Annotated in this window: 114 protein-coding genes and 2 pseudogenes (2 of these 116 running past the window's edge); 59 read left to right on the top strand and 57 right to left on the bottom strand. The window is 59.5% G+C overall.

Annotated elements, in window-relative coordinates; all coding sequences use genetic code 11:
• The 15 genes from L901_RS18240 to sppA form a co-directional block, all read right to left on the bottom strand.
• Positions 1 to 238: the start of a NifU family protein gene (locus tag L901_RS18240; protein WP_059759355.1), read on the bottom strand. 326 nt of this gene lie to the left of the window's left edge; the window shows 238 of its 564 coding nt (coding positions 1–238); it begins with the start codon at positions 236 to 238; its stop codon lies beyond the left edge, outside the window.
• A 145-nt stretch (positions 239 to 383) separates the two neighbouring features.
• Complete coding sequence (locus L901_RS18235) at positions 384 to 875, bottom strand: universal stress protein (protein ID WP_003503758.1); 492 nt, start codon at positions 873 to 875, stop codon at positions 384 to 386.
• Between the two features lie 114 nt (positions 876 to 989).
• The gene (trpS, locus tag L901_RS18230) at positions 990 to 2,054 is read right to left on the bottom strand and encodes a tryptophan--tRNA ligase (RefSeq protein ID WP_059759352.1); all 1,065 of its coding nucleotides are present in this window, start codon (positions 2,052 to 2,054) and stop codon (positions 990 to 992) included.
• A gap of 103 nt (positions 2,055 to 2,157) precedes the next feature.
• Positions 2,158 to 2,562, bottom strand: coding sequence for a VOC family protein (locus L901_RS18225; protein ID WP_059759348.1), 405 nt, complete (start codon positions 2,560 to 2,562; stop codon positions 2,158 to 2,160).
• Positions 2,562 to 4,151, bottom strand: a complete 1,590-nt coding sequence (murJ, locus tag L901_RS18220) for a murein biosynthesis integral membrane protein MurJ (RefSeq protein WP_059759345.1) — start codon at positions 4,149 to 4,151, stop codon at positions 2,562 to 2,564. The genes L901_RS18225 and murJ overlap by 1 nt, the downstream gene beginning before the upstream one ends.
• A 7-nt stretch (positions 4,152 to 4,158) precedes the next feature.
• Positions 4,159 to 6,987 carry a [protein-PII] uridylyltransferase gene (locus L901_RS18215; RefSeq protein ID WP_059759343.1) on the bottom strand — a complete coding sequence of 943 codons (2,829 nt, stop codon included), beginning with the start codon at positions 6,985 to 6,987 and terminating at the stop codon, positions 4,159 to 4,161.
• Positions 6,988 to 7,083: 96 nt separating this feature from the next.
• Entirely contained in the window at positions 7,084 to 9,798 is a 2,715-nt protein-coding gene (gene mutS, locus L901_RS18210) for a DNA mismatch repair protein MutS (protein ID WP_059759340.1), read from the bottom strand.
• 127 nt (positions 9,799 to 9,925) lie between these two features.
• A complete protein-coding gene (locus L901_RS18205; protein ID WP_003520073.1) occupies positions 9,926 to 10,807 on the bottom strand; it encodes a GNAT family N-acetyltransferase in 882 nt (293 codons plus the stop codon).
• 94 nt (positions 10,808 to 10,901) lie between these two features.
• Entirely contained in the window at positions 10,902 to 13,148 is a 2,247-nt protein-coding gene (locus L901_RS18200; RefSeq protein WP_059759337.1) for a hybrid sensor histidine kinase/response regulator, read from the bottom strand.
• A 55-nt stretch (positions 13,149 to 13,203) separates the two neighbouring features.
• Positions 13,204 to 13,692: a signal peptidase II gene (gene lspA, locus L901_RS18195; RefSeq protein ID WP_003520075.1), complete on the bottom strand. Its 489-nt coding sequence runs from the start codon at positions 13,690 to 13,692 to the stop codon at positions 13,204 to 13,206.
• A complete protein-coding gene (locus L901_RS18190; RefSeq protein ID WP_059759335.1) occupies positions 13,692 to 14,552 on the bottom strand; it encodes an RNA methyltransferase in 861 nt (286 codons plus the stop codon). Before L901_RS18190 ends, lspA begins: the two co-directional genes overlap by 1 nt.
• Positions 14,549 to 15,682 (bottom strand): class I SAM-dependent methyltransferase, encoded by a 1,134-nt coding sequence (locus L901_RS18185; RefSeq protein ID WP_059759332.1) that lies wholly within the window; start codon positions 15,680 to 15,682, stop codon positions 14,549 to 14,551. The genes L901_RS18190 and L901_RS18185 overlap by 4 nt, the downstream gene beginning before the upstream one ends.
• Positions 15,683 to 15,774: 92 nt before the next feature.
• Entirely contained in the window at positions 15,775 to 16,116 is a 342-nt protein-coding gene (locus L901_RS18180; RefSeq protein ID WP_059759329.1) for a LapA family protein, read from the bottom strand.
• A 64-nt stretch (positions 16,117 to 16,180) separates the two neighbouring features.
• Positions 16,181 to 16,507 carry an integration host factor subunit beta gene (locus L901_RS18175; protein ID WP_219256707.1) on the bottom strand — a complete coding sequence of 109 codons (327 nt, stop codon included), beginning with the start codon at positions 16,505 to 16,507 and terminating at the stop codon, positions 16,181 to 16,183.
• A gap of 2 nt (positions 16,508 to 16,509) precedes the next feature.
• Positions 16,510 to 17,463: a signal peptide peptidase SppA gene (gene sppA, locus L901_RS18170; RefSeq protein WP_059759505.1), complete on the bottom strand. Its 954-nt coding sequence runs from the start codon at positions 17,461 to 17,463 to the stop codon at positions 16,510 to 16,512.
• Between the two features lie 234 nt (positions 17,464 to 17,697).
• Here sppA and lptC point away from each other — a divergent pair, with 234 nt between their 5' ends.
• The 6 genes from lptC to ptsN all read left to right on the top strand — a co-directional run bounded on the left by lptC (position 17,698) and on the right by ptsN (position 22,925).
• Positions 17,698 to 18,363: an LPS export ABC transporter periplasmic protein LptC gene (gene lptC, locus L901_RS18165; RefSeq protein WP_059759327.1), complete on the top strand. Its 666-nt coding sequence runs from the start codon at positions 17,698 to 17,700 to the stop codon at positions 18,361 to 18,363.
• Positions 18,364 to 18,376: 13 nt separating this feature from the next.
• The gene (locus L901_RS18160) at positions 18,377 to 18,940 is read left to right on the top strand and encodes an LptA/OstA family protein (protein ID WP_003503784.1); all 564 of its coding nucleotides are present in this window, start codon (positions 18,377 to 18,379) and stop codon (positions 18,938 to 18,940) included.
• 9 nt (positions 18,941 to 18,949) lie between these two features.
• Positions 18,950 to 19,759 (top strand): LPS export ABC transporter ATP-binding protein, encoded by an 810-nt coding sequence (gene lptB, locus L901_RS18155; RefSeq protein ID WP_003520083.1) that lies wholly within the window; start codon positions 18,950 to 18,952, stop codon positions 19,757 to 19,759.
• A 265-nt stretch (positions 19,760 to 20,024) separates the two neighbouring features.
• Complete coding sequence (gene rpoN / locus L901_RS18150; RefSeq protein WP_059759324.1) at positions 20,025 to 21,575, top strand: RNA polymerase factor sigma-54; 1,551 nt, start codon at positions 20,025 to 20,027, stop codon at positions 21,573 to 21,575.
• Between the two features lie 234 nt (positions 21,576 to 21,809).
• Entirely contained in the window at positions 21,810 to 22,382 is a 573-nt protein-coding gene (gene hpf, locus L901_RS18145) for a ribosome hibernation-promoting factor, HPF/YfiA family (protein WP_059759321.1), read from the top strand.
• Positions 22,383 to 22,463: 81 nt separating this feature from the next.
• A complete protein-coding gene (ptsN, locus tag L901_RS18140) occupies positions 22,464 to 22,925 on the top strand; it encodes a PTS IIA-like nitrogen regulatory protein PtsN (RefSeq protein ID WP_003503792.1) in 462 nt (153 codons plus the stop codon).
• An 81-nt stretch (positions 22,926 to 23,006) separates the two neighbouring features.
• Here the strand turns inward: ptsN and grpE are convergent, their stop codons facing one another.
• Both grpE and hrcA read right to left on the bottom strand, forming a co-directional pair.
• Complete coding sequence (grpE, locus tag L901_RS18135; protein WP_059759318.1) at positions 23,007 to 23,642, bottom strand: nucleotide exchange factor GrpE; 636 nt, start codon at positions 23,640 to 23,642, stop codon at positions 23,007 to 23,009.
• Between the two features lie 112 nt (positions 23,643 to 23,754).
• Positions 23,755 to 24,846, bottom strand: coding sequence for a heat-inducible transcriptional repressor HrcA (hrcA, locus tag L901_RS18130; RefSeq protein WP_020811203.1), 1,092 nt, complete (start codon positions 24,844 to 24,846; stop codon positions 23,755 to 23,757).
• A gap of 135 nt (positions 24,847 to 24,981) precedes the next feature.
• Here hrcA and rph point away from each other — a divergent pair, with 135 nt between their 5' ends.
• From rph to hemW, 3 genes are read left to right on the top strand one after another with little or no spacing between them, the layout of a single operon-like run.
• Positions 24,982 to 25,698: a ribonuclease PH gene (gene rph, locus L901_RS18125; protein WP_003503798.1), complete on the top strand. Its 717-nt coding sequence runs from the start codon at positions 24,982 to 24,984 to the stop codon at positions 25,696 to 25,698.
• A 17-nt stretch (positions 25,699 to 25,715) separates the two neighbouring features.
• Complete coding sequence (rdgB, locus tag L901_RS18120) at positions 25,716 to 26,360, top strand: RdgB/HAM1 family non-canonical purine NTP pyrophosphatase (protein ID WP_003520089.1); 645 nt, start codon at positions 25,716 to 25,718, stop codon at positions 26,358 to 26,360.
• A gap of 5 nt (positions 26,361 to 26,365) precedes the next feature.
• Positions 26,366 to 27,565: a radical SAM family heme chaperone HemW gene (gene hemW, locus L901_RS18115; RefSeq protein WP_059759503.1), complete on the top strand. Its 1,200-nt coding sequence runs from the start codon at positions 26,366 to 26,368 to the stop codon at positions 27,563 to 27,565.
• 71 nt (positions 27,566 to 27,636) lie between these two features.
• On the opposite strand, the gene dnaA is transcribed toward hemW, so the two are convergent.
• From dnaA to mutM, 4 genes are all read right to left on the bottom strand, one after another.
• On the bottom strand, positions 27,637 to 29,097 hold the full coding sequence (gene dnaA / locus L901_RS18110; RefSeq protein ID WP_003520091.1) for a chromosomal replication initiator protein DnaA: 1,461 nt from the start codon (positions 29,095 to 29,097) through the stop codon (positions 27,637 to 27,639).
• A gap of 869 nt (positions 29,098 to 29,966) precedes the next feature.
• Complete coding sequence (gene rpsT, locus L901_RS18105; protein ID WP_003493474.1) at positions 29,967 to 30,233, bottom strand: 30S ribosomal protein S20; 267 nt, start codon at positions 30,231 to 30,233, stop codon at positions 29,967 to 29,969.
• Positions 30,234 to 30,428: 195 nt separating this feature from the next.
• Positions 30,429 to 31,202, bottom strand: a complete 774-nt coding sequence (locus L901_RS18100; protein WP_059759315.1) for an enoyl-CoA hydratase — start codon at positions 31,200 to 31,202, stop codon at positions 30,429 to 30,431.
• A 31-nt stretch (positions 31,203 to 31,233) separates the two neighbouring features.
• Positions 31,234 to 32,130: a bifunctional DNA-formamidopyrimidine glycosylase/DNA-(apurinic or apyrimidinic site) lyase gene (gene mutM / locus L901_RS18095; protein WP_059759312.1), complete on the bottom strand. Its 897-nt coding sequence runs from the start codon at positions 32,128 to 32,130 to the stop codon at positions 31,234 to 31,236.
• A 143-nt stretch (positions 32,131 to 32,273) separates the two neighbouring features.
• Between mutM and ubiE the strand changes: the two genes are divergently transcribed.
• The 3 genes from ubiE (at position 32,274) to L901_RS18080 (ending at position 35,741) form a co-directional block, all read left to right on the top strand.
• Positions 32,274 to 33,050: a bifunctional demethylmenaquinone methyltransferase/2-methoxy-6-polyprenyl-1,4-benzoquinol methylase UbiE gene (gene ubiE, locus L901_RS18090; RefSeq protein ID WP_059759309.1), complete on the top strand. Its 777-nt coding sequence runs from the start codon at positions 32,274 to 32,276 to the stop codon at positions 33,048 to 33,050.
• Positions 33,051 to 33,086: 36 nt separating this feature from the next.
• Entirely contained in the window at positions 33,087 to 34,661 is a 1,575-nt protein-coding gene (gene ubiB / locus L901_RS18085) for a 2-polyprenylphenol 6-hydroxylase (RefSeq protein WP_059759307.1), read from the top strand.
• 165 nt (positions 34,662 to 34,826) lie between these two features.
• Positions 34,827 to 35,741, top strand: coding sequence for a sterol desaturase family protein (locus tag L901_RS18080; protein WP_059759304.1), 915 nt, complete (start codon positions 34,827 to 34,829; stop codon positions 35,739 to 35,741).
• Positions 35,742 to 35,750: 9 nt separating this feature from the next.
• Here the strand turns inward: L901_RS18080 and L901_RS18075 are convergent, their stop codons facing one another.
• The 3 genes from L901_RS18075 to L901_RS18065 form a co-directional block, all read right to left on the bottom strand.
• Positions 35,751 to 36,125, bottom strand: a complete 375-nt coding sequence (locus tag L901_RS18075; protein WP_003520098.1) for an MmcQ/YjbR family DNA-binding protein — start codon at positions 36,123 to 36,125, stop codon at positions 35,751 to 35,753.
• Positions 36,122 to 37,327, bottom strand: a complete 1,206-nt coding sequence (gene coaBC / locus L901_RS18070; protein WP_059759301.1) for a bifunctional phosphopantothenoylcysteine decarboxylase/phosphopantothenate--cysteine ligase CoaBC — start codon at positions 37,325 to 37,327, stop codon at positions 36,122 to 36,124. Before coaBC ends, L901_RS18075 begins: the two co-directional genes overlap by 4 nt.
• 171 nt (positions 37,328 to 37,498) lie before the next feature.
• Positions 37,499 to 39,082, bottom strand: coding sequence for a peptide chain release factor 3 (locus tag L901_RS18065; protein ID WP_059759298.1), 1,584 nt, complete (start codon positions 39,080 to 39,082; stop codon positions 37,499 to 37,501).
• A gap of 90 nt (positions 39,083 to 39,172) precedes the next feature.
• Here L901_RS18065 and dut point away from each other — a divergent pair, with 90 nt between their 5' ends.
• The 3 genes from dut (at position 39,173) to cysK (ending at position 41,458) form a co-directional block, all read left to right on the top strand.
• Positions 39,173 to 39,643 (top strand): dUTP diphosphatase, encoded by a 471-nt coding sequence (gene dut / locus L901_RS18060; RefSeq protein WP_059759295.1) that lies wholly within the window; start codon positions 39,173 to 39,175, stop codon positions 39,641 to 39,643.
• Positions 39,644 to 39,730: 87 nt separating this feature from the next.
• Positions 39,731 to 40,348, top strand: coding sequence for a LysE family translocator (locus L901_RS18055; RefSeq protein WP_059759292.1), 618 nt, complete (start codon positions 39,731 to 39,733; stop codon positions 40,346 to 40,348).
• A gap of 141 nt (positions 40,349 to 40,489) precedes the next feature.
• Positions 40,490 to 41,458 carry a cysteine synthase A gene (cysK, locus tag L901_RS18050; protein WP_059759288.1) on the top strand — a complete coding sequence of 323 codons (969 nt, stop codon included), beginning with the start codon at positions 40,490 to 40,492 and terminating at the stop codon, positions 41,456 to 41,458.
• Between the two features lie 216 nt (positions 41,459 to 41,674).
• Here cysK and L901_RS18045 read toward each other — a convergent pair whose 3' ends face one another.
• From L901_RS18045 to rsmI, 10 genes are all read right to left on the bottom strand, one after another.
• Positions 41,675 to 43,207 (bottom strand): YifB family Mg chelatase-like AAA ATPase, encoded by a 1,533-nt coding sequence (locus L901_RS18045; RefSeq protein ID WP_059759285.1) that lies wholly within the window; start codon positions 43,205 to 43,207, stop codon positions 41,675 to 41,677.
• 185 nt (positions 43,208 to 43,392) lie between these two features.
• Positions 43,393 to 44,352: a glutathione synthase gene (gene gshB, locus L901_RS18040; protein WP_003520105.1), complete on the bottom strand. Its 960-nt coding sequence runs from the start codon at positions 44,350 to 44,352 to the stop codon at positions 43,393 to 43,395.
• A 242-nt stretch (positions 44,353 to 44,594) separates the two neighbouring features.
• Positions 44,595 to 45,107 carry a cupin domain-containing protein gene (locus tag L901_RS18035; RefSeq protein WP_035264088.1) on the bottom strand — a complete coding sequence of 171 codons (513 nt, stop codon included), beginning with the start codon at positions 45,105 to 45,107 and terminating at the stop codon, positions 44,595 to 44,597.
• A 109-nt stretch (positions 45,108 to 45,216) separates the two neighbouring features.
• On the bottom strand, positions 45,217 to 46,317 hold the full coding sequence (locus L901_RS18030) for a sn-glycerol-3-phosphate import ATP-binding protein UgpC (RefSeq protein WP_059759282.1): 1,101 nt from the start codon (positions 46,315 to 46,317) through the stop codon (positions 45,217 to 45,219).
• A 10-nt stretch (positions 46,318 to 46,327) separates the two neighbouring features.
• A complete protein-coding gene (gene ugpE / locus L901_RS18025; protein WP_059759279.1) occupies positions 46,328 to 47,170 on the bottom strand; it encodes a sn-glycerol-3-phosphate ABC transporter permease UgpE in 843 nt (280 codons plus the stop codon).
• Between the two features lie 11 nt (positions 47,171 to 47,181).
• Complete coding sequence (locus L901_RS18020) at positions 47,182 to 48,150, bottom strand: ABC transporter permease subunit (RefSeq protein WP_183044109.1); 969 nt, start codon at positions 48,148 to 48,150, stop codon at positions 47,182 to 47,184.
• A gap of 83 nt (positions 48,151 to 48,233) precedes the next feature.
• Complete coding sequence (locus L901_RS18015; protein WP_059759267.1) at positions 48,234 to 49,532, bottom strand: extracellular solute-binding protein; 1,299 nt, start codon at positions 49,530 to 49,532, stop codon at positions 48,234 to 48,236.
• A gap of 108 nt (positions 49,533 to 49,640) precedes the next feature.
• Positions 49,641 to 50,201: a sugar O-acetyltransferase gene (locus tag L901_RS18010; RefSeq protein ID WP_059759265.1), complete on the bottom strand. Its 561-nt coding sequence runs from the start codon at positions 50,199 to 50,201 to the stop codon at positions 49,641 to 49,643.
• Positions 50,202 to 50,214: 13 nt separating this feature from the next.
• A complete protein-coding gene (locus L901_RS18005; RefSeq protein ID WP_059759263.1) occupies positions 50,215 to 50,583 on the bottom strand; it encodes a YraN family protein in 369 nt (122 codons plus the stop codon).
• The gene (rsmI, locus tag L901_RS18000) at positions 50,573 to 51,514 is read right to left on the bottom strand and encodes a 16S rRNA (cytidine(1402)-2'-O)-methyltransferase (RefSeq protein ID WP_059759260.1); all 942 of its coding nucleotides are present in this window, start codon (positions 51,512 to 51,514) and stop codon (positions 50,573 to 50,575) included. The genes L901_RS18005 and rsmI overlap by 11 nt, the downstream gene beginning before the upstream one ends.
• Before the next feature lie 261 nt (positions 51,515 to 51,775).
• Here rsmI and dnaN point away from each other — a divergent pair, with 261 nt between their 5' ends.
• The 6 genes and pseudogenes from dnaN to L901_RS17970 all read left to right on the top strand — a co-directional run bounded on the left by dnaN (position 51,776) and on the right by L901_RS17970 (position 56,494).
• Positions 51,776 to 52,894 carry a DNA polymerase III subunit beta gene (dnaN, locus tag L901_RS17995; RefSeq protein ID WP_031233744.1) on the top strand — a complete coding sequence of 373 codons (1,119 nt, stop codon included), beginning with the start codon at positions 51,776 to 51,778 and terminating at the stop codon, positions 52,892 to 52,894.
• A 193-nt stretch (positions 52,895 to 53,087) separates the two neighbouring features.
• Positions 53,088 to 53,681: a phospholipid N-methyltransferase PmtA gene (gene pmtA / locus L901_RS17990; protein ID WP_059759258.1), complete on the top strand. Its 594-nt coding sequence runs from the start codon at positions 53,088 to 53,090 to the stop codon at positions 53,679 to 53,681.
• 95 nt (positions 53,682 to 53,776) lie between these two features.
• Positions 53,777 to 54,373, top strand: a complete 597-nt coding sequence (locus L901_RS17985; RefSeq protein ID WP_059759255.1) for a histidine phosphatase family protein — start codon at positions 53,777 to 53,779, stop codon at positions 54,371 to 54,373.
• 4 nt (positions 54,374 to 54,377) lie between these two features.
• Positions 54,378 to 55,085, top strand: coding sequence for an orotidine-5'-phosphate decarboxylase (gene pyrF / locus L901_RS17980; RefSeq protein ID WP_059759253.1), 708 nt, complete (start codon positions 54,378 to 54,380; stop codon positions 55,083 to 55,085).
• Between the two features lie 20 nt (positions 55,086 to 55,105).
• Positions 55,106 to 55,392: pseudogene (locus tag L901_RS17975) on the top strand (DUF1330 domain-containing protein).
• Between the two features lie 121 nt (positions 55,393 to 55,513).
• Complete coding sequence (locus L901_RS17970; protein ID WP_059759250.1) at positions 55,514 to 56,494, top strand: complex I NDUFA9 subunit family protein; 981 nt, start codon at positions 55,514 to 55,516, stop codon at positions 56,492 to 56,494.
• Positions 56,495 to 57,101: 607 nt separating this feature from the next.
• Here the strand turns inward: L901_RS17970 and L901_RS17965 are convergent.
• The gene (locus L901_RS17965) at positions 57,102 to 57,908 is read right to left on the bottom strand and encodes an undecaprenyl-diphosphate phosphatase (protein WP_035264095.1); all 807 of its coding nucleotides are present in this window, start codon (positions 57,906 to 57,908) and stop codon (positions 57,102 to 57,104) included.
• Positions 57,909 to 58,067: 159 nt separating this feature from the next.
• Here L901_RS17965 and L901_RS17960 point away from each other — a divergent pair, with 159 nt between their 5' ends.
• From L901_RS17960 to guaA, 13 genes are all read left to right on the top strand, one after another.
• The gene (locus tag L901_RS17960) at positions 58,068 to 58,760 is read left to right on the top strand and encodes a glutathione S-transferase family protein (protein ID WP_003520121.1); all 693 of its coding nucleotides are present in this window, start codon (positions 58,068 to 58,070) and stop codon (positions 58,758 to 58,760) included.
• Positions 58,761 to 58,890: 130 nt separating this feature from the next.
• Positions 58,891 to 60,042: a tRNA epoxyqueuosine(34) reductase QueG gene (gene queG, locus L901_RS17955; RefSeq protein ID WP_059759248.1), complete on the top strand. Its 1,152-nt coding sequence runs from the start codon at positions 58,891 to 58,893 to the stop codon at positions 60,040 to 60,042.
• 3 nt (positions 60,043 to 60,045) lie between these two features.
• Positions 60,046 to 60,918, top strand: a complete 873-nt coding sequence (locus tag L901_RS17950; protein WP_059759245.1) for an SDR family oxidoreductase — start codon at positions 60,046 to 60,048, stop codon at positions 60,916 to 60,918.
• 428 nt (positions 60,919 to 61,346) lie between these two features.
• The gene (locus L901_RS17945; protein ID WP_059759243.1) at positions 61,347 to 61,715 is read left to right on the top strand and encodes a septal ring lytic transglycosylase RlpA family protein; all 369 of its coding nucleotides are present in this window, start codon (positions 61,347 to 61,349) and stop codon (positions 61,713 to 61,715) included.
• A 61-nt stretch (positions 61,716 to 61,776) separates the two neighbouring features.
• Positions 61,777 to 63,066 carry an RsmB/NOP family class I SAM-dependent RNA methyltransferase gene (locus tag L901_RS17940; RefSeq protein ID WP_059759240.1) on the top strand — a complete coding sequence of 430 codons (1,290 nt, stop codon included), beginning with the start codon at positions 61,777 to 61,779 and terminating at the stop codon, positions 63,064 to 63,066.
• Between the two features lie 155 nt (positions 63,067 to 63,221).
• Positions 63,222 to 64,499, top strand: a complete 1,278-nt coding sequence (locus L901_RS17935; RefSeq protein WP_059759237.1) for an imelysin family protein — start codon at positions 63,222 to 63,224, stop codon at positions 64,497 to 64,499.
• A gap of 58 nt (positions 64,500 to 64,557) precedes the next feature.
• Positions 64,558 to 66,081, top strand: a complete 1,524-nt coding sequence (locus L901_RS17930; RefSeq protein WP_059759235.1) for a di-heme oxidoredictase family protein — start codon at positions 64,558 to 64,560, stop codon at positions 66,079 to 66,081.
• Positions 66,081 to 67,202 carry an imelysin family protein gene (locus tag L901_RS17925; protein ID WP_059759232.1) on the top strand — a complete coding sequence of 374 codons (1,122 nt, stop codon included), beginning with the start codon at positions 66,081 to 66,083 and terminating at the stop codon, positions 67,200 to 67,202. The genes L901_RS17930 and L901_RS17925 overlap by 1 nt, the downstream gene beginning before the upstream one ends.
• Positions 67,203 to 67,206: 4 nt before the next feature.
• Entirely contained in the window at positions 67,207 to 68,301 is a 1,095-nt protein-coding gene (locus L901_RS17920) for a DUF1513 domain-containing protein (protein ID WP_059759229.1), read from the top strand.
• Positions 68,302 to 68,352: 51 nt separating this feature from the next.
• Entirely contained in the window at positions 68,353 to 68,805 is a 453-nt protein-coding gene (locus L901_RS17915) for a TspO/MBR family protein (RefSeq protein ID WP_059759226.1), read from the top strand.
• A gap of 78 nt (positions 68,806 to 68,883) precedes the next feature.
• Positions 68,884 to 69,333, top strand: coding sequence for a PaaI family thioesterase (locus L901_RS17910; RefSeq protein WP_003520131.1), 450 nt, complete (start codon positions 68,884 to 68,886; stop codon positions 69,331 to 69,333).
• Positions 69,330 to 69,968 carry a 5'-methylthioadenosine/S-adenosylhomocysteine nucleosidase gene (locus L901_RS17905; protein WP_020812397.1) on the top strand — a complete coding sequence of 213 codons (639 nt, stop codon included), beginning with the start codon at positions 69,330 to 69,332 and terminating at the stop codon, positions 69,966 to 69,968. Before L901_RS17910 ends, L901_RS17905 begins: the two co-directional genes overlap by 4 nt.
• A gap of 83 nt (positions 69,969 to 70,051) precedes the next feature.
• Entirely contained in the window at positions 70,052 to 71,629 is a 1,578-nt protein-coding gene (gene guaA / locus L901_RS17900) for a glutamine-hydrolyzing GMP synthase (RefSeq protein WP_003520133.1), read from the top strand.
• A gap of 40 nt (positions 71,630 to 71,669) precedes the next feature.
• On the opposite strand, the gene L901_RS17895 is transcribed toward guaA, so the two are convergent.
• Both L901_RS17895 and L901_RS17890 read right to left on the bottom strand, forming a co-directional pair.
• A complete protein-coding gene (locus tag L901_RS17895; protein WP_059759223.1) occupies positions 71,670 to 72,158 on the bottom strand; it encodes a hypothetical protein in 489 nt (162 codons plus the stop codon).
• 143 nt (positions 72,159 to 72,301) lie between these two features.
• Complete coding sequence (locus L901_RS17890; RefSeq protein WP_059759222.1) at positions 72,302 to 72,880, bottom strand: TetR/AcrR family transcriptional regulator; 579 nt, start codon at positions 72,878 to 72,880, stop codon at positions 72,302 to 72,304.
• 352 nt (positions 72,881 to 73,232) lie between these two features.
• Between L901_RS17890 and L901_RS17885 the strand changes: the two genes are divergently transcribed.
• Both L901_RS17885 and L901_RS17880 read left to right on the top strand, forming a co-directional pair.
• Positions 73,233 to 73,934 carry an isoprenylcysteine carboxylmethyltransferase family protein gene (locus tag L901_RS17885; RefSeq protein WP_183044110.1) on the top strand — a complete coding sequence of 234 codons (702 nt, stop codon included), beginning with the start codon at positions 73,233 to 73,235 and terminating at the stop codon, positions 73,932 to 73,934.
• Between the two features lie 90 nt (positions 73,935 to 74,024).
• The gene (locus L901_RS17880) at positions 74,025 to 74,741 is read left to right on the top strand and encodes a 2'-5' RNA ligase family protein (protein ID WP_059759219.1); all 717 of its coding nucleotides are present in this window, start codon (positions 74,025 to 74,027) and stop codon (positions 74,739 to 74,741) included.
• A 198-nt stretch (positions 74,742 to 74,939) separates the two neighbouring features.
• Here L901_RS17880 and L901_RS27470 read toward each other — a convergent pair whose 3' ends face one another.
• Positions 74,940 to 75,107: a hypothetical protein gene (locus L901_RS27470; protein WP_003503889.1), complete on the bottom strand. Its 168-nt coding sequence runs from the start codon at positions 75,105 to 75,107 to the stop codon at positions 74,940 to 74,942.
• Between the two features lie 238 nt (positions 75,108 to 75,345).
• Between L901_RS27470 and L901_RS17875 the strand changes: the two genes are divergently transcribed.
• The 3 genes from L901_RS17875 (at position 75,346) to L901_RS17865 (ending at position 77,509) form a co-directional block, all read left to right on the top strand.
• Entirely contained in the window at positions 75,346 to 75,693 is a 348-nt protein-coding gene (locus tag L901_RS17875; RefSeq protein ID WP_059759216.1) for an ArsC family reductase, read from the top strand.
• A gap of 12 nt (positions 75,694 to 75,705) precedes the next feature.
• Positions 75,706 to 76,182 (top strand): Cys-tRNA(Pro) deacylase, encoded by a 477-nt coding sequence (ybaK, locus tag L901_RS17870; protein ID WP_059759213.1) that lies wholly within the window; start codon positions 75,706 to 75,708, stop codon positions 76,180 to 76,182.
• Between the two features lie 88 nt (positions 76,183 to 76,270).
• Entirely contained in the window at positions 76,271 to 77,509 is a 1,239-nt protein-coding gene (locus L901_RS17865) for an aminopeptidase (protein ID WP_059759210.1), read from the top strand.
• Between the two features lie 6 nt (positions 77,510 to 77,515).
• On the opposite strand, the gene L901_RS17860 is transcribed toward L901_RS17865, so the two are convergent.
• Positions 77,516 to 78,379, bottom strand: coding sequence for an EamA family transporter (locus tag L901_RS17860; protein WP_059759206.1), 864 nt, complete (start codon positions 78,377 to 78,379; stop codon positions 77,516 to 77,518).
• Positions 78,380 to 78,460: 81 nt separating this feature from the next.
• On the opposite strand from L901_RS17860, the gene L901_RS17855 reads away from it, so the two are divergent.
• The 3 genes from L901_RS17855 (at position 78,461) to L901_RS17845 (ending at position 81,036) form a co-directional block, all read left to right on the top strand.
• The gene (locus L901_RS17855; protein WP_059759203.1) at positions 78,461 to 78,961 is read left to right on the top strand and encodes a MarR family winged helix-turn-helix transcriptional regulator; all 501 of its coding nucleotides are present in this window, start codon (positions 78,461 to 78,463) and stop codon (positions 78,959 to 78,961) included.
• Positions 78,962 to 79,068: 107 nt separating this feature from the next.
• Positions 79,069 to 79,776: a FadR/GntR family transcriptional regulator gene (locus tag L901_RS17850; RefSeq protein WP_003520144.1), complete on the top strand. Its 708-nt coding sequence runs from the start codon at positions 79,069 to 79,071 to the stop codon at positions 79,774 to 79,776.
• Positions 79,777 to 79,833: 57 nt separating this feature from the next.
• Complete coding sequence (locus tag L901_RS17845) at positions 79,834 to 81,036, top strand: mandelate racemase/muconate lactonizing enzyme family protein (RefSeq protein ID WP_003520146.1); 1,203 nt, start codon at positions 79,834 to 79,836, stop codon at positions 81,034 to 81,036.
• On the opposite strand, the gene xseA is transcribed toward L901_RS17845, so the two are convergent.
• Positions 81,037 to 82,635 carry an exodeoxyribonuclease VII large subunit gene (xseA, locus tag L901_RS17840; protein WP_059759199.1) on the bottom strand — a complete coding sequence of 533 codons (1,599 nt, stop codon included), beginning with the start codon at positions 82,633 to 82,635 and terminating at the stop codon, positions 81,037 to 81,039.
• A gap of 189 nt (positions 82,636 to 82,824) precedes the next feature.
• On the opposite strand from xseA, the gene L901_RS17835 reads away from it, so the two are divergent.
• A complete protein-coding gene (locus L901_RS17835) occupies positions 82,825 to 83,067 on the top strand; it encodes a hypothetical protein (RefSeq protein WP_020812414.1) in 243 nt (80 codons plus the stop codon).
• Positions 83,068 to 83,079: 12 nt separating this feature from the next.
• Positions 83,080 to 83,451: a hypothetical protein gene (locus L901_RS17830; RefSeq protein ID WP_059759196.1), complete on the top strand. Its 372-nt coding sequence runs from the start codon at positions 83,080 to 83,082 to the stop codon at positions 83,449 to 83,451.
• Here L901_RS17830 and L901_RS17825 read toward each other — a convergent pair.
• Complete coding sequence (locus L901_RS17825; protein WP_059759192.1) at positions 83,448 to 84,431, bottom strand: Gfo/Idh/MocA family protein; 984 nt, start codon at positions 84,429 to 84,431, stop codon at positions 83,448 to 83,450. The genes L901_RS17830 and L901_RS17825 overlap by 4 nt on opposite strands.
• A gap of 180 nt (positions 84,432 to 84,611) precedes the next feature.
• On the opposite strand from L901_RS17825, the gene L901_RS17820 reads away from it, so the two are divergent.
• From L901_RS17820 to L901_RS17805, 4 genes are all read left to right on the top strand, one after another.
• Positions 84,612 to 85,172: a cysteine hydrolase family protein gene (locus L901_RS17820; protein WP_035240404.1), complete on the top strand. Its 561-nt coding sequence runs from the start codon at positions 84,612 to 84,614 to the stop codon at positions 85,170 to 85,172.
• On the top strand, positions 85,172 to 86,155 hold the full coding sequence (locus L901_RS17815; protein ID WP_059759189.1) for a GlxA family transcriptional regulator: 984 nt from the start codon (positions 85,172 to 85,174) through the stop codon (positions 86,153 to 86,155). Before L901_RS17820 ends, L901_RS17815 begins: the two co-directional genes overlap by 1 nt.
• Positions 86,156 to 86,264: 109 nt before the next feature.
• A complete protein-coding gene (locus tag L901_RS17810; protein WP_059759186.1) occupies positions 86,265 to 87,215 on the top strand; it encodes an aldo/keto reductase in 951 nt (316 codons plus the stop codon).
• A gap of 1 nt (position 87,216) precedes the next feature.
• Positions 87,217 to 87,660, top strand: coding sequence for a GNAT family N-acetyltransferase (locus L901_RS17805; RefSeq protein ID WP_059759183.1), 444 nt, complete (start codon positions 87,217 to 87,219; stop codon positions 87,658 to 87,660).
• Here the strand turns inward: L901_RS17805 and L901_RS17800 are convergent.
• Positions 87,661 to 88,550, bottom strand: a pseudogene (locus L901_RS17800) (LysR family transcriptional regulator).
• A 117-nt stretch (positions 88,551 to 88,667) separates the two neighbouring features.
• Here L901_RS17800 and L901_RS17795 point away from each other — a divergent pair.
• Positions 88,668 to 89,669 (top strand): aldo/keto reductase, encoded by a 1,002-nt coding sequence (locus L901_RS17795; RefSeq protein ID WP_059759179.1) that lies wholly within the window; start codon positions 88,668 to 88,670, stop codon positions 89,667 to 89,669.
• 53 nt (positions 89,670 to 89,722) lie between these two features.
• On the opposite strand, the gene pheT is transcribed toward L901_RS17795, so the two are convergent.
• The 6 genes from pheT to infC all read right to left on the bottom strand — a co-directional run bounded on the left by pheT (position 89,723) and on the right by infC (position 95,673).
• A complete protein-coding gene (gene pheT, locus L901_RS17790; RefSeq protein WP_059759176.1) occupies positions 89,723 to 92,146 on the bottom strand; it encodes a phenylalanine--tRNA ligase subunit beta in 2,424 nt (807 codons plus the stop codon).
• 24 nt (positions 92,147 to 92,170) lie between these two features.
• Positions 92,171 to 93,253: a phenylalanine--tRNA ligase subunit alpha gene (pheS, locus tag L901_RS17785; protein ID WP_035264594.1), complete on the bottom strand. Its 1,083-nt coding sequence runs from the start codon at positions 93,251 to 93,253 to the stop codon at positions 92,171 to 92,173.
• Positions 93,246 to 94,124: a phosphotransferase gene (locus tag L901_RS17780; protein ID WP_059759173.1), complete on the bottom strand. Its 879-nt coding sequence runs from the start codon at positions 94,122 to 94,124 to the stop codon at positions 93,246 to 93,248. Before L901_RS17780 ends, pheS begins: the two co-directional genes overlap by 8 nt.
• Before the next feature lie 174 nt (positions 94,125 to 94,298).
• Entirely contained in the window at positions 94,299 to 94,703 is a 405-nt protein-coding gene (rplT, locus tag L901_RS17775) for a 50S ribosomal protein L20 (protein WP_003493358.1), read from the bottom strand.
• 40 nt (positions 94,704 to 94,743) lie between these two features.
• On the bottom strand, positions 94,744 to 94,947 hold the full coding sequence (rpmI, locus tag L901_RS17770; RefSeq protein ID WP_035264590.1) for a 50S ribosomal protein L35: 204 nt from the start codon (positions 94,945 to 94,947) through the stop codon (positions 94,744 to 94,746).
• Positions 94,948 to 95,136: 189 nt separating this feature from the next.
• On the bottom strand, positions 95,137 to 95,673 hold the full coding sequence (infC, locus tag L901_RS17765) for a translation initiation factor IF-3 (RefSeq protein WP_078051391.1): 537 nt from the start codon (positions 95,671 to 95,673) through the stop codon (positions 95,137 to 95,139).
• A gap of 187 nt (positions 95,674 to 95,860) precedes the next feature.
• Here infC and L901_RS17760 point away from each other — a divergent pair, with 187 nt between their 5' ends.
• Together L901_RS17760 and L901_RS17755 are read left to right on the top strand one after the other, a co-directional pair.
• Positions 95,861 to 96,649 (top strand): carboxylesterase, encoded by a 789-nt coding sequence (locus L901_RS17760; RefSeq protein WP_059759170.1) that lies wholly within the window; start codon positions 95,861 to 95,863, stop codon positions 96,647 to 96,649.
• Positions 96,650 to 96,767: 118 nt separating this feature from the next.
• A complete protein-coding gene (locus tag L901_RS17755; RefSeq protein WP_003524508.1) occupies positions 96,768 to 97,382 on the top strand; it encodes a transglutaminase-like cysteine peptidase in 615 nt (204 codons plus the stop codon).
• A 56-nt stretch (positions 97,383 to 97,438) separates the two neighbouring features.
• Here L901_RS17755 and mbfA read toward each other — a convergent pair whose 3' ends face one another.
• Positions 97,439 to 98,422 (bottom strand): iron exporter MbfA, encoded by a 984-nt coding sequence (mbfA, locus tag L901_RS17750; RefSeq protein ID WP_059759168.1) that lies wholly within the window; start codon positions 98,420 to 98,422, stop codon positions 97,439 to 97,441.
• 141 nt (positions 98,423 to 98,563) lie between these two features.
• Here mbfA and L901_RS17745 point away from each other — a divergent pair, with 141 nt between their 5' ends.
• Together L901_RS17745 and L901_RS17740 are read left to right on the top strand one after the other, a co-directional pair.
• Entirely contained in the window at positions 98,564 to 99,034 is a 471-nt protein-coding gene (locus L901_RS17745; RefSeq protein WP_059759166.1) for a group III truncated hemoglobin, read from the top strand.
• A 162-nt stretch (positions 99,035 to 99,196) separates the two neighbouring features.
• Positions 99,197 to 100,300, top strand: a complete 1,104-nt coding sequence (locus L901_RS17740; protein ID WP_059759163.1) for a TRAP transporter substrate-binding protein — start codon at positions 99,197 to 99,199, stop codon at positions 100,298 to 100,300.
• Between the two features lie 6 nt (positions 100,301 to 100,306).
• Here the strand turns inward: L901_RS17740 and L901_RS17735 are convergent, their stop codons facing one another.
• Complete coding sequence (locus tag L901_RS17735) at positions 100,307 to 101,401, bottom strand: AraC family transcriptional regulator (RefSeq protein WP_059759500.1); 1,095 nt, start codon at positions 101,399 to 101,401, stop codon at positions 100,307 to 100,309.
• A 145-nt stretch (positions 101,402 to 101,546) separates the two neighbouring features.
• On the opposite strand from L901_RS17735, the gene L901_RS17730 reads away from it, so the two are divergent.
• Positions 101,547 to 102,620, top strand: coding sequence for a dienelactone hydrolase family protein (locus L901_RS17730; RefSeq protein ID WP_059759161.1), 1,074 nt, complete (start codon positions 101,547 to 101,549; stop codon positions 102,618 to 102,620).
• 18 nt (positions 102,621 to 102,638) lie between these two features.
• Here the strand turns inward: L901_RS17730 and L901_RS17725 are convergent, their stop codons facing one another.
• The 3 genes from L901_RS17725 to L901_RS17715 all read right to left on the bottom strand — a co-directional run bounded on the left by L901_RS17725 (position 102,639) and on the right by L901_RS17715 (position 104,256).
• Entirely contained in the window at positions 102,639 to 103,157 is a 519-nt protein-coding gene (locus L901_RS17725) for a GNAT family N-acetyltransferase (RefSeq protein ID WP_059759158.1), read from the bottom strand.
• A gap of 20 nt (positions 103,158 to 103,177) precedes the next feature.
• Positions 103,178 to 103,759 carry a helix-turn-helix domain-containing protein gene (locus L901_RS17720; RefSeq protein ID WP_059759155.1) on the bottom strand — a complete coding sequence of 194 codons (582 nt, stop codon included), beginning with the start codon at positions 103,757 to 103,759 and terminating at the stop codon, positions 103,178 to 103,180.
• 95 nt (positions 103,760 to 103,854) lie between these two features.
• Positions 103,855 to 104,256, bottom strand: coding sequence for a ketosteroid isomerase-related protein (locus L901_RS17715; RefSeq protein WP_059759153.1), 402 nt, complete (start codon positions 104,254 to 104,256; stop codon positions 103,855 to 103,857).
• Between the two features lie 73 nt (positions 104,257 to 104,329).
• Between L901_RS17715 and L901_RS17710 the strand changes: the two genes are divergently transcribed.
• From L901_RS17710 to lepA, 3 genes are all read left to right on the top strand, one after another.
• A complete protein-coding gene (locus tag L901_RS17710; protein ID WP_059759151.1) occupies positions 104,330 to 104,938 on the top strand; it encodes a GNAT family N-acetyltransferase in 609 nt (202 codons plus the stop codon).
• Positions 104,935 to 105,804 carry a carbon-nitrogen hydrolase family protein gene (locus L901_RS17705; RefSeq protein ID WP_059759149.1) on the top strand — a complete coding sequence of 290 codons (870 nt, stop codon included), beginning with the start codon at positions 104,935 to 104,937 and terminating at the stop codon, positions 105,802 to 105,804. Before L901_RS17710 ends, L901_RS17705 begins: the two co-directional genes overlap by 4 nt.
• Before the next feature lie 61 nt (positions 105,805 to 105,865).
• Positions 105,866 to 107,704 carry a translation elongation factor 4 gene (gene lepA / locus L901_RS17700; RefSeq protein WP_035264582.1) on the top strand — a complete coding sequence of 613 codons (1,839 nt, stop codon included), beginning with the start codon at positions 105,866 to 105,868 and terminating at the stop codon, positions 107,702 to 107,704.
• 70 nt (positions 107,705 to 107,774) lie between these two features.
• Here the strand turns inward: lepA and L901_RS17695 are convergent, their stop codons facing one another.
• Positions 107,775 to 108,182, bottom strand: coding sequence for a DUF2000 family protein (locus L901_RS17695; protein WP_059759148.1), 408 nt, complete (start codon positions 108,180 to 108,182; stop codon positions 107,775 to 107,777).
• A gap of 94 nt (positions 108,183 to 108,276) precedes the next feature.
• Here L901_RS17695 and L901_RS17690 point away from each other — a divergent pair, with 94 nt between their 5' ends.
• Positions 108,277 to 109,053 carry an AraC family transcriptional regulator gene (locus tag L901_RS17690; RefSeq protein ID WP_059759147.1) on the top strand — a complete coding sequence of 259 codons (777 nt, stop codon included), beginning with the start codon at positions 108,277 to 108,279 and terminating at the stop codon, positions 109,051 to 109,053.
• Here the strand turns inward: L901_RS17690 and L901_RS17685 are convergent, their stop codons facing one another.
• Entirely contained in the window at positions 109,054 to 109,941 is an 888-nt protein-coding gene (locus L901_RS17685; RefSeq protein WP_059759146.1) for an NAD(P)/FAD-dependent oxidoreductase, read from the bottom strand.
• A gap of 154 nt (positions 109,942 to 110,095) precedes the next feature.
• Between L901_RS17685 and L901_RS17680 the strand changes: the two genes are divergently transcribed.
• The gene (locus L901_RS17680; RefSeq protein ID WP_059759145.1) at positions 110,096 to 110,554 is read left to right on the top strand and encodes an Rrf2 family transcriptional regulator; all 459 of its coding nucleotides are present in this window, start codon (positions 110,096 to 110,098) and stop codon (positions 110,552 to 110,554) included.
• Between the two features lie 71 nt (positions 110,555 to 110,625).
• Here L901_RS17680 and L901_RS17675 read toward each other — a convergent pair whose 3' ends face one another.
• Positions 110,626 to 110,943, bottom strand: coding sequence for a hypothetical protein (locus L901_RS17675; RefSeq protein ID WP_003524488.1), 318 nt, complete (start codon positions 110,941 to 110,943; stop codon positions 110,626 to 110,628).
• A 72-nt stretch (positions 110,944 to 111,015) separates the two neighbouring features.
• Positions 111,016 to 112,287 carry the 3' portion of a PLP-dependent aminotransferase family protein gene (locus L901_RS17670; protein WP_059759144.1) on the bottom strand. It continues 141 nt past the right edge of the window, so only the last 1,272 of its 1,413 coding nucleotides appear in the window; the start codon falls outside the window, past its right edge; the stop codon is at positions 111,016 to 111,018.

The raw sequence follows: 112,287 nt of genomic DNA, 5'->3' as shown, positions 1-112,287 counted from the left end.
AGCCGAGAATGGCAGGCTTCAGATGCTGCCATTCCGCGCCGTCCTTGGTGACGGTGATGAAATCGAACCCGAAATAAACGCCGGTCACGCCCGGAATGGTGAAGAGGCGTTCCGCCAGTGGCGAAGCCTGCGCCTGCGACGGGTTGAGAAACTCAGCCGTACCGCTTTCCAGCACCACCTTGCCCGGCAGGAACTTCAGCGTCGTCGGGTTCGGCGTGGCTTCCGTCTGAATGAACATCGTCTGTCTCCTTCGAGGTCGCCGTTCACGCCCCGCAATTTAGAACTTTTCCAAAAAATACGCCCGGCGAAGCTTCACTTCAAGCCCTGACATGATAATTACATTCAAGAAATCGTCAGCCCCTAAATCTTGTCCGGGACCCGGATCAGCAGAGCGCGTCGATTTCCTCATCCGACAGCGTATCCGGCAGCACGGTGACGGGAATGGGAAAGGCTGCCCCGCGTCCGGCGATGGAGGAAACAAGCGGTCCCGGCCCTTCCTTCGTCGAGCCTGCTGCCAGAACGAGAATCGCGATATCGCGGTCTTCCTCGATCAGCCCGTGGATCTGCTCGGTGGCGCTGCCTTCGCGGATCACCGCTTCCGGCTCGATGCCGATGGTCTCGCGCACCTTCTGGGCGATCTTGGCAAGCGTGGCTTCCGCCTCCTCACGCGCCTCGGCCCGCATGATCTGTTCGACACCCAGCCATTGCTGGAAATCGCCTTCCGGGATCATGTAGAGCAGCACCAGCCCGCCATTGGAGTTCTTGGCGCGACGACCGGCATAGTGCACGGCCCTTTCGCATTCCGGTGTGTCATCGATAACAGCGAGAAATTTGCGACGATGCCCTTCCAGACGCGACAGCCGTTTTGAAACCATTCCGCACTCCCTCAATCCGCCGTGATCCGAGAAACCGCCCGACGGTTCGGGCGGAGATTATATCAAATCACGGCAGGCGCAAACCGCCCGCCGCATTCGCGCAGCAGCGACCTGTCAGCGCAGGAAGCCGATAATGTCGCGCACTTCGTTCATCGTCTTTTCGGCAATGGTGCGCGCCCGCTCGCCACCCTGTTTGAGGATGGCGTCGATATGGGTCGGGTCATCGAGAAGACGGCGCATCTCGTTGTTGACGGGGGCCAGAACATTGACGGCAAGCTCGACGAGGGCCGGCTTGAAGGCCGAGAACTGCTGTCCGCCGAATTCGGAAAGAACATCCGCCTTGGTCCTGTCGGAAAGCGCGGCATAGATGCCGACGAGGTTTTCGGCCTCGGGACGGCCCTTCAGGCCTTCGACTTCGCTCGGCAGCGCGTCTGGGTCGGTCTTCGCCTTCTTGATCTTCTTCGAGATCGCGTCGACATCGTCCATCAGGTTGATGCGCGACAGATCGGAGGGATCGGACTTCGACATTTTCTTGGTGCCGTCCTTGAGCGACATCACGCGTGGCGCCGGACCGCCGATCAGCGGCTCCACCATCGGAAAATAGGCGTGCACCGGCTCATCGCCGACTGTGATATCGAGCCCGAGACCCGCCTTGCGGATATGATCGCCGAAATCGATGTTGAATTTCTGGGCGATATCGCGGGCAAGTTCCAGATGCTGCTTCTGGTCGTCTCCAACAGGAACATGCGTGGCGCGATAGACGAGAATGTCGGCAGCCATCAGGCTCGGATAGGCCAGCAGGCCGAGCGACACCTGCTCGGCGTTCTTGCCGGACTTATCCTTGAACTGCGTCATGCGCTCCATCCAGCCGATGCGCGCCACGCAGTTGAACACCCATGCGAGTTCCGCATGCTGCGGCACGGCCGACTGGTTGAAGACGATATGTTTTACGGGATCGATGCCCGAGGCGATGAAGGCGGCCGCAATCGAGCGGGTCTGCGCCTTCAGGTCCGTATGAACGAGCTGGGCGGTGATGGCATGCATGTCAACGACGCAATAGATGCAGTCGTTATCTTCCTGCAGCGCCACGAATTTGCGGATCGCGCCAAGATAATTACCGAGATGCAGATTGCCGGTCGGCTGGACGCCCGAGAAAACCAGCGGCTTGAATGCGTTCATTGTCGTCCTCGAAAAGGCTTGTGGAGGGCCCCGCCCCATGGTTGGAATTGCACGCGCGCTTATGCACCCGCAGCCCCCAGCAATCAAGCGGTTTCAGGGCATGTCAGCCGCGCGGTTCCAGAAGATCCCAGCGATTGCCATAAGGGTCTACAAAGACCGCAACGGAGCCGTAAACCTCGTGGCGCGGTTCTTCCAGAAAGCGCACGCCGCGGGCGAGCATGGTCTCATAATCGCGTTGGAAATTATCGGTGTACAGGAAAAATCCGACACGGCCGCCCGTCTGGTTGCCGATGGCAAGCCTCTGCGGTTCACCGTCCGCCTCGGCAAGCAGCAGGGCGCCGCCATCGGTTCCTTCAGGTTTCACCACCAGCCACCGCTTGCCGTCGCCAAGCGGCTGATCGGACAGGCATTCGAACCCGAGAGCGTCGCAATAAAACGCCTTCGCCCGATCGTAATCGTCCACAACAAGCGTGACGAGGGCGATGCGGCGGTTTTCGGCAAAGGACATCAGCCCGCCTCCGTCTCGATATTCTTCTTGCCGCGCTTGCGGATGGCTCGTTTGACCATGCCGATATCGGCACCGCCGGAAACGAAAGCGAGCACGAAATAAACCAGCATGGCCGCGAAGACGAGAGCCATGATGGTGCCCGCACGCACGAAAATGGACGAGGCGGAAGACAGTTCGAAAGTCAAATAGGTCAGCGCGTAGTGCACGAAACCGGCCATCAACGCCGCAGCCAGCAGCAAACGCGGAATGCGGGTGAGCAGCGGAATATCCACATGCCAGTGACCGCGCCACAAAAGCATGCCGAACAACAGGGCGGCATTGACCCAGCCGGCGGTGATTTCGGCAATGGCGATGCCCGGACCGCCAAGGCGCGGGAAGAGCGTCAGCGCCAGCGAGACGTTCACTACCACGGAAATCGCTGCGAAGATCATCGGTGTGCGCGTATCCTCGCGGGCGAAGAAGCCCGGAATGAAGGCCTTGATCAGCACGAAAGCCGGCAGGCCAAGACCATAGATGCCGAGAATCTGCGCCACGGTGATGGTGGCCGAGGGCGAGAAATTGCCGCGTTCATAAAGAAAACGAACGATAGGTTCCGCCATGACGAGAAGTGCTGCGGCAGCCGGCAATGTCAGGAACAGCACGAATTCCACCGAGCGGTTCTGCAGGCTTCCGGCCTCGACCATATGCCCGCCGCGCAAAGCCCGCGCCAGCTCCGGCAAAAGCACGGTGGCCACCGCGATGCCGACCACGCCGAGCGGCAGCTGGTAAATCCGGTCCGCATAGGCAAGCGACGAGATCACGCCTTCGCCGGCAGAGGCGATATTGGTATTGATCAGCAGATTGATCTGGGTGATGCCGCCGGTAATCGCTGCCGGCAGGGCTAAAACCAGAAGGCGCTGCACATTCTTCGTCAGCCGCGGCCTGCGGAAGCCGATGCGCATGCCGGCATTGCGCACGGCAATCCAGACGATGGCAAGCTGCACCAGACCCGCCGCCATCACACCCCAGGAGAGCGCATAACCTACCTGAAGCGGATCGTAATTTTTCCACCAGGCAAGCGCGAGCACGCCGATGAGGATGATGTTGAGGAAAACGGGAGCAATTGCGGCTGCGAAATAACGATGCAGCGAGTTCAGCATGCCGCCCATCATTGCCGCCAGAGACATGCAGGCGAGATAGGGGAACATGATGGTGGCGAGATGGACGGTGTTGTCGAATTTCACCGGGTCTTCCAGAAAGCCCGGCGCGATCACCGTGCGCACGATGAACGGCATCGACAATTCCATCAGGATCGTCAGGGCCAGAAGCACGGTGAACAGGACGCCGAAGACTTCCTCGGAAAAGCGTCTCGCGCCCTCCATGCCGTTCGCCTCGATTTCCTTGGCGAAAAGCGGCACGAAGGCCGAGTTGAAAGCACCTTCGGCAAACAGCCGCCGGAAGGTATTGGGAAAACGGAAAGCAGCATTGAAGGCATCCGCCACCGGGCCGGTGCCGACGGCGGCTGCCATCAGGGTTTCTCGCAGGAAGCCGAAGATGCGGCTGCCGAGCGTGGCGGTGCCGACGGTGGCGAACTTGCCGATCAGACTCATGGGCGCTTCAAGCCTTTGCCGTGCGCGCGGCCGGCAGGGCCGCCACGTCTGGGTGGGCGATGATGCCGTTCGGCATACGGTCTCGCAATTCGTCTTCCTGCTCGCTCATCACGGCCTTCAGGCGCGTGGCGATGCTGGCCTGCCGGTTGTCGTTCGTCACCTTCTGGCCGAAGAGATCAGTCACATAGAAGGTGTCGATGACCTTTTCACCGAAGGTGGTGATGCGGGCGGAATGAATATCGAGCGACAGGTCGGCGATCACAGCCGTCATATCCGCCAGAAGCCCCGGCCGGTCGAGGCATTCCACTTCGATGACGGTGAACTTGTTCGACAGCCCGTTGGAAATGATGACGGAGGGCGGAATGGTGAAGGCGCTCTTCTTCTTGCGGCTTTTGGTGCGCGTGGCGATCATCTCCGGCAGGCGCTGCTTGCCGGACAGAACCTCCTCGATGAGCTTGCCGACATTGTTGCCGCGCCGCGTCTCGTCCTCATCGATCGGAAATTCGCGGTTGATGAGGATCGTATCGAGCGCCCGCCCGTCGGACGTCGTGAAGATCTGCGCATCGGCGATATTGGCGCCGGCCGCCGCACAGGCGCCGGTGATGATGGACAGCAGACGCGGATGGTCCGGCGCCAGCACGGTGATTTCGGTGATGGCATGGAAGGAATGGGTACGCACCATGGTCGACAGCGCTTTTTCCTGCTTGTCGGCTTCACGGATGAAGCGGGTATGGCGCACCTGGTCTTCAAGAGCCACGGTCAGCAGATAAGGCTCGTAGTGCAGTTTGGTATATTTGCGCCGCGCCTTCTGGCCCCAGTCTTCGAGGGCGTCGTAAAGCGCCTGCCTGGCGATCTGCGCGCGCTCCTTGCGGGAGACCTCCGAGAAGCCGCCCGAGAGCAGCAGTTCGGTCTCGTAATAAAGCGAACGCAGCAGCTGCCCCTTCCAGCCGTTCCAGACGCCCGGACCAACGGCGCGGATATCGCAGACCGTCAGGATGAGCAGCATCTTCAGCCGCTCCATGGACTGCACCTTGTCGGCGAAATCGGTGATGGTCTTGCGGTCGTGCAGATCGCGCGTCTGGGCGACCATGGACATCAGAAGATGCTGCTCGATCAGCCAGACCACCGTTTCGGTCTGCTTGCCGGTGAGGCGAAAACGCTGGCAGAGCTTGCGGGCCACGCGCGCGCCGGCAATCGAGTGATCCTCCTGCCGGCCCTTTGCCACATCGTGCAACAGCACGGCGACATAAAGAGCCTCGCGTTCCTCGACGCTCGGCATCAGCTGGTTGGCGAGCGGGTGGGCATCGACAGCCGTTCCCTTGTCCACTTCCGAAAGCACGCCGACCGAGCGGATCAAATGCTCATCCACCGTATAGTGATGATACATGTTGAACTGCATCATCGCGACGATCTTGCCGAATTCGGGGATGAACTTGCCGAGCACGCCTGCTTCGTTCATGCGGCGCAGGGTCAGTGCCGGATCGCGCCGCGACGTCAGGATCGACAGGAAAAGCCGGTTTGCCTCTTCGTTTTCCCGCAGCTCGTCATTGATGAGCGACAACGAACGCGTGACGACACGCAGCGCATCGGGATGCAGTTCGAGATTGTTGATATCGGCAATGTGGAACAGCCGGATCAGATTGACCGGGTCGTTCTTGAAGACATCCGGCTTGGCGAGCGCGATGCGGCCGCGATCCTCGACGAATTCCACCGAGCCGGGAATCTTGCGTACACGGTGGGCGAAGCGGCTGAGAACGCCGGAAAGGCCCGGCACGTCCTTCGCCTGCCGATCTTCAAGGGCAGCGCAGACGATGCGGGTCAGGTCGCCGACATCTTTCGCCACGAGGAAATAATGCTTCATGAAACGCTCAACGGCGGAAAGGCCGGGGCGCGGCTGATACCCCAGCGCATCGGCGATTTCGCGCTGAATGTCGAAGGAAAGGCGCTCTTCGGCCTTGTTGGTGATGAAATGCATCTGGCAACGAACGGCCCAGAGAAAATCATCGGCCTTTTCGAACAGCCTGAGTTCGCGCCGCGACAGGACACCGAGCTTCACCAGATCGGCCGTATCGCGGACGTGATAATAATATTTGGCGATCCAGAACAGCGTATGCAGGTCGCGCAACCCGCCCTTGCCTTCCTTGACGTTCGGCTCGACCAGATAACGCGTATCGCCCGCCTTGCGGTGGCGCTGGTCGCGCTCGGCGAGCTTTGCGGCAATGAACTCCGGACCGGTACCGGTGACGACTTCCGACTCGAAGCGTTTCTCAAGATCGTCGGTCAGGGATTTTTTGCCGCAAATCGCCCGCACTTCCAGAATGGCCGTGCGGATCGTCATATCGGATTTGGAGAGGCGGATACATTCATCCACCGTGCGGGTGGCGTGGCCGACCTTGAAACCGAGGTCCCAGAGGAGATAGAGCACGAACTCCACGGCCTTGTGCATATCAGGCGTGTTCTTGGCCGGCAGCAGGAACAGGAGATCGATGTCCGATCCAGGCGCCAGCGTGCCGCGACCGTAACCGCCGACCGCAGCGACCGCTATCTGCGGTGTATCTTTCGGATAGACATATTGGCAGGCGAGATCATAGAGGATTTCGATCAGCCGATCCTGAAGCCAGGAAATGCGTCTGGCGCAATCGATGCCGCTGCCATCAGCTTTCAGGAGTTCCCTGGCCTTTTCCCGGCCTTCCGTGCTGGCCTTTCGAAAGATCGGCAGCAGATCGGAGCGAATATCGGCAATGCGTTTGCCGTCTTCCTTGAAGATGATGTCGCATTCGCGCTTCAGCGCCGATACATCGAGAATGTCGGAAAAATCCAGGTCCTTGATGGCCATCTATGCCGGTATCCATGTCCTGTGGGAAATCCCACCACTTGCGATGGGAGTGTCCTATAGCGAGTTTTAAAGGCGATGGACAGGCAATCTATCCCTTCAAGCCTTGCCAAGTTCTTTCTTCAACGCATAGAGCGCGTCCAATGCCTCACGCGGCGTCATTTCGTCGGGGTTGAAGCCTTTCAGAGCTTCCTCCAGCTTCGATGGTCCGACCTTGCGGGTTTCCTCGCGGCGAACCGCGATCTGGAACAGCGGCAGATCGTCGATGAGCTGGCTCGCCGGGTTCTTGCGGTCGGCATCTTCAAGCTTCGTCAGTACCTCGCGGGCGCGCTCCACCACCGATGCGGGCAAGCCCGCAAGCCGGGCCACCTGAATGCCATAGGAACGATCCGCAGCACCCGGTCCGACCTCGTGCAGGAAGATGACGTCACCTTCCCACTCCTTCACCCGCATCGTGGCATTGGAAAGGCGGCCGAGTTTCTCCGACAGCACGGTCAATTCGTGGAAATGGGTGGCGAAGAGACCACGGCAGCGATTGACCTCGTGCAGATGCTCCACCGCCGCCCAGGCGATGGAAAGCCCGTCAAAGGTCGCCGTGCCACGGCCGATCTCGTCCAGAATGACCAGCGAACGATCCGTCGCCTGATTGAGGATGGCAGCGGTTTCCACCATTTCAACCATGAAGGTCGAGCGGCCGCGCGCCAGATCGTCGGAAGCGCCAACGCGGGAAAACAGCCGGTCAACGACGCCGATATGGGCGGCTTCCGCCGGAACGAAGGAACCGATCTGCGCGAGGATGGCGATCAGCGCATTCTGGCGCAGGAAGGTTGATTTACCGCCCATATTCGGGCCGGTCAGCAACCAGATCGCGCCGTTCTTGCCGCCATTGACGGCCGACAGATCGCAATTATTGGCGATGAAGGGTCCGGCCGACTGCCGCCGCAGCGCCTGCTCCACCACCGGATGCCGCCCACCCTTGATCGCAAAGGTCATGGAAGCATCAACGATCGGTCGGCAATAGACCTGTTCGGTGGCGAGATAGGCAAGGCTCGAGGCGACATCGATCACCGCCAGCGCCAACGCGCCGGCCTTGACCGCTTCCGCCTGTTGCACAACGGCCTTGACCATGCGCTCGAAGTCTTCCAGTTCCATGGTCAAAGCCTGCGCAGCGGCATTGGCGATGCGGCTTTCGAGATCGGCAAGCTCGGTGGTGGTGAAGCGCATGGCGCCTGCCATGGTCTGGCGGTGGATGAAACGCGCCTTGGCCTCGTCCGTCGCCGTCATCACATCGGCATTGCCTGCCGTCACCTCAATGAAATAACCCAGCACATTGTTGTGCTTGATCTTGAGCGACTTGATGCCGGTCTCATCGGCATATTTGAGCTGCAACCCGGCAATCACCCGGCGCGACTGGTCGCGAAGCGCCCGCACCTCGTCGAGTTCGGGATTGGCGCCTTCACGCAGGAAACCGCCATCACGTTTCAGAAGCGGCAGATCGTCGGCAAGCATCGAGCCGAGCATGGCTTCGAGACCGCTCGGCAGGGCTTTCAAATCCGCGAGCGCCGCCGCCAGCTCGTCCGGCAACAATCCCTGATCCAGAATCGCGGCAATCTTTTCGGCAGACGCCAGCCCGTGCCTGATCGCACCAAGATCGCGCGGGCCGCCGCGCTCCAGCGCGAGGCGGGAGAGCGCACGCGGCATATCCGCAACCTGTTTCAGCGCATCACGCAGGCCGTCGCAGAGCGAAACGTCATCGATCAGATAGGCGACGGCATCGAGGCGTGTGTTGATCCTTTCCGGGTCGGTCAAGGGCGACATCAGCCGCTCGGCCAGAAGCCGCGCGCCACCGCCTGTTACCGTGCGGTTCAGGGCATGCAGCAGCGATCCATCTCTCTCGCCGGACAGCGTCTTCACCAGCTCCAGATTGGCGCGGGTGGCGGGATCGATGAAAAGCGTGGAGGCGGCGCTTTCGCGCTCCGGCGCGCCGAGCGGCGGGCGCTCGGCGATCTGGGTCTTTTCGACATAGGCGACGGCAGCGGCGGCGGCCGCCATTTCCACCCGCGAAAACGCGCCGAAACCGTCCAGCGTCGAGACGCTAAAATAACGGGCGATGCGCCCTTCCGCCGTGGCGCTGTCGAAAAGGATAGCCGGTTGCGGCACCGCCACGCGGCCAAGCACATCGAAGACCGGCCGCAGTTCCTCGTCATGAAACAGGCTATCGGCGACGATCAGCTCACGCGGATCGATGCGCCAGATATCGGCGAGCAGCCGCGTCAGCGTGGTTTCCGCCAGACGGAAGACGCCGGTGGAAATATCGATCCAGGCGAGCGCAAATTGCGCCTCGGCACTGCCGCGAATGCGGGCAAGCGCCATCAGATAGTTGGATTCCGTCGGCGACAGCAGTTTTTCTTCGGTCAGCGTACCGGGCGTGACAAGCCGCACCACATCACGCTTGACCACGGATTTAGAACCGCGCTTCTTGGCTTCCGCCGGATCTTCCACCTGCTCGCAGACGGCGACGCGATAACCGCGCAGGATGAGTTTCTGGAGATAATCATCCGCCGCATGGACGGGGACGCCGCACATGGGGATATCATGACCCATATGCTGGCCGCGTTTCGTCAGTGTGATGCCGAGAGCGCGGGAAGCCTCAACCGCATCGTCGAAGAACAATTCGTAAAAATCGCCCATGCGGTAGAACAGCAGCGAACCCGGATTGTTCGCCTTGATCTCGATATATTGCTCCATCATCGGAGTGGCCGTCGCGCGGCTCTCTTCCGAGATCAGGGAAGCGGTTGTCAGAACGTCCGTCAATGGCCTGCCGATGTCATATCGTGTTGCGGAAAAGAAGGGCCGACACTAGCGGCAATCTCCACCTTAAGACAACACACGCGGGGACGCTGCCCACAGGAACATCCCGCCCGGCTGCGCCAAAACCCGGTCAGCCGTTGATGCGCTCGGCCTCGCCGCCGTAATAGCTGATGTAACGACCGGCGATGGACGAAACCGGCAGGACCACGAGGACGTCGGTGGTGTTGAAGGCATGGTCCACGACCGCGCCGGAGCCGAACATGGCGCCAAGGCGCATATAGCCCTTGATCAGCGGCGGCATGGCGTTCAGCGCCTTGCGGGCGTTCAGCGCCTCTGCCGGGACGAGGTCCATCTCATGGTAAAGCTCGGGAAGGGCGGAAGCTTCCCACTCGCCCTTGGCCACGCAATTATGATGCAGGAAAGACAGGGCAAGCGCGTGGGCTTCCGGCTGCACGCCGGGGAAGGAGGCACAGCCGATCATCGCGTCCATGCGGTGTTTCACGGCATAGGCCCAGTTGCCCTGCCACAGAAGCTCGACGGTGCGCTTGGTGCGATATTCGGGCAGCACGCAGGAACGGCCAAGCTCCATGAAGCGCTTGCCGGGATGGCGCGCAACGAGACCGGCGATGTCGAATTCGCTGGCGGAATAAAAACCGTTATTGGCAAGCGCGATTTCCTGCCGCAGCAGGCGATAGGTGCCGACGATCTGGTCTTCGCTGTCGCCTTCGATCGCCTTGTCGAGCACGAGCAGATGGTCGCAAACGCTGTCCCAGGCATCGATGTCGCGCTTGCGGCGCATGGCTTCCGCGGGAAGCCGCGCCTTCATTTCCTCGACGAAAACCCGGTAACGCACGGATTGCGCGGCATCGATCTCGCGTTCATTTCTGGCGAGCCGTGTTTCCAGCGTGCCGATACGGCCGAAAAGACCCTCATTGTCCTGAGCTGCCTCGGGACGAGGATTAATGACAACATTGTTTTCACAAATGTCGTGATTGAGGATTTCGGCAACCATGGGGAATCGCTCCGCCACCAAAGAATTTTCCTGTCATAAATCACTAATTGACGACAGAATAGTGACAAAATGCCGCCAGCGCGAGTCTGTCAAGTTATGATAGCGACAGGCGTTTCGCCTCCAGCAGACGGCGAATTTCCTCAACCAGCCGTCGCGGGTCGGCAGGCTTGCTTAAAACCGCACCGACACCGGCCCCAAGCAGGATTTCGGCGGTCGCGTCACTCGCATCCGCGCTGAGCACGATGACGGGAATATTTCTTTCGCCCTTCAGCATATGGAGAAGGTCGGGAAGCACATCGAGCCCCTCGCCGCCCGGCATGTTGAGATCGGAGACGATGAGGTCAGGCAAGCGGGATGCGCCCGGCTCCACAGATTGCCGCAACGCCTCAAAATCCTCGACAGCGCGGACGATATAGCCGCTTTTTTCCAGGACGGCGCGGATGATGCGCTGATTGACGGCATCGTCTTCGGCCACGAGTATCTCGATACCGCTCGCCCCTTCCGCCACCCGTGAGGAAAATCCCACATCCGGGTGGTTGTCGTTGATGGCGTCGCGCCTCTCAATGCCGCGCAGACGGCCGCACAGGACGTCGATCAGGGATTTTTCCCGCAGCGGCCGGATCAACCAGGCGTCGAAGGCCACATGCATGGTCGACGGCCGCTCTTCGGGGCTGACCAGCAGCGTGCGGCGGACATTCTGTTGCGGCCAATCCTTCAGGGCTTCCCTGAACAGCGGCGAAATGCGCCGGTCGACGATGATATCGGTAAGGTCAGCCGCCCGTGCGGCAGAACCCTTCCTCAGTTTTTCCAGATCCTCAGGCTGATGGATGAGAGTGCATTGACCACCGAAAGCCTCGATCGCCTCCATCGTCACCGCCGCCGCCACGCCCTTCGGGGCGATGAGCAGGACATTTGTATGCCGCAGGCAATGACGCCTTGCCGGATCCGCCATTTCGGCAGGCGCGCCCGCGGGGCGAAACGCCAGTTTGAAAGTGCTGCCCTTGCCCTTGCGGCTGGAAACCGTGAGGCGGCCGCCGAATTCCCGCACGATACGGGCAGAAATCGCAAGTCCAAGGCCGGTGCCGGCGCTTCGCTGCGACAACGGGCCCGCCTGCTCGAATTCCCCGAAAATGCGGGCCTGTTCCGCCCGGCTCATGCCCGGGCCGGTATCCTCGACGGCAATGTGCAATTCGTCTTCGGCCATGCGCGCCCGGATGACGACGCCGCCTTCCTGCGTGAATTTGACGGCATTGCCGAGGAGATTGAAGAGGACCTGACGTAGCCTCGCCGGGTCGAAATCGAGATGATCGGGCACATTCGGCGCAACGAAGGAGGTTATTTCTATGCCTTTTTCATGGGCGCGATGGGCCAGCATCTCGACGATGCTCTCAATCAGCCGGCGCAGGTTTTCCGCGCGCGGATTGAGCCTGAAGCGGCCGGCCTCCATGGTCGAATAATCCAGCAGATCCTCGACAAGCTGCACCAGCGACTGGCCGGATTGCCGCATGCCATCGAGATAATTTCGCTGCTCCTCGTTGAGCCTCGTCTGCGACAGAAGATGGTTCATGCCCAGCATACCGGAAAGCGGCAGGCGGATTTCATGGCTTACGGTGGCAAGCAGCCGCGCCTTTTCGGCATCGGCCTTTTCGGCGCGCAGCCGGGCGTCTTCGCGCTCGCCGAGCGCAAGCCGCTCTTCGGTCACGTCTCTGGCGATGCTGCTGATGAGAAGACGGCTGCTTGCCAGATCGCGGGTCACGACATCATGCCAGGAAAAGATGCGCTGACCGAACGGGGTCGCGATCTCCACATCATAAGCATGGACCTTGTCGCCCGGACGGAAAGCGATGCCGATTTCCTCGCAGCTCAGCCCCTCGGGCGCCGCACAGCCGGTCATTTCGCGAAAGACCCGGTTCGCTTCGACAATGCGCCGGTTCATGTCACGGATCACGACGATATCGCCCATGAATTCCTGCATCTCGGCAATAAGTGAGCGGTTTTGCGTTTGCCGCAGCCGAAGATCGGAATCCGCAGCCCGCACGGTGGGCTGATGGAAAGATTCATCAAAGAGCGCATAGAGCAGGACACCGACGAGCACGGCGCCAAAGAAGGTCGCCAGCGCAACGGTAACCGCATAGGGCACCGCAAGCGCGATCAGGGCTGCGGAAAAAGCCCCGACCGATAACGAGGCGGCGACATAGAGCGCAATCGACCTGGTACCGGTCGCATGTTCTTCATCCGCATGGCGCGTTGTTGCCTCGACACGATCCCCCGGCTGCGCCGCCGTCGCGGCCAGGCCCAGCTCATCTGAAACTTTTTGCCGAAGTCTTACCAGTTCGCTCATAGGCAACCGCTACCACGGCAGCGGTTTTGATATGTTTGGCTGAAACCCTAAAATTTTACTTTTTAGCCGTCCGGGCGTGCAAAAACTCGTCGAGAATGACGCAGGCTGCGCCGATGGTTATGAAACTGTCAGCCAGATTGAAGACCGCGAAAGACCATGTCTGCGTATGAAACAGGATATAGTCGATGACATGTCCATAAAAAAAACGGTCGAGCAGATTGCCGGCTGCACCCGCAATGATGAAGGCAAAGCCGAGATGGGCAAAGGTGCGGTCCGCCGCCGTCTTGCGCCACAGCCATAAGACGAAGACCACGATGACGAGCCGCATGCTGACGATAAACCAGCCGTGCATGTCCTCCAGCATCGAAAAGGCCACACCGAGATTGTAGGTGCGGTAAAGCGCCAGGAACGGGGCAACGGGAACCATCTCCTGCAGCGGCAGATAGGCTTCGACCAGCTGCTTGACGATCTGGTCCAGCACCAGTGCGGCGACGATCAGAGCGAATGCCGGGCCGAATTTCGAGAACAAAGCCGCTTTGGCCATTACGTCACCGGTGCGAGTTCGAGGAGATGTCGCCGTGCTTCAAACAGCATGACGGCAGTTGCGATGGCGAGATTGAGGCTGTCGGCGCGGCCCTGCTGGGGAATGCGCGCGAGCTGGTCGGCCTTGCCGGCGAGTTTCGGCGGCAGGCCGGATTGTTCATTGCCCATCAGGAGCACGACCGGCTTTCCGGCATAGTCGATCTTTCGATAATCCACTGAGCCGGCCAGATGGGTGGCGACGACGCTGACCTGTGCCGATTTTTTCCAGGACAGGAATTCCTCGACCGAAGCGCGGGCGACGGGCGTGGCGAAAACCGACCCCATGGTGGCGCGCACCGTTTCCAGCGAAAACGGATCGGTGCAATCCCCGACGAGAATGACGCCCGAAGCACCCGCCGCATCCGCTGTGCGGATGATGGTGCCGAGATTGCCGGGATCGCGAACCCGGTCGAGCGCGATATAGGTCTCACCCTTTTCCGGGCGGATATCCTTCAGCGGCTTCCATTTCTGTTCGAAAATGCCGACGACCATCTGCGGATTGTCGCGGCGGGTGATCGAGGCGATAACTTTTTCGCTGACTTCGAGCACCAGTCCGCCCGATGCGACCGTCTTCACCGCCGCCTGCTCCACCAGCGGCTTGCCCTTGGCGGCCTTGGCATAAACCAGCGTCTTGATCGTCCAGCCCAGTTCGAGCGCGTCGATGACCAGCTTCAGGCCTTCCGCCATGAAGGTGCCGGTCTCTTCCCTGCCCTTTTTCTGGGTGAGCGCCTTGATATCCTTGATGATGGGATTGGCAAGGCTGGTCACTTCCTTGACCTGGCCAACCCGGCGCGTGGTGTTTTCGCGCATATCTTTCATCATTTCGGCTCCCAGCGGCTGAATAGCGATGTGGAAAGCACACGACCCGGCGTCTTGCCATCAAGACCGGCCTCGCGAATGACGAGTTCGCCGGACGCGACAACGCCACCGGCGCCGCGCATGGTTTCACGCATCAGCTCATGCATCGAATAGAAGCTGGCCCTGATGGAATAGGCCGTCAGCACAAGGCCGAGCGCCTTGGGCGACAGGATTTCCCGGCAGATATCCAGCATCAGCGGCAGATGGTCGAATAATTGCCAGACCTCGCCATGGGTGCCGCGGCCGAATTTCGGCGGGTCGGTGAGGATGATGTCGTAGCTATTGCCGCGACGCTCCTCACGCTGGATGAACTTCATCGCGTCTTCGCAGATCCAGCGGATCGGCGCCTGTTCAAGCCCGGCGAGCGCCTGATTTTCCTTGGCCCAGCCAATTGCCTTCTTGGATGCATCGACATGGGTGACTTCAGCGCCTGCGGCCGCCGCGACCAGCGACGCGACGCCGGTGTAACCGAAGAGGTTCAGCACTTTCAGCGGCCGGTCGGCGGTCTCGACGGCGTTTTTCAGCCATTCCCAATGGACGATCTGTTCCGGAAAGACACCAACGTGACGGAAAGCGGTGAAACGGCCAAGAAAGTCGACCCCGAGCAGGGATAGTGGCCAAGTTTCGCCAAGCGCCGCCTTTGGAAAACGCCAGCGGCCCATGCCGTCCTCATCTGTATCGCCGGTGAAAATGGCGTCGGCATTCTGCCATACACGGTCGGGAACCGACGGTTGCCACAGCGCCTGCGCCTCGGGACGGACGACGCGATATTCGCCGTATTGTTCGAGCTTCAGGCCGTTACCGCTGTCGATCAGGTGAAAATCGCCAGCACCGCTCGATTCCAGAATAACCGGAACCTGTTCAGCGGGACGGTCGCCGGTGCGGGGCTTGAGCGGTCGCGCAGGCACCTGCTCAACGGCTGTCGCCGGAGTAACCTTTTCCCTCGGCGCGGGTTTTGGCACGCTGCGGACTGCGTCCGGCTCGCGCTTTTTCGGTGCCACTTCCGCCCGCCGTGCCGGCTTTGCGGCATGAACCTGTTTTTTCTCGCTCCCGGCACGTGCACGATTGCCCGGCCGGCTGTCTTTTTTCTTCAATGGAAATCTTTCCGCTTCTGCCCGCGTCTTATGGCGCAGCAAATAGCATTCCACGCGCCGCTCGCCTAGAGCCGGAACGAATGTCGGCTACATCACTTTGCCGGGAGTTGACCGACATTGGTAGCATGGCCGGTCGCAGCGGCTTTCTGCCGGTTGGCCTCGTCATGCCAGCGAACGGCTTCCTTCGCCTCGATGCGGGCGCGTTTGCGATGTTTGCCCTGGGCGAACCATGTGGCCGCCGATCCCAGCAGCACACCGAAAATGACCGCCAGAAACAGGAATACGAAAAACGGCGCGGTGAAAGAGAGAACGCCATCTTCCGGTCGGAACGGATTGAGCGCCAGCGTCACGGATTGACGATTGGCCACGCACAGGATGACGAGAATAATCGCCAGCGGAAGCAGGATGATGAGGTTGATGATTTTTTTCGACATCCGAGAATACTCCATCGCTGCGGGGCTCCGCTAGCTCCGTTTCCGGCGCGGGCAGTAAGGACGATCAATCGTCCTCTTCGTCACCCATACCGGGGTTCAGGCGCTCACGCAGTTCCTTGCCCGTCTTGAAGAAAGGCACCCATTTTTCCTCAACGAAAACCGACTCACCCGTGCGCGGGTTCCGACCGGAACGCGACGGACGGTTTTTCACCGAAAATGCGCCGAAACCACGAAGCTCGACACGATTTCCTGCCGCAAGGGCGTCGGTGATTTCATCCAGCACCGCATTGACGATGTTTTCCACGTCACGGTGATAAAGGTGCGGGTTACGCGCAGCAACGATCTGCACCAGTTCAGACTTGATCACGGTTGCCCCCTGAAAGAATTGGATTTTTAACGCGGCTCAACCTGCCAAACGGAAACAAGACCGTCAAGAAACAACTTGTCCGTACCGAGCTGGCCGGGGCCTGCGAAGGGAATTAAATCGCCATATCCCAGAAACTTCGCTATTTGCGCAACACTGAAAAGCGCAAAAGGCGAGCGGGATGACGGCGCGCGCCATTCGACGATCGGCAAATCCTTGGCAACACCGCGTGTTTCGAAATAGCTGCGAATTTCCTTTTCGCCGCCCAGCGTATCGACCAGCTTGTTGGCGAGCGCCTGCCTGCCGGTGAAAATCGATCCATCCGCCAGTTTCAGCACGTCTTCGCGCGGCAGCTTGCGGCGATCAGCCACAAGGTCGACGAACCAGCCATAGCTGTCCATCACCATGGCGCGGATCATCGTCTTCGCCTCCTCCGGCGCCTCGTGGAACGGCGAAGGCTCCGCCTTCATCGGCGACGACTTGATTTCCTGCAGCGAAACACCGAGCTTTTCCATCAACTGGCCAAGCTGGGGGTACTGGAAGATCACGCCGATCGAGCCGGTTATCGAGGTCTCGCCAGCGACGATGACATCGCCTGCCGATGCGATCATATAACCTGCGGAAGCGGCGAGCGTGCGCACATCCGAGACAACCGGCTTCTTTTCCGCAACGCCTCGAATGGCCTTGAAGATGCGCTCACCGCCATAGGTGGTGCCGCCTGGCGAGGAAATCGACACGATCAGCCCTTTGACATTCTCGCTCTTGGCGATCTTGTCGAGCCGCTCGAGAAGTTCGGTATTGTCGGTGATCAGGCCGGAGACCTCGACGCGGGCAATATGGGGCTTCGCACTTTGCTGCGGTCCATCCCATAAAAACCGGTAAAGACCGAAAGCGCCGGCGACAAGCAGGAGAACGGCGGCAATCCGCCAGAAAGTCAGCTTGCGGCGCAACCGCCTGCGATCCGCTATCGCCATATTGTCCATAAAAACCTCTGTCATCCGCTTTTGCGCTTCAGGCCATATGGTTCTTCTAACGCGAAGCCGCAAGGAAACAATAAGGAAACCAGAATTACGATAAAATTCGCATTTCCCTTGCACCTCTCCAGACAAAAACCATATTGGCAGGACAAAGCACTCATGCCAAAGACATTTAGATAGAGACACAAGCTTCGATTGTGCGCCAGAATGGCGCCCTAGAAGCATTCCGGACCCACTCTTATGCTCGAAAGACTCCGCGAACCCGCGCCAGCATTTTCGCTGCCCAATGACCAGAACGGCGCCTATGACACCGCGCTGCGGCATTCTGCGCGCGTAAAGCGGCTGAAAATCATTCTGCCGCTCGGCGCGGCAATCATTTCGCTCGCCTTCATCGCTGTTTCGGTTATCCGAACCTGGGCGCCCGACGAGGTCTCTCTTGAGAGCGCACGAATTGAAGACGGCAAGATCGTGATGGAAAAACCCGCTGTTGCCGGCCGCAACGAGAAGGGGATCGATTATTCCATGAACGCCGACCGTGCGTTGCAGGACATCGCCAACCCCAATCTCATGACGCTTGAGAAGGTTCTGGCGGCAGTGCCGGTAAACGACAGTGTCGCGCAGGTGATCGCCCAGGAAGGCATTTTCGACCGGGCGACCAACAAGCTGAAGATGACCGCCCCTTTTGACATCAATCTCAGCAATGGCATACAAGCGAAGTTCCAGTCTGCGGATGTCGATCTGAAGGCCGGGAAAATGAGCAGCCAGGAGCCGGTTTCGATCAAAACAAACGACGGCTCGATTGTTGCGCAATCGATTGACATCGCCGATAATGGCAAGACAATTACATTTTCGGGGCAGGTACGGGCACGTATCGCTGCATCCAATATCAAGAATGAAGGCAAGTGAGAGCCCGGTCCAGATGATGCAAATTTCCCGTCCCGTTTCCCTTGGCAAATCCGCCGGCCTTGCAGCCGCAGGTCTTGTTTTTTCGTGTCTTGCAACTGTGGCTTTCGCCCAGAACACCACCAGCAACATGCAGGGCGTCAAGCTCTCCGGCGACCAGCCGATCGCGATTGAAAGCGACCAGCTCGAGATTCGCGATCAGGAGCGCAAGGCCTATTTCACCGGCAATGTGAAAGTGGTGCAGGGAACGACCACCCTTCAGGCCGGCAAGATGACGGTGAACTACAAGGGCGAGGGTTCTTCGCTCACCAGCGGCGATGCCAATATCGAAAAAATCTTCGTCGACAATAATGTCTATCTGACGTCCGAGACCCAGAAGGCGACGGCCGATCACGGCGAATTCGACATGGCGGCGCAGACCTTCATTCTGACCGGCAAGCAGGTCGTGCTTTCGGAGGGCACGAATGTCTTCACCGGCTGCAAGCTCACCGTTCTGATGAATACGGGACAGGCCAAGCTGGAAAGCTGCGGCGGCCCTGTCCGGATCATGCTCGATCCGAAATCGCAGAAAAAACAGTAGTCTTTCCTCGTGAAGATACCCTCGATCTCAAAGATATTCGGCGGCGGGCGCAGCCGATCCGCGGACGCGGCCTCGCCGGCGGACAAGACCCCCTATCAGGGCACGCTGATCGCGCATGGCCTGACGAAGACCTATAATACGCGCCGTGTCGTCAACGGGGTTTCGCTGGTCGTGCGCCGAGGCGAGGCCGTGGGACTGCTCGGCCCGAACGGTGCGGGCAAAACCACCTGTTTTTACATGATCACGGGCCTGGTGCCCGTGGATACCGGCAAGATCGCCATCAACGGCAATGATGTCACCACCATGCCGATGTATAGACGCGCCCGTCTCGGCGTCGGTTATCTGCCGCAAGAAGCATCGATCTTCCGGGGATTGACGGTTGAGGAAAACATCCGCGCCGTGCTGGAAGTGCATGAGCCGGACGCTGCCAAGCGCAACCGCAAGCTCGATGAGCTGCTGGAAGAGTTTCATATCGCGCAACTGCGAAAGTCGCCTGCCGTGGCGCTTTCGGGTGGCGAGCGGCGGCGTCTGGAAATCGCGCGCGCACTCGCGACCGATCCGACCTTCATGCTGCTCGACGAACCTTTCGCGGGCGTCGATCCGATTTCGGTCAGCGATATCCAGAATCTGGTGAGACACCTGACAGCGCGCGGCATCGGCGTTCTCGTGACCGACCACAATGTCCGTGAAACGCTCGGTCTCATTGACCGCGCATACATCATCCATGCCGGCGAGGTGCTGACGCATGGACGTCCGGACGATATCGTCAACAATCCGGATGTACGCCGTCTCTATCTCGGCAATAATTTCAGCCTTTGAACCTAGAGCGGGATAGCGAAAAGTGTGTGCGGTTTTCGCTTGAAATCCCGCTCTAATTATATGATCTAGATCATGATTTAAGATTTTAGGTCGTTTCGACCTAAAATCATCATGATCGGCACGCGAAAGATTCTTCATCGCGCCCCGCCCTAACGCTTGACCAAACAAGATAAAAAAGCAATTTTTGGGCCAAGTTCCGTCGTCTCAGTAAAATTTCTGGAAAATCAGGCGACGGAGAAGCTGTAAGGGGAGTTTCGCGTCCGCCATGGCATTGTCTGCCAGCCTTTTGCTGCGTCAAAACCAGTCTCTCGTGATGACACCGCAACTGATGCAGTCCATCCAGCTGCTTCAGATGACGCATTTCGAGCTGACGCAGTTCATCGCGCAGGAGGTGGAGCGCAATCCACTGCTGGAAATTGCGGCAAACGATGGCGATTTGAGCAGCGATGCCCCGGCAGAGACCGAGAGTTTCGGTGACGCGGACGGCGAAGGCTCGGAGAGATCTGCCACGGTGACGCCCGACAGCGACGACTGGTATGGCGACCGCGCCGCAAATCTCGGCGAGCAACTGGACACCAGCTTCGAAAACGTCTTTCCCGACGATGCCGAGCCCAGAAAGGCCGATGCGCCCGAACTGGTCGGCCAATGGAAATCCATGCCCGGCCAGGAGTCGGGGGAAAGTTACGATCTCGACGATTTCGTCGCGGCCAGACAGAGCCTCAGCGACCATCTCAATCAGCAACTGCCGCTCGCCATATCCGCCGCCGAGGACCGGATGATCGCCGATGCGCTGATCGGCCAGCTTGACGAGACCGGCTATATTGCGGCGGATGCCGTCGACGACGTCGCCGAACGGCTGGGAGCGGCCCCGTCGGCGGTCGAGCACGTTCTGAAGACGCTTCAGGGCTTCGACCCACCGGGTGTATTTTCCCGCTCCTTAAGCGAATGTCTCGCAATCCAGCTTGCCCAGAAGGATCGGCTCGACCCGGCCATGCGGGCTTTCGTCGACAATCTGGAACTTCTGGCGAAACGCGACTTCGCCTCCCTTAAAAAAATCTGCGGCGTCGATGAGGAAGACCTCCTCGACATGCTGGCGGAAATCCGCACGCTCAATCCCCGCCCCGGCGCGGGTTACGATTCGATGGTTTCGGAGACCATCGTTCCCGACATTATCGTTCGTCCCTCCTCCACCGGCGGCTGGCTGGTGGAAATCAATCCCGAGACGCTGCCGCGCGTGCTTATCAACCAGAGTTATTTCGCCGAGGTGTCGAAACACAAGGCACGCGCAGGCGAGGATCAGGATTTCCTGGCCGAATGCATGCAGACGGCGCATTGGCTGACCCGTAGCCTCGATCAGCGCGCCCGGACGATCATGAAGGTCGCGACGGAAATCGTGCGCCAGCAGGACGCCTTTCTCGTCAATGGCGTGGACCACCTGCGCCCGCTCAACCTCAAGACGGTGGCCGACGCCATCAAGATGCACGAATCCACCGTCAGCCGGGTGACATCGAAAAAATACATGCTGACGCCGCGCGGTCTGTTCGAGCTGAAATATTTCTTCAGCGTGTCGATCAGCGCCGTGGAAGGCGGAGACAGCCATTCGGCAGAAGCGGTGCGCCACCGCATCAAGGCCATGATCGCGCAGGAGGCCGCCGAGGCGGTTCTTTCAGACGATGATATCGTCGACAATCTGAAAAAGAGCGGCATCGATATCGCCCGCCGCACCGTCGCCAAATATCGCGAGGCGATGAACATCCCCTCGTCCGTGCAGCGACGTCGGGAAAAGAAGGCGCTGGCCAAGCTGTCCGCCTTCTAAGCGGCGACCGCGATCACGTTTATGGCGGTTTTTTGCCGCACCATTGACTCTTGCCACGGCAAGGGCTAGAAGCCCGCCGCACACATAAGCAAGGTCATTTGTAACGGATTCATCTCCACCGTCCATGGGCGTAAAATTCGAATGAGGGCTTTTTAAGGTCTTCGAAACGCTTGGATGCGCGCGCGGCTTGACGTAAGCTGGTACTCGCAAATCACTACAAAAAGGAAAATTTCCATGAGTGTGCGTGTATCTGGTAAACATATGGAGATCGGTGAATCTTTCCGTCAGCGGATCGAGGACAATATAGGTCTGGCGGTTACCAAATACTTCGATGGGGGGTATTCAGGCCAGGTGACCGTGGAGAAGTCCGGATCGCGTTTTGCCGCGGACTGCAAGCTGCATCTCGATACCGGCATTGTATTGCATGCGGCGGGTCAGGCAAATGATCCGCAGGCCAGCTTCGATGCCGCCGCAGAGCGGATCGAGAAGCGCCTGCGCCGCTACAAGCGCAAGCTTAAGGACCACCACAATGGTGCGAATGGCGTGTCGCAGGAAATCGCCTATACGGTGATGGATGCTATTCCCGATGAGGACCACGAGGTTCCTGAAGATTACGCACCCACCATCGTAGCGGAGAGTTCGAAACAGATTAAGACAATGTCCGTCGCCAGCGCCGTGATGGCGCTCGACATGACGGACGAACCGGTTCTGCTGTTCCGCAGCCCGGGCAAGGAATATCTCAACATCGTTTACCGGCGTCATGACGGCAATATTGGCTGGATCGACGCGGAAACGATCAAGAGCTGAACAGTCTGACAAGACGTGGGAGGCAGAGCGCGAAAGTGCATCTGCCTCCTGCATCGTCTCGATGGCATAAGGAAAAAGAGAATGGCGTTGGCAGATTTGCTGCAACAAGATGCGATTATTCCCGCCCTCAAGGTGAATTCCAAAAAGCAGTTGCTTCAGGAGCTGGCCGCAAAGGCAGCCAGAATTACCGGAGTCTCGGAACGGGAAGTTTTCGACGTCATCCTCCAGCGTGAGAAACTCGGCTCCACCGGTGTGGGCCACGGCATCGCCATTCCGCATGGCAAGCTCAACAGCATCCATCAGATCACCGGCGTCTTCGCGCGTCTTGAAACACCGGTCGATTTCGAAGCGCTGGACGACCAGCCGGTCGATCTGGTTTTCCTGCTGCTCGCGCCCGAGGGCGCCGGCGCGGATCACCTGAAGGCGTTGTCCAGAATTGCACGCGCCCTGCGCGACCCTGAACTGGTCGCCAAGCTGCGCGCCACCGATTCCGACACCGCAATCTACGCTTTCCTCAATCAGGAGCAGGCGACGGCGGCCTGATCGCGGGCTAACTCCCTCAGTTTAACGGCAATAAAAAACGCGCCCTGAAGGCGCGTTTTTTATGACGTAAGGATAGATGCCTTACGCGTCTTTTTCATTAAGAGACGAGGTGCCCGGCTCAGCCGATGCGGCAACTTCCGCCTTCGGGCCGCCCTTGGCGACGCCGACCATTGCCGGGCGCAGGACGCGGTCGCCGATGGTGAAACCGGCCTGAACCACCTGAAGCACGGTATTGTTCGGAACCGCCGGATTCGGAATTTCGAACATGGCCTGATGGAAATTCGGGTCGAACTTCTGGCCTTCGGCATCGATCTTCTTCACGCCGTGGCGTTCCAGCGTCGACAGCATCGAACGTTCCGTCATCTCGACGCCTTCGATCAAACCATTGAGACCGGCTTCGCCATTGGTCTTGAGTTCATCGGGAATGGCTTCAAGCGCGCGGCGAAGATTATCGGAAACGGCGAGCATATCGCGCGCGAAACCAGCGAGCGAATAGGCTTTCGCATCCTTGACATCGCGTTCCGTGCGACGGCGAAGATTGTCCATTTCGGCCGCAAGGCGCAGGAACTTGTCACGCAGGTCGGCATTTTCAGCCTTGAGCAGCTCGACCGGATCAGGTTCGGCAGCGTCAATCGGCTCTTCCCCGGCGAGCACGGGTTCGACAAACTCTTCGGCGACGTCCGCGTCAGGTCCGGGCTTTTTTGTATCGTCGGTCATGACGTTCTCCAGATTTGAATATGTTGGTTGCGCCCGATATCGAGCTTTGACGGGCAAAAATCAAGGCTTGCGGCGAAAAGCTTGCCGCATTCCCTGACCTTGCCGGTCTGTCCTATCTCTGCTTGCGGGAAAGGCGGGCCATGATCTGCGCCGTATAGTCCACCATCGGCACGATACGGGCGTAATTCAGACGGGTCGGGCCAATGACACCGACCGCACCCACGACACGATTATCCTCGTCACGATAGGGCGCGACGATCAGCGACGAACCGGACAGCGAAAACAGCTTGTTTTCCGAGCCGATGAAAATCCTGACCCCCGAGCCGCTTTCGGCGAGATTGAGGATTTCGATGAGATTTTCCTTGCGCTCCAGGTCGTCGAACAGCAGGCGCACCCGATCGATATCTTCCTCACCGGCGAGACCTTCGAGCAGGTTGGAGCGACCGCGAACGATGAGACGGCCAAGCTTGCCTTCCTCGTTATCTCCCGCCCATACCGCCAGACCACGCTCCACGAGGTCCTGCGCCAATATGCCGAGTTCCGATTGCAGCTCCGCCCGCTGCGTCTGAAACTGACCGCGCAACTCATGCAGCGTCTGACCGGAGAGATGGGCATTGATGAAATTCGCCGCTTCGGTCAATTGCGACGAGGAGATACCGGCCGGCAATTCGATGATGCGGTTTTCGACCTGATTGTGGTCGCCCACCAGCACGGCGAGCGCCTTGGTGGGCTCCAGCCTTATGAATTCGACATGCTTGAGGATGACGTCGTTCTTCGCCGTCAATACGAGGCCCGCGCCGCGCGACATGCCGGACAGCATGCGGCTCGCCTCCGTCAACAGGCCTTCCAGCGACTGTTCGTGGCCGGCGACCGGCCCGATCTGACGGTCGATAGTCGCCCTTTCCTCGGCGGGCAGATCACCCACCTGCATAAAAGCGTCAACAAAGAAACGCAGCCCCGTCTGGGTCGGCAGGCGACCGGCGCTGATATGCGGCGAATAGATGAGGCCAAGCTCTTCGAGATCGCTCATGACATTACGAACGGAGGCGGGTGAAAGCGACATCGGCAACAGCCGCGACAGGCTGCGCGATCCGAGCGGCTCGCCCGTATCGAGATAGCCTTCGACGATGCGCCGGAAAATTTCCCGAGACCGTTCATCCAGCAGCGATGCCTGATCTTTTGATAGCGGTGCGGAAAAACCCATTTCGTCCGTTCTTTGTCGTTCAAACCAGCTCACATCAATATAATGCGTTGCAACGCCGCGGCAAAATGGAAATTGGCTTTGCAAAAGCCCGGACCTCGCCTTAGAAGGCAGGGACCAACATGGAGAGTGGATCATATGCGGCCTTCAGGCAGAAAAACCGACCAGATGCGCAAGGTTTCCTTCGAGCGCAATTTCTCGAAACATGCCGAAGGTTCCTGTCTCGTGAAATTCGGCGACACGCATGTGCTCGTCACCGCAAGCCTTGAAGAAAAGACGCCGCCGTGGCTGCGCAACAGCGGCAAGGGCTGGGTCACCGCCGAATATGGCATGCTGCCGCGCTCCACCCATGAGCGCATGAAGCGCGAAGCCGCTTCCGGCAAGCAGGGCGGTCGCACGCAGGAAATCCAGCGCCTCATCGGCCGTTCGCTGCGCGCCGTCGTCGATCTGCAGGCGCTCGGCGAGCGCCAGATCAGCATCGACTGCGACGTGATCCAGGCCGATGGCGGCACTCGCACCGCCTCCATCACGGGCGCATGGATTGCGCTGCACGATTGCCTGAAATGGATGGAAACCCGTAACATGATCAAGGTTGAGAAGGTTCTGAAGGACCATATCGCCGCGATCTCCTGCGGCATCTTCGCCAACCAGCCGGTGATCGATCTCGATTATCTCGAGGATTCCTCCGCCGAGACCGATGCAAATTTCGTCATCACCGGCTCCGGCGGCATCGTCGAGGTTCAGGGCACAGCGGAAGGCGCGCCCTTCTCGGAGGAAGAATTCCTGACGCTGCTCGGTCTTGCCAAGGCCGGTTGCAGCGAACTGGTCGCCCTTCAAAAACAGGCGATCGCCTGAGCCGACAGGAAAGCACCATGCGCAAGCTCGATACCAGAACGATCGTCGTCGCCAGCCACAACAAGGGCAAGATCGCCGAAATCGCCGATCTGATCGGGCCTTTCGGCTTCTCCGCCAAGTCGGCGGCGGAGCTGAATTTCGAAGAGCCGGATGAGACGGGTACGACCTTCGAGGAAAATGCCGCAATCAAGGCGCTTGCCTCCGCTAAGGCATCCGGCCTTCCGGCTTTGTCCGACGATTCCGGGCTGGTCATCGATGCGCTGGATGGTGCGCCAGGTGTCTATACCGCCAATTGGGCGGAAACGGCCGACGGCACGCGCGACTTCGCCATGGCGATGCAAAAGGTCGAGGATGCGCTGGCCGAGCGTGGCGCATCGAAGCCGGAAGACCGCACCGGCCGCTTCGTCAGCGTGCTGTGCCTAGCCTGGCCGGATGGGCATCTCGAATATTTCCGCGGCGAGGTGGAAGGCACGGTGGTGTGGCCGCCACGCGGAACGAGCGGTTTCGGTTACGATCCGGTCTTCAAACCGGAAGGATACGACACCACATTCGGCGAGATGAGCGCGGATGAAAAACACGGCTGGAAACATGGCGACGCCTTCGCGCTTTCGCACCGTGCCCGGGCGTTTAAAAAATTCGTAGAAACCTGCCTGGAGGCATGAACCCGATGGTCGGGGAGCATCAACTTTCTGCCCCCGGCGCGTCGCTTCTGCCGGATACGGGCGATCCCGGTTTCGGGATTTATCTGCATTGGCCCTTCTGTGCGGCCAAATGTCCCTATTGCGATTTCAACAGCCATGTCCGCCACCGGCCGGTGGATCAGGAACGGTTTACGGCGGCCTTTCTCCGTGAAATGGAACATATGCGGACGCTGAGCGGCCCGCGTGTCGTAACCAGCATCTTCATGGGCGGCGGCACGCCATCGCTAATGGACCCGCAGACGGTCGCGGCACTTCTCGATGGCGTCTCGCGCTTCTGGCATGTGCCGGATGGTATCGAGATCACCATGGAAGCCAATCCTTCCAGCGTCGAGGCGGAGCGTTTTCGCGGTTACCGCGCGGCGGGCGTCAACCGTGTCTCGCTCGGCGTGCAGGCGCTGAACGACCGCGACCTGAAGTTCCTTGGCCGCCTGCATGATGTTGCCGATGCCTTGAAAGCCATCCGGCTGGCGCGGGAGATTTTTCCGCGCATGTCCTTCGATCTCATCTATGCCCGCCCGAACCAGACGGTGGCCGAATGGGACGCCGAGCTGAAAGAGGCTGTCTCCTACGCGGTCGACCATCTTTCGCTCTATCAGCTGACCATCGAGGAAGGCACACCCTTTTACGGGCTGCACAAGGCCGGCAAGCTCATCGTGCCGGATGGCGAACATTCGGCCGTGCTTTATGAGGCGACGCAGGAAATCACCGAGCGTTACGGCATGCCGGCCTATGAGGTTTCCAACCATGCCCGGCCCGGCGCTGAAAGCCGTCACAACCTGACCTACTGGCGTTATGGCGATTATGCCGGCATCGGCCCCGGCGCGCATGGACGCCTGACGAGAGGCGCTTCCAAGCTCGCAACCGCCACCGAGCGCCACCCGGAAAACTGGCTCGAAACCGTTGAGCGGGAAGGCCACGGCATGGTCGATCAGGAACTGCTTGGCGTTGATGAGCAGGCCGATGAATTGCTGCTGATGGGACTTCGCCTGCGCGAAGGCATCGATCTCGCCCGCTGGAGCGATCTTTCCGGCCGCGATCTCGACCCGGAGAAGGAGGAATTCCTCCTCCAGCACGGTTTCGTGGAGAGGCTCGGCAATTCCCGCCTGCGCTGCACGCCGTCCGGCATGCTTATTCTGGACGCGGTGGTGGCCGATCTCGCCTGCTGACGCCAGCCTCCACCCAGCTTTAGCCCAATGAACATGGCGACAATAAAAAAGCGGCCCGAAGGCCGCTTTTTTCATGCGTTGTTTTCGTTGATCAGGCGTTTCAACAGCTCAACCTCATGGCCGAGCTTGGTGTCGCCGGAAATCAGTTCCTCGATCTTGCGCACGGCATGCAGAACCGTGGTGTGATCGCGACCGCCGAAACGGCGACCGATCTCGGGGAAAGACCGCGGCGTCAGCATCTTGGCCAGATACATGGCGATCTGGCGCGGCTTGACGATGACGCGGGTGCGGCGGTTGGACACCAGCTCCTGTCGCGACACATTATAGTGCTTGGCGACGATGCGTTGAATATCCTCGATGCGTACACGCTTGGCCTCACCCGTCCCGACGAGATGCGACAGCAGCTCATCGACACGATCAACCGAGAGGTTCGGCTCGAAGGAGCGACGGAACATCAGCTGGTTGAAGGCGCCTTCCAGTTCGCGTCCGCTTGCCGTCACGCTCTTGGCCACATGGGTCAGGATTTCATCCGAAATCTCGAAGGACGGATCGTCCTGACGTGCCGAGCCGAGGCGGCGGTTGAGCATTTCATAGCGCATGTCGTAGTCGGGACCTTCGATCTCGATGGCCATGCCGCCCTGAAGACGGGAACGGACACGCGGATCGAGCGATTCCAGCTCCCACGGCGCACGGTCAGCCGCAACCACGACCTGCTTGGCGCTGTCGAGCAGCATGTTCAGCAGATGGCAGAATTCGTGCTGGATCATCTTGCCCTGCAGGAACTGCATGTCATCGATGACGAGCAGGTCGATATTGCGCAGCGTGTCCTTCAGCGTCAGCGCGTCATTGTCGCGGATCGCGGTTGCGAAACGCCACATGAAATATTCGGCCGTCAGATAGACGACGCGCGGATTGCGCGGGCTGTCGATGGCGGCATTGGCGATTGCCTGCAGAAGATGCGTCTTGCCGAGGCCGACACCCGCATGGATGAAGAGCGGGTTGAAGCGCACGGCGCCGGCACCGGCTTCGGCGATCGTCTTTGCCGCCGCAAGCGCGACGCGGTTGGACGAGCCTTCGACAAAGGTATCGAAGGTGAAACGTGTGTCGAGCGGCGAACCGAACAACGGCCCGGAACCGCCCTGACGCAGGGTCGCCTGCGAAGCCGCAGGCTGTGCGGCAGGCGTCGCGGGCTGCGACGGAATGAAGGACTTGTTACGCTGAACCGCGCCGACTTCCGGAACGGGCTGCGCCCTTTCCTCGGTCTGAGCCGGACGGACCGGGCGGCTGGCCGAGCGGACCAGAATCTCCACCTTCAGCACATCCGGATCCTCGCTCTGGACGAGGTTCGTGATCAGATCCATGTAACGGTTGTTGATCCAGGACTTCAGAAAGGTCGTCGGAACGGTAAAACGGACGACGCTTTTCGAAACGGAATGGAGTTTGAGCCGTGCAAACCAGCTTGCATAGACCTCCGGACCAACCTGTGCCTTGAGCCGCGCGCTAAAACGTTCAAACAGCGCATCGTGCGTCATTGCCGATTTGTCCCCTGCCGCATCTGAGCAAGCTGCATCACGCGTCTTTGGTGCGCGGTCCCCATCAGCCACCGCACCCATCGCCAAATTCAATTGCATATTGCCGCCTTTCAAATTGCCAATCATAGCCTGACGATCAAAGATCGATCGCCAGAGATCCCCCTCGTATATTTTTGCCTCCAGCGTTCCCCTCGAAAGAACGTCAAAGGCGACTACTCGTTTGCGAGCCGGTTATCCCATTTCCCTCCCCCTCATGGAGAGGCCTGCGACACGCTAAAACGCTCCTTTCGTTACAACCTTAAGGCGCATTCTTGAGGACAAAAAACTCCCGCCCGTTCCGGAGACCGAAACGGCACAAAAAGCTCCATGACCTGAAAAAACGGACCCCGAAAGACCCGCCAGCAAGAAGGTGAATATCGTCGATACGATCATCGAGATAATCTGTGGACTGAGATCCGCACCCCTTGTTGAAATGCATTTAGGCAGGATCGTGGGGAGAGATCAATGGCGTTTTTTCTGCAAAAACTCAGATCGGCCATTGACTCGCAAAGGCCGTTTTGCATCACCGACGAGGTGCGAAGCAGAATCGCTTATGAATCAATGAGATTCAATTTTGGCAATTTTTGAGAGCTGATTTTGGCAAAAAAATAAAAATCTTCTTGACTCAAAACTAGCCGCGACTTCCGTAGAGAAAGCCCCGGAGTTTTCCAGAGACCTCCAGCAAGCTGTTGTTTTTATTGCAAATTTCCTGTCGTCCATCTGACATGCGTTTGTCACGTTACGGCAGCAATGGTTAACGGGCAGTTAGAATCACAAAAAGCCCGGTCAAAAGACCAGGCTTTTTGAATAATTATTTGTGATTAGCCGGATTAGGCGGAAAGAGCCTTAACGCGCTGTGCGAGACGCGACACCTTGCGGGATGCGGTGTTGCCGTGCAGAACGCCCCGGGTGGCGGCGCGCTGGATCTCGGGCTGAGCTGCCTTCAGAGCTTCGGTAGCGACTGCGAGATCACCGGAAGCGATGGCTTCCTCGACCTTGCGGATGAAGCCGCGAACGCGCGAACGGCGAGCCTTGTTGACTGCGGTACGGCGAGCGATCTTGCGGGTCGCCTTTTTCGCCGAAGTTGTATTGGCCATGTATGCCTCTCTTCGAATTCAAACCAAATTCCGCAACCATAGGATCGGGTCGTTCGAAGACCTCACGTAACCCAAGAATGCGGGAGTAATTTCGGACAAGCCGGATGGCTTTCCTTAACCGTGGGCGGGCATATACCGCTAAAGCTTACGCCCGTCAACGCGCAAAACGCTTAAAAGCGCCGATATTCCGAATCCTTAGCGATTCCGGAAAGCGGGTTTGCGCTTTTCCACGAAGGCGGCCATGCCCTCCTTCTGATCCACTGTCGCAAAGAGCGACTGGAAGGATCGTCTTTCATATCTCAGTCCTTCCGCAAGCGGCACCTCGAAGGAGCGATTGACGCTTTCCTTGGCCATGAGAACGGAAGCACGCGACAGGGAAGCGATGCGGGTTGCCGCCTCCACCGCCTCGTCCATGAGATTTGCGGCCGGCACGACACGCGACACGAGACCGGCGCGCTCGGCTTCCGCCGCATCCATCATGCGCCCGGTCAGAACCAGGTCCATGGCCTTCGCCTTGCCCACCGCCCTCGTCAAACGCTGCGAGCCGCCCATGCCAGGGATGACGCCGAGGGTGATTTCCGGCTGGCCGAATTTTGCCGTGTCCGAAGCGATGATGAAATCGCACATCATCGCCAGCTCGCAGCCGCCGCCCAGCGCAAAGCCGGATACGGCGGCGATGACCGGCTTGCGGGTGGCCGCAACCTCCTCCCAGCCGCCGAGAAAATCGCCGACATAGGCATCGACGAAATCCAGCCCCTGCATTTCCTTGATATCGGCGCCTGCCGCAAATGCCTTTTCCGAACCGGTAATAATGATCGCACCGATGGAATCATCGGCGGAAAACGAAGACAGAATGTGCCGCAGCTCTTTCAGAAGCACCGAATTGAGAGCGTTGAGCGCCTTGGGGCGGTTGAGGGTGATAACACCCACCTCATCGCGTTTCTCGACCAGTATCGTTTCATAGTCCACGGCAATCTCCCCTTCCGGCACTCCGGCTCCGTTACTTCTGGCAGGCGGCGCAATAAAAAGTCGAACGACCGGCCTGCACCACCCTTTCAACCGTACCCCCGCAGCCGGGTGTCCGGCAAGGCTGGCCTTCCCGATCGTAGACCGAAAAGGAATGCTGGAAATAACCGAGCGTTCCGTCCGTCTGTATATGGTCTCGCAATGAGGAGCCGCCGGCGGCGATGGCGTCGGCGATCACGTCGCGGATTTTCTCCGTCAGATCGACGAGCTGCGCTTTGGGCTTGCCACCTTTCGTCACCAGCGTTCCCGCCGCCCGCAAAGGCGAAAGATGCGCGCGCCACAGCGCCTCGCAGACATAGATATTGCCGAGGCCGGCAATAACCTTCTGGTCCAGCAGCGTGCTTTTCAGGGGCTGGCTTTTACCCTCAAACCGGCTCGCCAGATAATCCGCGCTCAGTGCATTGCCTGTCGGCTCCGGGCCTAGCTCGGCAAAAGCGGGGTAAAGGTCGAGCCTGTTGCGCTCTACCAGATGCATGAAGCCGAAGCGGCGCGGATCATTATAGATGACGCAGACGCGCTCTTCCCCTTTTTCCAGATGAAAGACGACATGGTCATGCTTGCCGTCTTTGGAACGGGCATGGTGAAACGTACCTGGCGCATTGCCAATCTCATCTGCCTCCGCCTCGATGCGGAACGAGCCGGACATGCCGAGGTGGGAAACGATGGTCAGCCCATCCTCCAGTTCGATCAGAAGATATTTCGCCCTGCGCCCGAGCGACAGGATCGTCTTGCCTTCGATAAGCACTGCGAAATCCTGCGGGAATGGAAAGCGCAAATCGGGGCGGCCGAGATGGAGCCTGCGGACCCTTGCGCCTTCCATGGCGGGCGCAAGGCCGCGTCTGACGGTTTCGACTTCTGGCAATTCTGGCATCTGGCTTATCCGACAGTTTATCGTTAGGACCATGTGGTCTATACAGTGCACGCGAAATGTCGCGCCCAGGCGATGCGGCAACAGATAGCGTTGCCATGGCGTTTCCGCTATGGTCCGCCACGCAATAAATATGGAGACAGACGATGACCGACGCCCGTACCACTGCCCAAGGCGGCATGGAAACGTCCTATGGCTTCCACAAGGTGGACGAAGGCAAAAAGCAGGGGCTGGTCAACGAAGTCTTCCACAAGGTGGCCAAACGCTACGACATCATGAACGATGTGATGTCGGCCGGCCTGCACCGGCTGTGGAAAGACGCCATGGTGTCTTCGCTTTCGCCGCGCAAGGATGCGTCCTACAAGGTTCTGGACGTTGCGGGCGGCACCGGCGATATCGCCTTCCGTATCATCGAAGCCTCCAACCGTCTGGCGCATGCCACCGTTCTCGACATCAACGGCTCGATGCTGGCCGTCGGCGAAGAGCGTGCGGTAAAAAAGAAGCTTTCCGACAATCTGACCTTCGTGGAAGCCAATGCCGAGGAACTGCCTTTCGAGGCAAACAGTTTCGACGCCTATACGATCGCGTTCGGCATTCGCAACGTACCGCGCATCGACGTCGCGCTGAAGGAGGCCCATCGCGTGCTGAAACGCGGCGGGCGGCTGCTGGTGCTGGAATTTTCCGAGGTCGAAATGCCGTTGCTTGACCGCGTCTACGACGCCTGGTCGTTCAACGCCATCCCGCAATTCGGCAAGATGATCACGGGTGACGCCGAGCCCTATCAATATCTGGTCGAATCGATCCGCAAATTCCCCAATCAGGAGGATTTCGCGACGATGATCCGCACCGCCGGCTTCTCCCGTGTCTCCTATACCAATTACACCGGCGGCATCGCCGCCCTGCATTCCGGCTGGAAGCTTTAAGACCATGGCCGGCAGACGCAGGAGACAAGCATAAGCATGAGTACTTTGGGCGCATATTTCCGCCTCGCAAGGGTTGGCTGGGTTCTCGTGCGCGAAGGCGTCGTGCTGGCCCTGCCTTCCGATGACCTGCCTGCTTCCGCCCAATTGTTGAAAGCGTTGCTGAAGCCGTTCGCCCGCAGCAAGGCGAAAAGGGCGCAGCGCAGCGACCGTCTGGCGGTGGCTGTCGAGCGGCTTGGTCCTTCCTATGTGAAGATGGGTCAGTTTCTCGCCACCCGGCCGGATGTGGTGGGCGCCGACTTCGCCGACGATCTCGCGAGCCTTCAGGACCGCATGGCCTTTTTCCCGGCGGCTGCGGCGAAAGCGAATATCGAAGGCTCGCTCGGCCGTTCGGTGTCCGATCTCTACAGGGAATTCGGCGATCCTATCGCCGCCGCCTCCATTGCCCAGGTTCATCCGGCAATGGTGGATACGCCGAAGGGGCCGCGCAAGGTGGCCGTCAAGGTCATCCGCCCCGGCGTGCGCCAGCGTTTCCAGAACGATCTCGAAGCGATGTATCTGATCGCCGATCTGCAGCAGCGTTTCGTCCGCTCCGCCCGTCGCCTGCGCCCGGTCGAGGTGACACGCACGCTGGAGCAGACCACCAAGATCGAGATGGATCTGCGGCTCGAGGCCGCCGCCCTTTCCGAACTTGCGGAAAACACCAAGGACGATCCCGGATTCCGAGTTCCCGAGGTCGACTGGGAACGCACCGGGCGCGATGTCGTCACCATGGAGTGGATCGACGGCGTCAAGATGTCGGATATCGAAGGGTTGAAGGCCGCCGGCCACGACCTGAACAAACTCGCCGACACGCTGATCCAGTCCTTCCTGCGGCACACGCTGCGCGATGGTTTTTTCCATGCAGACATGCATCCCGGCAATCTCTTCGTCGATGCTGAGGGCGAGATCGTCGCCGTCGACATGGGCATTGCCGGACGTCTCGGCAAAAAGGAACGCCGCTTCCTTGCCGAAATTCTCTACGGCTTCATTACCCGCGATTACATGCGGGTGGCGGAAGTGCATTTCGAGGCCGGATACGTGCCGGGCCATCACGATATAGCAAGCTTCGCCCAGGCGATCCGCGCCATTGGCGAGCCAATCCACGGCCAGCCGGCCGAAACGATCTCCATGGGCAAGCTTTTGACGCTGCTATTCGAAGTGACCGAGCTTTTCGACATGGAAACGCGGCCGGAACTGGTGATGCTGCAAAAGACCATGGTGGTGGTGGAAGGCGTGTCGCGCATGCTCAATCCGCGCTTCAACATGTGGAAGGCGGCAGACCCGGTCGTCGGCGGCTGGATCAGGGACAATCTCGGCCCGAAACGCATCGTCACCGATCTGAAGGACGGCGTGAAGGCGGCCCTCAAGCTTGCCGAGGCAGCGCCGGAGATCGCTGCCAAGACGGAAAAGCTGCATTCCGAACTGATGTATATGAGCGAGAATGGTCTGCGTTTCGACGCGCAGACGGCGGAAGCCATCGGCAAGGCGGAAGCGCGCCACACCAAATGGGGACGGGCGGCACTCTGGGTCATAGCGCTGACGCTTCTTTACATCGCAATCAGGATAAGCTGAGCATCTCGGCACCGGTGAGTGCCATGTTTGTGTAATGCATTGGAGCGATAAGGGCCTGATCTCCAATCGAGACAGGTGATCGATGCGGGGTAAGGGCTGCTTTGATGCCTGCGCGGAATTGCGCCGGCGGTATGGACGGATGATGCCGGACGGGATTTGATTTTGATGGCAAAAGCGCAAGGACTGAAAGAGGCCCTTTCCTATTCTTCGTGGCCGCTGGTGTTCGTCGGTGGCCTGATGGGGTCCTATTTCGCTTTCACGAGCAGCCATCCGATCGCGGCCTTTTTGACCGTTTATGCGGGCGCGGTTTTGAGCCTGTTTCTTCTCGAACGCTATATTCCCTACGAAATCCAATGGCTTGAGGGTGATGGCGAGACCGTGAACAGCATCGGCCATACGCTTTTGACGAAAGGGCTGGTCCAGCTCGCAGCCGCCGCAGCGGCAATCTTCCCGATGGTGACCGCCAATGTGCTGCAGCCGCTCGCCGCAATGCGGTTCGACCTGTGGCCGTCTCATCTGCCGATGATCCTTCAGGTCGCGCTTGCGGTGACGATTGCCGAATTCGGCCTCTACTGGTCCCACCGTATTGCGCATGAAACCGTATTCTTCTGGCGTTTCCATGCGCTGCATCACAGCGTCGTGCGGCTCTGGGTCGTCAATACGGGACGGTTCCATGTGGCCGATTCCCTGTTCAAGATCGCGCTCAGCCAGATTCCGCTTTATTTCATGGGTGCGCCGCTACAGGTTTTCTGGTGGCTCGGTGCCGTTACCGCATTCATCGGTATTTTGACCCATTGCAACGTCGATATGAAAACGGGGCCGCTCGATTACGTGTTCAGCACCCCGCGCCTGCACCGCTGGCACCATTCAAAACAGCTTCCGGAAGGAAACACCAATTACGGCGAGAATCTCGTCTTCTTCGATCTGATCTTCGGCTCCTACCATAATCCCGACAGGCCTTCTTCCACCGATATCGGTATCAAGGGCAAGATTGCGAAAGGATTCCTGCCGCAGCTCCTGCAGCCCTTCACCAAGGAAGGCGTCCGCCAGATCATCGGCAAGGACACCAAACTCGACTGAACCGAAAAACTACAGGGCACGCGCAGTATCGATCACGATACCGAGTTCGCCCCGCAGTTTTTTGGTCAGACCGGCTGCGACAAGCTCATAGGAGCGGCGCACATAATGCTCCAGTTCTTCCTGTTCGAGCGGGGAATGATCGCCAATCGATATCCATTTGCGTTTGGCGAAATAGGGCGCCTGCCCTATGCCTTCCAGCGAGGTCAATATTTCGAAGCTCTCTTCCGAGCATTTCACGACCAGCCGCCAGTCCTCCCGCTCGCCAAGCACGGCAAAGACCTTGTCGCCCACCTTGGCAACGTGCGAATCCCATTGGTCGACAAAACGCACGCCCGGCCATTTGCCGAGCACCTTGTCGAAAGTCTTGCGATCGAACAGGCTCATGCGAGTTTCTCCGCGATCAGGGCCGCCAGACGTTTTGCAACGTCGGCCTTGTCGAGATCCGGCCAAACGTCGATGCCATCTGCGGAAATGATCTTCACGCTGTTGCGATCCCCGCCCATGATGCCGGTTTCCGCCGAAACATCATTCGCGACGATATAGTCCGCCCCTTTGCGCTCCAGCTTCGCCCGGCCGTTCTTCTCGACATCCTGCGTTTCGGCAGCAAAGCCCACCACAATCTTCGGGCGCTTTTCATGGTGGCCGACGGTTTTGAGAATATCGGGATTTTCCGTCAGTTGCAGCGCCGGCGGCGCATCGCCCGGCTGCTTCTTGATCTTCTGTTCCGACGAGCCCGTCACCCGCCAGTCGGCGACGGCGGCGACCATGACGGCGATATCCGCCGGCAGTCTCGATATCACCGCATCGCGCATCTCCTCGGCGCGCTCGACATGGATAGTCGTGACCCCGGCAGGATCGGCGATGGTGACCGGGCCGGAAACCAGCATGACCTCTGCCCCCAGTTCCGCCAGAGCCGCCGCAATGGCATGGCCCTGCTTGCCCGAGGAACGGTTGGCGATGTAGCGCACCGGGTCAATCGGTTCATGCGTGGGGCCGGAGGTCACGATTGCCGTTCTGCCCTTCAGGGGCTTTGGCCCCTCATCCAGCAGTGCCGCGACGGCTTCGACGATCTGCAATGGCTCGGCCATACGGCCAAAACCAGCCTCGCCCTTCTCTGCCATCTCACCGGCCATGGGTCCGATGAAAAACACGCCGTCTTTTTTCAGCGTTTCGACATTCCGCAGCGTGGGCTTTGCCGCCCACATTTTCGGGTTCATCGCCGGTGCCACCAGCACCTTTCGATCCGTCGCGAGAAGAATGGTGGAGGCAAGATCGTCTGCCAGACCATTCGCCATCTTCGCCATCAGATCGGCGGTGGCGGGCGCCACAAGCACGAGGTCGCAGTCACGCGCCAGCCTGATATGGCCGACATCCTGTTCATCCTGCCGGGAAAAGAGCTCGGTGAAGACATGGGTGGCGGAAAGTGCACCGACGGCAAGCGGCGTGACGAATTCCTGGGCGCCCTTCGTCATCACCAGCGTCACCTTCGCGCCGCGCTCCTTCAGGCGGCGGATGAGATCGAGGCTCTTATAGGCCGCTATGCCACCGGAGATGATGAGGAGAATATGTTTGCCTGAAAGCGTCATGATGCCGGACCAGTTTCCCGTTTCAGGGGAAACTAGAGCATTTCCAGTGAAAACGTAATCACCTTCAATGCTCTAGCTCTTTGTTTTTTCCGCATTTCCGGACGGAAAACCGCTGCGCACTTTTCCTGAAAATGCTCGGCCCTTGGCATACAAAGTGCAATCCGGCTGATATCACGCCGCCTTGGCGACGTGATATTCCTTGATCGCGACCATCTTGATCGCCGGAAAACGCTCGGACTCATAGCGGAGCGAGAAGGCGTCCTGCGCCAGAAACACCGGATCGCCATCCAGATCGCGGGCGATATCGCCGCGCTTGACGTTGAGGAACTTGTCCATTTCCGCCGGCTGATCGGAGGAAATCCAGCGGCAGACGGAAAAGCGCGACATTTCGAACGAGACCGGCAGACCATATTCGCCCATCAGACGCTCCTTCAACACGTCGAGCTGCAGCGCGCCGACGACACCGACGATGGCCGGCGAACCGTCTTCCGGCGAAAAGAGCTGCACGACGCCCTCTTCCGCCATCTGTTGCAGGGCTTCCTTCAGCTTCTTGGCCTTCATGGCGTCCTCCAGCCGCACGCGACGGAGAATTTCCGGCGAGAAGTTCGGCACGCCCTGGAAGACGAGGTTTTCACCCTCGGTCAGCGTATCGCCGATGCGCAGCGTGCCATGGTTCGGGATGCCGACCACGTCGCCCGCAAAGGCCGTATCGGCCAGCTGGCGCTGCGAGGCGAAGAAGAACTGCGGCGCAGTGAGGCCCATCTGTTTGCCGGTGCGAGCAAGCCGCGCCTTCATGCCGCGCTCCAGCTTGCCGGAGCAGATGCGGGCAAAAGCGATGCGGTCACGATGGTTCGGGTCCATATTGGCCTGAATCTTGAAGACGAAGGCCGTCATTTTTTCTTCAGCCGCATGTACGGTGCGGGTATCCGCCACCTGATCGCGCGGCGGCGGCGCGAAATCGCCAAGCGCATTGATGAGGTCGCGCACACCGAAATTGCGCAGCGCCGAACCGAAGAATACCGGCGTCATATGACCTTCGAGAAATGCCTGACGATCGAAAGGACGGCAGGCTTCCAGCGCAAGCTCCGTTTCTTCGACGAAAAGATGGCGCTCATTTTCCGGCAGGCGATCGGCAACCGCCTGCGGACCGTTAACCGGCATGGCTTCCACCTGCGTATCGACGCCACGGAAGGTGCTTTCGGCAAGATTATAGGCGCCGCAGAAGGTCTTTGCCCGACCGACCGGCCAGGTGATGGGCGCAGTATCGAGCGCGAGCTTCTCTTCAACCTCATCCAGAATCTCGAAGGGGTCGCGGCTTTCGCGGTCCATCTTGTTGATGAAGGTGATGATCGGAATATCGCGCATGCGGCAGACTTCGAAGAGTTTTAGCGTGCGCGGCTCGATACCCTTGGCGGCGTCGATGACCATGATCGCCGCATCCACCGCCGTCAGCGTGCGGTAGGTGTCGTCGGCAAAGTCTTCGTGGCCGGGCGTATCGAGAATGTTGAAGACACGGTCGTTATATTCGAAGGTCATGACCGAGGTAACGACCGAAATGCCGCGCTCGCGCTCGATCTTCATCCAGTCCGAACGGGTCTGGATGCGATCCTTCTTCGCCTTCACCTCACCGGCAAGCTGGATCGCTCCGCCGAACAGCAGCAGTTTTTCGGTAAGCGTGGTCTTACCCGCATCCGGGTGCGCGATAATAGCAAAGGTGCGGCGGCGGGAGACCGCCTCGGCAAGTGTTTCGGCCATCTGACAAATCCTGTGGAATTGCGGGCTATCTAGCGTTTCAGGCCCGCATTTGCAATTGACCTTGCCGCGATCTCGGCAAACTAATGCCGCATGACCCTTCAAAACGACAATCGCCCCCCTCTCCGGCTCGTCCGCCTCGCCAATGGCGCTGACCTCGAATTGCCGTCCTACGAAACCCGTGGCGCCGCCGGCATGGACCTGCGCGCTGCCGTACCTTCCGGTGAACCGCTGACCCTGCAACCGGGCGAACGCGCGCTGGTCCCGACCGGTTTCATCTTCGAGGTTCCGCAGGGTTATGAGGCGCAAATCCGCCCCCGCTCCGGCCTCGCCATCAAGAACGGCATCACCTGCCTCAACTCCCCCGGCACGGTGGACAGCGATTATCGCGGCGAAGTGAAAGTCATCCTCGCCAATCTGGGCCAGGACGTTTTCGTCATCGAGCGCGGCATGCGCATTGCTCAGATGGTGATCGCTCCGGTAACCCAGGTTGTTGTGAGCGAGGTGACGGAGACCTCGCAGACGGCGCGGGGCGCCGGCGGTTTCGGCTCCACCGGCGTTTAGCGACACCGCTGGGACAGACGTGCGGACTGATTGTCTTTACCCGGCAATTTCGTTATGGATTTAGCGGATTTTTCAGGAAACACGATCATGACGCTGACGACACTTTTCGCCTATGCCACCGCCCTCTTCATCGCCGCCGCCATTCCCGGCCCCGGCATGACGGCGATCGTGGCGCGGGCGCTGGGTTCGGGCTTTCGCGAAACCTTCTTCATGGGTCTCGGGCTGGTGCTGGGCGACATGATTTACCTGACCGCTGTGATCCTGGGCCTGGCCTTCGTCGCGCAGACCTTTCAGGAAGCCTTCATGGTGCTGAAATTCGCGGGCGCGGCCTATCTCCTTTATATTGCCTGGAAGCTTTGGACCGCCGGTCTGCTGCCGCAGGAGCTGAAGGCCAAGAAAAGCGCCAGCATGCCCATGTCCTTCCTGTCCGGACTGCTGATCACGCTCGGCAACCCGAAAACCATGCTGTTTTATGTGGCGCTGGTGCCGACACTGATCGATATCCGCATGATCGGCCCTTCGGAATATGCGACCCTTCTCGCCATCACCTTCGTCGTGCTGATGGCGGTTCTCCTGCCTTACATCCTGCTTGCGGCCAAGGCGCGTAACCTCCTGAAAAGGCCGAGCGCCTTGACGATCCTCAACCGTACGGCGGCGGGTATTCTGGCCGGAACCGCGACCATGATCGCGATCCGCAGCGCGTAAAACAAATTCGTGCATTTATGCGATTTATCGTGAAATTATTCCTGCAATTTAGGGATATTAGGACGAACGTTCGCTAGCTTGCGAAAGCTATTGCTCCTATTCTGCCGCTCAAATCTTGCGGTCTTTACACAGGAGAGCATCATGCCCGAAGCCAGAAAGCCCGGACGCGGACGCGTCTATTCCTCAATTACGGAAACAATCGGCGACACACCGATCGTGCGGCTCGACAAGCTGGCGAAGGAGAAGGGCGTGAAGGCCAACCTTCTCGCCAAACTCGAATTTTTCAATCCCATCGCTTCCGTGAAGGACCGCATCGGCGTCGCCATGATCGAAGCTCTGGAAGCGCAGGGCAAAATCACCCCCGGCAAGACCACGCTGGTGGAGCCGACCTCCGGTAACACGGGCATCGCGCTTGCCTTCGCCGCCGCTGCGAAGGGCTACAAGCTGATCCTGATCATGCCTGAAACCATGTCGGTTGAACGCCGGAAAATGCTGGCCCTGCTCGGCGCCGAACTGGTGTTGACCGAAGGCCCCAAGGGCATGAAGGGCGCCATCGCCAAGGCGCAGGAACTGGCCGAGACCCTGCCTGACGCCATCATTCCGCAGCAGTTCGAAAACCCCGCCAATCCCGATATTCACCGCAAGACGACAGCTGAAGAAATCTGGAACGACACCGAAGGCACGGTCGATATTCTCGTCTCGGGCATCGGCACCGGCGGCACCATCACCGGCACGGGTCAGGTGCTGAAGTCGCGCAAGCCCGAGGTGAAGGTCATTGCCGTCGAACCTGCCGACAGCCCGGTTCTTTCCGGCGGCAACCCCGGTCCGCACAAGATTCAGGGCATCGGCGCCGGTTTTGCACCCGCCATCCTCGACACCGGCATTTATGACGAGATCGTCACCGTGACAAATGACGAGGCTTTCGAAACCGCACGTCTGGCGGCAAGGCTGGAAGGCGTGCCGGTCGGCATCTCCTCGGGTGCGGCGCTGGCGGCGGCAATCAAGGTCGGCGCGCGGGAAGAAAATGCCGGCAAGAACATCGTCGTCATCATTCCTTCCTTTGCGGAACGTTACCTTTCGACGGCGCTTTTCGAAGGCCTTGGGCTTTAAGCTAAGCTTTCAAACGCGGTACGATCGCGCGCCAGATTAGCGAATATTCTTATGTGCCGCCGACTCCGCTGGCGGCACAATGTTTTTTCAGGGAAGGCACAAAAGGCGACCTTCTGGAGCACATCCGGTTAAACGGAATCGTTAGACGTGCTCTACTTCCTTGTTTTTACACACTTTCCTGACAAAAAACCGCTTCGTGCTTTTACTGGAAATGCTCTAGGCAGCCGCCGTCAGCCTTTCGCCAGCGATACGATAGGACACGGCTTCCGCCACATGGATGCGGCCGACCGTCTGCTTGCCATCCAGATCGGCCAGGGTGCGGGCAACCTTGAGAATGCGATGATAACCGCGCGCGGAGAACTTCAGCCGCTCGGCCGCATCGCGCAGCAATTGCAGCCCGGACGCATCCGGCTCGGCATATTTTTCTATCAGGGTCGTCGTGCAGCGGGCATTGGTGCGAATGGCGGCAAATCCCGCCGCCGCGTAACGTTCCTGCTGCGCAAGGCGCGCCCGGGCGACACGGGCGGCCACCGCGGCACTCGGCTCTGACGCGACGGGGCGGATGAGATCGGCGGCGGAGACGGCGGGAACGTCGATGCGGATATCGATACGATCCAGCAGCGGGCCGGAAATGCGGGCCTGATAATCCGTCACACAACGCGGGCCTCGTGCGCAGGTGAAGCCCGGCTCTCCCGCCATGCCGCAGCGGCAGGGGTTCATCGCCGCAACGAGCTGGATTTCCGCCGGATAGCTGACGCGATGATTGGCCCGCGCAATGATGCATTCGCCCGTTTCCAGCGGCTGGCGCAGTGCATCCAGCACCTGCGGCGAAAATTCCGGGAACTCATCCAGAAAAAGAACGCCGTGATGGGCGAGCGAGGCCTCACCCGGCTTGGCGCGGAGCCCCCCGCCGATCAGCGCCGCCATGGTGGCGGAATGGTGCGGGGTGCGGAACGGCCTACGGTCCGAAAGCTTGCCGCCGGACAATTGGCCGGCGATGGAATGCACCATCGAAACTTCCAGCAATTCCGCCGCCTCCAGCGGCGGCAGGATGGAAGGCAGGCGGGCTGCGAGCATGGATTTGCCGGAGCCGGGCGGACCGACCATGAGCAGGTTGTGGCCGCCGGCGGCTGCCACCTCCAGCGCGCGCCGGGCGCTCTCCTGTCCTTTGATATCCACTAAATCCGGCAGATTGACCGGGTTGGCGCGAATGGCGGGCGTCGGGCGCGAGAGAAGCTGGGTGCCGCGAAAATGGTTGGCCAGCGCAATCAGGCTGCGCGGGGCGAGAATATCGATACCGGCGCCGGCCCAGGCCGCTTCCGGCCCGCTTTCAGCCGGGCAGATCAGCCCCTTGCCAAGCGCATTGGCGCCGATCGCCGCCGGCAGGGCGCCCGAAACCATACCGATGGTGCCATCGAGATTGAGTTCGCCGAGAACCACATAACGTGCCAGCATTTCTGCCGGTATCGCGCCCAAAGCGGCCATGAGACCAAGCGCGATGGGAAGATCGAAATGCGATCCTTCCTTGGGCAGATCGGCTGGCGCGAGATTGACGGTGACTTTTTTTGCCGGCAGCGCCAGACCCGAGGCATGCAGGGCGGCCTGCACCCGCTCGCGACTTTCGGCCACCGCCTTGTCGGGCAGGCCGACAATCTGGATGCCCACCTTTCCCGGTGCGACCATGACCTGCACCTCGACGGGCACACCCTCTATGCCCTGAAATGCAACCGTATTGACCCTTGCCACCATGGCCTGCCCCCGCAAACCGGCCGCGCTAGTCAGAGCTTCATGCCCTATCACGGCCACCCGCAAGCAACGTGCCACAGGGCAAAGAATAAAACAAGAACATCCAGCGAACAATTTCTCGCTGACGATGTATTTTAGTTGTGTCTAGTTGTACTCGCGGAACAAAGCTGGACCGGCGAAAGCTCGCCTCAGAAATCCTGGGCTTCGCGCTTTTTCTCGATCGCATCCCACAACAGGCTTGCGACATCGGCGCCGCCGAATTTCCGCACTTCGCGAATGCCGGTCGGCGAGGTGACGTTGATTTCCGTCATATAGTCGCCAATCACATCGATGCCGACGAAGAGAAAACCACGCTCGCGCAAGGCAGGGCCGATCCGGCGGCAGATTTCCTTCTCGCGCGCCGTCAGTTCCGTCGGTTCCGGCCGGCCGCCAGCATGCATGTTGGAGCGGGCGTCGTTTTCCGCCGGCACGCGGTTGATTGCGCCAACCGGCTCGCCATCTACCAGGAGGATGCGCTTGTCGCCCTTGCGGACATCAGGCAGATATTGCTGGGCGATGTAAGGCTCGCGGAACATCTGGCCGAACATCTCCAGCAGCGAGGAGAAATTGCGGTCGTCGCGCGCGGAATGGAAGACGCCGGCGCCACCATTGCCGTAAAGCGGCTTGAGGATGATATCGCCCATTTCATTGCGGAAGCGGGCGATTTCGGCCACATCCTTGGTGATCAGCGTCTTCGGCATCAGATCGGCGAATTCGGTGACGAAAATCTTTTCCGGCGAGTTGCGCACCCAGGCGGGATCGTTGACCACCAGCGTTTTCGGATGAATGCGCTCCAGCAGATGGGTCGAGGTGATGTAAGCCATGTCGAATGGCGGATCCTGACGCAGATGGATGACATCCATGGTCGACAGATCGACGCGCTCCGGTTCGGACAGCGAGAAATGGTCACCCTTAATGTCGCGCAGTTCCATCTGCTCGACGGTGGCGTAAATCTTGCCATCGCGCATGGAAAGGCGCTCGGGCGTATAATGGAACAGCCGGTATCCGCGTGCCTGCGCCTCAAGGCTCATGGCGAAGGTGGAGTCACCGGCGATATTGATGCCGGAGACATGATCCATCTGGATCGCGACGTTCTTGATCTTCGCCATGCGCATGTTCCTCTTGCAGCATGCGGACGCTTCGTCGGCCCGCGGTGCCCATTGCCTCGCCTTTTCAAGCTTCCCTGCAGGACCGGTAGAAACCCGGAAATGCTTCAGAAAACCCTGAAGATGTAGGGCAGCGACCATTCAAAGGCAACTGCTGCAAGCGGTGGTTTGTGTGAGTTTTATTGAACCTTCACAATTCCGTCGGCGGAGCCGTGCAGCCCCGCCGACTGGAATGTTTTATGGGTTCAGGCCGCCAGCTTATAGGAACGGCCGGCAAACAGCTTGTTCTTGACGCGATAGGCAAAAGCCAGCGCCTTGGGGAACGGACGGCGCATGAAAGCGACTTTGCGGACATAGTCATCCACCCGCCAGGTGGCCCATGTTCCCGCAGGGAAATAGGCGACATCGCCGACCCGCAGGATACTGATGGAACCGTCTTCCGCGGTCACATGCACTTCGCCTTCGAGAATATAGACGGTTTCATCCCAGCCGAAGAACCAGCGGAACTCACCCGCCGTGCAATCCCACATGGCAGTGCTGGAGGCACGGTCGCCGCTTCTGGAATGATCCGCCGCGCGCGCCTGGGGGTTGCCGGAAATGATCCATTCCGGATTGATGGGGGCCGGCTGAAGCCGCAGATCGGTGCAGGATGCGCTGACGACAGCTTCGTCTTTTGACCGGCGCAAATAGGCCGGCAATATCGGCACGGTCCGGACCGCCATGGTTGCTGCGGCAGCGAACATCATTTTGAAGGACATATTAGAAAACCCCCGTGAAATATTGGAGGTCTTCTATCATCGGGATCGTAACGAAGCGGTTTTGACAATCGGCGCAATTTTAGTCATCGCGCCGATTTCTGCGATGCGCTCAGGCCGTCGCCATTTGCGCGGGCTGCGCCGCCAGCTGCTCGGCTTTGCCGGCGATGCGCTTGCCGGTTTCGCTGGAGAAGAAATGCAGTTTTTCCGGCGCGATCGTGACGGAGAGCGCAGACGGAACCTCGACATCCGGCGGGAAAGCAACTGTCAGGCTCTGGTCGCCGATCATGCCGTGGATAAGGCGCTGCGAACCCAGTTCCTCGATGTAATCGACCCGAAGCGGGAAGCCCTGCTCACCTGCCGCAGCAAGGCGGAAATCTTCCGCCCGCATGCCCACCGTTACGGGGCCGGAGGCAGGTGCGAAACCGTTGAGCGCAAAGAGCGACGGACCGATGGCGAGGCTATCGCCATGCAATTCGGCGTTCAGCAGGTTCATGGCGGGAGAGCCGATGAAACTCGCAACGAAGGTCGAAGCAGGGGTGTGATAGACATCGAGCGGTGCGCCGATCTGTTCGATACGGCCGCCATTCAACACCACAAGACGGTCGGCGAGCGTCATGGCCTCCAGCTGATCGTGGGTGACATAAATCGAGGTGGTGCCGAGGCGCTTTTGCAGACGCTTGATTTCGCCGCGCATGGAAACGCGCAGCTTGGCATCGAGATTGGACAAAGGCTCGTCGAACAGGAAGGCCGCCGGTTTACGCACGATGGCGCGACCCATGGCGACACGCTGCCGCTGGCCGCCGGAAAGGGCGCGCGGCTTGCGATCCAGATAGGGTTCGAGCTGCAGCATACGCGCGGCTTCAGCCACACGCGCATCGATCTCCGTCTTCGGCGTCTTGCGGTTCTTCAACCCGTATTCCAGGTTCTGGCGCACCGACATATGCGGATATAGGGCGTAGTTCTGAAACACCATGGCGATATCCCGGTCGGCCGGATCGGCCTGATTGACCACCCGGTCACCGATCCTCACCGTGCCTTCGGAAATATCCTCAAGCCCTGCGACCATACGCAGAAGCGTGGATTTGCCGCAGCCGGAGGGGCCGACCAGAACGATGAACTCACCGTCCCTGATGTCGATATCGACGTGGTGCACGGCGCGCACACCGCCGTGATAATCCTTGCAGACCTGACTGATTTCTATCGCGGCCATTTCGGTCTCCTTATTTATCGCTTTCGGTCAGGCCCTTGATGAACCAGCGCTGGAAAATGACGACGATCAGCACCGGCGGCAGCATGGCCAGCACGGCGAGCGCGAAAGCTTCGTTGTAATCGGGAATTTGCGAACCGACCCAGACCTGCAGGATCGACTTGATGCCGCGCATCAGGGTGAAGAAGCCCTCATCGGTCGTCATCAGCATGGGCCAGAGATACTGGTTCCAGCCATAAACGAACATGATGATGAAGATCGCCGCCATCATGGTGCGGGACAGCGGGATGAGAACGTCGATGAAGAATTTCACCGGCCCTGCGCCGTCAATGCGGGCAGCCTCCAGCAACTCCTCCGGCACGGATTTGAAGAACTGCCGGAAATAGAAGGTGCCCGTCGCCGAAGCGAGAAGCGGCACGATGAGGCCAGTATAGGAGTTCAAAAGGCCGAGTTTGCTCATCACCTCGTAGGAGGGCATAATGCGCACTTCGAGCGGCAGAAGCAGCGTGGTGAAAATGATCCAGAAGGCGAGCGTTGCGAACCGGAAGCGGAAATAGACGATCGCATAGGCCGCCGTCATCGACAGGACGATCTTGCCGACGGCAAAACCGATGCCGAGGATCAGCGAATTCAGCACCATGTTGAGACCCGTGATCTGCCCGGTGAAGCCGCCCTTCTGAGTCAGAACCTTTTCATAAGTCTCGATGAAATTGTCACCGGGAACCATCGTCAGACCGCTGCGGTGGATTTCCGCAGCGGTATGGGTGGAGGTCATGAAGGCCACGATGACCGGCAAGATCAGGAACAGCACGCCGATGATCAGCACCAGATGATCGAGGGGTTTTGTCTTGTACATGGTCTTTTCCCTCAATTGTAGTGGATGCGCTTTTCGATGAAGCGGAACTGGATGATGGTGAGAACGAAGACGACCAGCATCAGGATGACGGATTGGGCCGAGGAGCCACCGATGTCATTGCCGCGGAAACCATCCAGAAACACCTTGTAGACCAGCGTGATCGGATTGTTGGCGGCCTTGTCCTTCACCATCACGTCGATGACGCCGAACGTGTCGAAGAGCGCATAGGTGATGTTGATGATCAGCAGGAAGAAGGCCGTGGGCGCCAGGAGCGGCATGATCACCGTCCAGAACCGGCGAAAGCCCGAACGGCAGTCGATGGCGGCGGCTTCCCGCACCGAGACCGGCACGCCCTGAAGACCCGAAAGGAAGAAGATGAAATTGTAAGGAATCTGCTTCCAGACCGCGACGACGATCATCGCGAAGGCCGTATCGAAATAGTTTAGGCCGACCTTCATGTCCCAGCCGAGGAATGCGGCCATCTTGACGAAGGGGCCGATATGCTGGTCGAAAAACATCATGCCGATGAGACCGGCGACCGGCGGCGCGATGGCATAGACGGAAATCAGCAGCGTCTTGTATGTCGAGCTGCCGCGAATGACCGCATCCGCCTTGACGGCGAGCAGCAGGCCGAGCGCAAGCGAAAAGAAGGTGACCAGCACGGTGAAGACAACCGTGAATTTGGCGATGCTGAGATATTCGGGACTGAAGATCGCATCCGAATAATTGGCAAGTCCGACGAAGGAAGCGCCGAAACCGAACGGGTCTTCGATATAGAAGGACGAATGTATGGCCTGAACCGATGGCCAGTAGAAGAAGATGAAAATCACCGCAAGCTGCGGCGCCAGAAACAGGTAGGGTACGTAGGACGAGGAGAACTGCACGCGCTTCATGCTGGCGTCGGCAGGTTTGGCTGGCTTTCCAGCCTTTGCGGACCAGCCGGACAAAAACCGGCGCGGTTGAGACGATGTATAGGCCACGCTTGCGCTTCCTTATCCGAGAGCGAGCCTCCCTTCCGTGGGAAAGGAGGCTCGGCAATGGTCATTGGTTTCGAAACAGACGATCAGCCGGCCGTCTTGGCGAAACGGGCGAGTAGGTCGTTGCCTTCCTTCTCGATGATCTCGAAAGCAGCCTTCGGCGTAACTTCGCCGGAGAAGATGCGGTTATATTCGCGCTCCATGACGGCGCGGATCTGCGGGTAGAAACCCAGGCGGTAGCCCTTGGACCATTCGCCGCCCGGCAGCGAGAGCTGCTGGATACCGACTTCCGCGACCGGCTTTTCCTTGTAGAAGCCTTCAGCCTTGGCCTTTTCGTAAGCCGCCTTGGTGATGGCGACGTAACCGGTTGCCTTGTGGTAGAAGACCTGGATTTCCGGCGAGGTCAGGAACTGGAAGAAGTCGGCCACGCACTTGTTTTCGGCTTCAGACTTGCCCGACATTGCAAAGAGTGCCGCGCCGCCGATGAAGGAATTGGTGCCAGCACCCTTGATGGAGCCCCAGTAAGGAAGGAAGGTTGCCGAGAAGGGCATGGTCGCCGTCTTCTGCAGGCCGCCGAAGGAGCCCGAAGAACCGATCCAGAACGCGACCTTGCCTTCCTCGAAGGGCTTCTGGTTGTCGTTCCAGCCGGCGCCGTAATAGGCGAACAGGCCCTTGTCCTTCCAGTCCTTCAGCTTGTCGAACATCATGACGAGGTTCGGGTCGGTGACCTTGAGCTTGGTGTCGGCAACGCTGTCGTAACCGTTATTGTTGGTGGCGAACTGGATGTTGTTGCGGGAGAAGAAGTTCTCCGTGAACTGCCAGGTGAGCTGCGACTGAACGAGCGGAATGTAGCCGGCTTCCTTCAGCTTCGGCGCAACCTGCTCGAACTCTTCCCAGGTCTTCGGCGCTTCGACGCCGGCTTTCTTCAGGGCTTCGTCGTTGACGTACATGATGGGGGCGGAGGAGTTGAACGGCATGCCGACAAACTTGCCGTCAGCGGCAGCATAGAAATAACGCACGCCGTTGATGAAGGCGTCGCGGTCGAACTTGTAACCGGCCTTGTTGATAAGGTCTTCGGCAGGAATGACAGCGCCCTTGGCGTTGATGATGGTGGCGGCGCCAGCATCGAAAACCTGGAGGATGTTCGGCTGTTCGCCAGAGCGGAAAGCAGCGATGCCGCTGGCCAGGGCTTCTTCATAGGAGCCCTTGGAAACCGGCGTCAGAGCGCATTCTTTCTGGGCTTCGTTGAACTTCTGGGCGACTTCGTTGATGACTTCGCCATTGCGGCCGCCCATGCCGTGCCACCAGGTGATGTTGGTAGCAGCCATGGAAGACGTCGCCGAAATGCTGACGGCCACTGCGGCCATGGAAATCTTCTTCAACATTACTAAATCCTCTCCACCATTTATTGGGATGAGGATGCGAATAGAGACGTTCCATGACGCCTCTTTGACAGTTCGATGTCAGATTTATTACAGCGACTGACGAAAATCTCAGTCGGTCATGCGCTTTATGGGCCGAGCCGGATTTCCAACCACCGTCACGCCCGGCGACACATTGCGCGTCACCACCGAACCGGCGCCGACAATCGCTCCGTCACCGATGGTGATGCCAGCCAGAAGGATTGCTCCGCCGCCGATCCAGACATCACGGCCGATCGTGACGGGCTTTGCGATTTCAATGCCTTGCGCTCGCGGCACCGGGTCCAGATGGTGTTCCGCACAATAGATCTGCACCGCAGGCCCGAGCATCGCACCGTCGCCTATCGTAACCTTTGCGGAATCGAGAATGGTGCAGCCGGCATTGAGATAGACATTTTTGCCCAGCGTAATGTTGAAGCCGTAAGCGCAATGAAACGGCGCTTCGATAAATGCCCCTTCGCCAACAGAAGCGAACAGAGCCCGTAGCAAGGGGGCCATTGCCCCGCGCTCATCCGGCGGCATCGTATTGTGCTGGTGGACGGCCCCTCGTGCCCGCCAGCGCAATATATCCAGCTCGGCATCCATGCAGCTGTACCATTCGCCCGCGGCCATTTTTTCCCGCTCGGTGGACATTGTTTCCCTCCCCTTAAAAGGCGTCGATAAAATGCTGCGGCAGGTGTCGCGGCAAAACAGCGATGATATCGAAACGCAGCGAAAACCGCGCGGCATCCTTGCGACGGGCGAGCCATAGATCGGCCGCCGCCCGAATGCGTTGCTGCGAATGGAAACCGACGGCATCCACGGCACCTTCACCGGACGTTCGCGCCTTGACCTCGACGATGGCGACGAGGTCCTTCTTGCGGGCGATGAGATCGATTTCCCCCAGCCGGGTACGATAACGAATGGCGAGGATGCGATATCCCTTCAGCAGCAGATAAAGTGCCGCCCAATATTCCGCGGCGTGGCCACGTCGCTCGGCCTTGCGCCTTTTATTGCTTCGCCCCTCAGCGGCCATCCGTTTCCTTCATATCCAGCAGCCTTTGATAAAGCTCCTTGCGCGGCAGGCCCGTCAGCTTCGCCGCTTCGCCTGCCGCCTTGGCGGCGGGCATGGTCGCGATGAGATCCTTCAGCAGCTTCTCGACATCCTCGATATCGGGAATCTCGTCATAGGAGGGCGGCTCCACCAGAAGCACGATCTCACCCTTCACCACGCGGTCGCCATCGTAATAATCCGCAAGCTCGCCCAACGTGCCGCGCCGGAACTCCTCGAAGGTCTTGGTCAGTTCGCGGCAGACCACGGCGCGGCGGTCGTGGCCGAGCACTTCGGACGCGACCTTGACGGAAGCGCCGATGCGATGCGGTGATTCAAAGAAGATCAATGTGGCCGGAATTTTCGCGAGTTCGGCAAAACGGTCGCGCTTGCCGCGATCCTTTACCGGCAGGAAGCCGGCAAACAGGAAAGCGTCGCTCGGCATTCCCGAGCCCACGAGGGCGGCGAGCGGCGCCGATGCTCCCGGTACCGGCACGACACGATGCCCGGCCTCGAGCGCGAGCTGGCCGAGGCGGTAACCGGGATCGGAAACGAGCGGCGTTCCGGCATCAGAGACCAGCGCCACGGATTTTCCCGCCTCAAGCGCTGCAATGAGCTTCGGCCCCGCTTCGTTTGCATTGTGCTCATGATAAGAGAGCGGGCGGGTGCGGATGCCGTAACGTTCGAGCAGGATGCGGGTGACGCGGGTATCCTCGCAGGCGAGAACATCGGCCGAGGCCAGCGTTTCCAGCGCGCGGATGGTGATATCGCCAAGATTGCCGATGGGCGTGGCCACGAGATAAAGCGCCGGCTCCAGCGGCCGCGCCGGAATGGTGGCCGTGCCGATCCTGAAACTCTTTGTCGCATCTCTCAAGTCGCTGTTCGATATTTCTTCCGTCACACGGCTTCCAATCATTCTGGCCGATTATTCGCGGCCGCTGGTTTCCTCTCTTTATGGGCAATAGAAAACCGGCGAACAAGGTCCACGGACGCCCCCAGCCTGTGGATCATGCTGTATAGCAGCAAAATGACCCGCGGCAGATGCACTCGGCTCTTGCATTTCCTGCAATAACTCTGCCATTTTGCCCGTCCACATTATCCGGCTTTCTGGCCGGTGAAGACTCTTCTTGCCGATCCGGCGGTGGCCGGTTCGCAACGGTTGAAAGCGGTAGCGTCCATGCGTATTACTCTTGAGCGGTCGAACCTTCTGAAATCGCTGAACCACGTCCACCGGGTCGTCGAGCGTCGCAACACGATCCCGATCCTGTCCAACGTCCTCCTGCGCGCCTCCGGCGCCAATCTGGACATGAAGGCGACCGACCTCGATCTCGAAATCACCGAAGCGACACCGGCCATGGTGGAGCAGGCAGGCGCCACCACCGTGCCGGCGCATCTGCTTTATGAAATCGTGCGCAAGCTGCCGGACGGTTCCGAGGTGCTTCTGGCGACCAATCCGGACGGCTCCTCGATGACGGTTGCCTCCGGCCGTTCGAAATTCTCGCTGCAATGCCTTCCGGAAACGGATTTCCCTGATCTGACCGCCGGCACCTTCAGCCACACCTTCAAACTGAAGGCGACCGACCTGAAGATGCTGATCGACCGGACGCAATTTGCGATCTCGACCGAAGAAACGCGTTATTACCTGAACGGCATCTTCTTCCATACCATCGAGAGCAATGGCGACCTGAAGCTGCGAGCCGTCGCGACCGATGGCCACCGCCTGGCGCGCGCCGATGTGGATGCGCCTTCCGGTTCCGAAGGCATGCCGGGCATCATCATTCCGCGCAAGACCGTCGGCGAACTGCAGAAGCTGATGGACAACCCTGAGCTGGAAGTCACCGTCGAAGTCTCGGATGCAAAAATCCGCCTGACCATCGGCTCGGTCGTCCTGACCTCGAAGCTGATCGACGGCACATTCCCGGATTACCAGCGCGTGATCCCGACCGGCAACGACAAGGAAATGCGCGTCGATTGCCAGACCTTCGCGCAGGCTGTCGACCGCGTCTCGACAATTTCTTCCGAGCGCGGCCGCGCCGTGAAGCTCGCGCTCACCAACGGCCAGTTGACGCTGACCGTCAACAACCCGGATTCGGGAAGTGCTACGGAAGAAGTGGCTGTCGGTTACGACAATGATTCGATGGAAATCGGCTTCAACGCCAAATATCTCCTCGACATCACCTCGCAGCTTTCCGGCGACGACGCGATTTTCCTGCTGGCCGACGCCGGCTCGCCGACGCTCGTTCGCGACACCGCCGGTGACGATGCGCTTTATGTTCTGATGCCGATGCGCGTTTGAAACGGGAATTTTCCGCAAATTTCATCAAAAAAGCCGGTGGAACACTTCACCGGCTTTTTTTGATTCGGCGACGGCGCATTTCGAACCGTAAGCGAATTTTTTCAGTTACGACATTTTGCCTTGTTTTTGCGCCAAATGGGATCAACATTGCGTAACAGTTTTTTGACAATGACCAAAAGCATCTGAGGGAACTATGGCACTTAACCTGAAGCAACGGCTTGAACAGAAATTTGAAGAAGAAATCCGCTTTTTCAAGGGTATGGTCAGCCAGCCGAAAAAAGTCGGGGCCATTGTGCCGACATCGTCCATCACGGCGAAAAAAATGGCGAGTGTCATCAATCCCCATTCCGGCCTGCCGGTTCTCGAACTCGGTCCCGGCACCGGCGTCATCACCAAGGCCATTCTGGCGCGCGGCATCAAGCCGGAGAACCTGACCGCCATCGAATATTCGACCGATTTCTACAATCAGCTGCTCAGGAGCTATCCCGGCGTCAATTTCGTCAATGGCGACGCCTTCGATCTCGATGCGACGCTTGGCGAACACAAGGGCCAGATGTTCGATAGCGTCGTCTCCGCCGTGCCGATGCTGAATTTCCCCATGGCCGCCCGTATCAAGCTTCTCGACGAATTGCTGAAGCGCGTGCCCCAGGGCCGCCCCGTCGTGCAGATATCCTACGGCCCGATTTCCCCCATCGTCGCCCAGCCGCATCTCTACCACATCCGCCATTTCGATTTCATCGTGCGCAATATTCCGCCGGCGCAATTGTGGACCTATACGCGGGCCTGATATTCGACAGAGTGCCGGAACCCGTCATTTCCCGGTCGTGACGAATGGTTAGGGTGTCGATTTGCCCTTTCCATCGCCCTTGAGGACCGATTGCCATGCATGCGCTCTACATCACCCACCCCCAGGTCAAGATCGATCCGGCTGTTCCTGTTCCCGAATGGGGGCTTTCGGACAAGGGTGCCGCGCGGACGCGCGAGGCAAGCCGCCTGCCCTGGGCACGGTCATTGCCCCGCATCGTTTCCAGCGCCGAAACCAAGGCGATCGAAACCGCCCGCATCCTGGCTGAAACCTCCGGGGCGGAAATGGACATCGTCGAGGCGATGCATGAAAACGACCGGTCCGCCACCGGCTTCCTGCCGCCGCCGGAATTCGAAAAGGCGGCGGACTGGTTCTTCGCCCATCCCGAGGAAAGCTTTCATGGTTGGGAGCGTGCAATCGACGCTCAGACGCGGATCGTCAGGGCGGTCAAAGCGGTTCTTGACCGGCACGACCCGCAGCAGCCGATTGCCTTTGTCGGCCATGGTGGCGTGGGTACGCTTCTGAAATGCCATATCGAAGGCCGCGGCATCAGCCGCAGCAAGGACCAGCCGCCCGGCGGCGGCAATCTTTTCCGCTTTTCCATCGCCGACTTTTCTCTTGCAGCCGCGTCGCCCACGTGCGACTGGACGGCAATGGAAACATGGCAGGGATAAGACAATGACCGCGCGCGAAAAACTCATCGTCGGGCTGGATGTTCCGACTGTGCAGCAGGCCGAAGAGATCGTCTCGAAAATCGGTGATGAGGTTCTGTTCTACAAGATCGGTTATCAGCTGGTATTCGCCGGCGGTCTCGAATTCGCGCGCGACCTTGTCCAGAGCGGCAAGAAGGTCTTTCTCGACATGAAGCTGCTCGATATCGACAACACCGTCGCCTCCGGTGTCGAAAACATCGCCCGCATGGGCATGTCGATGCTGACGCTGCATGCCTACCCCAAAGCGATGCGCGCTGCCGTCAAGGCCGCCGAAGGCTCCGGTCTCTGCCTGCTGGGCGTCACCGTGCTGACCTCGATGGACGACGTCGATCTCGCCGAGGCGGGTTATGCCTCTGACGCCCGTTCGCTGGTGCTGCGCCGGGCGGAGCAGGCACGCGAGGCGGGCATGGGCGGCATCGTCTGTTCGGCGGAAGAATCGACCGCCGTGCGCGAAATCCTCGGTCCGGACCTTGCCGTCGTCACCCCCGGCATTCGCCCGGCCGGCGCGGATCTCGGCGATCAGAAGCGGGTGATGACACCCTACGACGCCATCAAGGCCGGATCGAGCCATCTGGTCGTCGCCCGCCCGATCGTCAGGGCGGAAGACCCGAAAGCGGCGGCCCGCGCCATTCTTGACGACATGCTGCGCGCCAGTTTTCCGGCCAATCAGTAACGACAATCGGAGGAGATGAAATGGCAAAGGGATATTGGATCGCCCGCGTCGATGTGCGCGATAGTGAGCGTTACAAGGACTATGTCACGACGGCTAAGCCCGCTTTCGAGCGGTTCGGCGCCAATTCCTGGCCCGTGGCGGCGCGCTGACCGAGCTGGAGGGCAAGGCGCGTGCGCGCAACGTCGTCATCGAGTTCCCGTCGGTGCAGCACGCCATTGACTGCTATAATTCTCCCGAATATCAGGCAGCCGCTAAAATCCGCCAGGAAGTCGCGGATGCGGAGATGATGATCGTCGAAGGAATTTGACGACCGTCAACCGCATTTCCCAGACCGGCTTCCGGCCTCGCGACAACATCTCTTCACGCGCGCGCGGCTTTGGGCTAAGAGACTGAAAAACGCTTTATCGACAGCTTCTGAGGAGCCTCCCATGACCTTGGCCAACCTTCCACCCCTCGTCACCGTTTTCGGCGGTTCGGGTTTTGTCGGGCGGCATGTCGTGCGGATACTTGCGAAGCGCGGTTACCGCATCCGCGTCGCCGTGCGCCGCCCGGATCTCGCCGGTTTCCTGCAGCCGCTCGGCAATGTCGGCCAGATTTCCTTCGCCCAGGCGAACCTGCGTTATCGCGATTCCATCGTCAAAGCCGTGGAAGACGCCGACCATGTGGTCAATTGCGTCGGCATCCTGACCGAAAGCGGCCGCAACACCTTTGACGCCGTACAGGAATTCGGCGCAAAAGCCATTGCCGAGGCGGCCCGCGATGCCGGCGCCACGCTGACGCATATCTCCGCCATCGGCGCCGATGCCAGTTCGCCGACCGGTTATGGCCGCACCAAGGGCCGCGCCGAGGCTGCCATTCATTCCATCCTGCCTGGCGCCGTGATCCTGCGCCCGTCGATCATTTTTGGACCGGAAGACGATTTCTTCAACAAGTTCGCAAAGATGGCCCGCGGCATGCCGTTCCTGCCGCTGATCGGCGGCGGAAAAACCAGGTTCCAGCCGGTCTATGTCGAGGATGTCGCGGAGGCCGTCGCCCTTGGCGTCGATGGCAAGCTGAAGCCCGGCGCGATCTATGAACTCGGCGGTCAGGATGTCATGACGTTCCGTGACTGTCTCGAGGCGGTTCTTGCCGCGACCTATCGGGAGCGTCCCTTCGTCAACCTGCCCTTCGGCGTCGCGTCGATGATTGGCAAGATCGCTTCAATGGTGCCGCTGATTACGCCGCCGCTGACGCCCGATCAGGTGACCATGCTGAAAAAGGACAATGTCGTTTCCGCTGACGCCGAAAAGAGCGGCCTGACGCTGGAAGGCATCGGTATCACCCCCGTTCGCGTCGCGTCCATTCTGCCTTCCTACATGGTGCAATACCGCCCGCACGGCCAGTTCTCCAATGCCGGAAAAGCGGCCTGAAGCCCATCTTCAGCCTCATCAAACACAAACCAAAGCGGGAGCCATTCCCGCTTTTTGTTTTGCGCAATTCAATTGCAACCAAACCGCTATTCGTGCATTTTCCCCTCAACTGCAGGGGAGGTGTTGAATGAACCAGGGCTGTTTTGCAAAGCCGGGTAAAAGTTAACGGCCGTCGGGCCTCCACAGGCAAGCGTGGCACAAGCGCAACTGTGGAAAAGACTTCGTATTAACCCGGTATTCAACAAGCTGCTTTATTGATATTCGCCACATTCCAAACATATCCCGACCACTCAATTCACACACGGCGGCATGATCCGCGCGAACGAACGTCTGAAAGGCAATCATAAAATGGGCAGATCTATCGCACTCTTTTTTGCGTGTGCGGCTTTGGTGGTTCTGGCGGGTTCTTTCATGGCGCCGGGAACGGTTGCAGCGGGTAAGAGCGGTTGCGCTCCCGCCTATGGCGTCGACCCCTGCGCAACGGCTTCGATCAGCACCAACTGATCGGCCTTTAAAAGTTTCAAAGAAAAAGCGCCGCCGGTTCTCCGGGGGCGCTTTTTCTTTTTCTGTTCGTTCGTCGCGAACGGAGATTATTCCCGCTCCTGGTTCAACCCAGAACCAGAAGTGCGATCAGTCCCAGCGAACCGATGGCGATGCGCCACCAGGCGAAGGGTGCAAAGCCCCGCCGTGACACGAAATCCAGCAGGGAGCGAACGACGAAGAGGCCGGAGACGAAAGCGGCGATGAAACCCACGGCGATCAGCGCGCCGTCATCGAAGCTCAGCGCATCGCGGTTCTTGTAAAGATCGAGCGTGAAAGCGCCAAGCATGGTCGGCATCGCCAGGAAGAACGAAAATTCGGCGGCGGAGCGCTTGTCCGTTCCCATCAGCAACGACCCGACGATTGTGGCGCCGGACCGCGACGTGCCGGGAATCATCGCAAGGCACTGGAAGAGGCCGATCTTGAAGGCAAGCGACGGCGGATAATCCATGATGTCAGTATATTTCGGCTTCAGCGGCATGCGGTCGACCGCAAGCAGAATGACGCCGCCGATGATCAGTACCACGCAGATGAGCATCGGCGTTTCAAACAGCACGGTCTTGATGAAGTCATGCGCCAAAGCACCTATTATCGCCGCCGGCAGGAAAGCGAGAGCGACGGCCAGCACGAAGCGGCGCGCTTTCGCGCTTGTCGGCAGAGCGAGTGCAATCGACACAAGCTTTTGAAAATAAACAAGAAGGATCGCAAGGATCGCACCAAGCTGAATAAGAACGGCAAAGGTGTTGCCGGGTGATTTGAAACCGAGGAAATGCCCGGCCAGCAGCACGTGCGCCGTTGAGGAGACGGGAATGAACTCCGTCAGACCCTCGATAATGCCCAGCAGAAGCGCGCTGATGATCGATTGGTCACCCATGAGGTATCCTTCTTTTCAGGGGGAAAGTGGCAATGGAAGGCAATTGCGTTAAACTTGTTTTAAAGTAGCCAAGCTCTTATAGCGTCTTGATGAAGCGAAACTGAAAAAGTTTTTCGGCAAATGCCGATCATGACAACCAATCGTAAAAATTGAGTACCGATGCCAACTCTCTATCACTCTCCGATGTCGACCGCATCCCGGTTCGTTCGTCTGATCCTCGCGGAATACGGGTTCCAGACCGATCTCGTGGAAGAGCAGCCGTGGGAAAGACGGCGGGAGTTTCTGGCGCTCAATCCGGCCGGCACCCTGCCGGTCTATCTGGACGACAATATGCGCTCGCTGAGCGGGCCCTATGTGCTTGCAGAATTTCTCGATGAAACGCACGGGGTTCTGAAGCGCGACCGTCGGCTTCTTGCCGAGGACCCGTTTCAGCGCGCAGAAATCCGCCGCCTGACCGAATGGTTTCTGCAGAAGATGGAAAACGATGTGACCCGGCCGCTGGTGCGGGAACGGGTCTATAAATTGCAGATGACGGCGGCGCAGGGTGGCGGACCGCCGGATTCCAAGCTGCTGCGCACCGCCCGCAACAATATTCGCCAGCACATCAAATATCTGGAATGGCTGGCTGGCTCACGCACCTGGCTGGCCGGCGACCGGTTGAGCTATGCCGATCTTGCCGCGGCTGCCGCGGTCTCGGTGCTGGATTATCTCGGTGAGATCAACTGGCTCGAAGCGCCGATTGCCAAGGAATGGTATCAGCGGGTGAAATCCCGTCCTTCCTTCCGGCCGTTCCTCAGCGAACGCATTCCGCGCCTTGCCCCTTCCTCCCACTACGCCGATCTGGACTTCTGAGGTCTGGCCTTCCGGTTATTTGCTGTGGCGCGCGGCTGTATCTAAAGCATGTCGTTGTCCCGAAACCGCTGCACACTTTCGGGCGACATGCATTATATATGCCGCAGAATAACCCGCAGGAGAGACGACCATCGACGTCGCGAGCGAAAAGCAGCGAATACGCGCGCGTAAACTGACGGACTTCGTTCGTCAGGAAGCGCTTTCGCTTGGCTTCGATCTGTGTCGCATCACTGCCCCAGACAGCATTCCGCTCGCACCCGAACGGCTGCGACAGTTTCTCGACAATGGCTATCACGGCACGATGGCTTGGATGGAGGAAACCGAGGCCCGCCGGGCAGAGCCGAAAACGCTGTGGGGAGACGTGCGCTCCATCGTCATGTTCGGGCTGAACTACGGTCCGGAAGAAGATCCGCGCGGCCTGCTTTCCAAACCCGACAAGGCGGCCATTTCGGTCTATGCCCGCAATCGCGATTATCACGACGTCATCAAGGGGCGGCTGAAGGAAATCGCCACCCGTTTTGCCGCGCGCGCCGGCGAGGATGTGAAAGTCTTTGTCGATACCGCACCCGTAATGGAAAAACCACTTGCCGCCGCCGCCGGTCTCGGCTGGCAGGGCAAGCACACCAACCTCGTCAGCCGCACCCATGGCTCATGGCTGTTTCTCGGCAGCATGTTCACCACGGCCGAACTCTGTCTTGACGAGGCTGAAAGGGACCATTGCGGCTCCTGCCGCGCCTGTCTCGATGCCTGTCCGACGGCCGCTTTCCCCGCGCCCTATCAACTGGACGCGCGCCGCTGCATTTCCTATCTCACCATCGAACACAAGGGGCCGATCCCGCACGAATTCCGGCCAATGATCGGCAATCGCATCTATGGCTGCGACGACTGCCTTGCCGCCTGTCCATGGAATAAATTCGCGGCCAGCGCCTCCGAGATGAAATTGCAGGCGCGCGAGGATCTGAAGGAACCTTCCATCGCCTTCCTGCTCACGCTCGATGACGCCGCTTTTCGCGGTTTTTTCAGCGGCTCGCCGGTGAAGCGCATCGGCCGCAATCGCTTCATCCGCAATGTGCTGATAGCGGCAGGTAACTCCGCCGACCGGCAAGTCGTTGAACGATGCAAGGCGCTTGCCGAAACCGACCCTTCGCCCGAAGTACGCGGCATGGCCGCATGGGCTTTGTCACGGCTTATGGACAGGGACGAATTCCGTACATACTCTGCCGGTCGCGCGCCGGAGCCTGATCCGGAGGCGGAAATGGAATGGCAACTGGCAGAGGCGTGACGCATGCATGTGATGATTTTCGGCGCGGGATATTCAGGCAAAGCCATCGCTAACGCGCTGAGAACCGAAGCAGCGAGCGTTTCCGGCACCACACGAAGCCAGGACAAGTTCTCAAACCTCGCCGCCGCAGGCATGACGCCGTTGCTCTTCGACGGCGTTCAGCTCAATGACGCGCTCGTCACCGCAATGGGCAATATCACGCATCTCGTACAATCCGTCGCGCCGGGCAAGGATGGCGATCCGCTGCTTGCGCTTCTGGACGGCGATCTGAAAAAGCTCATGCCCAAGCTGAAATGGGTCGCTTATCTTTCCACCGTCGGCGTTTATGGCGACCATGGCGGCGCATGGGTGGACGAGACAACGCCCTGCCGCCCGGTTTCCGCGCGATCCGTGGAACGGGTGGCTGCGGAAACCGCCTGGACTGCGGCAGCGGAAAAGGCGGATGTGCCGCTTTCCATCCTGCGCCTTTCCGGAATTTACGGCCCCGGACGCAATGCCTTCATGAATTTCGAGAAGGGAACGGCGCGGCGGCTGGTCAAGAAAGACCAGGTGTTCAATCGCATCCGGGTCGAGGATATCGGTGCCGCACTTGCCTTTCTGGCACGGAAAAACGAACGCGGCATCTTCAACGTAACCGACGACGAACCCTGCCCGCCGCAGGATGTGGTGAGCTTCGCAGCAGCGCTGATGGGTGTGGAACCGCCACCCGAGCAGGCCTTCGAGACCGCCGATCTGACACCGATGGCGCGCTCTTTTTATGGCGAGAACAAGCGCGTTTCCAATGCCAGAATACGCGATCTCGGCTTCGATTTCCGCTTTCCGGAGTACAGGTTCTCCCTCAGACAATTGTGGGAAAACGGCCTCTGGCGAGGCTGAAAAATCCCCTCTCGAAAAGCGATGAAAAATCCTTCCAATCCCGCTTTTGCGGATGGTTTTCGTCTTATTTCAGCCAATTAGGATTTTATTAACCATCCAAAAATCGCTAAAATCGTAATCATTAGAAAAATATTTCACTCACATTTCGTGAACTGGATTCACGAAGCCGTGACCTGCAACAGCATTTCCGTTATCCATTGATTCTGCGTTATTTTTTCCAGCTTTTGGCCAGGATGCCCTGCCGACAGCTTTCCGGCTAACGATCACGAATATTACAGACTGTAACAGTTCGTGATTTGAGATCAGCTTTTTTTCGCCATTTTTCCCTCGCCCTACAATCTCGCATCAAAAGGCGTTCAGGCCAGTTCATGGCCGTTTAGCAAGGGCACAATCAATCGGCGCGGGGCCGATTTTCAGGGAAGCACAGTTTGTTGAATATCCGTCGTATAACTTTCACCGCTGCAACTATCGCCGCCTGTTCCATCATTGCGCCTCTTCAGGCGAATGCGGCAAATGGTTGTGGAGGCGCATCGTGGTATGCGTTGACCTCCAAGACTGCTTCGGGCGAGCGCATGAACGCCGCCAACCTGACCGCCGCCCACCGCTCGCTGCGGTTCGGCACCAAGGTCAAGGTGACCAATGCGCGCAATGGCAAGGCCGTTGTGGTGCGCATCAATGACCGTGGGCCGTTCATCAAGGGCCGCGTTCTCGATCTTTCCAAGGCAGCCGCCAAGAACATCGGCATGATCAACTCCGGCACCGCCAAGGTCTGCTACGAGGTCGTCAAGGCCGATTGAGCCTTGCCCTCGCCGCCATTCGCGTCTACCAACCGGGCTTAGCACAAGAACGAGGTAGACAATGCGTTTAGGCGGGCGTTTGGCCGGAGCAATCGAAGTATTGGCGGATATTGAGGGACGCAGGCGTCCCGTCGCCGATGCTCTGAAAGATTGGGGCCTTGCCCATCGTTTCGCCGGCTCCGGCGACAGGGCTGCAATCGGCAACATCGTCTATGACGCGCTGCGCATGAAACTGTCGCACGCCTGGCTGATGGATGACGACAGCGCTGCCTCGCTTGGTTATGCCGTGCTGCTGCGCCAATGGGGCAAGAGCTTTTCGGACCTTTCGGCGGAATTCGACGGCGACAAATTCGCGCCCGCCGCACCGGATGAACAAAGGCAGAAGGCCTTTCTGTCCCGTTCCATCAGCGATGCGCCGGCCCATATTCAGGGCGACATACCCGAATGGGTACAATCCTCCTTCGAAACCGCCTTTGGAGAGCGGTGGCTTGCCGAGGCGCAGGCGTTGAATGAGCGACCCACGCTCGATCTGCGCGCCAACACCTTGAAAGCAACGCGTGACAAGGTGCTGAAGGCTCTGGAAGAAAGCGGCGCGGAAGCCACGCATATCGCCCGGCAGGGCGTGCGCATTCCCGCCGGCGAAGGTCCTTCCCGACTGCCGAACGTCACCGCCGAACTGTCCTTCCAGAAGGGCTGGTTCGAAGTACAGGACGAGGGTTCGCAGATCGTTGCCGACCTCGCCGGCGCGCATGAAGGCGAACAGATCCTCGATTATTGCGCCGGCGGCGGCGGCAAGACGCTGGCCATGGCGGCCAGCATGAACAATAAGGGCCAGGTCCACGCCTTTGACGCCGACCGCAAGCGCCTTGCGCCGATCATCGAACGGCTGAAGCGGGCCGGCACGCGCAATGTGCAGGTGCACGACCGCGCCTCCGGCCTGACGCCGTTTCAGGAAAAATTCGACCGCGTTCTGGTGGACGCGCCCTGCACCGGCACCGGGACATGGCGCCGCCGGCCCGACACCAAATGGCGGCTGACGGCCCGCAATCTGGAAGAACGTGTGCAGCAGCAGGGCGAGGCGCTTTCGCAGGCCAAGGGCTTCGTACGCCCGGGCGGAGAGCTGCTTTATGTCACCTGTTCGGTTTTGCCCGAAGAAAACGAACAGCAGGTAAGGCGTTTCTGCGCGGAAAATCCGGAATTTTCCATCGGCTCCGCACTGGAACGCTGGCAGACGACTTTCGGCGGCAACGCGAATAAACCGCATTCTTCCGACGGCAAGACAGTGACGCTGACGCCTGCAACCACAGATACGGATGGCTTCTTCTTCTGCTTGATGAAACGCAAAGCATAACGCTGTCTTTGCAAGCACTGATTTTACTTGGAAAACAACACCAGGTCTTGTTTCAAAGCATTCTAAACTAGAATGTTTGACACAAGTTTGTGATTGGGTCAGAACTCGCTTGCCGCGGCGCGAAGTCATTTCACGCCTGCCGAAGGAGAGGGATCATGATCCGCAAAACCATTCTCAGCGCTTCTTTTGCGCTTCTTGCCGCATCTGCGGCTTTCACCGCGCTCCCAGCCCGGGCCGCCACCGACGCGGCCGCCGTCGTCAAGCATTATGCCGATGTCGCGCATGCGAAATATGAGGATTCGCTGACCACGGCGAAGGCGCTGGACAAGGCCATCGATGCGCTGATCGCAACGCCGAGCGAAGAAACCCTGAAGGCCGCCCGCGAAGCATGGATCAAGGCCCGCGTTCCCTATCAGCAGTCGGAAGTCTATCGTTTCGGCAACCCGATAGTCGACGATTGGGAAGGCAAGGTGAATGCCTGGCCGCTGGATGAAGGCCTGATCGACTATGTCGACGGTTCTTATGGCACGGAAAGCGACGAGAACGAGCTTTACGTTGCCAACATCATCGCCAATCCGAAGATCAAGATCAGCGGTGAAGAGGTCGACGCCTCCAAGATCACCCCCGAGCTGATCGAAAGCCTGCACGAGGCGGGCGATGTCGAAGCCAATGTGACGACCGGTTATCACGCCATCGAATTCCTGCTCTGGGGTCAGGATCTGAACGGCACCGGACCGGGCGCAGGCAACCGCCCCTACACCGACTACGACAAGGCGAAATGCACGAACGGCAATTGCGACCGCCGCGCCGATTACCTGAAATCCGCCTCGACCCTGCTGATCAAGGATCTTCAGGAGATGGTGGATGCCTGGGCGCCGGAAGGCGAAGCCACGAAAACAGTGGCAGCCGATCCGAAAGCGGGCCTGACCGCCATTCTCACCGGCATGGGTTCGCTCTCCTATGGCGAGCTGGCGGGTGAGCGCATGAAGCTCGGCCTTCTGCTGCACGATCCGGAAGAGGAACATGATTGCTTCTCCGACAACACCTACAATTCGCATCTTTACGACGCGATCGGCATCGCCTCGGCCTATACCGGCGACTATACCCGCGTGGACGGAACGAAGATGACGGGCGCCTCGCTGTCGGAACTGGTCGGCGCCAAGGACAAGGCGCTGAACGACGAGATGCTGGCGAAGCTGAACAAGACGCTCGACGCCATGCATGCCATGGAAAAACGCGCGCAGACCGTCGAGGCCTATGACCAGATGATCGGCGAAGGCAACAAGGAAGGCAACGCCGTGGTTCAGACGGCCATCGACGGCCTTCTCGACCAGACAAAGACTGTCGAACGCGTCATCGCGGCGCTCGATCTCGGCAAGATCGAGCTTGAAGGCTCCGACAGCCTCGACAATCCGAACGCCGTCTTCAAATAAGCGGTAAAACGGGCCGCAGATCGCTGCGGCCCGTTACTTTTCACCCGCCCTTATTGTCATGCAATTTTTGCTGCCGCCGATCCGCAAGCCATTCTTCTTCGCCGGGGCAGCCTGCCTTGTGGTGTCGATGGCGCTTGCCGAACCGCTGCGGGGCGACCTGACGGAGAAAGATCGAAGCCGTGTGCTGGCCGTCACCGCGCCAACGGCGGATTTTACCGGGCCGGAACCTTTCGAAGCCATGGCCGGCGGCGCGACGACCAGCGTCAGCAAGGCCGACAGCGGCGCGTTTTCACATCCTTCCGCCACCATGCCGCTCGAACGGAAGCAGGATTTCAAGCTCGGCAATGCGCTGTTCCAGAAGCTCTGGGTCTCCTCTCCGTCCTCCACACAGGCCTCGGACGGGCTCGGGCCGCTCTTCAACGCCCGATCCTGCCAGACCTGCCATGTGAAGGATGGCAGAGGTCGACCGCCTCTTGCCGGAGAAGACGCTGTCTCGCTGTTTCTGCGGCTGGCGCGACCGGCGCGCAATGAAGCCGAACGACAGGCCATTGCCAGTCACCAGACCTTAAATTTTCCCGATGAGACCTATGGCCGGCAGCTTCAGAACCTGGCCATTCCCGGCCTCGCCGCCGAAGGCAAACCGGTCATCGCCTATACGGAAGAGCCGTTTCAGCTGGCGGATGGTGAGGTGGTGATGCTGCGCAAGCCCGACTATGCCGTGGCGAACCTGCAATATGGCCCGCTTGGCGCCGACACGACGCTTTCGGCGCGCATCGCCATGCCCACCCTCGGTCTTGGCCTGATCGAGGCCATCGCCGAGGCCGATATTCTGGCCAAGGCCGACCCGGACGACAATGATGGCGACGGCATTGCCGGACGTCCCGCATGGGTCAAAGACCATCGCACCGGCGAGGTGAAACTCGGGCGGTTTGGCTGGAAAGCGCAGAATGCGAGCGTGCGAGACCAGAGCGCCAGCGCCTTCTCCCACGACATCGGCATTTCCACACCGGATGCGCCGAATGCCTATGGCGACTGCATGGACGTCCAGAAGGACTGTCTTGCCATGCCGACAGGCGTGCAGCTAAGGCTCGGGTCGGTGGAGGCGCCCGATCCGGTTCTCGACCTCGTGACCTTCTACACCGAAAACCTCGCCGTGCCGCGCCGCCGCAACGTCGATGATCCGACGGTCCTGCAGGGAAAGCAGCTTTTCTACGCCTCCGGCTGTACGGCCTGCCATACCCCGAAATTCGTCACCCGCCGCGACGCCGCCGACCCTATGCATTCTTTCCAGCTGATCTGGCCCTATTCCGATTTTCTGCTGCATGACATGGGCGAAGGACTTGCCGATGGCCAGCAGGTGGGCGAAGCCAGCGGACGGCAGTGGCGAACCCAGCCGCTCTGGGGCATCGGCCTGACGCAAAAGGTCAATGGCAACGGTTTTTACCTGCATGACGGGCGGGCGCGCAGCCTGACGGAAGCGATATTGTGGCACGGCGGCGAAGGGCAAAAAACGCGCGACGCCTTTGCCGCCTTGCAAAAATCCGACCGGCAGGCTTTGCTGGCCTTTCTGGAGTCCCTTTGATGAAAAATGCCATGCGAAAAATTTCCGGCGTCATGTCCGTGCTGCTGCTTCTGACCACGCCGCCGGCAAGGGCGCAGGATGTGGAACTGATGCCGCCACCGCCGCTTGACCCGGTTAAGGTGCGAGGCGTGATGGAAAAGGCGGTGAACGGCTTCATCCGTCCCGGCTATGACCGCTTCCGGCAGTCGGCGGAGACGCTGGAAGGCCGCATGAAAGCTTTCTGCACCGCCCCCTCCGAAACGACGGCAGCGGCGGCCAAGGCTGCCTTTGTCGATACGGTGTCAAGCTGGTCGACCATCGAGATCGTGCGTGTCGGCCCTGTCATCGAGAAGAACCGTTTCGAACGCGTGCTTTATTATCCCGACAAGAAGGGTCTCGGGCTGAAACAGGTGCAGCGTTATCTCACCGAAAAGGATGAGAGCGTCACGAGTGCGGATGGCCTGAGCGGCAAGAGCGTTGCGGCGCAGGGGCTCGGCGCTCTTGAGTTCGTGCTTTACGGAACCGGAGCGGAAGAGCTGCTCGACAGGAAGGGTGATTTCCGCTGCCGTTACGGTGCGGCCATCGCCGGCAACATCGCCAATGTGGCGGCGGAACTTTCCGACAGCTGGAATGCACCTGACGGTGCGCAGAAAAACTGGACGCAGCCCGGAGCGGACAACCCCGTCTTTCGTGACGAGCGCGAGGCGCTTGTTGCCCTGCTCGGCATTCTCGTCCATGGCTCCGAAGCCATTCGCGACCAGCGGATCGAAACCTTCTACAAGGGACCGGACAAGGCAAGATTTCCCCGCACCGCCATTTATTGGCGCTCCGGCCTGACATGGCAGAGCGTTTCCACCAATATCAAGGCGGTTCAGACGCTGCTGCACACGGCGGATATGGTCGAACTCGTACCGCCCGATCAGCGCTCCATCGTCAACTCCATCGATTTCATCGCCAAATCGATGATCCGCGTTGCCGGGACCATCGATACGGATGTGCAAAAGGCGCTGGATCAGGACGATCAGCGCGCCAAGGTGGATTATCTGCTGCTCAATGGCAAAGACCTGATCTACCGCTTGAACGATCAATATGGCGGCGCCATCGGCCTCAGCTCCGGCTTTTCCTTCGCCGATGGGGACTGAGCCGATGATCTCCGGCACCAAACGGATGCTGATAGATCGGCGCAGCTTCATCAAAGCGGCGGGAGTTCCCTTCCTCGCCGCGCTGGCTCCCCGTTCACTTTATGCGCTTGAGCGGACAGACGCGGTCTTTGCCTCCGCCTTCCGCGCCCGTGACGGGTCCTACGGCATTGCGACGGTGAGCGAGCGCGGCGAGATCATCGACCGCGTCGCGCTTCCTGCCCGCGCCCATGGAATGGCGACGAGCCACGCGACCGGCATGACCGTGGCCTTTGCGCGCCGGCCCGGCACCTTCTTCATGGCCTTCGACCCCGCGCGGCGCGGCGAACCGATCGTGATGCACACGCCGGAAAACCGCCACTTCTACGGCCATGGGCAATTCTCCCCTGACGGAACAATCCTCTATGCCAGCGAAAACGACTTCGACGGCAATCGTGGCGTTATCGGGCTCTATGACGCCCGCAACGGCTTTGCCCGCATCGGCGAGTATGATGCGCATGGCATCGGCACGCATGACATGACGGTGAGCGATGATGGCCGGCTGATCGTGATCGCCAATGGCGGCATCGAAACCCATCCGGATTTCGGCCGCACCAAACTCAATATCGACAATATGCAGCCCTCCCTCGTGCTTCTGGATGCGGCGACCGGGCAAGTGATCCAGAAACACGCCATGCCGGAGCAGCTGCGGCAGCTTTCCACCCGCCATGTCGATCTCGGCGATGACGGGCGTATCTGGTTCGCCTGCCAATATGAGGGACCGCGCAACGATCTCCCGCCGCTTGTCGGCCATTTCTCCAGGGGCAAGGCTCTCACCTTCGTCGATCTGCCGGAAGAAACGACGGTGCGCCTTGCCAATTATGTCGGGGCCATTGCCGTCAACCGGCGCGATGGGCTGGTGGGCCTGACCTCGCCCAACGGCAACGCCGCCGTGACGCTGGATGCGAAAACCGGGCGCGTCGTTTCCGAGACGACCGTGCGGGAAGCGGCGGGCGTCGCGCCCGCCGCGAGAGGCATTGCGGTTTCTTCCTATGACGGATTTTTCGAGACCCGGCGCAGCGACGTGGCGTGGGACCAGCACATCGTGCGTCTGTCCAGCTAAAATACTGAAAAGACAGGGGAACAAAAGCCCGGCCGGCGCATTGGACGGATCATGAGAAACCTTGCCGTCTATGTCGTTTTTGTGGTTGCTGTTGTTGCCGTGGGGGCGCTGATTGGCGTCAACAATGTGCCCGGCGAATGGTATCAATCGCTGCAGAAGCCTTTCTTCAATCCGCCCAACTGGATTTTCGGGCCTGTCTGGACCGCGCTTTACGTGCTGATCGGCATTGCCGGCGCACAGACATGGATCCGCAAGCCGATGGGAACGCGCATGCGGCTCTGGTTCACGCAGATGGTGCTGAACTTCCTGTGGTCTCCGATTTTTTTCGGAATGCAAAGCCCGGCGGGTGCACTCATCATCATCATTCCGATGCTGATCTGCATCGTCGCCTTTGTGGCGCTCACCTACCGCCGTGACCGCATATCCATGTGGCTTTTCGTGCCCTATGCCGTGTGGGTCGCCTTTGCCACGGTGTTGAACGCAAGCATCGGCATGTTGAACTAAATCCCCGCACCGCCCTTGCCTTGCCTGCCGCCACGCGCCATGTCAGTCTGCGATGAGGCAGAAGCAGGCAGGTAGGCCATGGAGATCACGGATCCCGGCGATTTTCGTCAGCGGATAGAAAGAAGCTTTGCGCGGCAGGGCGTGGTGCAGGCGATTAACGCCGAGATCAGCCGTATCGAACACCGGCTGGTGGAAATCGAACTCCCTTTTCATGAAAAGCTGACGCAGCAGCACGGCATATTGCATGCGGGCGTCATCGCCGCCGGTCTGGATACGGCCTGCACCTACGCCGCTTACACGATCATCGAGCCGGAAGCCTCGCTGCTGACCATCGAGTTCAAGGTCAACCTCATGTCGCCCGGGCGCGGCGAGCGGTTCCTGTTTCGCGGCGAGATCATCAAGCCAGGGAACAACCTGATCGTCGCCGATGGCCGCGCCTATGCGCTGTCCGACGGGCCGGCGAAGCTGATCGCCTCCATGACGGGCACGATGATGGTCGTGAAGGGGCGCGAGGATATTACCGGATGAGCTACCGGCTTTTGCATGTTGCGGATAAATCCGTCCTCTTCGTCATGGCGGCTTCCCCCGAATACGGTCCCCATCTTCAGGCACGCATTGCACCGCTGATGACCGGTATCGGCCCGGTCGAGGCGGCGATTGCGGTCACGGCCGTTCTAGCCGGTCTCGATGCGGCCGATCACCTGCCCGACCTCGTCGTTTCGCTCGGTTCCGCCGGTTCGCGGACGCTGGAGCAAACCGGTATCTATCAGGCGATTTCGGTTTCCTATCGCGATATGGACGCCTCCGCCTTCGGTTTCGAAAAGGGCTGCACGCCGCTGCTCGATCTGCCCGCCGAAGTGGCCTTGCCTTTGCGGATACCCGAAATTGCCGAGGCTCGGCTTTCCACGGGCGCCAATGTCGTTTCGGGTGAGGCCTACGGGCTGATCGACGCCGATATGGTGGAAATGGAAACCTTTGCGGTATTAAGGGCCTGCCAACGCTTCGGCGTACCGCTCGTCAGTCTGCGCGGCATTTCCGATGGCAAGGTGGATGTGAACCATGTGGACGACTGGACGGAGTACCTGCACATCATCGATGAAAAGCTGGCGGATGCCGTCCATCGGCTTTGCCGCGCCATCGAGGACGGCGTGATTGCCCTTTAGAACCTTGCGATTTTCGCAAATTTCCGCTGTTTGACACCCGCTTCCGGGTTGCCTAAAGCCGCCATTTTCTTTAAAGGCTCGCCATGACCCAGATAGCCCATCCCGACAGCATTCTCATCATCGATTTCGGCAGCCAGGTGACGCAGCTGATTGCGCGCCGCATCCGCGAAGCCGGGGTCTATTGCGAAATCCATCCGTTCCAGAATGCCGCAGAGGCATTCGAGAAGCTTCAGCCCAAGGGCGTGATCTTCTCCGGCGGCCCCGCATCTGTCACGGCGGAAGGAAGCCCGCGCGCACCGCAGGCGGTGTTCGACAGCAAGGTTCCGATCCTCGGCATCTGCTACGGCCAGCAAACGCTCTGCACGCAGCTCGGCGGTGTGGTCGAGGGTGGCCATGCGGCGGAATTCGGCCGCGCCGATATCGACATCAAGAAGGCAAGCCCGCTTTTCGAAGGCTTCTGGGAACAGGGCAAGAGCTATCCCGTCTGGATGAGCCATGGCGACCGCGTGACGAAGCTGCCGGAAGGTTTCGAGGTCATCGCGACCTCCGAGAACGCACCTTTCGCCATCGCCGCGGACGAGAAGCGTCACTACTACTCCACCATGTTCCACCCGGAAGTGGTGCATACGCCTGACGGCGGCAAGCTGCTCTCCAACTTCGTGCACAAGATCGTCGGGCTCAAATCCGACTGGACGATGGCGGCCTATCGCGCCGAAATGATCCGCAAGATCCGTGAACAGGTCGGCACCGGCCGCGTGCTCTGCGCGCTTTCCGGCGGCGTCGATTCCTCGGTTGCGGCCATCCTCATCCATGAGGCGATCGGCGACCAGCTCACCTGCGTTTACGTCGACCACGGCCTGATGCGGCTTGGCGAAAGCGAGCAGGTCGTCGGCATGTTCCGCGATCATTACAATATTCCGCTGGTGCATGTGGATGCCGCCGACCTGTTCCTCGGCGAACTGTCGGGTGTTTCCGATCCGGAAGTGAAGCGCAAGACCATCGGCCGCCTGTTCATCGAGGTCTTCGAGGCCGAAGCGGCCAAGATTGCTGCCGACGGCAAGGGCGCACCGAATTTCCTGGCGCAGGGCACGCTTTACCCTGATGTCATCGAGAGCGTCTCCTTCTCCGGCGGCCCGTCGGTCACCATCAAGAGTCACCACAATGTCGGCGGTCTTCCCGAGCGGATGAACATGCAGCTCGTCGAGCCGCTGCGCGAACTCTTCAAGGATGAAGTGCGCGCGCTCGGCCGTGAACTCGGCCTACCGGACAGCTTCATCGGCCGCCACCCCTTCCCCGGTCCGGGGCTGGCAATCCGTTGCCCCGGTGCGATTACCCGTGAGAAGCTGGATATTCTGCGCAAGGCGGATGCGATCTATCTCGATGAAATCCGCAAGGCCGGTCTCTACGACACCATCTGGCAGGCTTTCGCCGTGCTGCTGCCGGTGCAGACCGTGGGCGTCATGGGCGATTACCGCACCTATGACTTCGTCTGCGCGCTACGCGCTGTGACCTCGGTGGATGGCATGACGGCGGATTTCTATCCCTACGACATGAATTTCCTTGGCCGCGCGGCAACCCGCATCATCAACGAAGTACGCGGCATCAATCGCGTCGTCTATGACGTGACGAGCAAGCCGCCCGGTACGATCGAGTGGGAATAAGGACGATACTCGACACGGTCCTATAAAGATGACGCCGCGACTAGTTCGCGGCGTTTCTGTTTTGTCGTGCGAGATAGATGATCTGGGCGGTCAGGCCGACCACGAGGATCGCCAGCAACCCTGCCTGAGCGCCAAGAAGCAGCGGCGATTTCAGGTCCGTAACCAGAGGGTGACCGTCTGGAACACGACGCAGGATTTCGCTGACCGTCGGGACCATCAAAAGAAACGCACTGATGCTGAGACAGATGGTTTCAATATATCTGGCCATGCGCGTTGAACCCAGAACGCCTTCGATGCCGTAACCTGCGAATAGGAACAGGATGGTCAGGACGCCAACGCCGTAACTGATCGGCTGATGCGCCACGAGGAAGACCGTCGCAGCGCCAATCAGCATGGAGACAAGATAGAGGGTGCCCGCCGCTGATCGGGGAACGATTCGACCGTGGCGGGCAAACATGTAAATGGCGGCGGGAATGGCCGGCAGGCTTCCAAGCGTATGGATCCAGCCGAGCGGAGAAATTCCGAACATGAGAGATTGCCTTTCTCGTCCAGAAGGACGTGGTGGTCCGGGAAGCAGACTGTCATCGACAAATCTGCCAGCTTAATACGGTCTATTTTTTCGGTGGTGTGCCGCTCAGGTCATGCAACGAGCCCCCTCGCGAAACTCCGATTTTAAGCGGTCATGCGCTCCAGCATGGGGCGGGTTATTGCGCCAAAAGTCGTCGCATCACCATGGGCACGGGCGGAAAGCATCGCGCCGTGCACGGTGGCCATGAAGATTTCAGCATTCGCTCTGGCGGTCCCGCTCAGCACAAGGCGCCCCTGGGCAACGCCACGTTCCAGAACGGCGGTGAGCCAGTCGGAGAGACTTCGAAAATGCGCGCGCACTTCAAGAGCGACCGTTTCAGGAAGAACCGGAATTTCACTGGCGAGCAGAGCGCAGACGCAGAAGGGATGAGTGGCCTCGGCGATACAACCCTCCCAATAGCCGATATAGGCGCGGAGCTGTTCGAGCGGGTCGGAAATGTTTCGCTCCAGTTCGGCGATACCGGCTTCCGCCTCCTGCCTGTATTGAGCGACAAGCTTTTGGACCAGATCGGACTTGCTGGGAAAGTGATGGTGAATGCTCGCATTGCGAATGCCGACCACGGCGGAAATGTCGGCGTAGCTGAAACTGTTGTAGCCGCCCTTTATGATCAGGGAGCGTGCGCAACGGAGGATTTCATCGGCTTTGGTCTGTGGATTTTTCATGAGAGCAACCTACCAACTAGTAGGTAGAATGTCAACGCCAGGCGGTTTAGCCTATGAACGCTTACAAGAGCGTGCCGGAGACCGAGTGCGCGTGACGGATGTGGCGGGACTCTTCCAGGGCCGATAGCAGTTGATCCACGTCCGAACCGAGGCCGCATCGTCCGGGTCCAGAAGCTCGTGTCATGCGGTTGACAAGCCACGAAGCCGCTTGCACGTTTGACTTTGTGCCCCTTTTCGCCAGTATTTCGACAGTCCTTCGCAGAGCACCGTCGGTCCGGCACGCCTTCAATGCCATGCAGTCCGTTAGGACAGGCTACGTTCGCCTGCAAAGGACAATGGGAGGAGCCCATCGATGACACACGATGTCGATCCGAAGCCAATGTCACGCGCCGCCGCGATCCTCTACGCCATTATTTCACCGCTCAGCCTGATGGCCCTGATCTTTCTGCCTGCGGGCCGGATCGACTGGTGTCCGGGCTGGGTTTTCGTCGCGGTCGTCGTCGTCGCCTTTGGCCTTTCCGCACTGGTATTGGCGCGTGTGAACCCGGTCATTTTCCGCGCGCGCAGCCGGTTCCAGCCGGGGACCAAGACATGGGACCTGTTTCTCGTCACCGGTATCCTTCTCGCTTTTGCCGCTGAAATCCCGGTTGCGGCACTCGACGCCGGCCGGATGGGATGGTCCGTCGTGCCACTTTGGACCGTTCTGCTCGGATATATCCTGCTTGTCGGCGGCATTGCGGTTACGGCATGGGCCCAGGCCGTCAATCCGTTCTTCGAGCCGGGTGTCCGCATCCAAAGCGAGCGCGCACAGCGGGTGATCACGTCGGGCCCATACGGTATCGTGCGCCACCCCGGCTACACGGCCGCAATCGCCATGTTCACTGGCATACCGCTCGCATTGGGTTCCTGGGCGGCTCTGCTCCCCGCCGCTTTGGCCATCGCCCTGCTGATCCTGCGCACCGGCTGGGAAGATCGTCTGCTCCAGGCCGAATTGCCCGGTTATGCTGATTATGCCCGTGAAAGGCGCTATCGGCTATTTCCCGGCATCTGGTAAGCGCCCAATGCTTTTGTTCTCTCTTTGTTCTTTTAATTATTGCCGTTGGTGATAATATCCCGGCCCGGGCAAAGGCCGTGGAGCATCGCTATGGGTTTCGGGTTGGCAGATGAAGGAGGTTTAAAGCAGCTTTTCTTCGAAGGATGGGAGCCGGAGAAAATACGGCGTTTCAATCCGCGATTTAGCAGCAAGCTCTTGATCACGGTGAAACCGCCGGCAGCCCTGGCGGAACGAATTTTTGCCGATGCGTCGCGCCATGCCGCAGGGCGGACGAAGCGCGAGGCCTATCCGCCGGAGCTTCTGCATATAACCCTGCTCTGTATTGGAGGTTTCGAGACCGTGCCTCACGGGCTGGTAAAGAGGCTGAAAGCAGCGCTGGGGGAGATCAAGGCGCGGCCCGTTCCGATCACATTCGATGGAACATCGCTTTTCGGCAATCGCAACAGTCTGGCGCTACGCAGCAGCCGCGAGATGCAGGAACTTAAGGCTCTGGCGAAAATGGTGCAGCGCGCCCTGCGGCGGGCAAACCTGCCCTATGTCGCCGCATCGTCGTTTACGCCACATCTCACCGTGATCTACGGCTGCGGGAAAATTGAGTTGATGCCGGCTGATAAGCCCTATAGCTGGCTTGCGGGGAGCTTCGCACTCGTTTTCAGCCACAATGGCGAAACACGGCATGAGTTGCTTGGGCGCTTCGCACTCTCGCCGAAAGCGGAGCGTTATGAACGGCCTGAAAGCCAGCTCCATTTGCCGGAAAAAGTGATCGGACCTTCGAAACGGCCGACACAAAGGGCGTCGGTGCGATAACATGCACCTGAAGCGGCGCACCGCTCCCATGCCGACAATTTTTCCGCATTCTCCATTGGGAACTATGCGGAACCTTCTTGTGCGAATCCGACGCTCTTCGCGCCAGTTGCACACCCGCCGCGCCAGCCGAAAACCGATCCGGTTATCAATCCTGAGCGCAAGCGAGGCGATATCGCCTCGCGACGGATAATGACCAGCTTAGAGCTGTACCTTGTCGAAAGCCTTGCCGTCGATGCCGAGGGCTTCGAGATCGGCGCGGGCGGGCTTGCGATGTGCGCGAACAGCGGCCGAAACCGAGAGCGCTGCACCGAGAACGGCGAAAGTTTCACCGAAGAAGTTACGCGATGTCTTTGCAACCTGACGCATTTTTTCTCTCCATCTTTGATGCCCAGATAATGGGCATTTCCGGCCCGTTCTACAACTCATGATGCAGCAGGGAAGCCATGCAGCTTTGCTCGCGCTCGTTTGGATATCAGCCATTGCGATTTTGCATGGCTTAGGCACCGGGACCGGGTATATGCGCAGGGCACTTCAGCAGGCGGGTTGAATAAGACGGATATTTTGTTATGCCGGAAGTGCTTTTAGAGACGAAGAGGCAGAAGGCATGACGGTCACGATTTACGGCATCAAAAACTGCGACACGATGAAGAAGGCCAGAAGCTGGCTGGAAGCCAACGGCGTCGACTATTCTTTCCATGACTATAAGGCGGCCGGCATCGACCGTGCCCATCTGGAAACATGGTGCGATGCCGCGGGCTGGGAAACGGTTCTCAACCGCGCCGGCACGACCTTCAAGAAACTCGATGACGGCCAGAAGGCCGATCTCACCCGTGAAAAGGCCATCGGGCTGATGCTGGAGCAGCCCTCCATGATCAAGCGTCCCGTGCTGGAGGCGAAAGGCAAAATAACCGTCGGTTTCAAGCCTGAAACCTACCAGACCCTTTTTGCGTGAACGCAGCCCGCCATGTCCAAAACAACCCGCGCCACCCAGATGCTTACCAAGGCCGGCGTTGCCTTCACCACCGTTACCTATGACTACGATCCGAATGCCGACCGCATCGGCCTGCAGGCGGCCGAGGCGATCGGCGAGCCACCGCATCTGGTGCTGAAAACGCTGATGGCGGAGCTGGACGGCAAGCCGGTCTGCATCGTTGTCCCTTCGGATCGCGAGGTTAGCATGAAGAAACTAGCCGCCGCCTTCGGTGGCAAATCCGCCTGCATGATGAAGCCTGCCGATGCGGAACGGGCCACCGGTTACCATGTCGGCGGCATCAGCCCTTTCGGGCAGAAGAAACAGGTGCCGACGGCCATTGAGGCCGGGGCCATGGCGCATGATTATGTTTACGTGAATGGCGGGCAACGCGGCCTGCAGGTGAGGCTTTCGCCCCGCGATGCCCAAAGCGCACTGAAGGCGATTGCCGCGCCGCTGGTCGCCGATTGAAGCGCAGGAGGCGCGCCTGAAAGCATTTGGCTTTCGGAAGGAATGGGCTATGGTCGGCGCCTCCTATTGAAATAGACGAAGGCAGATCATGACCATTTCCCCCATCGATCCCGTCAAACTCGAAAAACTGGCCGAAGTCGCCGTCAAGGTCGGTCTGCAATTGCGGAAGGATCAGGATCTGGTGATTACCGCACCGCTGGCGGCCCTGCCGCTGGTGCGATTTTTGACCAAACATGCCTATATGGCGGGTGGCGGGCTGGTCACCACCTTCTATTCCGACGAAGAAACCACGCTTGCCCGCTATCGCCATGCCAGCGACGCCAATTTCGACCGGGCTTCCGGCTGGCTCTATGAAGGCATGGCGAAGGCTTATGCCAATGGCGCGGCGCGGCTGGCGATTGCCGGCGACAACCCCATGCTGCTGGCCGAACAGGACCCCGCCAAGGTAGCCCGCGCCAACAAGGCCAACTCCACGGCCTACAAGCCGGCGCTGGAGAAGATTTCCAATTTCGACATCAACTGGAACATCATTTCCTATCCGAACCCCTCCTGGGCAAAGCAGGTCTTCCCCGGCCTCGCGGAAGACGAAGCGGTCCGCAAGCTCGCGGACGCCATCTTCGCCGCATCGCGGGTGGATCTGGCCGATCCGGTCGCGGCATGGGCCGAGCACAATGCCAATCTCGCCAAACGTTCGGCATGGCTGAACGGCGAGCGCTTCTCTGCGCTGCATTTCACCGGCCCCGGCACGGATGTGAAGATCGGCCTGGCGGACGGCCATGAATGGCATGGCGGCGCCTCCACCGCCAAGAATGGCGTGACCTGCAACCCGAATATCCCGACGGAAGAAGTCTTCACCACCCCGCATGCGCTGCGCGTCGACGGTTACGTCTCCAGCACCAAGCCGCTCTCGCATCAGGGAACGCTGATCGACGACATCCAGGTGAAGTTCGAAGCCGGCCGTATCGTCGAAGCCAAGGCTTCGAAGGGCGAAGCGGTGCTGAACAAGGTGCTCGACACCGACGAGGGCGCGCGGCGTCTGGGTGAAGTGGCGCTGGTGCCGCATTCCTCGCCGATCTCGGCAAGCGGTATCCTGTTCTACAATACGCTGTTCGATGAAAACGCCTCCTGCCACATTGCGCTTGGCCAATGCTATTCGAAATGCTTCCTCGACGGCGCTTCGCTGTCGCAGGATGAGATCAAGGCGCAGGGCGGCAACTCGAGCCTGATCCATATCGACTGGATGATCGGTTCCGACAAGGTGGATATTGACGGTGTGAAGCCGGACGGCTCCACGGTTCCGGTGATGCGCAAGGGCGAATGGGCCTGACGACACCTATCTCGACAACTGGCTGCGCTGACTGAGCCAGATGCTGAAAAGCACCGCAACGAAACCGGCGATCTGCGCTGGCGTGAGGCTTTGGCCGAGCGCCAGCCAGCCGAGCAGGGTTGCAACGACCGGGCTTAGAAAACCGAGCGATGCAGCCGCGGAAGGTTCGATGCGGGCAAGCCCGCGAAACCAAAGGAAATAGGTCAGGGCGGCACCGATAAGTCCCAGATAGGCCATGCCGAGAATATTGGCCACTGTCGGCGTCGGCAGGGCCGGTTCCAGGAAATAGGCGACCGGTAGCAACAGAAGGCCGCCCGCCGTCAATTGCCAGGCGGTGAATGTGAGGTTCGACACCGGCGGCCGCCACTTACGGGTCAGCACCGTTCCAAAAGCCATGGAGACGGCACCGGCAAGGCCTGCCGCCACACCGATACCATCCAGCGCAGCGCCCGGCGCCAGAACCAGAAGCGCAACGCCGACAATGCCGAGAAAACCGGCCGCGATGGCCAGCAGCCGGACGGGTGCGGCGAGAAACAGCCGGGAAAGCCCAATCACGATCAGGGGCTGCACTGCACCCACCGTTGCCGCCACGCCGCCCGGCAGCCGATAGGCCGACACAAAAAGCATCGCCCAGAAGAACGAGAAATTCAGCGCCCCGAGAATGAAGCTGCGAGGCCACCAGATACCGTGCGGCAGCTTTCTTACGAAAAGCAGCAAAAGCACGCCGGCCGGCAATGCGCGCAGCATCGCGACATGGAAGGGATAGCCGTGCGGCAAAAATTCGGTCGTCACGAAATAGGTGGTTCCCCAGATGGCGGGGGCAAGGGCGGTCACCAGCACATCGGCGGCATAGGTCGTGTTTTTCTTCATTTCAAGAATCTCTATATCAAGATAAATGCAATCTAGCCAATTTTATCTTGACGTCAAGACATCAATTGTTATGCCTTGGTGATGAACAAAGAACCGCTGGACCACGTCGATCACATTCTGGCGCAATGGCGCAGGGAGCGACCCGATCTCGATGTCGGCCCCATGGGGTTGCTCGGGCGCCTGAACCGTCTCAGCACTCATCTCGGCCGGGAGGTGGAGGCGGTGCTGCTGAAGCACGGGCTTTCCTCTTCCGCTTTCGATGTGCTGGCGACATTGCGGCGCTCCGGCTCACCCTACAGGCTCTCCCCCGGCGATCTTTTGGCCATGACGATGGTGAGTTCCGGCACCATGACCAACCGGATCGACCAGCTCGAGAAAGCCGGGCTGGTGGAGCGTATCCATAACCCGAACGACCGGCGCAGCGTCCTGATATCGTTGACGGAACGGGGGTTTGCCATTGTCGAGGAAGCGGCAGGCGCTCACGTCGAAAACCAACATCGCCTGGTCGCCGGCCTTAGCGAAGAAGAGCGTGCGACGCTGAACCGGCTGCTGAAACGGTTTTTGCGGGATTTCGAAAAGTAGGCTTTTCGGCCCGACAAACACACAATGGCTCCGTGATGGCGCTTGTTTCGCTCCAAAAAATCCTGTAAGCAATTTTCCATAAACCTGTACTACAGGTTGGAGGAAAAATGTTAACTGCCATTTCGCATGAATCCGGTCTCGTCAGCAGCACGATCGGCGCTATCACCCGCCATATCCGCGAAAACGAACTTGCACCGGGAGCGAAACTCCCCAGCGAGCTTTCGCTCTCGCAGCAGCTCGGTGTCTCCCGTACCGTCGTTCGGGAAGCTTTCCGTTCTCTGTCGGCCATGCGGCTGATCGACGTGAGCGCCGGCAAGCGCGCCACTGTGGCGACGCTGGATCACGGTGCAATGTCCTTGATGTTCGAACATGGCATTCACACCGAACAGATCAACATCCAGCAGATCTACGATGTGCGCCGCACGATCGAAGTCAGAACCGTGACGCTCGCGGCACTGAGGCGAACGGATGCGGAAGCGCTCACCATTCTCGACCATGCCAACAATATGGAGCGGGATTTCGGCGACAACGACAAGGTCATGGAACACGACCTTGCTTTTCACATCGCCGTTGCCAGGGCCTCCAAGAACCCGGTTTTCGAACTCATTCTCGGCGCTTTCCAGAACGTGACGCGCCAGACATGGCCGATCGGCTGGAAAAGCCGCACATCCGATGCGCAGCGCCATGCCGCAAGCGAACTTCACATCGCCATCGGACAGGCCATTGCCGCCGGCGATCCGCAAACGGCTTCAACACTGATGGCGCGGCATTTCGATGAAAGCGTGCACGCGCTTCTGGCAGCCGGCATCGCCTGATTTTTCAAACACCGTTCCAGACGGAACACGACCTGCCTCTGGAGGAGGAGACACTTCATGAAAATCACAAAACTCGAGACCGTCCGCGTGGCGGAACGGACAAACTTGCTCTGGGTTCTGGTCCATACGGATGAGGGCATTACCGGGCTCGGCGAAACCTTCTTCGGAGCGGAGACGGTGGAGACCTATGTGCATGAATATATCGCACCCCGCGTGATCGGTCGCGATCCGCTGCAGATCGACCTTCTGGCGCAGGACCTCGTCGGTTATCTCGGCTTCCGTTCATCGGGCGCGGAAGTGCGCGGCAACTCCGCCTTCGATATCGCCCTGTGGGATATTTTCGGCAAGGCCACAAACCAGCCCATCGCCCAGCTGCTCGGCGGTTTCAGCCGCAAGGAAATCCGCACCTACAATACCTGCGCGGGCACCGAATATATCAAGAAGGCCACCGGGCAGCAGACGGCCAATTACGGCCTCTCCAGCGGCAAGGATTACGACGACCTCAACGGCTTCCTGCACCGCGCTGACGAGCTTGCCCATTCGCTGCTGGAAGAGGGCATCACGGCCATGAAGATCTGGCCGTTCGATGCGGCGGCGGAAAAGACGCGCGGGCAATATATTTCGATGCCGGACCTGAAGAGTGCGCTTGAGCCATTCGAAAAAATCCGCAAGGCGGTGGGTGACAGGATGGATATCATGGTGGAGTTTCACTCCATGTGGCAGCTTCTGCCCGCCATGCAGATCGCCAAGGCGCTCACCCCCTACCAGACCTTCTGGCATGAAGACCCCATCAAGATGGACAGTCTTTCCAGCCTGGCGCGTTATGCCGCCGTTTCGCCTGCGCCGATTTCCGCCTCGGAAACGCTCGGTTCACGCTGGGCCTTCCGCGATCTGCTGGAGACAGGTGCTGCCGGTGTGGTGATGCTGGACATCAGCTGGTGCGGCGGGCTTTCGGAGGCGCGCAAGATCGCTTCGATGGCGGAAGCCTGGCATCTGCCGGTCGCCCCGCATGATTGCACCGGGCCGGTGGTGCTCTGCGCCTCCACCCATCTGTCGCTCAACGCGCCGAACGCGCTGGTGCAGGAAAGCGTGCGCGCCTTCTACAAGACCTGGTATCGCGATCTCGTCACCGCATTGCCTGAGGTGAAGAACGGCATGATCACCGTGCCGCCGGGCGCCGGCCTTGGCATGGAACTGCATCCCGATATCGAAAAGACCTTTACCGTCAGCCGCCGTTTTTCGGATGCGGCGTCGATCTGATCAGAACAGGCTGCCCTGATTGCCCGGATCGGAAGAAGCCGGTTTGGCCGGCTTCTTTTTTGGCACTATGGGGTTATCGGGGGATGGCGCGCCCTCCCCCGTTGTGATGGCCGAGACGCGGCCATCGGCAAATTCCATCGAGACCACAGCACCTGAAGCGACAGCGGCAGCACGGGTCAGCGGCCGGTTTTCTTCATCGCGGATCACGGCATAACCGCGTTTCAGCACGTTTTTATAAGACAGCGATTGCAGGATGCGGTCATGGGCGGCAAGGCCTGCGCGGTTCTGCGCCATGCGGTGCAATACGGCGGTATCGGCCCGGCGCGCGCCGGTGACGACCCGCTCCTTCTGCCGCTCCACCTGGCCAAGCAGCCGGGCGGGAAGCGAACGCAGCGCGGAATCGAAGGCATCGATACGGCCTTTTCCCTGCAGCAGACGGCGCTCCACCAGGGTCTCGGCCCGATGCATGCGCTCGGTAATCCGTTGCCTGTGCTGTTTGAGGCCGTTCAGCAGGGTTTCCGGCCTGAGACCCGAGGCGGACCGCTCAAAGGCGCGGCGCTTGTTGAGGGTTGTCATTTCCAACCCGCGACCGAGACCGCTAGCGGCCTCGTCGAACCTGCGGCGCGGCAGGGCCAAAAGCTGATCGAGAGACGGCAGCGCGCGCACCAGCGCCCGCACACCCTGACGGCGATTGTCCATCTGCCGCGATACAGAGCCTGAAAGACGCGCGGCAAGGCCGGAGAGCTGCGCTTCCAGCTCGGCCCGCACCGGAACGGCCATTTCGGCGGCTCCCGTCGGTGTCGGCGCACGCACATCGGCAGCGTAGTCGATCAAGGTCGTATCGGTTTCATGTCCGACGGCGGAAATCAGCGGAATTTCGCTTTCGGCAGCGGCGCGCACGACGATTTCGTCGTTGAAGCTCCAGAGGTCCTCCAGACTGCCGCCGCCGCGCGCGACAATCAGCACATCCGGCCGCGCAATCTCACCGCCGGGCTGAAGCGCGTTGAATCCGCGAATGGCGTTCGCCACCTCCTCGCCCGAACCTTCGCCCTGCACCTTGACCGGCCAGACGACCACATGGACCGGAAAGCGATCCGAAATGCGGTGAAGAATATCGCGAATGACAGCGCCTGTGGGCGAAGTGACGACGCCGATGACATGCGGCATGAAGGGCAGCCGGCGCTTGCGAGCCGCATCGAACAGCCCTTCTGCCGCCAGACGCCGGCGACGATCTTCGAGAAGCGCCATCAGCGCGCCGGCGCCGGCAGGCTCGAGGCTTTCTATGACGATCTGGTATTTCGACGAGCCGGGAAAAGTTGTGACCTTGCCGGTGGCGATGACTTCCATGCCCTCTTCCGGGCGGAACTTCAGCCGCGAGAAAGTGCCTTTCCAGATCACCGCATCGATACGGGCGCGGTCGTCCTTCAGCGAGAAATATGCGTGTCCGGAAGAATGCGGCCCACGATAGCCGGAAATCTCGCCGCGCACCCGCACCTGCTCGAAAGCCGTCTCCACCGTGCGCTTGATGGAACCCGACAGTTCGGAGACCGAGAACTCGGCAAGATTGCTCAATGCTGCGTGGGAGAAGATATCGCTCATGCCCGTTTGTAACCAAAACCCGTCGATTCGGAAATGCCGGCGCCGGCCAGCCTCATTTTAACGGCGATGAAACCATATCCTCAACTAACGAGTTAGGAAAATGGGGATTGGAGGAGGAAACAAGGGTTCGTTAGGGAAAACGGCGTTACGTCTTGCCCCAGGCCCGGCAACCAAAGAGGAGGCGGCATCATGATTTTTCTTACCGCCACAGCGCTCGGCGTAACCGCAGTTGCGCTTCGTTCGGTTTTCAGCATCGTTTTCATCTGCATGATGATTATCGGTGCCTATGGCGTGGCGATTGCACTTTCTTCTACGGCCGTGCCCTTGATGTCGCTGCTCCTGGCGCTCGCCGGTTACAATTTCGGTGTCGTGGGTGTCGTCCTCGGCCTTCTGGTGCTGCAGCGCCCGCGTTCCACCCAGCCAACCCTCTAAAAGCCCACGGTCTTGAGGCTTCCCCGCTTTGCGCTGACCGAGACATGCGGACTGGCCGCCGACCTTGCCGTGACCTGTCTGCTTATTTTCTATCTCAGTGTCGATCCGCTGGCCGCCCGCTTGCCGGGCGCGGCAACGGGGCTTGCAACAAGCTGGCGGCTGAACCGTGCAAATGGTGAGGCATCGGCCAGGCTGAACAGCTTTCTGATGAATGCCGTCACACTCACCTCACGTATCGTCAGTGTCGGCCTGTTTGCCCTGCTGCAATGGCGCAACCCGCTGGTGCAGCCGCTCGTCCCGCTTGCCTTTTCAGCGCTGGCGGCACTGGCGCTGGCGCTTTACGGCTATTGGCGGCTTCAAAAGCAACGGCAAGATCAGGACTAAACCGTCTCCCAGCCATCCTTTTCCGCTGCCCGGTAGATAGCGTCGATGAAAAGCTGGTTCTTTCTCGAGCTTTCCAGCGTAACCACGTCGCCCTCACCCTTCGTCGCACGGGCAAAGGCCTCCGCCTCCAGCTTATATTGGCGGCTATCCTGAAACCGGAATAATTGCGACTGGTTATGGGCCTGATTGGTCAGTTCGATCTCTTCCGCACCCCAGCGATTGGCGTTGAAGGGAGATTTGACCTCAATGTACCCCTCAGTGCCATGGAAAACCATGAGCTGACGGGCGGCAAGCTGTGTGGCCAGATAAAAACTCAGTTCGAAATCGCCGAAATCGGCCCTGACACTGGAATAGATATCCGTGCCGAATTCCTTGTCGCGCTCGACGGTGGCCTGTACGCGCCGGGGCTCCGCGCCGGTAGCGAAGCGGGTAACGATGGTCGGGTAAACGCCGATATCCGGCAAGGCGCCGCCACCCAGTTTGGGAATATTGCGCATATTGCCGGGATCGCGGTTGAAATAGCTGAAAGCGCCCTGAACATGCTTCAGTGTGCCTATCGCGCCGGATGCCAGCAATTCCTTCACCTTCGCCCAGACGGGCGCATAGGTGACCATGAAAGCTTCCGAGACGATAACACGGTTGCGGTCACGCGCGGCGATGAGGGTGTCGATCTCCTCTGCCTTCAATGCAATCGGCTTTTCGCACAGAACATGCTTGCCGGCATCGGCCGCCTTGATGGTCCATTCCACATGCTGTGAGGTGGGAAGCGGAATATAGACGGCGTCGATGACATCCGAGGCCAGCATCTCCTCATAGGAGCCGAAGGCGTGTGGCACGGAAAAACGATCCGCCACCGCGCGGGCCTTGGCATGGTCACGGCTGGCGATGGCGCTGACCACGCAGTTCTGCGCATCCTGTATCGCCGGAATGACGTGATCCTGTGCGATTTTCGCCGTTGAGATTATTCCGAAGCGCAGCATTCCATTCTCCCGCTCTGCCATCCGTCGGAAACTTACCATCGTCACACGGTCTGGCAAGCCGCAGATGCATAACAGAACAGAGTATGGCTGAATCTGTCCTATCTTTGTCGGAATGCCTGCTTTTCTCCGAGCTGGATAAGGGGAACTATGCTATGCATGAGCCCAATGGAGAAACATAAAATGTCCTCTTCCCATACAGCACTGCTTGTTATCGACGTTCAGGAATCCTTTCGGCATGCCCCTTACTTCGAAGAAAGCGAGCTTGCCGCCTATCTGGAGAAGCAGCAGGCACTGATCGACGGTGCAAGGGCTGCGGGCATTCCCGTCGTGCAAATCTTCCATGTCGATGGCGACAGGGCCTTTTCAAAAGACAGCGGCTATATCCGGGCGCTGGAGGGTGTGCGGATTACCCCAGATGTCACCTTTCACAAGAACCGCCATTCGGCTTTTGCCGGCACCGGCCTCGAAATCTGGCTGACGCAGAAGGGCATCAACCGGTTGATCGTCTCCGGCATCCGTACCGAACAATGCTGTGAAACCACCACCCGGCACGCTTCCGATCTCGGTTACAGCGTCGATTACGTCACCGAAGCGACGCTGACTTTCCCGATGACACATGCTTCCGGCACCGTCTTCAGCCCGGACGATATCCGCAAGCGGACCGAGCTGGTGCTGGCTGGCCGCTTCGCGCGCATCGTGACCGTCGATGACGCACTGGCCACCGTCAAAGAGGCCGCCTGATGGATAAAGGCGGCACGCGCACCATTCCCTTTTATACGCTTGTGCCACCAAATGCGCTGTTGCTCGATATTGCCGGCCCGCTCGAAGTGATCCGTTATGCCAATGGGGAACAGCGGGACATCCATTTCGACTGCCGCTACATTGCTGCGACTGACAAACAACAATCTTCCATCGGCCTTGCGCTTTCAGGGCTGGAGAACTTGCCTGCGACCCTGCCGGAAAATGCTTTCCTGCTGATCTCGGGCAGCACATCACGCTTCGACAACGATCCGGAGACACGGCGAGAGCGGCAGACGCTGGCGGCATGGCTGCGCCGCGCGGTGCGCCCCGATACGATAGTCATTTCCATCTGTTCCGGCGCTCTGCTGGCGGGCGAAGCCGGGCTTTTTGACGGGCGCAACTGCACGACCCATGCCGACTGCGTTGAGGGGCTGCGCCGCATCGCGCCGCTGTCCCAGGTGGCCGAAAACCGCCTTTTCGTCGAGGATGGCAACCGCTTCTCAAGCGCCGGTATTTCCACCGGCATCGACCTGATGCTGCATGTGGTTTCCCGGCTGACATCCCCGGCGGTCGCGGCACGTATTGCCAAAACCATGGTAGTTTATCTCAGGCGCAGCGGCAGCGATCCGCAAATCTCCCCCTGGATGACCGGCCGCAACCACATCCACCCCGCCATTCACCGGGTTCAGGACCGTGTGATGGCCGAGCCGGCGCAGGACTGGTCGCTGGAGCGGCTGGCCGATATTGCGGCGCTCAGCGAAAGGCACCTGTCGCGTCTGTTTCGCGAGCATACCGGCATCAGCGTCATCGACTATGTCAACCTTATGCGGGTCAATCTCGCCCGCGACATTCTTGCCAACAGCCGTCTTGATATGGAAGCCATCGCCGAGAGGGCGGGCTTTGCCTCCGCCCGGCATTTACGGCGCGTCTGGCAGCAGCATAATCGTTACCCTCCCAGCCATTATCGCGGTTTTCAGGCCTGATAATCTCAGACCCTGCCGCTTCCTGATGAATGCCATCAAAGGAATTGAATGGTTATGCGGATGAGCAGTTGCTAACCTTGCCGCCAAGACAGCAACAGGAGCATTCCCCGTGGAAAAACGAAGCCTCGGCCGCACCGGCCTCTCCATCGCCCCAATCGTCTTCGGCGGCAACGTGTTCGGCTGGACAGCGGACGAGAAGACTTCCTTTGCCCTGCTCGATGCCTTTTTCGATGCGGGTTTCAACGCCATCGACACGGCGGATGTCTATTCCGCATGGGTGGACGGGCATGTGGGCGGCGAGTCCGAGACGATCATCGGCAAATGGCTGAAGCAATCCAGTGTCAGGCGTGAGGATGCAGTGATCGTCACCAAGGTTGGTTTTGACAATCGCGGCCAGAAGACAGGCCTCAGCGCCAAGTGGATCGCGGAAGCTGTCGACGCCTCGCTGAAGCGGTTGCAAACCGACTACATCGACCTTTACCTCGCCCACAAGCCGGATGCGGATGTGCCGCTGGAGGAAACGCTCGCCGCTTTCGGCAAACTGAAGGAACAGGGAAAAATCCGCGCCATCGGCTGCTCCAATTATTCCGCCAGCCAGCTTCAGGACGCGCTGGATACGGCTGCGAAGAACAATCTTCCCCGTTATGACGTGCTGCAGCCGGAATATAATCTCTATAACCGCGCGGATTTCGAAGGCCCGCTTGCCGAGCTTTGCCAGAAGGAAGAGATCGGCGTCATCAATTATTACAGCCTCGCCGCCGGATTCCTCACCGGGAAATATCGTGCCAAGGCCGATACGGAAGGCGTCGCCCGCAGCTATCGCGTGGGCGAATATGTCAATACACGCGGGCTTGCCATTCTGGGCGCCATGGATGCGGTGGCAGTGGAAACCGGGGCCAAGCTTGCCGATATCGCGCTGGCCTGGCTATTGCGAAAGAAGGCGATAACCGCGCCGATCGCCAGCGCCACCAGCCTGTCCCAGCTTGAAAGCTTCAAACGCGCCGTCGAGTTAAAGCTGACGGATGAGATGATGACGCTTCTCGACAAGGCGGGCGCGTAACATGGAGCTTAGAATTCGCGACGCGCAGCCGGCTGACCGGACGGAATGGCTGCGCCTGTGGGCCGACTATCTTGCCTTTTATGATGTCGATCTTGCCGATGAGGTGACCGAGCATACCTGGGCGCGCATTCTCGATCCCGCATCCCGCGTCTCCATGCGGGTGGCGCTGCTCGGCGACCGCATGGCCGGTTTCGCCATTCACCACTTCCATGATTCCACCTGGGTGAAGACGCCCGACTGCTATCTGGAAGACCTGTTCGTCGATGGCGAAATCCGCGGCAAGGGAACGGGCCGGGCGCTGATGGACGATCTTGTCACCATCTGCAAGGACAAGGGCTGGTCACGGCTGTACTGGCACACCGGTGAGGATAATCACCGCGCCCAGAAGCTCTATGACAGCTACGTGAAAAGCGACGGCCATATCCGCTATCGCATCAAGTTCTGATCAACTCCTGAAGCGGAAAAAATCCACGAAAGCCCTCAGCGCTGGCCGCATCTGCCGGCGCGAGGGATAATAGATATAGAAACCATCGAAGGGCGCGCACCAGTCCTCCAGCACGCGGATCAGCCTTCCCTCCCTGATATCGTCCTCGACACGCTGCTCGAAAACAAAGGCAAGCCCTGCCCCGTCAATCGCTGCCCTGCGAATGAGGCTCTGGTCCGACAGGATCAGCGGTCCCTGCACATCGACCACCAGCGGCTTGCCATTCTTCTCCAGTTCCCAGCGATAGATAAGGCCGCTGGCGAAACGCCGCGAATGCAGCGATGCCGAATAAGATCCCGTGGATCCTGCGGTGGTGGATTTTCTACGAAATAGGCGGGGGCGCCAACAATCGCGCCGCGCCAGGCGCCGCTGGCTTTTACCGCAATCATATCCGCATCGAGGTGCTCTCCGAGCCGCAGGCCCGCATCAAAACCTTTCGCGACGATATCTTCGAAGCGATCATCCGTTGAAATTTCCAGTGAAATGTCGGGATAGAGCCGCAGGAACTCACCCAGCCGGGGCACGATGAGGTCCTCGGCAGCAAGCCGTGGCAGGGTGATGCGCAGGGGGCCGGCCGGTCTTCCGCCCTGTTCGGCAAGCGTCTCGATGACCGTGTCTATATCGGCAAGCGCCGGGCCAAGCGTCTCGAGAAGCCGCTTGCCTTCCTCTGTCGGAGAAACGCTACGGGTGGTACGATGAAGCAGGCGCAGCCCAAGGCTCGCCTCTAGCGACGACACCGCATGGCTGACGGCGGAAGGCGCAATGGCAAGTTCGGCGGCGGCCTTGCGAAAGCTGCGGCCTTCGGCAACGGCGGCGAGAACGGCCAGCTGGGAGAGTTGCACACGGTTCATTGTTCTAAATGATAGAACAACCCAAGCGGATTTGCAGCGATTATTTTTACCGCCATGAGACGCTATTTTCTCATCACGCCCTTAGCGATGGGCGGTTCCTTATGGAAGGACGTACAGATGAAAAAAAGAACCCTTGGAAACAACCTTTCCGTTTCGGCGCTTGGCCTCGGCTGCATGGGCATGACACATGCCTATAGCCCGACCGGCGATGAGAGCAGCGCAATTGCCACGCTGCACCGCGCCGTCGAACTCGGCGTCACCTTTTTCGATACGGCGGAGGTTTACGGGCCTTACAATAACGAGATTCTTGTCGGCAAGGGTTTGAAGCCCTATCGCGACAAGGTGGTCATCGCCACCAAGTTCGGCTTCAAAATCGACAGCAGCAAACCCGCTGGCCAGATGATGGTGGGCACCGACAGCCGCCCGGACAATGTGCGCGCCGTCGCCGAAGCCTCTCTCAAACGCCTCGGCGTCGATGAGATCGACCTGTTCTACCAGCATCGCGTCGATCCAAATGTTCCAATCGAAGACACGGTAGGCGCTATGGCCGAGCTGGTCCGGCAGGGTAAGGTGAAGCATCTCGGCCTTTCGGAAGCGAGTGCCGAAACACTTCGCAAAGCGCACGCCGTTCATCCCATTGCGGCAATTCAGAGCGAATATTCGCTGTGGACCCGCGACGTGGAGGAAAACGGCGTGCTGGAAACCTGCCGTGAGCTTGGCATTGGTTTTGTACCCTTCAGCCCACTTGGACGCGGCGCGTTGACTGGCGCGCTGAAGTCGCTCGACGGACTTGCATCCGACGATTTCCGCCGCGGCCTGCCGCGCTTCCAGGGCGAAAACTTCGACGCCAATCTGGCGCTCATCAAGCTTCTGGAAGACATGGCGAGTGAGAAGGGCGTAACCGCCGGACAACTGGCGCTGGCCTGGGTTCTGGCGCAGGGCGACTTCATCGTTCCGATTCCCGGCACGACAAAAATCGCCAATCTGGAAAAGAACGTTGCCGCAGCGGAGGTGTCGCTGACGGCGGAAGAAGCCGCCAGCCTTGGCGCGCTGCTCTCGCCCGCAAAAGTCGCCGGCGCACGTTATCCAGAACAGATGTCACGGATGGCCAATCGCTAAAAACAAAAAGCCGCGGCAGTTGCCGCGGCTTTTTTTCATTCCGTCATCCGTTTTTAGGCGCGCAGGACGCCGCCCGTGGATTTCTCGACGTTACCGACGATCTTTGCCGTCAGCGCCTCGAAATCCTCGTCCGTCAGCGTCTTGTCGACCGGCTGGATCTGCACTTCGATGGCGACCGACTTGCGGTTTTCACCGAGCGATGCGCCCTCGAAAATATCGAAGACATTGACACCGGTGATCAGCTTGCGGTCGGCGCTGGTTGCAGCCTTGATGATGGCGCCCGCCTCGACCGACTTGTCGACCACGAAGGCAAAATCGCGCTTGACGGCCTGGAAGGGCGAAAGCTCGAGCGCAGACTTGGTGCGGGTTGCCTTCTTCTTCGGCTCCTGCATGGCGTCGAGATAAATCTCAAAACCGCAATAGGCGCCGGAGACGTCCAGATCGGACAGCGTCTTTGGATGGAACTCGCCGAAATAGCCGAGCACGACCTTCGGCCCCATCTTGATAGTGCCGGAGCGGCCGGGGTGATACCAGCCGGGGCCGCCGGCTTCGATCTGCACATTGGCCATGGGCAGGCCGCAGGCTTCCAGCACCGCCAGCGCATCGGCCTTGGCGTCATAGACATCCACCGGCTTGCCACCGCCCTTCAAAGCATTGGACCACATGCGGCCGCTGCCTGCGAGCGAGGCCGTGCCACGGCGAACACCGCCGGCAACGCGGCGCTGCGTATCAGGCGTATCGCCCTCATAGGTGCCGGAGACTTCGAAGATTGCGACATCGCCATAGCCCTTGTCGGCATTGCGCTGCGCGGCGGTCAAAAGGCCGGGCAGCAGCGAAGGCCGCATGTCCGACATATCGGCTGCGATGGGGTTGGCGAGTTTCAACGCGGGCGAACCGCCACCGAAGAGCTTCGCCTGCGCTTCCGGAATGAAGGACCACGTGACGGCTTCCAGCATGCCACGGCTTGCCAGCGCACGGCGCGCGGTACGCGTACGAATCTGCAGCGTGGTCAGGATACGGCCGTTGACGGCGCCGAAGCTTTCCAGCGGCTCCGGCTTGATATTATCGACGCCATGGATGCGCATGACTTCTTCCACCAGATCGGCCTTGCCGTCGACATCAGGACGCCAGGACGGGACGGTGACGGAAACGCGCTCGCCCGTTCCCTCGACACCGAAACCAAGGCCTTTGAGAATGGCGAGGCTCTCTTCTGCCGAGACTTCCAGACCCGTCAGACGCTTCACTTCCGCCAGCGGGAAATCCACGACCTTCGGCTGATGGCCCTTGTAACCGACAACCCGGGCTTCGCCGGCGACGCCGCCGCACAGTTCGAGGACCAGTTCGGTGGTGCGTTCCAGACCCGGAACCATATAGTCCGGATCGACGCCACGTTCGAAACGATAACGTGCATCGGTGATGATACCGAGCGAACGGCCGGTCTTGGCGATGTTGATCGGATCCCAGAGTGCGGACTCGATCAGCACGTCGACGGTGTTTTCATCGCAGCCGGAATGTTCGCCACCCATGACGCCGCCGATGGATTCGAGGCCTTTCTCGTCGGCGATGACGACATTGTTCGGGCCGAGCTTATATTCACGCTGGTCGAGCGCGAGGATGGTCTCGCCCTCTTTTGCGCGGCGAACCGTCAGATCGCCCTTGACCTTGGCGGCGTCGAAGACGTGCATCGGCCGGCCCTGGTCGAAGGTCATGTAGTTGGTGATGTCGACAAGCGCATTGATGGGACGCAGGCCGATTGCCAGCAGGCGCTGCTGCATCCACTTTGGGCTGGGGCCGTTCTTGACGCCGCGCACGATACGCAGCGAAAAGCCGGGGCAGAGCGCCGCATCGTCCAGCTCCAGCTTCACGTCGACCGGGGTTGCGCCTTCCACCTTGAAGGACGGCGTGGGTCTCGTCTTCAGCTTGCCGAGACCGGAAGCGGCGAGATCGCGGGCAATACCGTAGATCGAAGTGCAATCCGGGCGGTTCGGGGTCAGGTTGATTTCGATGACCGGATCGTCGAGCCCGGCATAGGTGGCGAAAGAGGTGCCGACCGGCGCATCTTCCGGCAGGTCGATGATACCGTCGTGATCGTCGGAAATGTTCAGCTCCTTTTCGGAGCACATCATGCCGTGGCTTTCCACGCCGCGTATCTTGCCGACGGCAAGGGTGACGTCGATGCCCGGAACATACATGCCCGGACGCGCGAGCGCACCGACGAGGCCGGCGCGTGCATTCGGCGCGCCGCAGACGATCTGCACCGGCTTGCCGTCGCCGGCATCGACGGAGAGAACCTTCAGGCGGTCAGCTTCCGGGTGCTTCTCGGCGGAGAGCACCTTGGCGATGACGAAAGGCTTGTAGGCCGCCTTGTCGTCAACGTCCTCGACTTCAAGGCCGATTGCCGTCAGCCGCTCGCAAATCTCGTCCAGCGTCGCGTCGGTATCGAGATGCTCTTTCAGCCAGGAAAGAGTGAATTTCATGTCTTTGCTCCTTGGCTAACCGGATTAAACGCTCAAACCGCCGAACAGCGTCGGCATGTCGAGCGGGCGGAAGCCGTAGTGGTTCATCCAGCGGACATCGGCGTTGAAGAAATCGCGCAGGTCCGGCATGCCGTATTTCAGCATGGCGATGCGGTCGAGGCCCATGCCCCAGGCAAAGCCCTGATATTCATCCGGGTCCAGCCCGCCGGCGCGCAGCACGTTCGGGTGCACCATGCCGCAGCCGAGAATCTCCATCCAGTCCTTGCCTTCGCCGAACTTGACGATGGGACCGGAACGGTCGCACTGGATATCCACCTCGAAGCTCGGCTCCGTGAAGGGGAAGAAGGAGGGGCGGAAGCGCATGACCACGCTGTCGACCTCGAAGAAGGTCTTGCAGAATTCCTCCAGAATCCAGCGCAGATTGCCGACATGCGCCTTCTTGTCGATGACAAGGCCTTCGACCTGATGGAACATCGGCGAATGAGTTGCGTCGGAATCCTGACGATAGGTCTTGCCGGGAATGACGATGCGGATCGGCGGCTTCTGGCTTTCCATGGTGCGGATCTGCACCGGCGAGGTGTGGGTGCGCAGCACCTTGCGCTCGCCGTTTTCATCCGGCTGGAAGAAGAAGGTGTCGTGCATTTCGCGGGCCGGATGGCCTTCGGGGAAATTCAGCGCCGTGAAGTTGTAATAGTCGGTTTCGATATCCGGACCTTCGGCAATCGAGAAACCCATATCCGCGAAGATGGCGGTGATTTCATCGACGATCTGGCTGATCGGATGAATGCGGCCGCGCTCGGCCGGAGACTGGCGGACTGGCAGGCTGACATCCACCGTTTCGGCCTTCAGGCGCGCAGTAATGGCGGCGTCCTTCAGCGCATTCTTGCGCTCGCCGATGAGGTCGGTGATTTCGGTCTTGAGCTGGTTGATGGCAGCGCCGCGGGTCTGGCGCTCTTCCGGCGTCATGCTGCCAAGCGTCTTCAGAAGCTCCGAAACCGAGCCCTTCTTGCCAAGCGCGGAAACACGCACGGCTTCGATGGCCGGCTCATCGCCAGCCGTGGCGATCTCCGACATCAATTGCGATTTCAAGGTATCAAGTTCAGTCATCTTTTCCTGCCTTGCCGGTCTTTTTAACAGCGGCTTCGGGGTTCACAGCATTCATCAGATAGTCGGTCGCCATGATAAAGCGTCGCAGATCACTACCCATCCGCACGCGCCCGATCAACCGGGCAACCGGTAAAAAACGCCCCAGAATGCCGGTCAGACGGCACAATTCTTCCAGCGCCCGGGGCGGGGCGTTTTCGCGCCAGCGGGCGAAGGCGGCATCGCAGGTTCTCCGCGCATCGCAGGCGCGTGTCGCGACCTGTAAAAACAGCAGCCAGATATCGCGGGCCTGCGCCGTCTCGAGCGGCATGACGTCCTGCGGGCGCTCCTCGAAATCCATGAAACCGACGCGGCCATGTTCGAGAAAAAAGTCGCGCACATGCGGTCGCCCATGGCAAAGGCCTGCCGCATGCAATTCGCCGAGTGCCTCGGCAGATTTTACCAGCAGGGCATCATGCTCTACCGGCCTCGCGGTTTTTATCGCGTCCATATGCTCCATGATGGTGGGGCCGACATCACCGAGGACAACGGCCGTCAACGAAGAATAGATGATGGGCGGAACGGGAAAACCGCGGGCCTTGAAGACCTGCAATGTTTCGAGCTCACGGCGCATCAGGCCTGCGCCATCGAGCGGCGGCGATGGGCGCATGAAAGTGTAGGGAAGCAGCTTTGCGAGAAAGGTCTGCAGCTTTATCCACCAGGATGGCGTTTCGGTACCCTGGCGCTTGATCCACACGGTTGTTGCGGAAAGCTCGAGTTTCTGCACGCGGCGCTCGCTCTTAAGCAAAGCCCGCATCAAGGCTGCGATATCGCCATCTTCGAGATGGACGTGGAAACCCTTCGCCTTTTCCGCCTCGCTTGCGGCAACCAGCATTTTCCGCCCCCAATGGAGCCCGCCGACCGAGAGCCGGATGCCCCACCCTTTTGGCAACCTCAGCGCAAAAGCATTCCATGCCTTTGCCGAAACTGCCGTGAATTCCAAAAACGAAAACCCGCGCCGGAGAACCGGCGCGGGTTTCAAATGAACAACAGATTGTCCGCGCCGTAATTACTTTACAGCGGTTTCAAACTCGTTGGCCGTACCAGCATCCTTGAGGTACTCAAGCGCCTTCTTCGCTGCTTCAACGAGCGCGCCGAATGCTGCCGGCTCATGGATAGCCATGTCGGACAGAACCTTGCGGTCGACTTCGATGCCAGCCTTGTTCAGGCCGTCGATGAAGCGGCCGTAGGTCAGGCCGAATTCGCGAACAGCAGCGTTGATACGCTGGATCCACAGAGCGCGGAAGTTGCGCTTGTTGACCTTGCGGTCGCGGTAAGCGTACTGCTTGGAACGATCCACGGCAGCCTTTGCTGCGCGGATGGTGTTCTTGCGGCGGCCGTAGAAGCCCTTGGCTGCCTTGAGTGTCTTGGTGTGCTTGGCGCGGGAAGTTACGCCACGTTTTACGCGTGCCATGTCATGATCTCCTTAAAGTGTCCAAATGTGCGGAAAAGTCTCAGAGACCGTTCGGCAGGTAGTTCTTGACGACCTTCTTGCCGTCAGCGTCGGCGAGAACCATGGTTCCGCGCGCGTCGCGAATGAACTTGTTGGTACGCTTGATCATGCCGTGGCGCTTGCCGGCGGCGGCTGCAACAACCTTGCCGGTTGCGGTGATCTTGAACCGCTTCTTTGCAGCGGACTTCGTCTTCATCTTGGGCATTTTGCTACTCCGTTTTTGTATCGAAACAGGCAGACGAGGCCTATTTCAAGCTATTCAGGAACGGCCTCGGCATGCCCTGCCGGACCGTTCGGACGCGCGCTTATAACCGCAGTCGGCTAAAAGCGCAACGGGGAATGAGAATTTCCCCTTGCGATGGTGATTCATGCGGCCTTAAAAGGCTGGCGCAAATTATTTCGGGGCGAGAACCATCATCATCTGACGGCCTTCCAGCTTCGGCTCGGCCTCCACCTTGGCAATCGCCTGGGTGTCTTCCTTCACCTGGAGGAGAAGCTTCATGCCGAGTTCCTGGTGGGCCATTTCGCGGCCGCGGAACTTCAGCGTTACCTTCACCTTGTCGCCATCGTCAAAGAAACGGCCCATCGCCTTCATCTTCACGTCATAGTCATGCGTGTCGATGTTGGGGCGCATCTTGATTTCTTTAACTTCGACGATCTTCTGTTTCTTGCGCGCTTCAGCGGCCTTTTTCTGGGTCGAGTACTTCAGCTTGCCGAGATCGAGGATCTTGCATACCGGCGGTTCCGCGTTCGGCGAAATCTCAACGAGATCGAGACCGGCCTCCTCCGCCAGTTTCAAAGCCTGATCCGTCGGCATGCTACCGAGGTTCTGGCCCTCTTCATCAATAAGCTGAACTCTGGGAACCCGAATTTCCCGGTTGGAGCGCGGCCCCTCCTTGACGGGGGCATCGGCTTTGAAAGGTCTGCGAATGGTCGTATTCTCCTGATCTGTTTCTGGATCACGTCAGCAAAAAACAGCTTGTTTGGTACAAGCGGCGGAAATGTCGTTATTGCCGTGGCGAAGTCAATAGCATATCTGCCCGAAAAGATCACCTGTTGTCACGGTTTTTGCAAATACGCCGCCGTTGTTGCACCAAAATCAGGAGAATTGCATATACATGACCGAACAAGCCGCTGAATTCCTGCGCGTAGGCCCCGACAACGACACTCGCGACATCGCTTTCCTTCATCGCCCGGCGGCTTCGGGTGAGAATATGCCGATGCTGGTATGGCTCGGCGGCTATCGTTCCGACATGACCGGAACCAAGGCGGTTGAACTCGATCGCTTCGCCGCTGAAAACGGTCTTGCCTGCCTGCGGCTCGACTATTCCGGCCATGGCGCCTCCGGCGGCGACTTCAGGAAGGGCACGATTTCCCGCTGGCTGGAAGAGGCGCTTGCCGTGGTGCGCGCAAAAGCGCCGTCGCGCGTCGTTCTCATCGGCTCCTCCATGGGCGGATGGATTGCGCTACGCATGGTCGAGGAGCTGCGCAAGGCGGGTGGCGCGCCATCCGTCTCCGGTCTCGTCCTCATTGCGCCAGCGCCGGATTTCACGCAGGAGCTGATAGAGCCCAGCCTTTCGGATGCGGAAACAACCTCTCTGGCGGAAAAGGGTTATTTCGAGGAACATTCGGAATATAGCCCCGAGCCCAACATCTTCACCCGCGCGCTGATGGAGGACGGGAAGCAGAACCGCGTGCTGCAGGGTATCATCACCACCGGCTGCCCCGTTCACATCCTGCAGGGCATGCGCGACCCCGATGTTCCCTATCAGCATGCGCTGAAGCTTCTCGAACATCTTCCATCCGACGACGTCGTGCTGACGCTGATCCGCGACGGCGACCATCGGCTTTCCCGGCCGCAGGATATCGAGCGGATGCTCGCTGTGGTCAAAGCCCTTGCAATATAGGCATTTGCGCAACGCTCTTAACCATATTCGACGAGTCTTGCGCGCCGCCGATTGCTAGCGATTGACTCAAGACCCCTATCCCTCTTAACTTTTCGTTAAGAATTAAGGGACGGGTTTCATGATGAACGCACCGCTGGCGCGTGCGCTGCTGTTTGCAGTTGCCGCCGGGCTAATGACTGCTGCCTCCGCCACGGCGGAAACCAAGGGAAGCCCTTCCATGGTGACGGGGGGGATTACATCCCAGCCGATCGGCCATTATGAGTTCTGTCAGAAATATGCCGACGAGTGCAATATTCGCAGCAAGGCGACGCCGCCGCCGCGCGTCACGGATTATGGCTGGGATGTCATTCGCGAGGTCAATACGTCCGTCAATACCACCATCGTGGCGATGACCGACCAGGAAATCTACGGCAAGGACGAAGTCTGGGAATATCCGACGACCGCCGGCGACTGCGAAGATTTCGTGCTGCTGAAGCGCAAGAAGCTGGTCGAGCGCGGTTTTTCCGTGGCTGATCTTCTGATCACCGTCGTGCGTAAGCCGGATGGCGAGGGCCATGCCGTGCTGACCCTTCGCACCACCGACGGCGATTATATTCTCGATAATCTCACCGACGACGTGAAGCTGTGGACCGACACCAACTATACCTATCTGAAGCGGCAGGCGTCCTTCAATACGGGCCGCTGGGTCTCGATCGAAGACGGTCGCGACGTGCTGGTCGGTGCATTGCGCTAACGTCTGGTTCCATGTTTGATGGATTGAGAGCCCGCTATTGCGGGCTCTTTCTTTTTTCACCCATTGCCGATGATAATGCCGGCCGCGAGCACCAGTGAGCCGCCGAGGACCACCTGAAACACCGCGCGCAGGAACGGCGTTTCCATGAAGCGGTTCTGAATGAAGGCGATGGCCCAGAGTTCCACGAAAACGACGACGGCGGCAATTGCCGTTGCCGTCCAGAAATGCGGAATGAGATAGGGCAATGCGTGGCCGAGACCACCGATGGCCGTCATGATGCCTGAGGCCAGGCCCCGCTTTACCGGAGAACCGCGGCCAGAAAGCTTGCCGTCATCATGGGCGGCCTCGGTGAAACCCATGGAGATGCCCGCACCGACGGAGGCCGAGAGGCCGATGAGAAAGGTCTGCCAGGTATCCTGCGTGGCAAAGGCGGCCGCGAAAATCGGCGCAAGCGTCGAGACGGAGCCATCCATAAGCCCCGCAAGACCCGGCTGAATATAGGTCAGAAGAAATTGCCGTTTTGCGGTTTCCGCCTCTTCGGTCTTGCCGTTTTCATCGAGGTGTTTTTCTTCCAGCATCTGCGCGATGTCTTCGTGACCCCGCTCCGCCTCGGCCAGATCGCCGAGGAGCTTGCGCGTCGAGGCATCGCTGGTGCGCTTGAGGGCCTCATCATAGAAGCGGATCGCCTGGGCTTCCATCAATTCGGCCTGGGCGCGGATTTTTTCGAGCGACAGGTTCTTCACCAGCCAGTCCGGGGTGCGCTCATAAAAACCACGCACATGTTCACGGCGTATCAGCGGGATGGTTTCTCCGAAGCGGCGGCGATGCATGTCGATCAGGATATTTCGATGCTGCTGCTCGACTTCCGCCATATCGTCGAAGACTTTCGCCGATTGCGGATATTGCGCACGCAGATGGTCGGCATAGGAGCGATAGATGCGGGAATCGTCTTCTTCGGACGAAATGGCGAGCGCGAGGATTTCCTGTTCGCCGAGGGAGGAAAAGGGGCGTTTGGACAGGGAAAAAAGACTGCGAAACATGGCTGAAACCTTTTTTTAGAATAATTCTAAATACATCCGCATCGCACTGGGATCAAGCCTTCTTAGAATAATTCTAATAAGGCAAAGGGTCGCATTGCAGGCCGCATCGCAGCGGGGTAAATTCGCAAAAAAGGAAACACCATGCAGGACGACGTTGCGGCCAGAGCCGCCCATAGCGCGGAAATTCAGCACAGGGCGGAAAAAGCCATGGCGGAGATCGGCGTCGATGCCGGTTTCATCGATCTGCTGGTGGAAACATTTTACGGCCGCGTTCTTGAACATCCCACGCTCGGTCCGGTTTTTGATGCGCGGCTTGCCGGGCGCTGGCCGGAACATATGGCCAGGATGAAACAGTTCTGGGCGGCTGTCGCGTTCAAGAATGGCGGCTATGGCGGCAAGCCCGTGCAGGCGCATCTAGGCGTAAAGGGCATGTCGGCGGAGCTTTTCCCGCAATGGCTTGCGCTTTTTTCCGCCACGCTGGATGACATCGCGCCGAACAGGCAGGCCCATGGCTGGTTCATGGAAACGGCGGAACGCATCGCCAGAAGCCTGACGCTTTCGCTGTTCTATAATCCCGCAATGGACGACCCGGCGTTGATGCGCAGCAAGTGACGCGGAAAGACGTGACGAAGCAACATTCGCCAAGCATCACCGGAGATCACGCAAGTTTCGAACATTCCCTCTTGATGGCTGCGGGGATAAATGATTAGTAACCTGCGGGAGGCGTACCGTGCGGTTCGCCTGTAATATGCAGACATAGCAGGGCTTATCGACATGGATCGCAGATCATTTATCCGCAAGGCAGGCGCTCTCGGCGCCGGTGTTACCGCAACGGCGCTTGCCGCTCCGGCTATTGCGCAGGAAAACCCTAAGATCACCTGGCGCATGACGTCGTCCTTCACCAAGGGCCTCGACATTTTGTTCGGCGCGGGCCAGATCGTCGCCGACCATGTCAAGGAAGCCTCCGGCGGCAATTTCGTCATTCAGCACTTTGCCGGCGGCGAAATCGTGCCGGCGCTGCAGGCGGCGGATGCGGTGACGGCCGGCACCGTCGAAATGGCGCATACCTGCTCCTATTATTACGTTGGCAAGGATCCGACCTTCGCGCTCGGAACTTCGGTTCCCTTCGGTCTCAACGCACGGCAGACGAATGCCTGGTTCAACCAGGCCGGCGGCAATGAGCTGCTCAATGAATTCTTGGCGCAGCACAATATCTACTCGATCCTGCTCGGCAATACCGGCGCTCAGATGGGCGGCTGGTTCCGCAAGGAAATCAACACCATCGATGACCTGAAGGGCCTGAAGATGCGCATTGCCGGCCTGACCGGCCAGGTGATGCAGAAGGTCGGTGTCACGCCGCAGCAGATCGCCGGCGGCGATGTCTATGCGGCGCTGGAAAAGGGCACAATCGACGCCACCGAATTCGTCGGCCCCTATGACGACCAGAAGCTCGGCTTCTACAAGGTCGCGAAATATTACTACTACCCCGCATGGTGGGAAGGCGGTCCGGCCGTTCATGCCTTCGTGAACCTGCAGAAGTTCAATGAGCTGCCCGAAAACTACAAGCGCATTCTGAAAGACGCCTGCGCCGCCGGCAGCGCCAGCATGCTGGAACGTTACGACGCCCGCAATCCCAAGGCGCTGAAGGAACTCGTGGCGCAGGGCGCCATCCTGCGCCCCTTCAGCCAGGAAATCCTCGATGTCTGCCACAAGGCGGCGCAGGACACCTATGCGGAGATTTCGGCCAAGAACGAGAACTTCAAGAAAATCTACGAGAGCCAGCAGGCCTTCAAGAAAGACGCTTATCTCTGGGCCCAGATCGCCGAATATACCTATGACACCTACATGATGATCCAGCAGCGCAACGGCACGCTCTGATCCCCATCATTTCCCGACGATCTTCAAACGGTCATCCGGCATCTGCCGGGTGACCGTTTTGTTTGGCGAGACCAGCTTCCACACTTCACGCTCCCGCCAGTCGACCGGGCTCATGCCGGTGACGCGGCGAAATTCGCGGTTGAAGTTGGACTTGGTCTGGAAGCCGGAGGACAGCATGATCGCCGTCACCGATTGCTCCGTCTCTTCCAGCAACCGGCAGGCTTCGCGGATGCGCAACTGATTGACATATTGTGAGACATTGACGCCAAGCGAGCGGTTGATCGCGCCGGATATCTGCCGGCTCGGCAGGCCGAGACGTCTTGCAAGCCGCGACAGGTTGAGGTTCTCGTCGCGGTAAAGCGCCTGCGTCTCCATCAGCCGATCAACCCTTGCAATGATATCCCGGTCCTGTTCCGATGGTTCCGCCGACGGTGACAATTCCGCGCCAGGTTCTAGGGCTGTTTGCGGTGCCTTGCTCCTGCCGGCCAGCGCGGCCATGAGACCAATCAACAGCAGGCCGAAAAGATTGGCATTGCTGACCAGCGCTGCAACATTCTGCCCATGCGCCCATTCGAAATCGAAAAACACCAGAAGATCGAACAGGGCAGAAACACAAAGAGCGATGGCAGCGATAATAAGCGCCCGGTGCGCCGAGGTGACGCTGGCAAATTGCGCCTCGTCCAGCCCATCCGGCCCCTTTCTGCCAAGAAGAAGCAGGGCAATGGCGTGGCCGACAAAGATGACGATCAGCGCAAGATCAATCGCCATCGGCCAAGTGAATTCCATGATGACGACGAGCAAGGGCGACAGGACGAGGTTCGCGAGCATCGCTATTCTGCTCTCGGCCGCCACTCTCATCAGCCCGCGAAAAGCGATGTAGACGAGCGGCGGCAGGCAGGCGGCGAGGACCGGCAAAACATAACGCGCTTCGCTGACGCCATACCCCCAGCGCAGACCGACAAGGACGGATTGCACGGCACAAAGCGCGATCAGCGTCAGAAAAGCCCGATTGGTTCGCACGTCGTCTCCGCCTCGAAAGAAAACGATGAACATGACAACCAGCAGAAGCGCCACGACGAAAGGCAGCGGAATGAACAGCACGAATGAATATCCCCGGAACAACGGCTTATATTGCCAATTCATGGACCAGATCGCGTTTCGGGACGACCTTTAACACGATCAAGGACGCAAAAAACATGTCGCGGCGCAGATTGAACCCCGTTCTTTCCAACTGCACGAGGTTTTCATGCGCCCCATCACCACCATCGCGACCATCCTGTTTTCCGCTCTCGTCACCCAGCCTGTTCTTGCAGGCGAGGCTGTCGGCGTCAGCGAAACCACCATCCATTCGCCAGCACGCGGCAAGGACCTTGCCGTCACCGTCTGGTATCCATCCGACGGAAAGGGCACGCAGACGCTTTCCGGCGATGACCGGATTTTTCAGGGCACGCCCATGTTCAAGGATGGCGCCGTGAAACCGGGTCGGCTGCCGCTTGTGCTTCTGTCCCACGGCTCGGGTTCACGAGTGTCCGGCATGGCATGGATCGCCGCGAAACTTGCGAGCGAAGGTTTCATTGTGGCGGGAGCCAACCATCCCGGCACGACCAGCGGCGATTCCACACCTGCCGACACGCCGAAAATCTGGGAGCGAACGGACGATCTCTCCACGATTGTCACTGTTCTAACGGCAAAGGGCAAATGGTCGAGTGCGATCGACACGCAGAGGATCGGCGTGCTCGGCTTTTCGCTCGGCGGCAGCGCGGCGATGGAGATTTCGGGCGCACGCGCCGATCTCGATGCCTATGCGCGCTATTGCGAAGACCATGCCACGATGATGGATTGCCAATGGTTCGCCGGTGGCCGGGGTTATCTCAATGGCGAGCCGGTCAGCGTGACGAAGCTCGATCTCAGAACCCTCGACAAGGCCCGTTTCGAACAGCAGAACCGCGATCCCCGTATTCGGTCCGCAGTGCTGGTCGATCCCGGTCTGGCGCTCGCCTTTCAGCCTGACAGCCTGAAGCAGATCGATATTCCGCTGGCCTTCATCAATCTGGGCAGCAAGGGCAAAATTCCGCCGGCCGTGCTTGCGGATAAACTCGCGGACGAAGTGCCCGGCGCGACCTATCAGCAGGTGGACGAGGCCAATCATTTCAGCTTCCTGCCGCTGTGCAAACCGGATGCCGACGCCTTTCTCAAATCCGTCGGCGAGCGCGATCCGATCTGCGAACCGGCCGGGCTGCGGGACCGTGCGGATATTCACGCACAATTGGAGACGATGATCGCTGCCGCCTTCAACCGCACGCTTAAGCCGGGTCAGTAAGGCGGCAGACTGAGAGGCCTAGCCGATCCGCTTGTAAAACAGGCTCGTGCCGCAAAAGCGTCCATCCGGAAACAAAGCGTAATCGGGGATGACGCCGACCCGCTCCCAGCCGAGGCGAGGATAAATCGCCTCGGCATCGCTGCCCGTGGCCGTATCCAACACCAAAAGGGTACGACCACGTTTCGCCGCCTCCTCTTCCACCTTTTGCATGAGTTTGCGGGCAAGCCCTAGGCCTCTCGCGGACGGATGCACGAGGAGCTTCATCAGATCGCCGCGATGCGGCTGGTTGGGTTTGGAGGCAAGGCCGACCTGCACGGTGCCCACCACCCTGCCATCCACTTCCGCCACCACGTGAATGGTGCTGCCCTCGCCTGCCGCTTCTGCAACTGCCTGCCAGAAAGGCTGCGCATCCTGCGGTGAAAAGGGCAACATGAAACCGACGGAGGCGCCGCCGTTCACGCAGGCAGCCAGAACCTCACAGAGTTCGGGCAAGACATCGATGGTCTCTTGTCCGTTCAACACGCGGATGGTGGTCATGATAACTCCTGTCGGGAAAATCAGCGCTGTCTTTGGTCCAGCACGACGGCATAACGGGCGGGTTTTCCAGAGGGGTTGTGGAAAACATGCCCCTCGCCAACCGGCATGAAAAGGCAATCGCCGGGCTCCAGCCGGTGAACGTCTCCGCCGCTCGTCATTTCCAGCACACCTTCGAAAAGCCAGACATGTTGCGTCATTCCCCGGCTCGCCGCATGCGGAGGGAAACCCACGCGAGCACCAGCCGGAAATTCGACTTCAACGATATCGACATCGGATCCCACACGCGGCGGGGAAATGGCGCGGCGGACATAACCGGTTTCGGGATCTTTCCAGAGCTGCTGATCGCGCTTTTTCATGAGCGGGGAAACAGCCTCTTCGTTTTCGGCGAAGAAACCGGAAAGCGACAAGCCAAGGGCTGCGCAGATACGGGCCAGCAGCGAGGCCGTGGGGCTCGCCTCGCCGCGCTCGATCCGGGAAATCATCGCGCGGCTGACGCCGGATTCGGACGCAAGCCGGTCCAGCGTTAGGCCGTTTTCAGCCCGCAATGTTTTGATCCGCTCACCGATCGAGCGTTCGAGAATATGATCTTCGTTTTCCATCATATGAGAATTGCACTCTCATATGATGGAGTCAATATCCACGATAATAGAAACTATCATCTTCTTTGCCGCTAGTCGCTTTGCGGCAAAAGGGCGTCTCAGGCGCCGACCTGGGCAATCCAGTCGTTCAGATTATAGTAGTTCGTTACTCGACTAACTTTCCCGTCCTTGAGATCGAAGAAGGCACCGGCCGGCAGCACATATTTCTGACCATTCGCCTCGGGCAATCCCTCGTCGGTCTTTAGATATTCGCCATTGACGATGAATTCCGCGGAAGCACGTTTGCCATCTTCGCTCGCCATGATGACCATGTCGGTGAGGTTTTCCTTATAGCAGCGGTTCATGTGGTCCATGAAGGAGGCGAAGGCGGCCTTGCCGGTCTGGCGCTCGCCCTGATTGATGTCGTGCACCACCTCATCGTGAAGAAGCGCCAGAAAGGCATCCATGTCCTGAAGGTTGAAGGCATCGTAGTAAGCGCGGATGGTCTCTGTGGCGGTCATCGTCTTCTCCGTTCAATGCTTGCGCGGGTTTTCCATGACGGTATAACCAGTGCAACCGAAAGTGAAAATGCCCATGACCGTCGAAATCAAGTCTCTTTCCGGCATTGACGCCGCCCCCTATTTCGACGACCTCGCGCGGCTGCGGATCGAAGTATTTCGCGCCTTTCCCTATCTCTATGACGGCTCGCTGAACTATGAGCGCAAATATCTCGCAACCTATGCCGATACGGACGGCGCGGTTTTCGTGCTGGCGCTCGATGACGGCAAAGTGGTCGGCATGTCGACCGGCATGCCGATGGCGGCAGAGACCGAGGAGGTGAAAGCACCCTTCGTCAAAGCGGGTTACGATCCGGACCGGATATTCTACTTCGGTGAAAGTGTGCTGCTGCCCGGCTATCGCGGCCATGGCGTCGGCGTGCGCTTCTTCGAGGAACGGGAGGCGCATGCAAAGTGGCTCGGCTTCGAGCGGTGCACTTTCTGTGCTGTGGAGCGACCCGCAGACCATCCACGACGCCCGGCGGACTACGCGCCGCTGAACGCCTTCTGGGAAAAGCGCGGTTATAGCCATCACCCGGAACTGCGCACCAGTTTCACATGGCAGGACCTCGATGAGAGCGCCGAGAGCCCGAAACCCCTATCCTTCTGGATGAAGACCATTCTTGCCGGAGACGGAGACAAATGACACGCCTCGCCGCCAGCCAATATGCCATCGAGCTGATCGAGACATGGGAGGCTTATGCCGCACATCTCTCCGCCATCGTTCGCGAGGCGAAGGAAAAAGGCGCTGAGTTGCTACTGCTTCCTGAATATTCGGCCATGGCGCTAACCGGGCAATTGCCGCCCGCCGCGCGCTCCGATCTGCACCGTTCCATCGAAGAGATACAGCCGTTGATCCCTTCCTGGGTAGAGCTTTGCGAGGAGCTGGCGCGGCAACATCAAATCCTCTTCCAACCGGGCAGTGCGCCGGTAAAGGACCCGGACGGCAAGTTTCGCAACCGCGCATGGCTGTTCGGCCCGGACGGGCTGATCGGTTATCAGGACAAGCAGATCATGACCCGTTTCGAGCGGGAGCAATGGAACATTCATGCCGGCGTCGAGGGCCTGAAAGCCTTCGAGACGCCGATAGGCAGGCTCGGCATCCTCATCTGTTACGACAACGAGTTCCCGATGCTCGGCCGCAGACTGGCGGAGCTCGGCGTCGAACTCGTGCTCGCGCCGAGTTGCACCGATACGCTAGCCGGTGCTTACCGGGTGCGCATCGGCGCGCAGGCCAGGGCATTGGAAAACCAATATGCCATCCTCTCCTCCCCCACGGCGGGCGAGGCCCCATGGTCTCCTGCCGTCGATGAGAATCGCGGCCGCGCCGCCCTTTACGTGCCGTCCGACTACGGCATGCCTGCATCCGGTATCGTCGCGGAAAGCGAAAGCGATGCGGTGACACAGAGCACGCTTCTGATCGCCGATATCGATCTTGCCGCCGTCGCAAGACTCCGAACCGAGGGACAGGTGGCCACCCGCCGCGACTGGCCGGAGCAATTTGCGATCTGAAAAGCCCATTTTAAAAGGCTTTTAACCAAATTCCCGCTTTGCGGTGTGACAAGCCCCTGCTATAGCGCGGGACATGAGCACAAATTCGACCCGCACGCCCCTGGACCATATCCGCAACTTCTCGATCGTTGCCCACATCGATCACGGCAAATCGACGCTGGCCGACCGGTTGATCCAGTCGACGGGCGGCCTTGCCGAACGCGACATGTCGGAACAGGTTCTCGATTCGATGGATATCGAGCGCGAACGCGGCATCACCATCAAGGCCCAGACCGTGCGCCTGCACTACAAGGCAAATAACGGCGAAACCTATGTGCTGAACCTCATCGACACGCCCGGTCACGTCGACTTCGCCTACGAAGTGTCCCGCTCGCTTTCGGCCTGCGAAGGCTCGCTGCTGGTGGTCGATGCATCGCAGGGCGTGGAAGCCCAGACGCTCGCCAACGTCTATCAGGCCATCGACAACAATCACGAGCTGGTGACGGTGCTCAACAAGATCGACCTGCCGGCGGCCGAACCCGACCGCATCAAGGAGCAGATCGAAGAGGTGATCGGCATCGACGCCTCCGACGCCGTGATGATTTCCGCCAAAACCGGTCTTGGCATTCCCGATGTTCTGGAAGCCATCGTCAACCGTCTGCCGCCACCGAAGAGCGAAGTCGGCGAAAACGGACCGCTGAAGGCGCTGCTGGTCGATAGCTGGTACGACACCTATCTCGGCGTCATGGTTCTGGTGCGCGTCATCGATGGCGTGCTGAGCAAGGGCCAGCAGATCCGCATGATGGGTTCGGGCGCGAAATACGGCATCGAGCGCGTCGGCGTGCTGACTCCGAAGATGGTCAATGTCGACAGCCTCGGCCCCGGCGAGATCGGTTTCATCACCGCCTCGATCAAGGAAGTCGCCGATACGCGTGTTGGCGATACCATCACCGACGACAAGCGCCCGACGGCGCAGGCCTTGCCCGGCTTCAAGCCGGCGCAGCCCGTGGTGTTCTGCGGCCTCTTCCCGGTCGATGCGGCCGACTTCGAAGATTTGCGCGCGGCGGTGGGCAAGCTTCGCCTCAACGACGCCTCCTTCTCCTTCGAAATGGAATCGTCCGCCGCCCTCGGCTTCGGTTTCCGCTGCGGCTTCCTCGGCCTGCTGCATCTCGAAATCATTCAGGAACGCCTCGAGCGCGAGTTCAATCTCGATCTCGTCGCGACAGCACCTTCGGTCGTCTATGAAATGACGCTGACTGATGGCACGGAGAAGGAACTGCACAACCCGGCCGACATGCCCGACGTTGTGAAGATCAAGGAAATCCGCGAGCCGTGGATCAAGGCGACGATCATGACGCCGGACGAATATCTCGGCGGCATCCTGAAACTCTGTCAGGACCGGCGCGGCCTGCAGACGGAGCTGACCTATGTCGGCAACCGCGCGATGATCACCTATGAACTGCCGCTCAACGAAGTGGTGTTCGATTTCTACGACCGGCTGAAATCCATCTCCAAGGGTTATGCCTCCTTCGATTACAACATCATCGACTATCGCGAAGGCGACCTCGTCAAGATGTCGATCCTCGTCAATGGCGATCCGGTGGATGCGCTCTCCATGCTGGTTCACCGCTCGGCAGCCGACCGGCGCGGGCGCGGCATGTGCGAAAAGCTGAAGGAACTCATTCCGCCGCACATGTTCCAGATCCCGATCCAGGCGGCCATCGGCGGCAAGGTCATCGCCCGCGAAACCGTGCGCGCGCTGCGCAAGGACGTGACGGCGAAGTGCTACGGCGGCGACGCGACGCGCAAACGCAAGCTTCTGGACAAGCAGAAGGAAGGCAAGAAGCGCATGCGCCAGTTCGGCAAGGTGGAAATTCCGCAGGAAGCCTTTATCGCTGCGCTAAAGATGAACGACGAATAAGCGGCAAAATCATATTGCCATCGCTATTGAAGGGAGGCCCCTGAGCCTCCCTTTTGCGTTTAGGCTTCTATCACGCGTGCAACTTTGCGCCCTTGGTGATCTTGTCGACGATCTTCCTGTCGGCCCTCAGCGCCATGCCGACCACCTTGGCGTTGTCAGGAGAAAACTCCGAAAATACCTGGCGATTGGCGACATCGTGCCCGGTGGCGAACATTTCCTCGATATAAAGCGAAGTCGTGACGTCGCGCTCGAGGGATCGCTGGTGGATTTTGCGCAACGCCTCCTGATCCGTGGCCATGACGACAATCGGCTGGACGGACAGGGGATTATAGACGTTGCCTGCCCCGTCGCGGTATGGTTCTCCAATGATCTCCTTGGTCTGGGCGACGATCCCGGACATGAGAAATGCGGTAACGTTCAGTTTTTGCCACACGGCAAGGTCATCGCGAAGGATGACGGCGATCTTGGTATCAAACATGCGAACTCAATCTGGCTGTGGTTACGAAAGAGAAGCGATCCTAGCGCCTCGGGGCGTCGGCGATCTTGAACGTTCGTGCAAATTCGAAGGGATCGTGCAGGCACCCTCCAGCGAAGGCATAGAACGCATCGAAGCGCGCTTTCATGGCAACGCCTATGCACCGCACCGTCATGATACCTATGCGCTGGGTGTCACGCTTTCCGGCGTCCAGACCTTTTCCTATCGGGGGAAATCGCATTTCAGCACGCCCGGAAAGGTAATCGTGCTGCATCCGGACGAAGTTCACGATGGCGGCGCAGGCACCGATGAAGGCCTGCGCTACCGTATGCTTTATCTTCCGCCCGAAAAAACGACTGAGGCGGGATATAATGCGCTGCCCTTCGCCCAGAATCCCGTCATTGAGGATGAGGAATTCCGGCAATGCCTCATCGAGGCGCTTGGCAATCTGGAAGGCGAGCCGGACAATCTGCTTCTCACCGACTGGCAATCGAGACTGGCGGATTTGCTCTGGAAACATTCAAACGGAAGCGCCAGAACCATCAAACGGATCGACCGGATCGCCGTTTTACGGTGCCGGGACTATCTGCTGGAGAATAGCGCCGACACCGTCGGCTCTGAAGAGCTGGAACGGATAAGCGGGCTCGACCGCTTCACGCTCTTTCGGCACTTTCGTTTCCTGTTCGGCACCAGCCCGCACCGTTATCTCATCATGCGCCGACTGCAAAAATGCAAGGACATGATGCGTGCGGGTGCGGGCCTTGCGGAAACGGCATTTGCCTGCGGTTTTGCGGATCAGGCGCATTTTACCCGACATTTCAAAAATGCCTTCGGCATGCCGCCTGGCCGCTGGCTCAACCTTGTTTCGCATTGATCATTCCGGAAACAGGATCGACCGGTGAGCCGCAGCACCCGCCATGGCGCCGTCTCCCACCGAAAGGGCGACCGAGCCGGCAGGCCTTGCCACATCACCGCAGGCGAAGATGCCGCGGGCGGTGGTCTGTTTCATGGGATCTGTCACGATGGTCGATCCCATCGGCCCCTCCTCCACGGCGCAGCCAAGTTTTTCCAGCCAGTTCGAGGCGATCCGCAATTTCGGCTGGGTGAAAAGGCCAGCCAATGCGATGCTGCGTCCATCCGCCAGAACAACATCCGCATGCCCCGTAATTTCCCGGATGCGGGTTGTTTCCACCCGCACGCCCCGGTCCGACAACAATGCTTGCCGATCCCCATCCGGCTCGAATACGCCATTGGTAAAAAAGGTCGTGTCGCCCCAGTCGGGCAGCATCAATGCGTGGTGAATGGCCAAAGGTGAAGCGGCGATGACGCCGATCTTTTCCTGATTGAGTTCGTAACCATGGCAATAGGGGCAATGGAAGACCGAAGAGCCCCAACGCTCTTTCAGCCCGGCAATAGCAGGCAATTTATCGGTGACCCCCATGGCGAGGATGAGCCGGTCCGCTGTCTCACGGCGTTTGCCATCGATCTCGACTACAAAATCGCCGGAGGAGCCTTCGGCATCGGTCACCCTGCCCTCGACCCAATCTATGGTCGGGTAACGTTCGATCTGGCGGCGCGCCTCGGTGATAATCTCACCCGGCGCCTTGCCATCCTGGCCGAGAAAACCGTGGGAATGGCTGGCGAAACGGTTTCTCCGTTCACCGGCGTCCACCACCAGAATGTTTTTTCTGGCGCGTCCAAGCTGCAGGGCGGCCGAGAGGCCGGCATAGCTGCCGCCGATAATGATGACGTCGAATTTCATGATGCACCCATCGTTTCAGGAAAGAGGCGGAAGTGCCCGTTCATCTCACGATACTTATATTGTTACGTGATTTTCAGAATCAATAGTCACGCAACTTATATTGTTACGTCACCTCGAAAGTGATAGCTTCAGTGTAAACAGACGGGTTTGAACAATGAGACACGACACGCGCCTTTCACGGGTGCTGCATATTCTGATCCATATGGAAAATCATAAGGGTGCGGCGACATCCGAGAGCATCGCGGCGATGCTCCAGACCAATCCGGTGGTGGTGCGCAGGACAATGGCCGGCTTGCGCGAGCATGGTTATGTCTCGTCGGAAAAAGGCCATGGCGGTGGGTGGGTGCTGGCGCGGCCGCTCAGCGAAATCACGCTGCTCGATATTTACCGGGCGCTTGGCGCACCGGAACTGTTCTCAATCGGGCTGGCGGGCGACAATCCGAACTGCGTCATCGAACAGGCTGTCAATGCAGCACTTTTCGAGGCCATGAAAGAGGCGGAAAACATTCTGCTATCCCGTTTCGGAAGCATTGCCCTTTCGCAGCTGGCACAGGAGTCCATCAGCCGCTGGTCCAGGGTTTCCAACCACCCTTCCGCGATGGAGCAGCTTTAGGGCGCGGATAAGGGCCGCAAAGAAAAACCGCCTGCCCGGAGGCAGGCGGTTTTATCATATCAGTAGGCCCGTTACGGCTGGGTCTGCGTGCCGCCCGTATTCGGGCTTGCCGGTGCGGTGTTGTTCGCAGGCGGTGTTGCCGGAGCGGTCGGAGCCATGGGCGCCGGTGCCTGATCCGTTGCCGCAGGCGGCGTGGTGGAGGATGTCGTGGCCGGATCGGTGGTCGGGCCGCTCATCTGCGACCAGGCGAAAACGCCCACCAATACGACGACGATGATCGCCAACCACGGCACCCAGGACGACGACGTGCGGGCACGCGGTTCATTGCTGATATTCACTTCCGGACGAAGATCGCGGTCCGGACGCGGGTTGTTGGGATCGAATGTCATGGTGTTTCCTCCTCTTCATTCTGCGGAGAAAACGACGTTCACGGGATTTTGTTCCGATTCCTTCCACAGCGCTTACAACCGACAAGGTTCGGGCGTTTGCTGAAGCGCCTCCGCCAGCACCGTCATGACCTGCGGACCTGCCATTTGCGACACATTGAAACGCATGAAACCGGAGGCGTTCTGCGAGGAACTGAACACATTGCCGGGGGCCAGCACCACCTGCCGCGAAAGCGCGCGGCGCGCCACATCAGCGGCATCGACCCCGTCCGGCAGGCGGCACCATAAAAACATGCCCGCCTGCGGTTCGATCCACGGCACACATCCGACCGACCTCAGACGCGCCGCCACCTCCGGCATCGTTGCCGCAAGACGCTGCCTCAGCGCCTCGATATGCTTGCGGTAACTGCCATCGGTCAAAAGCGACAGGATCAGCGCCGCCGAAAAATGCGTTCCGCCAAAAGTGGTGGCGATCTTGAGATCGGTCAGGGCTTCCACCCAAGCCATGGGTGCTGCAATGAAACCGCACCGCACGGAGGCCGACAGTGTTTTTGAAAAACTGCCTATCTGGACAACGCGGTTCAGACCATCGAAGGCCGCCAGCCGGGGCGCGGCCTGGGTTTCGAAATCGGCAAAAATATCATCCTCGATGATGGTCAGCCCCACCTGCTCGGCGAGCATCAGCAGGCGATGGGCGGAAACGGCGGAAAGCCTTGCACCTGTCGGATTATGGATTGCGGAATTGGTGATATAAAGCCGGGGCTGATGGTCTTTCAGTGCCTGCTCGAAAAGCACCAGATCCGGTCCGGTCGGCGTATAGGGAACACCGACGATCTTCACCCGATGCGCCCGCAAAAGAGCATGGAAATTGAAGTAACACGGGTCATCCACAACAACCGTATCCCCCGGTTGCAGCAGGAAACGGCACAGAAGATCGATCGCCTGCGTGCCGGAATCGGTGAGCATTATCTGGCCGGCGCCCGCCTGCACCCCGTGTTCGGCCAGCCGGCGCGACAGCAGCTGGCGCAACGGCAGCAGCCCCATCGGGTTGCCGTAATCCGTCAGCAGGGCGGCGTCGGCGCGGGCAAGCCCGCGCATCGCCCGCCTCAACGCTTCCTGCGGCATCCACGATGCGGGAAGCCAGCCGCAACCGGGTTTGGCGAGAACGGAACCTTCATCCAGCGCCTGCCGCGAGACCCATAAGGGATCCACCGCCCTATCGAGCTGCGGCTCGATATCGGCGAGCGACAGGGGCGCAAGCGGGCCCGAAACGAAAAAACCGGAGCCGGGGCGCGAGCTTATCGTACCATCCGCCACGAGCCGGTCATAGGCCTCGACAATGGTGGA

Origin of the sequence: Agrobacterium sp. D14 (genome assembly GCF_001526505.1) — a bacterium.
Classification (GTDB): domain Bacteria; phylum Pseudomonadota; class Alphaproteobacteria; order Rhizobiales; family Rhizobiaceae; genus Agrobacterium; species Agrobacterium leguminum.
This window is presented reverse-complemented; position numbering and strand designations above follow the sequence as displayed.

What these genes read in the sequence shown, in the direction of transcription:
- L901_RS18235 (WP_003503758.1), bottom strand. Translation starts at nt 875, where the DNA reads ATGGTTTCAAAACGGCTGTCGCGTCTGGAAGGGCATCGTCGCAAATTT.
- trpS (WP_059759352.1), bottom strand. Translation starts at nt 2,054, where the DNA reads ATGAACGCATTCAAGCCGCTGGTTTTCTCGGGCGTCCAGCCGACCGGC.
- L901_RS18225 (WP_059759348.1), bottom strand. Translation starts at nt 2,562, where the DNA reads ATGTCCTTTGCCGAAAACCGCCGCATCGCCCTCGTCACGCTTGTTGTG.
- murJ (WP_059759345.1), bottom strand. Translation starts at nt 4,151, where the DNA reads ATGAGTCTGATCGGCAAGTTCGCCACCGTCGGCACCGCCACGCTCGGC.
- L901_RS18215 (WP_059759343.1), bottom strand. Translation starts at nt 6,987, where the DNA reads ATGGCCATCAAGGACCTGGATTTTTCCGACATTCTCGATGTATCGGCG.
- L901_RS18205 (WP_003520073.1), bottom strand. Translation starts at nt 10,807, where the DNA reads ATGGTTGCCGAAATCCTCAATCACGACATTTGTGAAAACAATGTTGTC.
- L901_RS18200 (WP_059759337.1), bottom strand. Translation starts at nt 13,148, where the DNA reads ATGAGCGAACTGGTAAGACTTCGGCAAAAAGTTTCAGATGAGCTGGGC.
- lspA (WP_003520075.1), bottom strand. Translation starts at nt 13,692, where the DNA reads ATGGCCAAAGCGGCTTTGTTCTCGAAATTCGGCCCGGCATTCGCTCTG.
- L901_RS18190 (WP_059759335.1), bottom strand. Translation starts at nt 14,552, where the DNA reads ATGATGAAAGATATGCGCGAAAACACCACGCGCCGGGTTGGCCAGGTC.
- L901_RS18180 (WP_059759329.1), bottom strand. Translation starts at nt 16,116, where the DNA reads ATGTCGAAAAAAATCATCAACCTCATCATCCTGCTTCCGCTGGCGATT.
- sppA (WP_059759505.1), bottom strand. Translation starts at nt 17,463, where the DNA reads ATGGACAATATGGCGATAGCGGATCGCAGGCGGTTGCGCCGCAAGCTG.
- lptC (WP_059759327.1), top strand. Translation starts at nt 17,698, where the DNA reads ATGCTCGAAAGACTCCGCGAACCCGCGCCAGCATTTTCGCTGCCCAAT.
- L901_RS18160 (WP_003503784.1), top strand. Translation starts at nt 18,377, where the DNA reads ATGATGCAAATTTCCCGTCCCGTTTCCCTTGGCAAATCCGCCGGCCTT.
- rpoN (WP_059759324.1), top strand. Translation starts at nt 20,025, where the DNA reads ATGGCATTGTCTGCCAGCCTTTTGCTGCGTCAAAACCAGTCTCTCGTG.
- hpf (WP_059759321.1), top strand. Translation starts at nt 21,810, where the DNA reads ATGAGTGTGCGTGTATCTGGTAAACATATGGAGATCGGTGAATCTTTC.
- ptsN (WP_003503792.1), top strand. Translation starts at nt 22,464, where the DNA reads ATGGCGTTGGCAGATTTGCTGCAACAAGATGCGATTATTCCCGCCCTC.
- grpE (WP_059759318.1), bottom strand. Translation starts at nt 23,642, where the DNA reads ATGACCGACGATACAAAAAAGCCCGGACCTGACGCGGACGTCGCCGAA.
- hrcA (WP_020811203.1), bottom strand. Translation starts at nt 24,846, where the DNA reads ATGGGTTTTTCCGCACCGCTATCAAAAGATCAGGCATCGCTGCTGGAT.
- rph (WP_003503798.1), top strand. Translation starts at nt 24,982, where the DNA reads ATGCGGCCTTCAGGCAGAAAAACCGACCAGATGCGCAAGGTTTCCTTC.
- rdgB (WP_003520089.1), top strand. Translation starts at nt 25,716, where the DNA reads ATGCGCAAGCTCGATACCAGAACGATCGTCGTCGCCAGCCACAACAAG.
- hemW (WP_059759503.1), top strand. Translation starts at nt 26,366, where the DNA reads ATGGTCGGGGAGCATCAACTTTCTGCCCCCGGCGCGTCGCTTCTGCCG.
- dnaA (WP_003520091.1), bottom strand. Translation starts at nt 29,097, where the DNA reads ATGACGCACGATGCGCTGTTTGAACGTTTTAGCGCGCGGCTCAAGGCA.
- rpsT (WP_003493474.1), bottom strand. Translation starts at nt 30,233, where the DNA reads ATGGCCAATACAACTTCGGCGAAAAAGGCGACCCGCAAGATCGCTCGC.
- mutM (WP_059759312.1), bottom strand. Translation starts at nt 32,130, where the DNA reads ATGCCAGAATTGCCAGAAGTCGAAACCGTCAGACGCGGCCTTGCGCCC.
- ubiE (WP_059759309.1), top strand. Translation starts at nt 32,274, where the DNA reads ATGACCGACGCCCGTACCACTGCCCAAGGCGGCATGGAAACGTCCTAT.
- ubiB (WP_059759307.1), top strand. Translation starts at nt 33,087, where the DNA reads ATGAGTACTTTGGGCGCATATTTCCGCCTCGCAAGGGTTGGCTGGGTT.
- L901_RS18080 (WP_059759304.1), top strand. Translation starts at nt 34,827, where the DNA reads ATGGCAAAAGCGCAAGGACTGAAAGAGGCCCTTTCCTATTCTTCGTGG.
- L901_RS18075 (WP_003520098.1), bottom strand. Translation starts at nt 36,125, where the DNA reads ATGAGCCTGTTCGATCGCAAGACTTTCGACAAGGTGCTCGGCAAATGG.
- coaBC (WP_059759301.1), bottom strand. Translation starts at nt 37,327, where the DNA reads ATGACGCTTTCAGGCAAACATATTCTCCTCATCATCTCCGGTGGCATA.
- L901_RS18065 (WP_059759298.1), bottom strand. Translation starts at nt 39,082, where the DNA reads ATGGCCGAAACACTTGCCGAGGCGGTCTCCCGCCGCCGCACCTTTGCT.
- dut (WP_059759295.1), top strand. Translation starts at nt 39,173, where the DNA reads ATGACCCTTCAAAACGACAATCGCCCCCCTCTCCGGCTCGTCCGCCTC.
- L901_RS18055 (WP_059759292.1), top strand. Translation starts at nt 39,731, where the DNA reads ATGACGCTGACGACACTTTTCGCCTATGCCACCGCCCTCTTCATCGCC.
- cysK (WP_059759288.1), top strand. Translation starts at nt 40,490, where the DNA reads ATGCCCGAAGCCAGAAAGCCCGGACGCGGACGCGTCTATTCCTCAATT.
- L901_RS18045 (WP_059759285.1), bottom strand. Translation starts at nt 43,207, where the DNA reads ATGGTGGCAAGGGTCAATACGGTTGCATTTCAGGGCATAGAGGGTGTG.
- gshB (WP_003520105.1), bottom strand. Translation starts at nt 44,352, where the DNA reads ATGGCGAAGATCAAGAACGTCGCGATCCAGATGGATCATGTCTCCGGC.
- L901_RS18035 (WP_035264088.1), bottom strand. Translation starts at nt 45,107, where the DNA reads ATGTCCTTCAAAATGATGTTCGCTGCCGCAGCAACCATGGCGGTCCGG.
- L901_RS18030 (WP_059759282.1), bottom strand. Translation starts at nt 46,317, where the DNA reads ATGGCCGCGATAGAAATCAGTCAGGTCTGCAAGGATTATCACGGCGGT.
- ugpE (WP_059759279.1), bottom strand. Translation starts at nt 47,170, where the DNA reads ATGTACAAGACAAAACCCCTCGATCATCTGGTGCTGATCATCGGCGTG.
- L901_RS18015 (WP_059759267.1), bottom strand. Translation starts at nt 49,532, where the DNA reads ATGTTGAAGAAGATTTCCATGGCCGCAGTGGCCGTCAGCATTTCGGCG.
- L901_RS18010 (WP_059759265.1), bottom strand. Translation starts at nt 50,201, where the DNA reads ATGTCCACCGAGCGGGAAAAAATGGCCGCGGGCGAATGGTACAGCTGC.
- L901_RS18005 (WP_059759263.1), bottom strand. Translation starts at nt 50,583, where the DNA reads ATGGCCGCTGAGGGGCGAAGCAATAAAAGGCGCAAGGCCGAGCGACGT.
- rsmI (WP_059759260.1), bottom strand. Translation starts at nt 51,514, where the DNA reads ATGATTGGAAGCCGTGTGACGGAAGAAATATCGAACAGCGACTTGAGA.
- dnaN (WP_031233744.1), top strand. Translation starts at nt 51,776, where the DNA reads ATGCGTATTACTCTTGAGCGGTCGAACCTTCTGAAATCGCTGAACCAC.
- pmtA (WP_059759258.1), top strand. Translation starts at nt 53,088, where the DNA reads ATGGCACTTAACCTGAAGCAACGGCTTGAACAGAAATTTGAAGAAGAA.
- L901_RS17985 (WP_059759255.1), top strand. Translation starts at nt 53,777, where the DNA reads ATGCATGCGCTCTACATCACCCACCCCCAGGTCAAGATCGATCCGGCT.
- pyrF (WP_059759253.1), top strand. Translation starts at nt 54,378, where the DNA reads ATGACCGCGCGCGAAAAACTCATCGTCGGGCTGGATGTTCCGACTGTG.
- L901_RS17970 (WP_059759250.1), top strand. Translation starts at nt 55,514, where the DNA reads ATGACCTTGGCCAACCTTCCACCCCTCGTCACCGTTTTCGGCGGTTCG.
- L901_RS17965 (WP_035264095.1), bottom strand. Translation starts at nt 57,908, where the DNA reads ATGGGTGACCAATCGATCATCAGCGCGCTTCTGCTGGGCATTATCGAG.
- L901_RS17960 (WP_003520121.1), top strand. Translation starts at nt 58,068, where the DNA reads ATGCCAACTCTCTATCACTCTCCGATGTCGACCGCATCCCGGTTCGTT.
- L901_RS17950 (WP_059759245.1), top strand. Translation starts at nt 60,046, where the DNA reads ATGCATGTGATGATTTTCGGCGCGGGATATTCAGGCAAAGCCATCGCT.
- L901_RS17940 (WP_059759240.1), top strand. Translation starts at nt 61,777, where the DNA reads ATGCGTTTAGGCGGGCGTTTGGCCGGAGCAATCGAAGTATTGGCGGAT.
- L901_RS17935 (WP_059759237.1), top strand. Translation starts at nt 63,222, where the DNA reads ATGATCCGCAAAACCATTCTCAGCGCTTCTTTTGCGCTTCTTGCCGCA.
- L901_RS17930 (WP_059759235.1), top strand. Translation starts at nt 64,558, where the DNA reads ATGCAATTTTTGCTGCCGCCGATCCGCAAGCCATTCTTCTTCGCCGGG.
- L901_RS17925 (WP_059759232.1), top strand. Translation starts at nt 66,081, where the DNA reads ATGAAAAATGCCATGCGAAAAATTTCCGGCGTCATGTCCGTGCTGCTG.
- L901_RS17920 (WP_059759229.1), top strand. Translation starts at nt 67,207, where the DNA reads ATGATCTCCGGCACCAAACGGATGCTGATAGATCGGCGCAGCTTCATC.
- L901_RS17915 (WP_059759226.1), top strand. Translation starts at nt 68,353, where the DNA reads ATGAGAAACCTTGCCGTCTATGTCGTTTTTGTGGTTGCTGTTGTTGCC.
- L901_RS17910 (WP_003520131.1), top strand. Translation starts at nt 68,884, where the DNA reads ATGGAGATCACGGATCCCGGCGATTTTCGTCAGCGGATAGAAAGAAGC.
- L901_RS17905 (WP_020812397.1), top strand. Translation starts at nt 69,330, where the DNA reads ATGAGCTACCGGCTTTTGCATGTTGCGGATAAATCCGTCCTCTTCGTC.
- guaA (WP_003520133.1), top strand. Translation starts at nt 70,052, where the DNA reads ATGACCCAGATAGCCCATCCCGACAGCATTCTCATCATCGATTTCGGC.
- L901_RS17895 (WP_059759223.1), bottom strand. Translation starts at nt 72,158, where the DNA reads ATGTTCGGAATTTCTCCGCTCGGCTGGATCCATACGCTTGGAAGCCTG.
- L901_RS17890 (WP_059759222.1), bottom strand. Translation starts at nt 72,880, where the DNA reads ATGAAAAATCCACAGACCAAAGCCGATGAAATCCTCCGTTGCGCACGC.
- L901_RS17885 (WP_183044110.1), top strand. Translation starts at nt 73,233, where the DNA reads ATGACACACGATGTCGATCCGAAGCCAATGTCACGCGCCGCCGCGATC.
- L901_RS17880 (WP_059759219.1), top strand. Translation starts at nt 74,025, where the DNA reads ATGGGTTTCGGGTTGGCAGATGAAGGAGGTTTAAAGCAGCTTTTCTTC.
- L901_RS27470 (WP_003503889.1), bottom strand. Translation starts at nt 75,107, where the DNA reads ATGCGTCAGGTTGCAAAGACATCGCGTAACTTCTTCGGTGAAACTTTC.
- L901_RS17875 (WP_059759216.1), top strand. Translation starts at nt 75,346, where the DNA reads ATGACGGTCACGATTTACGGCATCAAAAACTGCGACACGATGAAGAAG.
- ybaK (WP_059759213.1), top strand. Translation starts at nt 75,706, where the DNA reads ATGTCCAAAACAACCCGCGCCACCCAGATGCTTACCAAGGCCGGCGTT.
- L901_RS17865 (WP_059759210.1), top strand. Translation starts at nt 76,271, where the DNA reads ATGACCATTTCCCCCATCGATCCCGTCAAACTCGAAAAACTGGCCGAA.
- L901_RS17860 (WP_059759206.1), bottom strand. Translation starts at nt 78,379, where the DNA reads ATGAAGAAAAACACGACCTATGCCGCCGATGTGCTGGTGACCGCCCTT.
- L901_RS17855 (WP_059759203.1), top strand. Translation starts at nt 78,461, where the DNA reads ATGAACAAAGAACCGCTGGACCACGTCGATCACATTCTGGCGCAATGG.
- L901_RS17850 (WP_003520144.1), top strand. Translation starts at nt 79,069, where the DNA reads ATGTTAACTGCCATTTCGCATGAATCCGGTCTCGTCAGCAGCACGATC.
- L901_RS17845 (WP_003520146.1), top strand. Translation starts at nt 79,834, where the DNA reads ATGAAAATCACAAAACTCGAGACCGTCCGCGTGGCGGAACGGACAAAC.
- xseA (WP_059759199.1), bottom strand. Translation starts at nt 82,635, where the DNA reads ATGAGCGATATCTTCTCCCACGCAGCATTGAGCAATCTTGCCGAGTTC.
- L901_RS17835 (WP_020812414.1), top strand. Translation starts at nt 82,825, where the DNA reads ATGATTTTTCTTACCGCCACAGCGCTCGGCGTAACCGCAGTTGCGCTT.
- L901_RS17825 (WP_059759192.1), bottom strand. Translation starts at nt 84,431, where the DNA reads ATGCTGCGCTTCGGAATAATCTCAACGGCGAAAATCGCACAGGATCAC.
- L901_RS17820 (WP_035240404.1), top strand. Translation starts at nt 84,612, where the DNA reads ATGTCCTCTTCCCATACAGCACTGCTTGTTATCGACGTTCAGGAATCC.
- L901_RS17815 (WP_059759189.1), top strand. Translation starts at nt 85,172, where the DNA reads ATGGATAAAGGCGGCACGCGCACCATTCCCTTTTATACGCTTGTGCCA.
- L901_RS17805 (WP_059759183.1), top strand. Translation starts at nt 87,217, where the DNA reads ATGGAGCTTAGAATTCGCGACGCGCAGCCGGCTGACCGGACGGAATGG.
- L901_RS17795 (WP_059759179.1), top strand. Translation starts at nt 88,668, where the DNA reads ATGAAAAAAAGAACCCTTGGAAACAACCTTTCCGTTTCGGCGCTTGGC.
- pheT (WP_059759176.1), bottom strand. Translation starts at nt 92,146, where the DNA reads ATGAAATTCACTCTTTCCTGGCTGAAAGAGCATCTCGATACCGACGCG.
- pheS (WP_035264594.1), bottom strand. Translation starts at nt 93,253, where the DNA reads ATGACTGAACTTGATACCTTGAAATCGCAATTGATGTCGGAGATCGCC.
- L901_RS17780 (WP_059759173.1), bottom strand. Translation starts at nt 94,124, where the DNA reads ATGCTGGTTGCCGCAAGCGAGGCGGAAAAGGCGAAGGGTTTCCACGTC.
- rplT (WP_003493358.1), bottom strand. Translation starts at nt 94,703, where the DNA reads ATGGCACGCGTAAAACGTGGCGTAACTTCCCGCGCCAAGCACACCAAG.
- rpmI (WP_035264590.1), bottom strand. Translation starts at nt 94,947, where the DNA reads ATGCCCAAGATGAAGACGAAGTCCGCTGCAAAGAAGCGGTTCAAGATC.
- L901_RS17760 (WP_059759170.1), top strand. Translation starts at nt 95,861, where the DNA reads ATGACCGAACAAGCCGCTGAATTCCTGCGCGTAGGCCCCGACAACGAC.
- L901_RS17755 (WP_003524508.1), top strand. Translation starts at nt 96,768, where the DNA reads ATGATGAACGCACCGCTGGCGCGTGCGCTGCTGTTTGCAGTTGCCGCC.
- mbfA (WP_059759168.1), bottom strand. Translation starts at nt 98,422, where the DNA reads ATGTTTCGCAGTCTTTTTTCCCTGTCCAAACGCCCCTTTTCCTCCCTC.
- L901_RS17745 (WP_059759166.1), top strand. Translation starts at nt 98,564, where the DNA reads ATGCAGGACGACGTTGCGGCCAGAGCCGCCCATAGCGCGGAAATTCAG.
- L901_RS17740 (WP_059759163.1), top strand. Translation starts at nt 99,197, where the DNA reads ATGGATCGCAGATCATTTATCCGCAAGGCAGGCGCTCTCGGCGCCGGT.
- L901_RS17730 (WP_059759161.1), top strand. Translation starts at nt 101,547, where the DNA reads ATGCGCCCCATCACCACCATCGCGACCATCCTGTTTTCCGCTCTCGTC.
- L901_RS17725 (WP_059759158.1), bottom strand. Translation starts at nt 103,157, where the DNA reads ATGACCACCATCCGCGTGTTGAACGGACAAGAGACCATCGATGTCTTG.
- L901_RS17720 (WP_059759155.1), bottom strand. Translation starts at nt 103,759, where the DNA reads ATGATGGAAAACGAAGATCATATTCTCGAACGCTCGATCGGTGAGCGG.
- L901_RS17715 (WP_059759153.1), bottom strand. Translation starts at nt 104,256, where the DNA reads ATGACCGCCACAGAGACCATCCGCGCTTACTACGATGCCTTCAACCTT.
- L901_RS17710 (WP_059759151.1), top strand. Translation starts at nt 104,330, where the DNA reads ATGACCGTCGAAATCAAGTCTCTTTCCGGCATTGACGCCGCCCCCTAT.
- L901_RS17705 (WP_059759149.1), top strand. Translation starts at nt 104,935, where the DNA reads ATGACACGCCTCGCCGCCAGCCAATATGCCATCGAGCTGATCGAGACA.
- L901_RS17695 (WP_059759148.1), bottom strand. Translation starts at nt 108,182, where the DNA reads ATGTTTGATACCAAGATCGCCGTCATCCTTCGCGATGACCTTGCCGTG.
- L901_RS17685 (WP_059759146.1), bottom strand. Translation starts at nt 109,941, where the DNA reads ATGAAATTCGACGTCATCATTATCGGCGGCAGCTATGCCGGCCTCTCG.
- L901_RS17680 (WP_059759145.1), top strand. Translation starts at nt 110,096, where the DNA reads ATGAGACACGACACGCGCCTTTCACGGGTGCTGCATATTCTGATCCAT.
- L901_RS17675 (WP_003524488.1), bottom strand. Translation starts at nt 110,943, where the DNA reads ATGACATTCGATCCCAACAACCCGCGTCCGGACCGCGATCTTCGTCCG.